This is a genomic window from Agrilactobacillus fermenti (assembly GCF_021030645.1).
Classification (GTDB): Bacteria; Bacillota; Bacilli; order Lactobacillales; family Lactobacillaceae; genus Agrilactobacillus; species Agrilactobacillus fermenti.
Genome location: NZ_JACGCJ010000001.1, coordinates 1 through 115,343, shown reverse-complemented (window position 1 = coordinate 115,343; position 115,343 = coordinate 1). Strand labels below are relative to the sequence as shown.

The following is a 115,343-nucleotide window of genomic DNA, read 5'->3' as shown; positions in this document are numbered from 1 at the left end:
GTCGTAAAAAAGCGGCCGGGAAAGTAGGCCAGATTTGCGTTGGCATCAATGCTTGCCGTGTATAACGTTAACTGCCAATGTAGATGTGTAAAAATATGAGTTACTGGCTTGACTGGTAGCAGTTGCACCTGTTGCAATGTCAATTCGTATTGAGCCTTAAAAAAAGCAGCGATTTGCGTTGACGTGATCACTTTTTGACTTTCTGACAACAGATTAGCTTCATTGATCAATGGATAAGTATATAAGCCACTTAAAACACCTTTAGCTGGGCGTTCTTGTAACAGCACCCGTCCCTGTTCATCATGGATCACCAGCGCCAAATACTGTTCGCGTTTTTTCTTGATTTTTTTAGTCTTAACTGGTCGTTCTAACTGCTTGCCTTGGGCATAAGCCTGACAATACGGCTGTAATGGGCAAAGCAGACAAGCGGGATCTTTGGTTGTACAAATACTTGACCCCAGATCCATCACGGCCTGATTAAAATCACCCGGCCGCTCTTTGGGTACCAGTGGAGCGATCTCGTTGGCAAAATGCTGCCTGGCTGAGCTTTTGCTAATGTCAGTGGTGTCATCGAATAAGCGGCTAAAAACACGATAGGCATTACCATCCACTGCGGGAACGGCTTCTCCAAAAGCAATACTGGCAATAGCACCAGCGGTATATGGCCCGATGCCAATGATCTGTTCCAGCTCGGCTGCTGTCTGGGGGAACGTGCCATGATAATCCGTCATGATCTGCTGGGCTGCACGTTTTAAATTACGCGCCCGAGAGTAATACCCCAGACCTTCCCATAATTTCATCAGGGTATCATCAGGCACTTGTGCCAAATCAGCCAAAGTTGGTAAGGCTTGAATGAAGCGTTCAAAATAAGGCATCACCGTTTGTACCTGCGTCTGTTGCAGCATGATTTCTGACAGCCAGACATAATAAGGTTCCTGATTCTCTCGCCAAGGTAACGGGCGTTTATTTTGATCATACCAATTTAAAAAATCACTTTGTAAAGCTTTAATTTCATTATTATTCATGTTTGTCTATCTATTCATCCTTCATCTGCAGCTTGTTTTTCGTCAAGAAACCGCTGGATCATGTCTAATTTGAACCCTTTACGATACAAGCCTTGCTTAATCTTTTGGATGCCTTGAGGTTTGGTCGCTTGCCGCCGCCACAATTTCTCACCAGCATTGACCAACGCGTCCCATTCGGCATCGTCATCCCGATCTAGGGCAACTGCTTGTAATGCTTGATCGATCACCTCCGTTGTAAACCCTTTTTGCATCAAGTTCTGTTTGATTTTTTGCTTTAGCTGAATAAAAGATTTATTATGCGTGGTGCGTATCAATTTTTGTAGGAGTTCGACAGCATTATCTACTTGCTGCTCAACCGGATAGTCGCTCACTAGTTTATCTTCAATCAGATTACGATCAATACCCTTTTGAAATAATTTTTGACTGATCGATCGCGGGCCTTTTTTTGTGAGCCGTGCCTCAGTTCGCACGTAACTTGCCGCAAAATCAGCATCGTCAAGATAGTTTAAGTCCTTCAATTTAGCTATAATAGCTTTAACGGTTGCGGTTGTATAATCTTGATCGTACAGATAATCGCGCATTTCTTTTTCAGACCGCAATTGATAAGATAAGTAGTTCAGCGCTTTACCATAAGCTTTAGCCTGGTCATCTGCTTTTTTGATCTGCTCAACTTGAGCTTCCGTCAGTTCCAATCCCTTCATTAGGGTGAACTGGATCAAAACCGATTCGGCCACTGGAAAAGCATAGGCTTCGTCTAAATAAATATTGTACCGATCTTTATGGCGCTTTTGTGCCTCGATTTTGGTAATTTTCATTGCTGGCTCACTTTCATTCTAAGTATTTTAAGGAGTTTATATGTCTAAATCTACAAATTCAGATCCCGTTCAAGTTTCAGTTGGTCAAAAATTCCCTTTGACCATCAAACGTCTAGGTATCAACGGCGAAGGGATTGGCTACTTCAAACGTAAGATTGTTTTCGTCCCGGGGGCGCTGCCTAATGAAGTCATCACCGCTAAAGTGACCGAAGTTGATCCTAAATTTATTCGCGCCAAATGCCAACGTATTCGAAAAGCCTCTGCCGATCGAGTCACCCCTAAAGATGCCCTCTACGGTCAAGTTGGCGGTCTAGAATTGGCCCACATGTCCTATCCGGCACAGCTGCGTTTTAAACGTGATGTTGTGGCCCAATCACTAGAGAAATTCAAACCCACGGGCTACCAACATTATAATCTAAAACCAACGATTTCAGCCAAACCCACCCATTATCGTAACAAAGCTCAATTTCCCGTGCAAAAAGTCGATGATCGTGTGATCGCGGGCCTCTATCAAGAAGGCAGCCATCATTTAGTGGATATCGAAACGATCAGTACGCAAATGCTATTGGTAGACAAAACCTTGCATCAATTGAAGCGCGTCCTCCAAGAGACAGATGCACCAATCTACGATGAGCAAAAACATACAGCCGGTATTCGTCATTTAGTCGTTCGGGCTTCAGCCACCACCAAACAGATTCAAGTTACTTTGATTGTTTCCGACCGCAGTCTATTACAATCGCCTAAATTATTTGGTCGGATTCAAACTCGGATTCCGGGCATTACAAGCCTATTCATCAACGTCAATTCTAAGCGAACTTCCCTAATTTGGGGCGATCACACCGAAAAAATTTATGGACCCAATTGGATCCAAGAAAAGATACACGGCAAAGTATTTAATTTATCACCGCAAGCTTTCTTCCAATTAAATCCACGCCAAACACAAAAGCTCTATCAATTGGCTGCAGATGCTTTTCATTTTACCGGTCAAGAAACTCTGGTTGATGCTTATTGCGGCGTAGGAACCTTAGGCATCACCTTCGCTGATCAAGTCAAGGCAGTTTGGGGTATGGATATTGTCCCCGAAGGTATTGCCGATGCTAAAGAAAACGCCCGCTTGAACCAAGTTACCAATTGTCATTATTTAGTGGGGAAAGCAGAAGAATTATTAGTCCACTGGTTTGAAACTGGCAAACAAATTGATGCCCTAGTCGTCGATCCACCACGAGTTGGGCTTTCCCCCAAACTGACGCAAGCCATTATCCAAGCGAAACCAAAACAGTTTGTTTATATTTCGTGCAACCCTTCAACCTTAGCGCGCGACTTAGTCACCTTAAGTAAAGCTTATCAAGTCGATTATATTCAGTCCATTGATATGTTCCCTCAGACGGCGCGTTGTGAGGCTGTGGTCAAATTAACCTTAAAATCTTAGGAGGCACACCCATGCAAATTTATTTTGCCAATAGTTTATTCTCACAAGCAGATCAAACATTTAACCAAACAACGGTAGCCATGATTCGCGCGACTTATCCCGGGACCACCGTTTATTTACCTCAAGAAAATGCGGCGATCAATGACAAACAAGCCTATGCGGATTCCAAAATGATTGCTCAAGCAGATACTGACGAAGTCTTAAAAAGTCAGTTGCTGATCGCCGTCTTGGATGGTGTCACGATTGATGCTGGTGTCGCCAGTGAAATTGGTGTGGCTTACGCCAAACAGATTCCGATTCTAGGGCTTTATACGGATACGCGTCAGCAGGGCGCTGAGAATCAGAAAAAGTTGACGGCTTTACAAACGATCGCTGAAAATCAATTTCATTACCTGAATCTATATACCACTGGTTTAATCAAGTTAAATGGTGCAATTTATAACAATATTGCAGATTTAATTCAAAATATCGGTCAATATTTACAAAAATAGTTATTACAATCCCTTTAAAGTTTGTTTCAGTTCCGTTACAACATGCTAACGATTTGATTTAATTGCCACATCCGCCAAAAAGTTCTTGTATAGTAGTCCTTGTTGAAGGAAGCACAAGTTCACCTTTTGGAGGATGTTTTTTAATGAAGATCAAAAATTTACTATTATCAGTCGTTGCACTTGGTACTTTAACGACAACTTCTGTTGTTTCTGTTGCAACTAGCGTTTCTGCAGATGCAAACACATCTATTAGCGCTGTCTACTACGCATCAGCTACCACACAAGTTTTCTCAGCACCAAATGGCACACAAACTGCCCAAACATTACCAACTGGCAGTGCATGGAAAGTTACCAATAAAACCGTCGTGAACGGTCAAACTTGGCTGCAAGTCGGCGGCACTGAATGGGTCACAGATCAAACTATGCCTGAAAACCCAGTCCCGACTGCAACTGACGGCGTGATGTATGTCACTGGTCAATGGGGCGCAGCTGTTTACAACTCACCTTACAGCAATCATCAAAATACTGGTCGGGTTTTAGAAAAGAACTCAGGCTGGAAAGTTACCCAAAAAGTCGACGTTGATGGCGCGACTTGGTATCAAGTTGGCGGTGATGCTTGGATCTGGGGCGGCGACTTAAGCGACCAACAACCCGTTGTTCAAGCACCAGGTCGGGTAATGAATGCCACTGCTTATGATCCCCGCGTTTTAGGCAACTATACTTTCGGCTATGATACCGTAGCTGCTAATCTCAGTGTCTTCCCACGAGGCACAAAACTACGCATCACTTTTGCTAATGGCACAACTAAAGATTACGTCGTTCGTGATACAGGTGGTTTTGCCTATGCTAATCCGAACCAAATCGATATTGCCATGCCAAACGGACAAGCAATGCAATTTGGCCGCCAGAATGTAACGGTCAGTGTCCTGAACTAATAATAAAAATACCGTATAAACTTAAAAGAACGCATGCATAAAATCTGCATGCGTTCTTTTTTGGCTTATTTGATATAGTGATTTTTAATCAACACCGATTTACCGTTTCAATTGCGGCTCAATCACACTGACCCACAAAACTCTTAGCAGACTGTAAGCAACAATGGCGCCCACTAGCGCACTCATCAAAAAACTGGGCACGAATAGCCACAAGGCGCCAGTTGTCCCAAGGAATAATTTAGCAATTGGATAGGCCACCAAAGCCCCAATCAAGCCTGTACCCACGAGTTCACCCAAAGCTGCCAGCCATAATTTACGCGTATATTTAAAAACCATCCCAACCATAAAAGCGCCAATCATACTACCAGGGAAAGCTAAAATCGTGCCTGTCCCAAAAAGATTTCGAATGAGTGAGGTAATAAAAGCTTGCGCTAAAGCGTACCATGGCCCCACTAAAACGCCACTGACAACATTGATCAAGTGCTGCATTGGTGCAACTTTAGCAACCCCAATTGAGAAACTAAATAAACTTCCACCTAAAACACCTAACGTACTTAATAAAGCAGCGATCACCAATTTCCGAACATTTGTCTGTTTCATATGACAACCTCCTAAAAATACCTGCCCTCACAAACACGAAGACAGGTATTTTTGTCATATGTACCCTACAAAAAATAGGCTCCCTACGCGAGTGTTAACTCAACAGGTTCAACGGGTCTAGTTTCCACTATCTCAGCCAATCGGCACCCCGGTTTTTATGAATTTTTATTATACCGACAATCCAGTTTTAGTGCAATGTTTTGTTGCAACGATCATTTCGTTCAAGTAAAAAACAGCCCACTTTAAGTATAAGTTAAACATTTACCGACTATTTATTTTTAACAATAAAAAATAACACAAAAGTTAATTAATCATAAGTATTTACTGTGATAATATTTATCATTCATGCTATGATGCCTTTGGAAATCATTCTAATAAAAATAAAGAGGCGGTTATGATGATTATTCCTTGGGAAAGAACAGCGATGTACAACACGCTAATGGCTGTTGCCACTGGAGTTGCCCTTATTTTACTTGTTTGGTTCAGTCAAATTTACAAAAAGCGACTCATTCATAATTTAGATGGTTGGATTGCTGCATTTGCATTACTAGATGTCATCCTAGCACTCACCGGTTTACACATGACCCTGACTTGGCCCTTAGCAAAAGTAGGGTTCCCCTTTGACAATATAATTTTTGGCGAGCCTTCTACTGCCTTTGGTTTTATATTATTGGCCTTTACTTATCTATTAATTCGATTGCGACACAATCTAGAAAAGCAAACATCACAAAAAAATGAACAAGCAGTTTTAACTGATTTTAACGATTCACTTAAACCTCTTTCTATTTTCATCACGGCTATGGGTTTAGCTTTAGTCGCAATCGCAATCGCTGGAATGGTTTATCAGCTTTTTGCGGCGCCACCACAAGAGCCTATTTCAGGAATGTTCGCTACCCATCCTCATTCTAATCACAAGCAATATCAACGCAATAATCAAACCATACCAAATAATTTTTCCTAATGGATGGAATGGATTAACGGTAATGCCAAACCCTTTCTTTCTAAGTACCAAGATTGGTGCGTGCTGATATTGAGCTTTCTCATAAGCACTTTGCATCCATTTAAGATTGAAATACAAAAATAGGGCCATCAATGTGAGTGAAACTAGACTAATTAACTTGAGTAGGCGCGCATTGCCATTAACGAGTGGAATTGCTGCAATTGGGAGCAAAGCTAGTAGCAATGTGATCGGTGTTAACAAACGATATCTTTTTTCTTTTTGTTTGTCAGTAGCTGTTGATGTTGTCATCTTTTTCATAAGGCTCATCCTTTCTTTAAAACCACTAAGAAATTGGTATAAAGTTTTCGGATCAATCATCCTAGATATTACTACAGCTTTATGAAAATTCAAGACACAAAAAATAACCCTAACTACCGACTGATTTTGCCGTAGCCAAGATTATTTTTAACTCATACAGACAAATGACGAATCTGACTTTGATGTTGTACAACAAATTCAGCTAGCCGCACCGCATCCATATCAGTGAGCACCCCTAAGAGTTTCCGTTGCACCAATTGATTAGTAGGCACAATATAGGTCTTGTGAACATCGACATACGAAGGTTTCTTGAGCCCGGCTGCTTGCCATTCTCTAATTGGATAATAAACAGCCCTGACTGCCGACGACTTATTATGATACTGATTCGTAATCTTATAAATCCTCGTGCTACCTACATGTGGCACCATGACTAAGGCATGCCGATATTTAGCACCGTGCTGACCATCAAAAGAAACATCCGCCAAGTAAATCTGATATGTCTGCGGTGTTGGCATTAATCACTCAGCCCTCTTTCATCCATTTATCAAAATCTGGAGATTGTTTCGAATCATAGTGTCCCTTTTCATCAAGTGGCACATTCTCATTCAGCACGTTGGCTAAGATTTTTTCCCAGTCAGAGACTGTCGGAACTTTAGCAAAAACAACATGACCCTCATCATCAGGATAAACGGCAAATTTGGTGCCAGGTTCGATGCCTAACTTTCGCCGTAATTCAGCTGGAATGACGACTTGTCCCTTTGAAGACATGGTGGTCGATAACTCATCCATCTTCGTGACCTCCTTATAGAAAAGCGACTTACGTTTTACGTCTTACTTTCATTATATTATCATTCAGTGCTGGTCAACTAACAAGATAAATGCCCGTTTTTTACGCACAAAAAGAGACCATCTTGTCGGCGTCCGGCACGATGATCTCTCAACTCTTAACGGAAGAATAATTGATATCCATTTTGTTTTTGGAAACTTGAATAACTTTCCACCTCAAAACTTCTATTCAATTGTAAATCTCAGAACGATGATTTGGTGACATATCTGCTATTTTTTGTAACTGTCTGCTTAAACATGCTTTACAAAGCTAATGTTCACCAGCTAGATTTTTTCAGTACACCAAACATTCGCTTAGTTCGGAAATATGTCTCGTTATCAGACATACACCTCCACATAGTAAACTTTTGGGACAAACATACTTTATGGTATCAATATAAACTATGTTTGTTGCTAGGCGCTGTACTTGAATTCAGTCACACAACAGATACGTAATCCATGTGGCCAATTATTCAAGCCAACTCGGGTTTGATTCTTAAATGAAGAAACCCTCAATTCATCTCAATACTTTTTGAACCACTTATTAAATCTTGATACTCACTTAATACTTGATTAATCGGTACTTTGATGCTTGATTGTAATTCATTTGAATCTGAAACTCTAAAACTTAAAGCTGATGCTTTGTAACTTGATGAAACTAATCAATATCGATATTGATCTAAAACTAAACTCTTAGGTGAATCTCTTCAGCTATAGCTTAGTGTTGCTGAAACAATTCAATTCATAAGCGGATCAGGCTCAGCCTTGAATTGCTTTTCAGGATATCAATTGCTTTTATCCTTCCGTGACTATAATATAACACGTACTGTAAACGGTTGCAACCCTTTTAAATCAAGTTATTTATTATTTTTTATAATCAAAATTTACACATTTATTACACACATTCACTTATTGCCGTTTCTAAGCCGTTTCTGTACTATAACAAAGAATTTCTTCACCTTTGATAACCATAATTAAAAAGTAGGTGCACATAAAACCGTCGTCTTATCTCACCTACTCGATAGTCACCTATTTAGTTATTTAGCCTTATAAACACGTTTCTTATCAACAATACCTGCAAAGTAATACTTCGCAAAGGGATCGTCATCTGTTAGAGCTTGATTTTCAGATTCAGGGTCTAGCTGGGCAGTAAACTGAGCTTCATAATCATCTAAAGCCAGCTTTTGGCGCTTAGCTAACAAATCTAAATAATACATCGGATCTAGTTGGGCCTTGAATTCTGGCTGCAAAACACCAGAAAAGAATTCACCCACAGCTCCAGAACCATAAGAATACAATCCGATCCGCATCCCCGGCTGTAAAATTGCATCATTATCTAATAACGATAATAATGCTAAGTATAATGAGCCGGTGTAAATGTTCCCAATTTGACGGCCATATAACGTTTCTTGCTGGTAATGCTGCTGCAATTCATTTTGTTTAGCTTCATCTACTTGTGGTAAGATTTCACGCATCGCCTTCAACCCCATCTTGGTATAAGGCAAGTGGAAAGTTAGCGCCGCATAATCATTCAAGCCGTACTTTGTTTTAGTTTGATAGTCGGCAAAAGTTTCTTTAAAAAAGCGAATGTACTGTTCGTTAGAATACTTGCCATCTACTTCAGCAATCATCTGATTTAATGGCCGCCAGAAATCTGGCACTTCTTCACTGAAATAGCTCGTAGCTAAATCCAGCGCTAAAATCTTAGGTTCAGCTGAAACTAATAAAGCAACCGCCCCAGCGCCTTGCGTCACTTCTCCAGAAGTATCCAAACCATAACGGGCAATATCAGCCCCAATAACTAAGGCTTTAGCTGTCGGATTTTGCAAAATATGTAATTTTGCATACTGCAAGCCGGCCGTAGCACCATAACAAGCTTCTTTAATCTCTAGTACGCGAGCCCGGTTCGGCAAGTCTAAAAGTTTTTGCACGTATAATGCGCCAGCCTTAGAATTATCCACACCTGACTCGGTTCCGAGAATCACTAAATCAATGGCTGTCTTATCCTCAGCCGTTAAAATTTTAGCCGCTGCGTTAGCTGCCATGGAGATCGCATCTTGTGACAATGGTGCCACGGCCATTTTATCTTGACCAATGCCAATCGTAAATTTAGCTGGGTCTACGCGCCGATGTTTTGCTAATTCTACGAGATCAACATATTGCTTGGGCGTGTACATACCGATCTTATCAATACCTATTTTCATTTTTATAAATTACCCTTTCGTTTCTCAGCCAATAACCGCTGCGCGATTTCTAAATTGGCGTGCTTTTCTACCTTTAATTTGTGTTGCAGCCAGGGAATCTCTGTGCCTTTAGCTCCGGCTTGCATGGCCAGTGCCTTAAATTGCAGATTCATATGCCCCTTTTGGATACCATCAGTGACCAAGGCGCGCAAAGCTGCTAAATTAGAAGCTAAACCGACGGCAGCAATTTGCTGCTGCATGATCACCGGGTCTTTAGCTCGGGCAAATTCTTGATTGGTCCGGGCCATGGGAACAATGCCGATGGATCCGCCGACAGCCCCAATTGGTAGTGGCACTTGTAGCTGACCCACTAAAAATTGGCCCTCCAGTACCCAGCTGCTTAAGGGTTGATAATTGCCAGACTGGGCGGCAAATGCGTGAGCAGCACTGGCAATTGCCCGAGTATCATTACCATAAGCGGTCACGACAGCGTTGATGCCATTCATAATTCCTTTATTATGTGTCACTGCCCTTTCAAAATCGGCATGGGCGAATGCACTAGCTTGAACGATTCTCTTGGCTACTTCTAAACCAGCTAAGGTGGGTGTGGTCAGTGTATCGACGGCTAAACGTACTGTGGCCGTAGTGACATCTTGCGGCGCATGATTTGACAGAATTGCCATTAATGGCGGTTGTCCTATCATTGGAGTTAATAACTGACCGACTTTTTCACTGATTTCATTAACCATATTGGCACCCATTGCCGCTTTGGTATCTACCAATAACGTTAATTTTAGAAAGCGCTCAGCAACAATCGTAACCGTCTGTTTTTTCAAGCCGCCCCCACGATTCACGATTGAAGGATACGCCGCATCAGCCGCATCTTTGATCTCAACTGCATGGTCTTTGATCATTTGGGCTTTTTGTTCCAAATCATTGATGTCTGCAAACACAACTTGACCCAACAGCCCATCTCGGTGGGCTTCGACGTGGAAACCACCATTATTCGTACTTAATTTAGCGGCATAATTAGCCGCAGCAATCACTGAAGGTTCTTCGGTAACCAAGGGAATCTGATACACCTGATTATTGATCAGCATATTACGGACTAATCCCTCAGGAATCGCGTACTGTGTGAGTTGGTTCTCCACCATATTATTCGCGATCTCAGCCGGGATCTGCTGATTGGCTAACAAAATCTTATATTGCATCTCATCCAAAACTTCTGCGTTTAATAATTGTTTTAATCGTGCCTCTCGACTTAATTCGTAGAATTTAGTCATCAGACCCACTACCCTTCGTTTCGTGAAACTTTCATCGCAACACCCAAGCCACCACCAACACAAAGAGCTGCTAAACCAGTTATTTGATTTGTACGTTTTAATTGGTATAGTAAAGTAGTTAAAATACGAGCCCCCGATGCGCCAATTGGATGGCCTAACGCAATCGCGCCACCAGCCACATTAATCCGGTCCGATGGTAGTTTTAGATCTCGCGCAACGGCAACCGATTGCGAAGCAAAAGCTTCATTGATTTCATATAAATCAATATCTTCCGGTTGATCTGCTTGTTTTTGCAATAATTTCTCAATAGCCATGACTGGCGAATAACCCATAATTGCTGGATCGATCCCCACTTCCACAAAATCGTCAATTGTGGCCAGATAAGGTATGCCCAATGCTTTGGCTTTGCGTTCAGACATTAAAATCAAAGCCGATGCCCCATCATTGATACCGGAAGCATTGCCTGCAGTGACTGTGCCATTCGCTTTAAAACTAGGTTTTAAGTGGGCTAAGATCTCTGGTGTTGTATCAGGACGGATACCTTCGTCCTTTGTGATCGTCTGGGCACGGCCTTTACGGTCATAAACCGTGACTGGTGTTATTTCCCCATCAAACCAACCCGCAGCTGTCGCCGTAGCCGCTTTGTGCTGAGATTCAGCAGCAAATGCGTCTTGGGTTTCCCGATCAATATGGAACGTTTCTGCCACATTTTCAGCAGTTAGGCCCATATGCTTATGAGAAAAGCTGTCCGTTAAACCATCGTGAACCATACTATCAACCAAAGGCGCATTACCAATTGTTTGACCAAAACGAATATTTGCTAGGAATGGGGCTTGAGACATACTCTCAGTGCCGCCGACCAAAACAACCTCGGCGTCGCCCATGGCAATGGCAGCTTGCCCCAAACGAACCGCTTTTAGACCAGAGCCACAGACCTCATTGATCGTCATGGCGGTGCTGGTGACCGACATACCCGTATTTAAGGCAATTTGTCGGGCAACATTCTGTCCTGAACCGGCTTGCAAGACGTTGCCAAAAATGGCTTGATCAATCAAGTCAGCATCAATGCCACTTGATGCAACTGCCGCTTTAGCCGCAGCTGTTCCTAAATCTACCGCAGATAACTGTGCAAATTGACCGCCAAGCTTACCAATTGGTGTCCGTTTAGCACCAGCAATTACGACTTTATCCATGTTCAACCTCGCTTTTTATGTTAAATGAAGCATTAAAATATCACAAATCGACTAACATTACAATTATATCTATAGTTACCAAATTATGGAATAGATTAGTAAAAATCAATTAATAAAGGGTGGTTTCATGCGTGTTTTGGATTTTTTAGCCCTCATCCGTTCACTCAATCGTAAGACCACATTTTACTACGAAGCTGATGATAAGGCCATTATACCAATAAATGATTTTAAAATCGAAAATGAGCTGTTATATTTAACGACGACTATTAAGCAACGGCCCCGACAACAGTGGGAGTTGTGGGTATTACTACAAAAAAAGGAGTTGTTATCTTATCTGCTATATATCCAAACAGATAAGCAACAACTCCGGCCAGTATTTGGCTTTCGTCTTGAAAATGGTAAAGCATTAATCAAGTAAAAAAGTTATTTCAACGTCTTGGCTAAGTCTTTCAAATAAGCGCGCAACTGATCTTTAACTTCAGGATGTTCCAAGCCATATTCAATTGAAGTTTGCAGATAGCCGAATTTATTACCGACATCATATCGTTTGCCTTTAAATTCATGGGCAAACACCCGTTGTGTCTTATTAAGGGTATTGATCGCGTCCGTTAATTGGATCTCATTACCGGCACCAGGTTTTTGTGTATCTAAAATAGTGAAAATTTCAGGGGTCAACAAATAACGGCCAATGATGGCTAAATCACTTGGCGCCTTATCAACATCTGGCTTTTCAACAAAACTTTCAACATTATATAAGTCGTCTTTCATCTTACCGCTCGGCTTGATCACACCATACTTGTTGACTTCATTATGTGGTACTTTCATAACTGCAAGTGTTGAGGCGTGCGTTTCATTATAATCATTGATCAACTGCTTTGTTAATGGCACTTTGTCACGCATCAAGTCATCGCCTAGCATAACAACAAAAGGTTCATCTGCCACAAATGATTTAGCTAAGTGGACCGCGTCCCCTAAGCCCTTTGGATAAGATTGGCGAATAAAGAATAAATTGACCCCTAAATTAGTCGTTTCGCGGACCAACTTCAATAGTTTGGTCTTATTTTTTGACTCTAGGTTTTGTTCCAATTCAGGTGCGGAATCAAAGTGATCTTCAATTGGCCGCTTAGCTTTACCAGTAATGATCAGAATATCTTCGATGCCAGAAGCTTTAGCCTCTTCAACAATAAATTGAATCGTCGGTTTATCGACGATCGGCAGCATTTCTTTAGCCATAGCTTTAGTAGCGGGTAAAAAACGAGTGCCTAATCCTGCGGCGGGAATAACTGCTTTACGTACTTTCATGCACAAAAACCTTCTTCTAAGTTATTTACTATGAACTAATCATAGCATTAAAAAATAAATGTTTGTATACGTTTTATTAAGAATGACAGAATATTTAGCGAATTATTAATGAATCATCATTTAGCCTTGTGCCCCACCAGTTTACGGCGTTGATTCTCTAAGCTGCGTACTTTGATTGGCCCAAAACGGCGTTCTTGAAAAATAGCATTCAAAATTGCCCCAAACATAAATACCATCGCAATGATATTCATCCACAATAACAAAATGACAAAAACGCCCAATGTCCCATAAGAATCCCACTGGCCAAAATGGGTCACATAAAACGAAAAAGCTTGAGAAATTGCGAGCCAGCTCACGGTGGTCACAATCGTTCCTGGGAAAACACTGACAAACTTAATTTTGGCACTAGGCAGAAAGTAATACATCAGCCACATCACCACAAACAAACCAATCCCAACAACCGGCCAACGCCAACGCGTGAATATATCTAAAATTGTACTCGGTAGCTTAAAAATTGGCAAAACCCATTCTAAAAACCGCTGACCAAAGATGAATACAATGGATAATGCAAAAATAACAAGGACTATCCCAAATGTAAACAAAAAAGCGACTAAGCGCCGGATAATCGCGTTGACCACTGCCGTATCCCCATATTGCGGATCCACTTGATAAGCTTTGTTCACGGATTGCCGGACAATATTAAAACCACGACTAGCGCCCCACAAGGCGGCTAAACCACTGATTGAGGCAATCCCCCCTGAGCCATTGGTCAAAAGGCGCTTGATGATCGGTGACAGTGTCTTGGCTAGCTGACCAGGAATGGCGTAATTCACATAAGTCATAATATTTTCCACATTTAAATGCAATAAGGGTAATAAATTACCTAAGAAAATAATAAATGGAAAAACTGAAAATAAGACGAAGTAAGTGATGACTTTAGCATTATTACCAATCTCTGTGGCACTGCTCCGTTGCGTTAATTCACTGATCAATGTTTTACTTTGTTGTAAAAACTGAGTTGCTTTTGTCTTAAATGACATGACAAAACCCCATTACTAATCGTGGCTGGGACAAAACTAACGTTTTGTTTTCAGCCACTTGTTAATTACGAATATTTATTGCTTAAACGTGTTCCAAAAGGCAATGTCCTCACTTAACTACGAATCACTCAAATGGAAAAGCCCACCATTTATCGTGACTCTTGTTAGTGCTCGGCCACTGAACGCCTTTTGTCTCACTCTCACTTTTTGTTTCGCGAACAATTAATTTTAAACGTGTTCCAAAAGGCAGCGCCTTTTGTCTTACTCTCAATATTACCGCACCCATAGGGAGCCTGTAAATTGAAGTTTGTGCGTGCATGGGGCTTTTTTTGATACTGTGGACTATGTGTCAATCGATTGTGTTTTGCAACGTCCAAGTCACATCAGCGTGATATTTTCCCGGTTTCAATGTGGCGCCCTCTGGTTGAACGATCTCAGGACCTTGGACTTGTTGCTTTTTAGTTGCTGGGTCTGACCACCAAACATTGTCAAAGTTCGTCAAACGATCATTTCCCAAAGAGGTCGACTGATCTTCAAGATTAACATAACGAGCAATTTCTTGTGGCTCATGGGAAAGCTTAATGACACTATTATCGTTCCGTAAATATTGCATCATAGATACAGGTAATGCTGTGGCATTCGCTGCTGCCGATTTAAAGTCAGATGCCTGCATTTGTAATTTCCAAACAGGATTCCCCGTATTATCCTCAACGATCAAGGGGTTATCCTCTGAAGCTATCTTATAAGTTGGTTGCTGTTTTCGGTTTATAGCATGGCGCCCAAAGTATAAGTCAGGTGTTTTGTTGAAACCAAATGTTCCTGGATTCTTGCGGTATGGAATCCAAACGCTTGGTAAGTCAGCCTTGAAGGTGCCATCTACCGAACTCGGCCAGTCACTACTTGTGCGTGGTAAAAGATCATACTGAGCATTGGCGGTGATAATTGGGTTCGGAAAATAGGTCTTATTCGTCAAATCATAAGCCTTACCCTTGATGCCTACCAGTGTCTTAGGTGGTAACAGATCGGTTTTATTGCTATCTGCCAAGTCATAGTAATGTAAAGTTGTGTGTACATTTGCTAACACATGAATGATTTGAATATTGGATATTTTATTAGGTGTCCCATTGTCAAAAGCATATAACGTGATCGTATGTCCGTCCGTACTCTCAGAAGCTAATGTTCTTAAATCCTGTTGATTATCGATCACTGGCACACTTTTTGACGATTGTGGGCCAGGAAACGGAACCCAATTCCGCGCGGTATTGTCATTCTCTCCCAAGGTAACGGTCGTTAATTGTCGCGTTGGATTCGCAGCGGCGGTACTAGGCTTGATATCTTTATCGATCGCATAATAAATTGAAACTTGTGAACTATCAATATCTGAAACGGAACCGCTCATTTTGATCGGTGGTAACGTCGTTTCGGTCAAAGCATGGTTGTACTCCAAATTATCCATCGTCGTCCGCAACTGGGGCGCACTGGCGTCAGTGGCCGAAGCGGTGAAACCAAAGGACTGACTTTCACCACCAAAAGGAATTGCCCCGATTTGGTTCGGCGACCAGAGCATTGCAATCTCTGAATCGCCACCGTTGTAAGATACAGTGTCAGGGGCGTGACCTGTTGTATTTTGTTGCGGATCAGTTGGTGAATTAAAGGGTTCCGTATTATAACTAGCCCCGGCCCAACCGGCAGGTCCAGTGGTGCCCGAAAAATCAAAACTCATGCGATAAGGTTCCCCCGCATTTTGAAAATATAAACCTTTGGGTTTGTCTTTGTTAGGACCATCATGTACTAAATCAGAATAATAGATTGGTACACCATCTTTTCCATTTAGATCCGTGTCATATTTACGATACATCCATAAACTTTGCGTGGTAATACCCTTGCCAGAACTATCCGTACTATAGTTGATAAATTTCTGTTTAATTGTGACCGCATCATTACTTTGTGAGACTTCCAAGACCAAAAACATGCGTAAACGTAAATACAGCCCACTGCTGGGGTCAGTATCAAATTGAACTAAAATTCGATTGGGGTCATTAGGATCTCTTTGCACCAGCTCATGATTACCAGGGCTCACTGGAAATCCTTGATTAGGTGTAGTGGTACCCATATATAAATTCATTGAACTGTCAAAAGCACGGTTAATAATGCTAGTTCCAGAAAACATTGTTTGAATCGCCCTGTTCGTGGTTTTATCTAATAAATTAAAATTTGGAATTGCTGCATAAATTGCCTTGGCCGAAACCGATGGATTCGTATCGTCAACACTGTCACTGCCGTTATTTAACATAAATTGTAAATTATATTGGCTACTGATATTAAGGCTCACAAGGGGACTCATCACATAATTCCGCCAGATGCCAATGACTGCCGTGTCTGTTTTAACAGGAGAACTGGTCGTTTTAATGCTGAGTTTCAGTTGCGTTCCGGCACCGTTAGTCTTCATTAAGGCCTGATCTGTTAAAGTAAGACTAAGTTGGTGCTGACTGCTATTATAGCTGAGGTTCACATCTGCGGCCGCTAATTTGTCAGTGGTATCTGGTGTTTCGACGGTAAAACTAGCAGCTGTCAGGCGATCCAAATCAGCGGTACTCAACTTGGTCAAATTCAAAGCATCACCGGTCGTACTCGTCCCTGATACCAAATTTACGGTCAATGTCTTAGTGGTTAAATCCGTCAATTGATACTCACGATAACTAGGATTGCTGGCTTCGGGCGGGTTGGCATTTTTGAAACTTGCATAATCACTATCAGTCGCCGCCAATTCCGTTGTATGGTCCACCTGACCAGCAGTCAAGGACGTATTACTGGCAGTAGTTGTCATCGTTGAAACAGAAGCCAAACTTTGCCGTAAAAAAGTCATAAAAGTCATTGCGCCAGCTGATATATTTCGCTGGGGTTGCATTTGTTGCGTCAAGACACTACTTGGTAAGACCTTAGGCAAGGTTGGCAAACTTGACGTTGTCGTAATGGCCTTAGTATTGTTAACTTTTTGCACCGGTGAATTTGAAACGCCAGATTTGGCTGTGGCAGCCAAGTTATTACTAGCCGCTTTGACATTCTGAACTAGCAAAAACAGAAACCCACACATTAAAATAATACCTAAGACAAACCTAATTTGCCTTCTACTATACACCATACCAATCCCCCCAAAAAAGAATCACCTATTATTAGTATAGCTTTCGTAAAAGTTAGTCCAATTCAACTTTAGATATATTTTTATATTATTTTTGTCACTTAGTTATTTTTAATAACCAAAATTTCGAATGCAAAAAGGTGCGCGTGCCGCCTTTTGGAATACGTTCAAAATTTAATTGTTTGCAAACAAATAGGTGGTTGAAAACAAAACTCACGTTTTATTTTCAATCACCTATTAATTACGGTTATTTATTGTTTATCCACGTTCATATAGTGCCCTTTTATCTCATGCTACAAATACTTAGCATCAAACTCCGGGTCTTGTGAGGTCAAGATTTTTGGGCCGTCTTTCGTGATTGCCAACGTATGTTCATACTGGCAAGACGGTGTGCCATCAGCAGAAACATAGTATTCCCAAGTGTCCCCAGGAACTACTTTGGGTGCAATCTCCCAAGTACCCAAGTTGACCATTGGTTCGATTGTGATTGTCATACCTTCTTTAAGCCGCAAACCTTTGCCTGGTTCACCGTAATGGGGTACATTAGGTGCTTCATGCATGGTTGGCTGAATACCATGTCCAATCAATTCACGCACATCACCCATATCGTTTTCGACTTCTACATATTGTTGAATCGCATGGCCAATATCACCAATACGGTTCCCTACAACTGCGGCGTCAATGCCAAGGTACAAAGCCTTATGCGTGACGGCCATAAGCCGTTTGATATCATCACTAACATCCCCAACAGCATAAGCCCAGCAAGAATCACTTTGGTAACCATTTAATTCAACCGTCATATCTACTTTGACAATATCGCCGTTTTTCAAGATCAAGTCTTTGCGTGGAATGGCATGGGCTACTTCGTCATTTACACAAACACAAGTGGCGTATTTGTACCCTTCAAAACCCTTTTCGGATGGGGTACCGCCATGATCAGTGATATATTTATCAGAAAAAGCTTCGATCTCCCAGCTAGAAATGCCAGGCTTGATAATATCACGCAAATGCTTATGCACATCTGCTAAAAGTGCGCCGGATTGACGCATGCCCTCGATCTCGCGAGGTGATTTAAGTGTGATCAAAATCTAAAACCTCCGTATTCTCAATTAATACCCCATTTATTATATACGTTTTTTATAAAAGCACCAGTAGCCACCATTTAGCAAACGCGCCGGTGCTAACCGAGAATCTCTCAAATGCAAAATCAACCATTTTTCGTGATTCTTGTTAGTGCTCGAGCGCTGAACGCTTTTTGTCGTCTATTTCTTAAACGTGTTCCAAAAGGCAATGCCCTCACTTAACCACGAATCACTCAAATGGAAGGCCCACCATTTCTCGTGATTCTCGTTAGTGCTCGGTCATTAAACGCCTTTTGTCGCACTCTCTTCATAAAAACTATCTTATTGGGAAACAAATTTGCTATAATGGCATTTGTAAACTATTCATTTGGAGGCATTTCATGGCTAGTGCAAAGATCGTCTATGCCAGTATGACAGGTAACAATGAAGAAATTGCTGGTATCGTAGAAGAAGCATTTGAAAATCTTGGTGTCGATGTGGATACCGTCGAGATCTCCCAAGCTGACGCGGAAGAATTCGAGGATGTTGATATTTGTGTCATCGCCACTTACACCTATGGGGACGGTGAACTACCTGACGAAGCCGTTGATTTTTACGAAGATCTCTTAGAGGAAGATTTATCCGGTAAGATCTATGGCTGCTGCGGTTCTGGAGATACTTTTTATGATGATTTCGGCAAATCAATCGATGATTTCGCCGCCGCATTCGAAAAAACTGGTGCCACCAAAGGAGCTGATGTCGTCAAAGTCGATCTGGCTCCAGAAGAAGATGACATTGAAAACTTAGAAAATTTTGCTAAGCAACTCGTTGAGGCTCAAGAGAATCAGTAATCTCATGGCTAAATTACGTCAATTTTATCTCAAGCATCAAGCATTCTTTTTATATATGATATTTGGCTTTTTGGGCTCGGTAGTCAACATTGTTTCTTATTGGCTGCTAGCTCATTTTTTTAGGCTGCCTTATATTCTAGCAAATTCAATTGCTTGGGTCTTAGGTCTATTATTTAGTTTCTTCACGAACAAATCCTTAGTGTTCAAGAGCCGCTATTCTAATAGCCAAGCTTTTTTCAAAGAATTTCTCAGTTTTTTACTTTCGCGTATTTTTTCATTTTTCGTAGATAACTTAACCATGTTTATTGGTATCAGTTTGTTACATTTACCAAGTATTTGGGCAAAAATAATAGACCAACTGATTGTTGGTCTATTGAACTATGGTACCAGCGTCTTAGTCTTTCAAAAGGATAAACGTAAAATGCGCGCTGCTCTCGATCGCTCCCGCCGCCGATTTCAACAGAAGAAACGTTGATTATTGAAATGGTTTTGGTCGTTGGGTTGTCTGTTTGAAATAATAGCTCATTGCGTCAAGAATACGTTCAGCCGCATGACCATCACCGTATGGATTCTTGGCATTAGCCATCCGGTCATAGGCTGCTGAATCGTCTAAAAGTTCAAGCATACCAGCTTGGACTTTTTTTGGATCGGTGCCGACTAATTTCAAAGTCCCGGCGGTCACACCTTCTGGCCGTTCAGTCGTATCCCGTAAAACCAAAACGGGTTTTCCTAGTGATGGCGCTTCTTCTTGGACACCCCCGGAATCAGTCATGATAAAGTAACTCCGAGCTGCCAGGTTATGGAAATCCACCACATCTAAAGGATCGATCAAATGAATCCGGGGATGATTGCCCAAAATATCGTTTGCCGCCTCTTGAACAACGGGGTTCAAATGGACAGGATAGATAATTTCAATATCATCATGGCTTTCAACAACCGAACGCATGACTTTAAAGACCCGTTTCATCGGTTCACCTTGATTTTCACGGCGATGCATTGTAACCAAAATCATTCGTTTATTTGTATCGATCAGATCCAAGATATCGTGATGATAATCCTTAGAAACCGTCTGTTTTAACGCATCAATGGCGGTATTACCGGTAATAAAAATATGGTCTCGGTCGTGATTTTCTTGCAATAAGTTGGCTTCACTTTTAGTGGTTGGCGCAAAGTATAAATCACTCAAAACGTCCGTCAATTGGCGATTCATCTCTTCGGGGTAGGGTGAATACTTCTGCCAAGTTCGCAAGCCAGCTTCCACGTGACCAATTGCCACTTGATGATAAAAAGCAGAAATACTAGCCGCAAAAGTTGTGGTCGTATCACCATGGACTAAGACAATATCTGGCTGTTCTTTTTGAATGACATCATCTAATTTGACCAATACATGACTGGTAATATCACTTAACGTCTGCCGTGCTTTCATGATATTCAGATCATAATCTGGTTCAATATGAAAAATTTCTAAAACTTGATCTAGCATTTGTCGGTGTTGAGCGGTGACAACTGTCACAGTTTCAAAGCGATCCGCATTTTCTTTTAATTTCAAGACTAAAGGTGCCATTTTTATGGCTTCAGGTCGAGTCCCGAAAACGGTCATTACTTTAATTTTTTTCAAAATAATTCTCCTGTATCCTAAATTTTATTCCCTATAATTATAACAAAGACAACCAACAAAAAAAGTAGCTGACCTAAAATGATACAAGTGCGAGCAAAGGCGTTTAAAATAAAATGATGTGCCTCTCAGAAATTAAATTTTTCAATCTAACCTCTGGGGGCACACCACTTGTTTCGTACGTATTATCTACTGCTTTAGGATTGTAGTTTACTCACCTTTTTGTTATCAAACTTCAGGTGAGATAGATTCATTTTAGAAGGTTCGCTATTCAAACGGTCATTTTCAATGAAATCTTGAATCTGTGCTTTAAGCATATTGATCATTTGTTCCTTACGAATATCGATATAACCAGCGGAAATCAAGGAAGCCATCCCCGTCGCAATGATCCAGCAGCCAGTCACAAGGTTGAGCTTGCGATCACGGGGCAAGTTATTAGCGGCTGGGTTATCATCTACTTTACTCAAGGCTAATTGATACGTAAAATCACGCATGGCATTTACGCCAAAGTGATCTTCTACAAAGATCGCTTTATATAAATTATTATTTGTTCTAGCCAAGTTGATATAAGAAAGTGCAACATTGATCAAACCATCATCACAATATTCCTGGTTGTACACTTCATTTACTAAATAATCTTGCATCCGTTTTAACACAGCATGTTTTAATTCATCCATACAAGAAAACTCTAAATAGATTGGTTGGGTTGAGCAAGACATCCACTTAGCAATATTACGGGCAGTGAAATTAGAAAATCCTTGATCAAGTACTAATTCAAATGCAGCATCTAAAATATTTTGACGTGTGATTGTTTTTTTACGAGCCATTATTTTCACCTTTTTCCTTTTCGAATGTGTTTTTACTAAAAAAATAATAATTCAACTGCTACTCTATAATTATATTGTAGGCATTGTTTCTAGATAACACAATATTTTTTTGTTTTTTAATCTGTATTTGTGCACTTAATAACATGGTTTTTAATAGTAGTTATTAGGATTCATAATAGTATCTTGACACCCTCACAACCACTGTCATGCGCTTTCAAGCCCATAAATACTGTCTTATCGCTTTAGTAATGGGATAGTTATCATTTAAATTCACAAATTTTGTCTACCTAAATAGTTATTTAATCAGCTGCATCAAAGTACAAATTATTTTCGTTGTTTCGTAAAATCGTTATAATAATGTATTATTCATCTTATTTTAAGCAAAGTGAGGCTTACCCCATGAATCAAAATTTTGAAACACAATTAAAAAAGTATGCAGCTTTGATTGTTGCAACAGGCATCAATGTAAAACCAGGTGATACCGTTGTGATTCAAATCGCTGTCGACCAAGCGCCCTTAGCTCGCTTGCTGACTTCAGAAAGCTATCGCCTAGGTGCCGCTGAAGTCATTGTTGATTGGCAAGATACGACGATTACGCGCCATTTGATTAGTCAAAGTGATTTAACCCGATTATCCGCAGGTCCTGATTATCTTAAGGCAAAAATTGATTATTGGATCGCTCATAAGGCAAAGCGCATTTCGGTCATGTCAGCAGATCCGCAAGCTTTCGCTAAAGTTGATTCGAACCGATTAAACACGTATCAAAAAGCACTTGGGCAAATAAACCAACGGTTGCGGTCGATCACACAAAATAACGATGTGAGCTGGACGGTTGTCGCTGCTGCTAGTCCCGAATGGGCGCAACTTGTCTTTCCAGACTTAGCCACAACTGAAGCAGTCAGGGCACTATGGACAGAAATCTTTAAGACGGCCCGCGTGGATCAACCCGACCCTGTTGCTGCTTGGCAGGCGCATGATACAAAACTTCATCGTAAAGCCGCTTGGTTGAATCAGATGCAATTTGACGCTTTACACTATCAAGCACCAGGCACAGATTTAACAATTGGTCTGCCTAAAAACCATATTTGGGAAGGTGCCAGTAGTGCCAATGCCCAGGGCGAAGCTTTTATGGCCAACATGCCGACGGAAGAAGTTTTTACCGCCCCAGATCATCGGCGCATCGACGGAACCGTGCACGCAACCAAGCCACTAAGTTATGCTGGTCAAATGCTGACGGACCTTAGCTTTACTTTTCGAAATGGTCAAGTAACCGCAGCAACTGCCAAAACAGGGCAAGAAATCCTTGACCAATTATTGCAAACTGACGCTGGCGCAAAAAGTCTAGGTGAAGTGGCTCTTGTGCCTGATCCATCCCCGATCTCCCAATCGGGTATCACTTTTTACAACACGCTTTTCGACGAAAATGCCTCAAATCATCTGGCTTTGGGTGCCGCTTATCCATTTTCAATTCAAAATGGTACTAAAATGAACCCCTTAGAATTACAGGCTGCAGGGCTAAATCAAAGTCTGATCCACGTTGATTTTATGGTGGGTTCAGCGCACATGAACATTGACGGTATCACTAAAACAGGTAAAACAATGCCAATTTTTAAAAATGGTGACTGGGCTTAAATTTTTTTATTAGAGCTTGACAAACGAATCTTCGGTGTTTATGATGTGTGTAACATTAAATAAAAATGAGAAATAAGCGTTGAAAAGGAGAGTAAATTAATCTTTGCTTTACAGGGAGACTTGACTAAGTGGAAACAAGTCAGCGGGATTGATTGAAAGTAGCCTTGGAGCGACAGATGCGACGATTCGAAGTATCTGATGGGTGTGCCCACTATCGCACTAATGTATCGCAATTAATGCCGTACATGACGCGGTGATCATCGTGAGGTGATCATGAATTTGGGTGGTAACACGTTAAATACGTCCCTTGAAAGAGCAAAATCTTTCAAGGGACTTTTTTAATACCCTTTTCTCATTTTATCGTCATTATCCCATCTATTTTTCTCAAAGGAGCGACTATTATGACAGAATCAAAACTTAGTTTTAAGCATTATCTTATTATTGCCTCCATGCTTTTCGGGATGTTTTTTGGTGCCGGCAATCTCATATTTCCCATCCATCTAGGCCAATTAGCTGGTAATCACTGGCTTACTGCCGGTCTAGGTTTCTTGATCACCGGTACGTTACTACCCTTATTAGCTATCATTGCCATCAGTGTTACCAAGAGTAATGGCATCTATGACTTGGCCCGCCCGATCGGACATAAATATGCCCTTCTCCTAATGATTTTGATCTGTGCCACCTTAGGCCCCCTGTTCGCCACCCCTAGAACAGCCACTGTCCCCTTCCAAATTGCATTCGCAAGCCATATCACCAAAGCACAGCAACCTCTGGCATTGTTCATCTATTCATTGATTTTCTTCGCAATCATTTTTTTCATCTCCCGCAAACCAGCCGGCATTATCGACACCATTGGCAAACTACTCAATCCGATGTTCTTAGCCCTACTCGCCATCATCTTTTTCATCGCTTTCACCCAACCCATGGGCCAAGCAAACCTGCAAACTGCTAGCACAGCGAACTATTTACACGGCAGCTTCCTGCAAGGCTTCTTACAAGGTTACAACACGATGGATGCCATCGCCGGTCTGCTCTTCGGGATTGCCATCGTCACAGCCATCCGGCATTTAGGTGCCAAAAACAGCCAAGACATCTCCTGGACAACGATTAAATCTGGTATTTTAGGCATTGGCCTTGAAGCCTTGATCTATCTCATTTTAATTTGGATTGGTGCGACCAGTTTGGTACATTTCAAAGTTTCAGCTGATGGCGGCATTGCATTCAACCAGATCACCAATCATTTCATGGGACTCACCGGTGAAATCATTCTCGGTATCATGTCCACTTTAACTTGTATGACCACTGCTGCTGGATTATCTACCTCATTTGCTGAAGCCCTCCATGAACGTTTCCATAAGCTTAGCTATCAACAATGGAATTTCTTAACTTGTCTATTATCCTTTATCATCGCGAATTTCGGCTTGGACACGATCATTGCCTGGTCCACACCCATGTTAATGTTCTTATATCCTTTGGCAATTACTTTGATCATCTTAGCCATTGCCTCACCATTATTCGGTCGTGACCGCCGTGTTTACCAATGGACCACTGCCTTTACTTTGATTCCTGCCATCCTAGATGCCTTAGCCAGCTTCCCGTCTATTATTTCTAAGAGTGGTTGGGCTCAAGCCTTGTTATCGTTGGATCATCAATTCTTACCCTTCGCCCAATATGGCCTAGATTGGTTCATCCCCGCTTTAATCGGCCTTGCCATTGGCCTATTGATCCACTTTGCCACCGCCAAAGCGCCCCTATCCGCTACCGACATGAACAACTAATCAGCTAACGCCATGTATGCTACAATATTCAAAAAAGGAGTCGCAAACATGGCAGATTATATTCATGATATTCGCGCAAAAGTAGGCCATATGCCCATCATTCTAAACGCCGTCGCTGGCATTATTTTGAACGACCAAGGCCAAATTCTTTTACAAAAAAGAACAGATACCCATAATTGGAGTGTACCTGGTGGTTATATGGAATACGGTGAAAGTTTCATCGACACATTACACCGGGAAGTCTTGGAAGATAGCGGCCTAGAAGTCAAACCAATCAAGTTGATCCATGTGTTTGACCAAGGCTTTACCAAGTACCCCAATGGTGACATCACGCAAGCCATCAGTGTCAATTACTTGGTCAAACCAATTGGCGGCACTTTGATCGCTGAACCCACCAACGAAACTCTAGCTATGGCTTACTTTGATCTGGACGATCTGCCGCCTTTGTTAAACCAACAAAATGCCGACATTATGGCCTATGTTCGGACACATTTAACGGAACTGCAGGCTTTGCTTAAAACCGCGGAAATTTAAAAATAGGACCTTCAAACGAAATGACTAGTTTGAGGGCCCTATTTTATTATTCGTATACTTTCAGCTAAATATAAATGTCCCCGGTCAGAATTGAACTGACGACCTACCGCTTAGGAGGCGGTTGCTCTATCCTGCTGAGCTACGGAGACAAAAAAATGGCAAATACTTATCATATTTTGCCATTCATTACCTTAATTGTAAAGATGAATCGTTCAGTTCAATAAGATTGTTCAATCTGAGTCCATACTTTACGCAGACTCTGTTTTTTCAACGTATCCGCAACAACCTGCTTGATACGATGTTTCGTGCGCTCAAAGACACTTGTACTAGCTGTCGTCTCTGAATACGTTAATTCAAAATGCTTGGGATCTATCGTCTTTAACTGGTAGCTGATTGCCGTCCTGAGCCCACCAACTTGCGACATAAAGCTATACTTCTGATTTGGAACAACTTTAATAATGGTGATTTTATTGTCCTGATTATCAGCAGTTTTCCGGATATAAGAGAGGCCTTGTAGTTCGCTGACTTGATAATCGCGACCCTTGTACCGCTTCAAATCATAAATGACTGGATCAACCAATGTTTTGAAGAAAAAATTTGCAGGTATATTCATGATTTGTTTAATTTTCATTTTTTATCACCTTAAATCGTTCACTGCTCTGACTGGGTGTCATCCACTTGATCTAATTTTGCATATAATTCAATGATCTCGGCTGCTAAATCACGATAGGTAATGGCATTCATCATATGATCTTGCGAATGGATCATCAACAAAGTGATATTTAGCGGCTCACCACTAGCTTCAGTAGTCAATAAAGCTGTTTCTTCAAGGTGGGCGTCATGAATGAATTGGTCAGCCTCCGCTAATTTAGCCTTAGCCTGCTCAAAGTCATGTTGTTTGGCAGCTTTAATAGCCGCCATGGCACTGCTCTTAGCATTGCCGCCATTGACGATCAAATTCATCACTGTATCTAAATTTTGTCGGCCTTGTGATTCGTTCGTCACGCCTGATCCCTCATTTTCATCTTAATTAATACTAATTTAATTTCATGTTTACGTTAATTATACACCGTTTAAGCCCATTTTGGACGACCTTTGTCCTTAGATTTTTTAGCCCGGTGTTTGTTGCGCTTATTTGCAGGTTTATTAGGCCTTGGTTGTTTGGCAAACGCCTGTTTTTTATGCCCTGTGGCGTGTGATTTACTATGATCTGGCTGCTCAACTGTCGTTGTTGCCGGCGCATCGGCTGTACTTTGCGGCTGATTTTGCAGCTGCCCTTGAACCAAATAAACTCGTGTCAAAGGCATATCTGCGGCAATTAATTGTTGAAGCTGCCGTTGATCGTGGGCATTGCCTAAATTCAAGACCGTCCCCTTCTTACCCATCCGACCAGTTCGGCCACTACGATGAATATAGGTTGCCTTATCCTCGGGAATATCAAAGTTGATCACGTGCGTTAAGTTATCAATATCTAACCCACGAGCAGCCATGTCCGTTGTCAGCAATAGTTTAACTTGATGCTTGCGAAAATCCTGTAAAGCATTTTTCCGAGTCATTGAATCTTTACGGCCATCTAAGACTAGTGTAGGTACATGCCAGTCGTTCAAGATATGACTCACTTTGATCAGCTGATTCTTTTGACGGAAAAAGACGATACCATAAAAGTGCTTATGTCGACTTAATTCTTTCAAAACAACCGCTTTTCCTTTTTCACTTGTCTGTAAGAATAAATGCTTGACTTGTGATTCAGCTTCAGCTTGCTGCCGAACATCGATCTTTGTCAGCGTCACGCGATTTTGCGCCGCAAATGCTGTGACATCATCAGAGGTCGTAGCCCCAAAAAAGGCAAATTGCAAAGTCTTGGGTAAATGGTCCACCACCATTTGCAGTTTTTCCCGGCCGTTATCAACCATTAAAGCATCGGCCTCATCAAAAATCACGGTCTGAAGATGTTTGGCTTTAACTTTACCTTTGTTCAATAACTCCATCAGCCGACCAACTGTGGCAATGAGCACTTCTGGTTTCTGTTTTAAATGCTCTAATTGCCGTTTGACGTTCGCATTTCCCGTTAGAACCGTCTGCTTCAAGCCAAGTGCTTGAACAAAGGGCGCCAAAGCACCGCGAATCTGATGGGCCAACTCCTGGGAAGAAACCAAGATGATTACTTGACCGCCATCGCCTGGCGTCAAACGTTCTAAAATTGGCAAACTAAATGCCAAAGTTTTCCCCGTTCCAGTTGGAGCCAACCCTAAAATATTTTGTTTTTGCAGTAACGGCTCATAAGTAGCCGCTTGAATCGGCGTTGGTTGCTTAAAACCAGCTCGTGCCCATACTTGAGCAATTGTTTCATTCATATTTAATAAAATGCCTTTCTCGTAAGTCAATTCATATCTGCTGGAAAAACGATCCCGGCAGAGGTCCGTAAATCATAAAGCGTTTGGTTCACAGCAACACTCAGCTGATTGAGTTCGGTAAATTGAGCGCGGTCTTGTTGTTGCATAATTGTCGCGAAAGCCTCAGCTTCATGAATCATTGGATTCGGACTCGGTTTTGTACTCAACGTTTGTCCGGCTGCTTTAGGATCTGTCTGCAAAGTCACTTGATTAAATTCGCCAGCATTATCAATGGTCAAAGTCGTCTTACCGCTATAAATCTCTGAAGGTAACGCCGACTGCACATTTTTACCAGTGATCAAAGTCACTTGAAAATCGCCATAATTAAGGAGCGCCGTTCCCCGAGCATCCACCCCACTATTGAGCATTACAGGGGCATATTGTACCGTTTTTGGCACCCCAAACCAACTTAAGGCATCATAAACCAAATAAACACCTAGATCTTGTAGTGCCCCGCCTGAAAACTGTGCAGAAAAGATATTTGGCTGCTTGCCAGCCAAGAAATCATCAAACCGCGAAGAATACTTCATATAAGTCAAAACAGCCCCGTCTTGATGATCAAAGGCCGTGATAGCAGCTTGCACAGCACGAAAATTAGGTTCATGAATATGGCGCGCTGCTTCAAAGTAATAAATATCAGGATGTGCAGCCAATAAACTTTGAATTTGTTTCATTTCATCAGGATTGCTAAAAGCTGGTTTCTCAACGATGACATGTTTCCCGGCAAGAATCGCTTGTTTTGTTTGTTCAAAATGCAAGGCATTCGGTGAAGCGATGTAAACCACATCAAAATCCCCTTGTTGGAAAAAGGCGGTCAGATCATCAAAATATTCAAATGATCCCGTATATTTCTCAGTAAATGCCTGAGCTTTGTCTAAGTGGCGTGAATAAATCGTTGTCAACTCGTAGGCTTTTGTAGCCAAAGCCGCGTCGATAAATTGTCCCGTGATCCAATTGGTACCAATAATTGCTAATTTTAACATAATTAACCTCCAACTTATCATTATTGTTCAAAAAACAAGGCTAAATTGATTGAGTTTGTGAATGGGCAAGTGCTATTATTTAGGGTGTAGGAGGATTGATGACATGGCCGGTATATTTAAAGAAGGTGCGCAATGGTTTAATGATTGGCATCAAAAGCGCAAGATTCGGCGCCAAAAACATCAGATTGGCAATGTTGAACCTGATTTTTCGACGATTTTTCGTGGAAAATGGGCTTTTGTAGACTCCCAGACCCAGCGCAAACATATCATGTTCATCAATTCCGATTTGCAAATCATCATTGATGGTAAATTACTAGAAGGTCACATCATCGGTTTGAATTCAGATTTGCTAACTTTCTTAGATCATTACGGCTTTCAGTTAAAAATCTTTGCGGAACATCAACATCCCATCAAGATTTATGATGAATCAAGCGGTGAAACTTATGAAATTGCAGATATGAATCAGCATCAAGACAACTAAACTCATGTCATTATTGTATCAGTTTCCAAGGCACAACTGAAATGATTTAATCCAGTACAGCTTATCATGCTGAGCTGGTGGAACACATTTGTATATTTATCCAAAAGGGCGAGGCAGTAAATAAAGATGTCTCGCCCTTTCTGGATATTTACCTGTATAATATAGCTTTAAATATATTTGAGGTGATCTAATGAAAGACAACACAGGCATGAAGCGCGAAATTGGCTTTTTCTCTGCCATGTCCACGGTAATGGGTATTGTGATCGGTGGCGGCGTCTTCTTCAAAATCGCAGCTGTTGCTGATAAAACTGGCTCCGCAAGTTTGACCTTATTCTCTTATTTATTCGCTGGTTTATTGACGATTGCCGGTGGCTTGACCGTTGCCGAACTTGCGGCAGCGATTCCTGAAACTGGTGGGGCTGTCAAATATATTGAATATGCTTATGGCAAATTGCCCGCCTTCCTATTGGGGTGGGCTCAGATGTTGATTTACTTCCCAGCAAATATTGCAGCGTTATCGATTATATTTGGCACCCAATTCGTCAATTTATTTGGTTTGACTACTCAATGGATCGTTCCTATCGCCATCTTTTGTGCCGGTTCCTTGTGGGCCTTAAATATGCTTGGTTCCAAAGTGGGCGGTGCCATGCAGTCAGCAACTTTAGTCATCAAACTGATTCCTTTGGCAATTATTGTTGTTGCTGGTCTATTTATTCAAAATCCAGTACAGGTTCAATTACTTCCCATTCAAGCCGGCGCACATCAAAGTTTCTGGCCCGCCTTTGCTGGTGGTTTATTGGCGACTTTGTTTGCCTATGATGGCTGGTTGAGCGTGGGTAATGTGGCGGGTGAGTTAAAACAACCTGAAAAGGATCTGCCTAAAGCTATTATTCTCGGTTTGATTTTTGTTACCGTAGTTTATTTACTAGTCAATAGTGCTTTCTTACGGGCCTTGCCGATTCACCAATTAGCTAATAATCTAAATGCCGCTTCCGAGGCAGCAATCCATATCTTCGGCAATCTAGGCGGGCGTCTAGTGACCATTGGTATCTTGGTTTCTGTCTACGGCACAGTTAACGGCTATACCATGACTGGGATGCGTATTCCTTATGCTTTGGGTCATGATGATCTGGTTCCTTTTGCGCATTGGTTTAACAAATTGACCCCCAAAACACGCGTCCCCATCAATGCCGGTTTATTCCAATTAGGTGTCGTTATTTTAATGATGTTGCTTGGCAGCTTTGACACCTTGACAGATATGCTGGTCTTTGTCATTTGGATCTTTAGTGTACTGATCTTCATCGCTGTGTTCATTCTCCGTAAAAAACGGCCAGATATGAAGCGACCTTATCGGGTTTTTCTTTATCCTGTAGTTCCGATTATTGCAATTCTAGGTGGTTTATTCATTGTGATCTCAACGATCATTACCCAACCAATTCTAGCTTTAGTTGGTATTGGCATCACAGTTGTTGGTATTCCAGTTTATTATTGGCATCAGCACACCCGCCTACAAAAGACTGATTAAGGAGGCCACAAATGTTAGACGAGCGTTTGATTGGTGAGAAGTTTATTAACAAATCAACTGAAATGAGTGGTACTGTCATGTTTTATGGTGTACGCTACCACTATAAGCTTCAGGAAAATGTGCCCATCGGCACCACACTTGTTGTTGTGGCAGTTACGCCAAGATATCTGTTAGTTCAACGCTATGAACCTAAGCTTGATTATTAAGGAGGTTATTTTATGTCCATTTTGATATGGATTGTTGCTATTGTTTTAGCAATCATTGTCCTAGCTATCGTCTTTTCGTCCTTTGCCATTATTCATACCGGTGAAGTTGGTATTGTGGAACGCTTGGGGGTTTACGTTAAGACTCTGGACCCAGGTTTTCACATGGTCGTTCCAGTCATTTATCGCATCACTCAAATTGTAAATCTAAAACAAATCCCCATGCGTATTGACGAACAAGAGGTCATCACTAAAGATAACGTTGTTGTCCGTGTTTCTGAAACATTAAAATATCACATCACCGATACCAATGCTTTTGTTTACAAAAACAAAGATTCCGTCATGAGTATGGTTCAAGATACCCGGGCTCAATTACGGGGCATCATCGGGAATATGGATCTAAATGAAGTCTTGAACGGTACAGAGCAAGTCAACCACTCATTGTTTGATCAACTCTCAGAAGTCACAGCCGGCTATGGTCTAAACGTGGATCGGGTCAATATTGACTCCGTTGAAGTCGACCAAGATATTCAAGAATCCATGAATAAATTACTCCGGGCTTCTCGAGAAAAAGAAGCCAATATTATGCAAGCCGATGGTTTGAAACAAGCTGCCATTGCCAAAGCCGAAGGGCAAAAACAAGCAGATATTTTGGAAGCCGAGGCCAACAAGCAAACTCAGATCTTACAAGCCCAAGGCCGTGCCGAAAGTCAACGCTTAATTGCTCAAGCCTCACGTGATCAAATCAATTACTTGAACGAAGCTTTAAAGGACAATGCCCCAACTTTCTTGCAGTATAAGAATATTGAAGCTATGGAGAAACTGGCCGAAAGTAAGGCCAACACGGTGATCATGCCAAACTCAGCAATCGATAGTCTCGGCAGTATGCCTACCATTGGTAAACTCTTTAACCAGACCAATCAAGACACGACTGAAAGCGAAAAATAAGCGTATGTGCGCTTAAAAATAATGGGGCCGGAACAAAACTAATGTTTTGTCTACGGCCCCGATTATTTCACGAACGATTGTATTTTAAACGTGTTCCAAAAGGCAACACCCTCACTCAACGACGAATGACTCAAATGGTAAGTCCACTATTTTTCGTAATTCTTGTTGATGCTCAGGCGCTAGGCACCTTTTGTTTCACTCTCATTTTATTGGAGATATTTAATTGTTTAAAAATAAAATTTCACGTTTAGAAGCAATTTCTGATGGTATTTTCGCCATTGTCCTAACCATCATGGTTTTAGATATCAAAACACCAAATAATCTGGATTTTACCCATCTACACAACCTACCCACGGATATTATTTTGTACTTTATTAGTTTTTCTATTGTGGGTCAATACTGGGTCTACCATCAAGAGGTCACTGGTGTCATCACGAAACCCACCATCGGCTATCTCATCTTGAACCTGACTTATCTTTGTTTTGTCTGTTTGACTCCCTTTGCAACGGGTTTATTGAACAACGATCTAACTTCTAGATTTAATGCGTTGATTTTTTCAACAGTTATTTTTGCCGTAGATCTGACCCAATATTTGATTTTCCGCTATGTCATCAATTATGCCCAAGCCCAGCGGTTGCCTTTGACCAATCACGACTTTGAAGAAAAGCGAGCCACGTTGATCATGACAATTTTAGCTGTCATTTACATTCTAGTCGCGCTCATTTATCCTATACTGCTCTTAGTCGTCATTTTTCTTGGTTTTCTTGTTCGTAGTTTGATCAGTCACTGGATGCGTGCTCATCAGCAGCCTTCAAATCAGGACTAGTCATTTTGTCTATGTTAAACAGTGGCTAGGCTGTTGATTGCTATTAGATACTAGGTAAAATTCCATTTGAAATTAAATTACCCGATAAACTTTTAGATTTTGATACTCTGACGAAAGAATAGTTTGATTCGGAAATTAAAAAATCACCATCCAAAAATTCTACCGCAAAGTAGGTTTTAGGAAAGGTGATTTTTTAATAGTCAAAACACAACTGATTCCTGATAAGCAAGTCTTTAATAAAATAATTCTTCAACTTTATGCCCTTTTTGTCGACGCCAAGCTCGACAAACTTGTTCTTGTTTAAGCTGCCAAAAACAGCCTTGAACATAGGCACCATTTTGGGTCCAGTCGCCAAATCGTGGTGTAATGTCAAAAATTTGTTGCCAAGATACTAGCTTCTCAATCTGTTGTTCTGTGGCTGACAAATTCTCAAATCGCTGTTCAGCCTGATCAAATTCACGCTCACTGTTAGCAGTTGGAAGATAACTATTACCAAGCACAAAATGCCATTGGTCAAAATCGCTCAACAGTACATCTGTCTCAGGAATCATCAACTCAAGTAACACTTGATCATCATAATCTTGCCGCTGCCTAAAATCCGGACGCTGATGGGCATAATTACGCCGATACCATGCCCAAATTGGAAATTCTACCCCTGCAGGTGGCAGACCAACTTTCTGTTTTAATTGAGTACACATCCACTGATAAGCATTTTTGAAATTTACATTATCATCTGCTAACAATGGTGCATATGCTGGATCACAAGAAAAAATTCCACGCTGTTGTAGTTGCTGATAAACGACAAAAGGTTGATTGGTCCATAAAATCATTTAACGTACCTTCCGATGCTATGAAAGACTAGTCAGCTTTATGTTCCAACGATAAATTATTTGCATAGCAATACCATATTTCTCGGCTAACGACTCGATCGAGTGACCAGATGAGTTAAGGCCAAGAATCATCTTCTTGAAATCTTCATCAAATTTTTTCTCTTTTTAGTCATTTTGGACACGTCCTATACTTAGTAGTCAAATTCTACCAAATCGTGTCTATGAAATCATCCTAGCATCAAAACTTCTATATCGTAATTTGGTGATAATTCATCGATTTCACTTTGAGTGGCAAAACTGGTAATCAATATTTACTATTATCTATTGTTTTATTACCTATATCTTCCCATAACAATATTCTTAACCTCCTGAAGGTAATCATCAGTGTATTCGGGAACCAGGTGTTGGCCATCGATGGCATCAAGCATGATTTTCTCTTTATCCTTCAATTTCTTATAAGCTGTATTATCAATGAAACCCATATGAGCAACATCGCCCTTTGTCATCAAGTAATAATATCGGGTGTACTGATCCGCTGGCAATCCCAAACGATTAATCCGATCACGTGACTGCAACATAAAGGTCAAATTGAAGTTGTATTCAAAGTAAACCGCATCATGAACTGTTTGATGAAGAGAGATCGACTCACCTAAAGTATTAGGATTAGAAACTAATACTTGAACGTCACCGGTTCTAAAATCATCAATCATTCCTTCACGGTCTTGTTTTGGCGTAGCACCATAGACTAATGTCGTCTTGATACCTATACTATTGAGAGTGTCAGCAATCTTTTGCATAGTACCAACAAACATTCCCCAAACCAGAACTTTCTTGCCTCGACTTACTAGCTTATCAATTAAGTCAATTCCCATCTTAAATTTAGGTGATTCTGCCTTAGCCAGATTATATTTTTTATAAGCATCTCCATTGCTAGTATTCTGTTTTTCAATGGTTGCAGCTTGCTTATCCCAGACACCAGAATCTGCATCAACAAGTCCTAACTCTTTATAGTTAATATTTTCTGCCAGCAGTTCCGGATTAGTTGAAGCTTGTAACAACCTGATAAAAGTAGCTAAAGTACCATTTTCATTTTCATAAATAGCTTGCGACAATAACTGCTGATCTTTCGATGGCTCAACTTCTTTAATAATATCTGGATCAGGTTTTGGCACATGAAGATTCTCTTTATTAGTTCGCCAGAAAAACGGTGAAAGTTTTTTATTAACATCCTCAGAATCGATATCGTTCAAAGTTTTTAAGTCCCAAGCAAAGAATGATGAATACTCATCCGGGTACATTAGATGTAAGAAATTGTAGATATCCCGAAATCCATTAGGAATTGGCGTGCCAGTTAAGACGTACCGATAATGTGGCGACTGACTAAGACTGAGCGCCGCCTTAGCTCGTTGACCACCAACACCTTTAACTCGGTGAACTTCGTCAAAGACAAGCATAGTTTTGGAATTCAATAAGTCATTGATGATATTAAGTTTACTTTGAAGGGCCTCATAGTTGATCGTAATTACGTCTGCCTGAACCCAGTCATGTTTAATTGCACCAACATTATTGTTATATTTTTTATCCCGCATATTAAGGTAGTACAGTTCACGTTTGGAGCCAAAGACTTCTTTAAATTCTGTCCGCCATGTCGCAAAGGCATTCAATGGTGAAATAACTAAAAGTTTATCGACTTCATTAACTCTAGGACTAGATAAGTAAGCGAATGTACCATACATCATGGCAGTTTTTCCAGCCCCCGGCACAGAAAAATTAGCTGCTCGTTTCATGACCGTCATGAAGAAACTGGCTTTTTCCTGTTCCAACTTAAGTGGCCTCGTTATTTCTTGGCTAACCACTGATTTAAAGTTTTCAAATTCATGCTGCCAACGAGGATCGTCATCTTTAATAGTCACTCCAGCTTGACCTTGTTCTTTGATATAGTATTGACGCTGCTGCACATACTGATCGAATTTATTGCTTGTTTGTACTTCAGGGAGCCCTTTTCGCTGCAAACGTCGATTAAGCTTTTTTACTAACCCCAGCAACTGAACATAGGTCAAGTTTTCTTTAAAAGTGCGTTGCTCAGGATCTTCAAAGTATGGACCAAATATCGATAAGCCACGCTGTGCTGCCTTGGTTTCCAAGGTATGGTGGTCATCGTCTAGTAGTTGAAATAGGCCTTCATCATTCTTAATAATGATTGGACTATCCGATTTCATCTCCATACTTACTGAACAACTCCTTACTTAATTGATTTAAGTCCCGCATGTATTTCTGCAACTCTTTTAACTGGTCTTCACTCACCTTGTTGTACCGTAGACTCCCAATTAAACCACCGTCTTCATTTAAATCATGATAATATTTTACATTCTGCTTAATGTCGCGAATAAACTTATCTACAGATTCACTATTACGTGCATTACGCATGTAAGTATCAAATGTATCACCCAAAGCTTCAACAGTCTTATTCTCATCAGTCAGACTTTGCATCAAGTCCGAAGTATTTTGAATTTCGTAATCTTGAAGTGAATCAGACAGATCATCAACCACATCAGCTACATCATCATTAAAGTCCTCATTATCGACACTATTAACAATATTTTTCCCATACTCACGAATATGGGTACGTGCAGTATTACCGCTTACGCCAACATGAATCTGATAAAGAATGACGCCAAAGTAAGAATTCATGGTTTCGTTCCTACGAACTTGTGATTCAGGATCATTGCTAAAGTTTTTAGACAATGATTTACCCATTTCGTAAAAAAGTGACCAAACTTGACTTTATTTGATAATATTATAGTTATTTTCAGATGTACCGACAAATTGAAGAAACTTGCGCATATAAATGGCTCCGTTGTAGTATTTTTAAACTTCAGTAAGCCGCATATGAGAATCCGCCGCGTAGTCTGCCTGAGTCATAATTGGGTCATTACCACTGGTAGTTTGGTAAATATCAACAGCCAAATCAACTGGGTCATAATCTTGGCGTTTTTCAACCCCTATTTGAATAGCTAATTCCAGTTTCTTGATCTTAGCCCGTTCAGTTGTATTGTCATATGAAAATGGCAAAACAACGGCTTCAAAATAAACAGTTCTTCCAGTTGATTGATGAATATTACGTAAGGAAGTGAAGCGCCGATTACCATCGACAATCCGTCCATCATCAAGAACATATCCATAGACCTGTTGGCCAGACTCTTGAATCGACTTCTCCGTCCGCTTTAATGCAGACGTATTATCTTGTTCGATCAGTTTAGCAACAAAATTATTGTATTGTGGGTTTTCTTGATCGTTTGCCGGATGTAATTCGTCTTCATACCGTGAAATACCAGTCGCAATCCGATCATTTTTATCATTATAATAGAGATATTCTAATGGAATTTTATACACATCTAGGGTTTCTGAACTAACTCCGTCCACCTTAATCGGCAGTTTCGGCTTGGCCCCTGTCTTTTCTAATTTTCCTTTCTTAGCTAATTCGATTAGCGACAACATACTAATTCAACTCTCCATTTTCCAATTTATTAATCAAATCGTGTACTTCTTGTTCACTAGTAGCCATCCGGTAATAAACTCCAGATTCTTTCAACTGATCAAAGTACTTCTGTTGAATAATATGGATCTCTTCATCACCTAGACGCATATTTTCCGCCTTGGTTTCAATAACTAGATAAGTTGGATTATTTCCATGTTCAATCTTAAAAATGAAGTCTGGTGTAGTCGTTCCGTTATCAAAGCGTGGAATCCTGATAGCTTTCTTTGGTAGCTTCCCAAAGACGCTAATCTTAGGACCATACGATCGCTTCAAAATCTTCAATTCTGGATCGGCACTGTCATAACGAAGCGGCGGTCTATCATACAAATACTTTTCATCAGAAGTTGAATTTGCTTGGTATACACCAAGCACACTAGCTGGAATTGAATCCACAAATTCTTGCTTCTTAGCATTGTAGATCGAGGTCGATGTTGAAAAATCTAATGGTTCATAGCTATATGAAGTTTTGATTCGCTCATTGAATTGATTGTTAAAAGTTCGAATCAGGTTACCAAGTGTCTTTTCATTGATGTAATTAGTATTGTTTTTTAGACGCTTGATTGCATCAATCATCAAATTATTTAGCAGATTAACTGACAAGTCAGTTTGGTGAGCTAATATTTTGAGAAACTTACCATAGTTCATGGTTAAGTATCCCGTACTGTAATCAAACTGTGTTTCTCTCACAGATGCTGAACTTTTATCAGTAACAACTTCCTGATGAACCATTTGTGGGCGTTGCAAGACAAAAATCTTATTGTCGCTGTCATTGAAAACATTACGAGCAACAGTTTTAGCAACCTGATTTACCGTTAGATCAAACTTAATCATTTGCCGTTTAGCTAACTGCTGCCAAAGATTTTTCAATTGCTGCCAATTTTGTTTTCGCAATCTAACTGTAGTAGTGTCTTTAGAATTCTTGTCACGAACTTTATCATTAGCAACCTTAGTTTGCAGCTCAATTTCTGGGTAAAGTTGGCATAAAGCCTCATATCCAGACATCTTTTGGCCATTGAGTTCTACGACATTTTTGAACTTGTTTGAACGAGTAATCACATTATGCTTATCTAAATCATCAAGTAACTGATCTTTATTAAATTGTGGATCAATTTTTTGTTTAGCTTTGACAATTAACTTAATCATATCATCAGTTAATTCTTCTTGATTCAATTTAATTGGTGAATCATCATTGATTTCACCTACTAGTTTCTGCGCAAAATCACGCTCGTCATAACCAATTAAGAATGATAATCTACTTTGCCATTCATTCTGGTTTAAACGGTGGCCGGTTTCATCAACTGGCAACCGTAAGCCACGTCCTACTTCTTGAACCTTACTGATTTCAGACCCAGATGTACGCAGCTTGGCAATCGTAAAGATATTCGGATTATCCCAGCCTTCCCGCAAAGTCCACTTAGAAAATAGGAAGCGGCGAGTTAGCCAATTGTCATCTTTATCCTTAAAACTGAGCAGTTTTTCCTTATTACTTAAAATATCTTCAACTTCTGCTTGAATATCAGCATCTGAGCTACCACGGTCTTCACTGAAGTAGCCTGCATAAACATCTTGGTGCTCAGTTTGGATACTTCTTAAAGTTGCCTGTAAGAACGAACAATACTCTTTTTCTCGGTCATCCATGGTAAGTTCATAGCGAGCAATTAATTTTTTCAGTTTCTCAGTTAAAATTTCTTCAAAATGAAGGGCCAGCCAACCCTTACCATTATTTTCACCACGAAAGCTAGAAATGCTATCAATAAAGAATAGTGATAGCGTTTTAATCTTCGGTGCATAATCACCCGAATTCAGACGTAAAAAGTTCTCTTCTTCCGCTTTAAAGTGACAATCTAATGCCTGTGAAATAATCTGATCCTGATAGTTCTGTGCGAAAGTACCAGGAATCAACTTCATATCTTTTGATAAAGCTAGTCCATTAGATAGTTCTCGATTTGTGCCCCCAGCATAGGTTATGTTCCCTTCAAAACCTGAATCAACATCCACCAAGTTTTCACCAACATTAAGAGAATATTCCTTGTTACCCTTAGAAAGTATCAGTTCTTTTGTCTTGGCCTGTTTAACTTTATACAAGTTATTGGCTTGTTCTTCAGGCATATCTGGATAGTCAATATCAATACCCTTAACTAACCCTTGATTGAAACTATCAACTGCATTCAAATTAAACTGAGGTTCACCACGATAATAGTCAATCTTAGTGACCTTATTTTTTCCCCGTCCACTAGTTGTTTCCGGGAAGGTAGCCCCAAAACGAACAATTAATTGAGGCTTCATTGCTTCAATATCCTCATAAAATTTTTTGCCGCGAGGGAAACGTTGTGGTTCATCAATAATCACTACTGGCCGAGTAGCCGCAATAGCTTTGATTGGAGAAGTTTCGCCACCTAGCAAGGTCTGATCATAATCATCGCGGTGCATGGACTTAGAGTGCAGCATTCCCTGGTTAACCAGCAAAACTTCGATTTGGTTGGCATTCTGCCGAGTTGCTTCTACAAATTCAGAAAGTTGGGCTGGAAAGTTCCGCCGTCCTGAGCGCGCACTAAAATCCCCCGCATTAATAACGTTTAATTGCACACGGGTATTTTCATAAAATTCACTGAAATGCTGCTTAGCATAATCACTCGTAATGAAACTGCGAGTTCCTTCCTTAATACTCGGACTAGGCACGGCAATTACAAATTTGAAGAGACCATACTTTTGATGAAGATCGTACATCATTCGAGTGTAGACATAGGTCTTTCCAGTACCAGTTTCCATCTTGATATCGATATTTGCTTTATTGTTATAACGATACCTAATTAATGGATTAGCATAAATATAATTAGCATTTGGATCATTGCTTACGATATCTATACCAGGAAATGCTTTATCAATAGCTGTAAGGGCATCAGTTTGGTGCTGTAAAGTTTCAAGTTTAATCTTCATAATATTAGTACCTCTTGATTAAAGTGACTTTACTATCTAATTGCCCTAAGCCACTCTCTAATTCACGCAGTCCAGCAACATTAAAGGAATAGCCGAAGATCACTATACTCTGGACTCCTAACTGATGAGTACCAAGTTGATTCAATAACTCTTTTGTCTGCTTAGCTTCCCATCCCTCGTTAATCAAATAAAGACGATCATCTTCAACTTTATGGGCCGCATAATTGTCAAACTTAATTATTTCAACATTGGCATCAAAAGAATAACCATCTTTAGCTAGCCAGGTAGTTAAGATTGTCTCTTCTCCAGTGGTATCTCCAACAATACCTAAGCTCTTACTTGAGAAACCATCAACCATATTGGTAAAAAGGCTGATGTTGTTAGGAGCAAATTCATCAATTTCTTCAAGTGTTTGCTTAACTGGCTTAACTACCCGGTAATGCTTAAAACTACCATCAAAGTCTTTAGGTAAGGTTAATTCATTATCTTCCCGAATCTTCTTAGCCGCACGACGAATACGTTCACGTGCAATTTGATCAATAGACATAAATCCATCTGCAAACGCAGTACGTCCACCTTTAGTAGGAACCTTTTTCCCAGATTTATTAATATGATATGTTTTTTCGGGCAATTGAACCAAAATGAAATGACGATGCCCCTGGTCTTCAATATTTTGTTGCAACACAGCCTCTGCCGTAGTCGCTGACCCTGCAAAAAAGTCTAGAATTACTGAGTCAGAATCTGAATACAGTTGGATGACCCTCTGGACTAGTTTTACTGGCTTAGGATATGCAAAATATTTCTTTCCGCCCATTAATTGTTGTAATTGCTGAGTAGCTTCTTGACTATGTCCAACATCCGTGTAGTGCCAAACAGTCATAGGAGTAACGCCTGTTTTTCTAAGTTCTGATTTAAATCGTTTCATACTAGGTACAGCATCACCATTTTTTCCAAACCAGATACGGTTGTCAGCGAGTCTCTCGCGAAATGCTTTTTGCGAGAGACTCCAGCTTCTACCCGCTGGAGGCTCGACTACTCTCCCTGAGGGAGTCGTAACAGGGTAAATATTAGACTCATTAGCAGGTCCAACTGACATATCAGATGATTTCCAAGGACCCCGCGGATCATTGTCAGGATTCTGATATCTATTGTCTGCTGCTTCATTACGAGTAATACCACTTGTTTCAATTATATTAGCCTCTCTACCGTAGACCAACATATAGTCATGACTAGGCGAAAAATTTTTCTTCAAGTTAATTGGTGCATATGCTCTTTCCCAAACCACTTGAGCTAAGAAATTTGCTTCACCAAATATTTCATCACAAATTTCTTTCAAATTGCCGTCTTCATTATCATCAATTGAGATGAAAATAACACCAGTTTGTTTTAATAAATGCTTGGCTAATTGAAGTCTCGGATACATAAAGGTTAACCATGCAGAATGACTGGACTTTCCCTGAATACTTTTAAGTCTTGCCAATTGATCATCGTCGAGGCCAAACATGTCTTCAAGTTGATCATCGCTGTACTCAAAAGAATCCGGATAAGCGAAATCATCCTGACCAGTGTTATATGGTGGGTCGATGTAAATTATATCAATCTTATTCTGATAAGACGTTTGTAAATGGCGTAATACTTCAAGATTATCCCCGGTAAAAAATAAATTTTTACTATTCTTACCCTCACCTTGATTTTGTTTTTTATCAGGCACAATAACAGTACTTGCCATTTCCCCAGCCTGGCGACGAGCGTAATCCTTACCAATGAAATTTAGCTGATAACCCTCACTCAACTCATTAACATTTTTGTCCTTAAGTTGATCCTTGAACTTGTCAATATCAAAAAAGCCGTCTTTGGTAAAGAATTCAGGCAGCTTTTCTTTCAACTCATTTAAGAAAGCCGTGTTAGGTTGCACAGTTTCATTGTATTTTTCGTTATCTGTTTGCATTAATTATTCTCCTATATCAGTTATCAGTACGTACTTTCCCACAAATATAAGTAAGGTCACAATTTCGTTCAGAGCATATCTTCATCAAAAGATTGGTGGTAACGTTAGCATCTATTACCAAGCTTGGTAATAGATACAGCTCTATATTACATTGCTTTTGCAAATTTTTTCTACACCGCCCTATAAATTTAATAGCTTCCATAATTTTTGTAGCTCCTGGTAATTGCTTCTAAGTCTGTTAGATCAGCTTATTCAGCGGCCCTAATGATATTCAGCCTACTAATAATTATACATATTTTGTAATTTCTTAACTGAGACAGAATATTCCTAACCTTCCTAAGTCGTTCAGCCCATATCTCATCAAGATTCAAAGTTTCTTAATTATTCTATGTAATTCTAACATTAAATGGGAAAGTCAATAAAATCGCTTAAACAATTTTAATTATAGCAGATAATTATGGTTCTATACTTTTTGGTATCGATGGATGTTAATCTACTAATATCTCATTTTTATACTAACTTTGAGATATAAAAAAAGAACATCATGTCTTATATTACGATCAAGTCTACGAAAGCCAATTGAAAGAAGGATGAATGATGTTCCCCATTATTGATTTTACAGAAAATGGTTGAGGGGTCAAGGATAAAAATATAAGGTTTGATAAAAAATTACCTTTCGAAATAAAAAAGTCAAGAATGAATTAGTCGTCGTTTATACAATCCAAAAAGCTCTCATATTTTCCACTCAATCTACCAGCTTAAGAAGCAAAAAAAGTGTACTAATTCCAATCATTCTGAAAGGAAAAAGTACACTTTTAATCATCCGTAAATGCCGCCATGACGCGGTTTATGAGCTATTTTTCTGTACGTTCGAGGACCGTAACGCTCTCGACATGGGTAGTCATGGGGAACATATCCACTGGCTGGGTTTGTTTTGCTGTATAGCCAGCAGCGGCAAATGCCTGCAAATCGCGAGCTAATGTGGCCGGATTACAGCTGATATAAAGTACTTTCTTAGGCCGGACTTTGATTGCGGCTTCAATAAATTCTGGTGCTAAGCCTTTACGTGGTGGATCAACCACGATCAAGTCGGCTTTCATACCTTCTTCAGCCCATTGCGGCAATACTTCTTCAGCCTTGCCCACCACAAATTCAGCATTCGTAATGCCATTTAATTCAGCGTTAGCGTTGGCATTGGTTACGGCAGCTGGCGTGATTTCTACCCCTTTTACCGAACGAACGTGTTTGGCCATGGAGAGACCGATCGTGCCAATACCAGAGTAAGCATCGATCACAACTTCATCACCGCTTAAATTAGCAGCTTCAATAGCTTTTTGATACAGTACTTGCGTCTGGGTAGGATTGACTTGGTAAAACGATAAGGCAGAGATATCAAATTTCAAGCCTAATAATTCGTCACGAAGATTGGGCTTCCCCCACAAAATACGTTCCTTATGCCCTAAAATCGTATTGCCCTTGGTCCCATTGATATTTTGAATAATGCTGACGACATCAGGGATCTCTGCCAAAATAGCGTTGGCTAACTCCCGACGTTCCGGTAATTCTTTAGTTCGCGTAATCAAGACAATCATCATTTCGCCAGTATAATACCCTCGACGAATCATGATATTCCGTAAAACACCTTGATGATTCACTTCATCATAAGCGGAAATACCAAATTGGCGGATCAAGTCTTGTAATTTAGCAATGGCTGCATCGATTTTTTCGTCTTGAATGAAAAAGTCTGTCATGGGCACCAAGCGATGGCTCCGCTTTTGAAAGAAACCAACCGTTGGCTGACCATCCACTGTACGCACGGGTACCTGTGCTTTATTACGATAATGCGTCGGATCAGTCATGCCCAACGTGGGTAAAACATCAATGGCTAATTTAGCTTTTTGATACAAGTTTTCAATTTGCTGCTGTTTGAATTTTAATTGTGCTGGATAAGCCAAATGCTGCAAAGGCGCAATGCCAGTTTGCGTATAACGCCGATTTTTGATATCCACACGATCAGGACTGCTTTGAACCATTGCTACTGTTTTAGCGAAGGCATACTTCTTAGCAACTTTAGTAATTACCGCTGTAACCACTTCACCGGGTAAAGCATTGTCAATGAAGATGGGAAAATCATCAACTTTGGCAACGCCCAACCCATCATAAGACAAGTCTACCGCTGTGAGATCTAGTGTTTGATTCTTTTGTACTGGTGTATTTAAATTTGTTTTCATATTAACCCCTTAATTAATGATCGCCGTTAAGCATAGCGGAAATTGGCTTGAAATACAAGTTTCATGCAAAATGGACCTGAAAAGCAGAACTAGCATCTGCTCACAGGTCCATTTTTTTAACTATATTTTATGTGTGCTTAGTTTCAGATGCATCATCCGACTTAGGCGCATGGCTTAAATCTAATTCTGGCCGAACCAATTCATGATTCGCATCCAAATTTTGAACATGCTTAACGATCTCAGCCTCAGCGTTCTGTTCCGATGGTGTTTCATAAGTAATAGCTTTATTGGGAATGTCATCCACATTGGCAAACATTTCAATATGCTGCTTCAAATTGACAAACTTCATCGGCGCATCGCCGCCATATTCCCCATCTAAATTGATCATCATCCGCTGATTATCCTTAGGCTTGGCAACTAATTTCCTCGTTTTCACATAAATAATGTTGTTGTCATCTACATGTCGACCACCATTTAAAACAAGAGCCATCAAGCGTAAAATCTCACCAATATTAGATGTTTTGACAATAATTAAAGAAAAATAACCATCATCTAAAGAAGCATCAGGTACGATTTGTTCCATACCACCGACCGAATTTGTCAAAGCTAAGAAAAACATGGAGGCCGGACCATCATAAACACCATTATCATACTCCAGATGCATCTGCGTTGGCCGCATGCGCGGCAACATTTCGGCACCTTTCAAGACATACGCTAGATAGCCTAGAATGGATTTGAATTGAGACGGCACTTCATAGGTTAACTCGGTCATAAAGCCGCCACCGGCAATATTAATAAAATAGTTGTCGTTGGCTTTGCCCACGTCCATCTTGACGGACTGTTTCTTCAAGATGATTTTAGCCGCTTCAACTGGATCTTCACGAGGAATCTTCAAAGCACGCGCATAGTCATTAGTTGTTCCAGCAGGGATGATCGCCATCTTGGGGCGTCTTTTTAATCCGGCGATCCCGTTAACGACCTCATTGATTGTCCCATCGCCACCGGCTGCAACGATCAAGTCAAACCCCTCTTTAGCCACGCGTTTAGCCTCTTTAGCAGCCGAAAGCGGTGCTTTAGTCGTTTGAAACGCACTGGCTTCATAACCAGCTGTTTCTAAAATATGCAAGATTTGACCCACACTTCGCAGCAACGTTTCATGACCTGCAGTGGGATTGTATATCAATCTAGCCCGGACTCTCATGTTTCTCCCTCTTTAACTACTTAGCGTTTTTTTAATTCTGCCATCAAAATTTGATTGACGACTTTTGGATTGGCTTTACCGCGGGTTTGTTTCATAATTTGACCAACTAAGAAACCAACAGCCCGATCTTTCCCATTTTTAAAGTCATCAATTGATTGTTGGTTATTGTCCAAAACCTCATCAATGATCGGTGTCAGTTTAGCAGGATCGGATAATTGCACCATACCTTTTTCTTCGACCCATTGCTTGGGTTCCGTGCCATTAGTAATGATTTCTTGGAACACTTTTTTAGCGATCTTAGAACTGATCGTCCCATCTTTAATCAAATTGATCATTGTTGCCAAATGTTCTGGTGTCAGCTTCGTCTCTTGCAGATCCAGCTTATTTTCATTCAAGTAGGCATTTACTTCACCCATCAGCCAGTTGGAAACTTGCTTGGGATCAGCACCTTGTGCAACGGCAGCGTCAAAGAAATCAGACATTTCTTTCGTGGTTGTTAACACGTTAGCATCATATTCTGGCAAGCCGTATGTTTGTACATAACGCTGCCGCCGTTTATCAGGCATTTCTGGAATGCTTGCTTGAATTTCTTTGATCCAGTCGTCACTAATATGAAATGGTGGAATGTCTGGTTCTGGGAAATAACGATAATCATCAGAACCTTCTTTTACACGCATCAAATAAGTTTGTCCGGTCGCATCATCATAGCGTCTCGTCTCCTGGCGAATTGTACCGCCAGACATCAAGACACGACTTTGCCGTTTTTCTTCATAGGCTAGGCCTAGACGGACAAAATTGAAAGAGTTTAAGTTCTTTAACTCTGTTTTTGTCCCATATTTTTCTTGTCCAATTGGCCGAATCGAAATGTTTGTGTCGACCCGCATGGAACCCTCTTCCATTTTGACATCGGAAGCTCCAGTAAATTGAACGATCTGCCGCAATTTTTCTAAGTAAGCATAGGCTTCATCAGGAGAGGCAATATCTGGCTTAGATACAATTTCGATCAAAGGTGTGCCTTGACGGTTCAGGTCAACGTATGAGTAGCCATCTTCGGAATGGGTATTCTTACCGGCATCTTCTTCGACATGCAATTCAGCAATACCGATTTTTTTCTTCTTGCCATCGACTTCAATTTCAACCCAACCATTGGTGCCCAAGGGCTTTTCAAATTGTGTGATCTGATAGGCTTTAGGATTATCCGGGTAGAAATAGTTTTTCCGATCAAAATGCGTATCGCGCGTAATGTCTGCATTCAAAGCTAAAGCAACCATGATGCCATAACGATAGGCTTGTTTATTGACTTTAGGCAGCACACCCGGAAAACCAAAGTCGATAACATTGGTGTTCGTATTGGGCTCATCCCCAAATTCAACTGGTGAAGGACTAAACATCTTAGTCTTGGTCTTTAATTCAACGTGGACTTCTAACCCGATTGTTGTTTCAAAGTTCATTAGTTTTGACCTCCCTTGAATTCTGGAATAGCTTGATGGAATTCTGTGGCTTGTTCAAAGGCATCAGCAGCCTTGAAAATTGTCATTTCATCCATCTTCTTAGCCATCAATTGAACGCCAATTGGCAACCCCGTTTCAGAGAAACCTGCTGGGATCGATGCTGCCGGGATACCTGCTAAGTTGGCCGGAATTGTCAAAATATCATTGAGATACATGGTGACTGGATCAGTAACTTTTTCACCTAACCCAAAGGCTGGCGTTGGTGTTGTTGGGCCTAGAATCAAGTCATATTTTTCAAATAGTTGATCAAAATCATTCTTGATCAAAGTACGCACTTGGGCAGCCTTCTTAAAGTAAGCATCATAATAACCAGCTGATAAGGAGAAGGAACCCAACATGATCCGCCGTTTCACTTCGTCACCAAAACCTTCAGAACGTGAGCGAACATAAACATCTTCCAAAGTTTTGACATCTTTTGCCCGGAAACCATAACGAATGCCATCATAGCGCTGTAAGTTGGAAGAAGCTTCACTGGAAGCGATAATGTAATAAGCTGGGACAGCATATTTCGTATACGGCAGGGAAACTTCTTCAACCGTAGCACCTAAACTTTCAAAAGTTTTGATGGCGGCTTGAATTGCTTTAACCACGTCAGCGTCAATGCCCTTATCCATATATTCTTTTGGTACCGCAATCTTAAGGCCCTTGATATCCTGACCTAGTGCTTTGGTAAAGTCGGGCACGGCTTCAGTTGCACTTGTCCCGTCATGATCATCATGGCCAGAAATGGCATTCAAAATGATGGCACTATCTTTGATAGAACGGGACAAAACCCCGATCTGATCCAAACTAGAGCCAAAGGCCATTAAGCCCCAACGTGAAACACGACCATAAGTTGGTTTGATCCCAAAAATACCGTTAAAAGCAGCTGGCTGACGAATAGAACCACCTGTATCTGTCCCAAGCGCGGCAATCACTTCACCGGCTGCCACAGCGGCTGCTGAACCACCTGAAGAACCACCAGGCACCTTGGTTAGATTCCAAGGATTATGCGTTTCACCAAAATAAGAAGTTTCTGTCGAACTTCCCATGGCAAATTCATCTAAGTTGGTTTTACCAACGGTGATGGTCTTTTGACCATCTAATTTATCCATGACCGTCGCATTATAAACAGGTTCAAAGTTGTCTAAGATATGGCTGGCAGCCGTCGTCTTTAAACCTTTAGTAACGATATTATCTTTAATGCCTAAAGGAATCCCAGCCAATAATTCGTCTGGGTCAATGCCAGCTGCATCTAATGCATCTGCTTTTTCCAGTGCGTCAGTTTTATTTAAAGTAATAAAAGCATTGATTTTCTCATCCGTTTGTTCAATGTAATCAAACGTAGCTTCTACTAATTGGCGAACGGTTATTTCTTTATTAACTAACTTATCGTGGAGACTCGTAATATCTTCATTGAAGTAATTCAACTATTCGTCCTCCTCTTTTTCAATAATTGCAGGCACCCGAATTAGCCCTTCCGTTGTTTCAGGGACATTCTTCAATAATTCAGCGCGCGTCTGACTCTTCACGGGTACATCTTCACGGAAAACATTGACAGCACTTGTGATATGGGTAGTTGGTGCAACATCTTTTGTATCTACTTCACTTAATTGATCGACAAAATCAACAATTTTATCTAATTGACTAGTGAAATTTTCTAATTCGGAATCATCGAATTCTAATTTTGCTAAATTAGCAACATGGGCAACTTGTTCCCTTGAAATCATGCGATCTCCTCTTTCATGAAAATTCATTCTGTTTTATTGTAACATAACTGTTTCTGGTTGGAATTAGTAACTTGAAAAGACATGGGTATAGAAACTCTTAGCATTACTGCTGCGCGCAACAAATGCCTGAATGCCTTGCGTCGATTGTATCGTAATTTGTAACGGAATATTCCGGGGTAAATAGCGACCGGCCGCTTGAGCGATGTATTGCGTAAAGCTGGTGATTTCAGTCTCGCCATAAAATTGAGTATTAATTGTAATATTCATACCCGCTAGCTGATCGTTTTCATAATGGGCCTGGGCAACAACGCCAGCCAAGTTAGGGAAGAAACTCTGAACTTGTGTTTTAAAGTTAGAAAATGAATCATTATCTCCAGAATTAACCGCCTTTTCACCACTAGCCGTTGGTAATACCTGGTTCTTTTCATTGACTCGTTTCCAACTGTCGATTTTCTTAGCACCGTTATCAACCGTGGTGGCCGATACATAAGTCCCACCCACTAAGCTATCCTTAGAAGCTTGTTTATAAATACCAATCGTGATCGGAACATTTTCCAATCCTTTGCGCTGCCGCAGCCGCTGGACGATTGTTTGCGCCATCTGTTTGCCCTGAGCCAACAAAGTATTATCAGAAATATTGGTTTGAAATTCAGCACCATATTCTTCTTTTTGATAATAATCCACACTATTCATACCCAGAGCAATACTAATGCCGCCAAGTTTAACGCTTTTATCATCTGTTTGCGTCACATAGTCTTGTTCTAATATTTGTTGCAAATATAATGGTGCTCGCTTATCGGCATCAGTAGAACCATTATCAGCTGGGTTTAGGCCCTCGGGATTTTTTTGCGATTTACGGGCTAACCAGTCCTTAATTGTATCGGATTTTAAATATTGGCCCTCTTGCAGTAAATACTTATCAGTGGGGAATTGTGACTTTGATAGATCTGTTAATCCGTCTTCCATACTTTTAACGTTCAAAACGTTGTCTGTTTGCGATGTCGTTAGGCCCCTAGCCGCACTTGTTTTGTAATGACCGTTTTCGATCACCCCAGTATAATTGGATTCGCCGGTCGCACCTGTTGTTTGCACACCTTTATTGTTTGTGCTTGTTTGCGTGCCTGTCGAGCCAGTACTCTTTAAATTGCCACAGCCCGCCAGTACTAATGCCAAAGTAGCCAATATAAACCAAAGATTTTTTCGTTTCAAAATTTGTCCTCCTACCTACTTTTGAGGCAAATACTCATCCAGCTCTTGCTCATTGATGATTTCAACGCCAAGCTGCTGTGCTTTTGTCAATTTACTACCTGCTGCTTCACCAGCGACCAAAATATCCGTTCTTTTAGAAACTGAGCTGGTAACTTTAGCGCCCAAATGTTCTAATTTTTCGGTTAATTCGGGCCGAGTAAAGTCGTTAAGTTTACCGGTCAATACCACTGTTTTATCCTTAAAGAAGTTGGCCTCGGGCACGGCTTCAGTTTCACCTAAATATTTTAAATTGACGTCTACAGCAGCAAATTCATGGAGTAAGGTTTGAACTTCAGCATTGTTAAAGTAAGTTGCAACGCTATCTGCCATAATCTGACCGACATTATTTATCTGTGTCATATCTTCGCTAGTCGCTTTCGCTAACTGCCAGATATCACCATAATGTGCCGCTAAAATTTTAGCAGCTTTAGCACCCACATGGCGAATGCCTAAACCGAACAACAGCCGTTCCACTGAATTTTGTCGGCTGCGATCAATAGCACCTAGTAAATTTGCAATCGATTTCTCTTTGAATTTATCTAATTGGCTTAAGTCCTCAGCCGTCAAGCGGTATAAATCAGCTGCATCATGGACCAATTCTTTTTCAAATAATTGAGCAATCACGCGTGGTCCCAAACCATCAATATTCATAGCGTTGCGACTGGCAAAATGGGTCAGGCCCTCTTTGATCTGAGCCGGACACATGGGATTGATACAGCGTAAAGCTACTTCGTCTTCTAAATGAACCAATTGGGAACCACAAGAAGGGCACTTTGTCGGTATCTCATAAGGCACCGTATCTGCTGGTCGCTTATTTAAAATCACAGCAGATACTTCTGGAATAATATCGCCAGCTTTATGTAAGCTAACGGTATCCCCAATTCGAATATCTTTGGCCTTCAACATATCTACATTATGCAAGGTGGCTCGAGCCACAGTCGTTCCCGCAAGCGGTACCGGATCCATGACCGCAGTTGGCGTAACCACCCCAGTGCGGCCCACCGTCCATTCAATATCATGGACAACGGTTTGTGCTTCTTCAGGTGGAAATTTATAGGCAATCTCCCAACGAGGGACTTTAACCGTATTACCAAGCGTTTGTTGGGTAGTCAAATCATCGACTTTCAAAACCACCCCATCGATACCATATGGTAACGCATTGCGTTTCGGTGTATTGGTTTCAATAAACGTGATTACTTCCGCAATATTATGACAGAGCTGACTATCTGGATTGACATGAAAACCCAAAGCTTTTAATTTAGCTAAGGCTTCCGTTTGAGTCTGAAGTGTTAGTGTATCCATGCGCGTGATGAAGTAAATAAAGGTATCTAGCTGGCGCGCTTTAGTAACACGCGTGTCTAATTGCCGCAGGCTACCTGCCGCAGCATTACGTGGATTGGCAAAAATCGGCTTTCCCTCTGCTTCGCGCTGCTTATTTAGCTTCTCAAAGGCAGTTTTGGGCATATAACACTCACCACGCACTTCGATTGAAAGCGGTTCAGGCAGAAGCTTAGGAATTGAATCAATCGTCAACAAATTCTTAGTGATATCTTCGCCGACATTGCCATCTCCCCGCGTTGAACCTTGGACAAAACGCCCATTCTCATAGACTAAACTGATTGCCAAACCATCGATTTTCAATTCTGTACTATAACTTAATTGATGTCCCACATTACGGGTTAAGCGCGCATCAAATGCTTTAAGTTCATCAAAGGAGAACACATCTCCCATGGACAGCATCGGTATGGTATGGGTCACTTTGTCAAAACCGGGTAAAACTTCACCACCGACTTTTTGAGTGGGTGAATCCGGGGTAACAATATCCGGAAAAGCCGTTTCTAAGTCTTGCAGATCCCGATAAAGTGCATCGTAAACACTATCTTCTACCAAAGGTGCATCCTTGGTGTAGTAAGCGTCACTATATTGTTGCAGCGTTTGCCGTAATTGTTTTGCTTCTGTATTGGCTTCTGTCTTGGTATAGGCTTCAATTGATTTTTTTAAGGTCATCTTTAATCACCATTATTAATTTGTCTTAAGACTATTCTTGTTTGGTAATTGGTGCAAAAGCAGCTAATAATCGTTTGACACCTTGTTCTTTAAACGCAATATCTAATTCTGCATTTTCACCAGTTCCATTGACTTTCACAACTGTACCAGTGCCCCATTTCTTATGCGTTACTTTGTCACCAGCAGTCCAAGTTACCCGCGCTGCCGAACTTGTTTTAGCCACTGGCCCACTTTGTTGTGCCACGTGAGTTGTCGCTTGCGCGCGACGCATTTGATTATCAAAGCGCCGTTGACTCGGGGTACTGGTCTGACGGAACGGTATCGCGGCCGCATTTTGATTACCATAATCCAATAACTCATCATCGATTTCACCTACAAACCGTGAAGCTGGATTACTTTGCGTACGGCCGTAGAGTACCCGGGAATAGGCATTCGTCAAATAAAGTTTCTTTTGCGCGCGCGTGATGCCCACATAAGCCAATCGCCGCTCTTCTTCCAGTTCGTCAGGATCTGCTGCTGCTCGAGATAATGGAAAAATACCTTCTTCCATACCAATCAAAAAGACGACAGGAAATTCCAGACCTTTAGCCGCATGCAGCGTCATCAAGGTCACTTCACTAGCTTCTTCTTCTAAATCATCTTGATCACTAACAAGTGCCAGATCCGCTAAGAAATCTACGAATTTATCGCTATCTTCATCCTCGGGCTCATAATTGTCATCAAACCGCTGAGTTACTGAAAGCAATTCTTCAATATTTTCAATGCGACTGTCGGCCTCTAAATTGTGTTGCGCTTTCAAAGCCTTCAAATAACCGGAACGATCCAATAGATCCTCTGTCAATTGAGAAATTGTCTCAGCTTCGATCCGTTCTCGCAAGTCGAAAATCATATTCCCAAAGTCAGCTAAGTTTCCCCGAGCACGACCATTGATATTTGATAAGTCGATATTCAAGCAGGCTTCAAGCAGCGAAAAATCATGTTCATCCGCAAAATCTTGCAGCTTTTCAACCGTACCAGGACCAATCCCGCGCTTTGGCGAATTAATGACGCGCTGAAAACTCATGTCATCTTTTGGATTTGCGACCAAGCGCAAATAAGCCAAAACATCTTTGATTTCCTTACGATCATAGAACTTGTGCCCACCAACCATTTTGTAAGGAATATTGGCTTTCACAAAACCTTCTTCCATCACCCGTGACTGGGCGTTGGTCCGATAAAGAATAGCAAAGTCACCATACTTGTAATTATTTTCTTTGATTTGTTGTTGAATTTGGTCAATAACATATAATGATTCATCTTGTTCACTTTGACCGCGATAGTAAGTGATCTTAGGGCCCTCACTATTTTCTGTCCAAAGTTTTTTAGGCTTGCGGACCACATTATTATTAATGACTTCGTTGGCCGCTTTTAAAATATGCTTCGTCGAACGATAATTTTGTTCCAGTAAAACGATCTGCGCTGTAGGATAGTCCTTTTCAAAGTTCAAAATGTTATTCATGTTGGCCCCGCGCCAACCATAAATACTTTGATCGGCATCACCAACGACACAAAGATTTTGATAACCCCCAGCTAACAACCGCACCAACTGATATTGAGCTTCATTAGTATCCTGATATTCATCGACATGAATATATTGAAACTTATTTTGGTAGTAACTTAACGTTGGCTGATCTTTTTGAAATAATTCAATCGTCAGCATGATCAAATCATCAAAATCCATAGCTTGATCTGCCTGTAAAGACTGCTGATAGCGTTTATAAACTTTGGCTACGATCTCTTCAAATAAAGAACCGGTCTGTTGTTCATAATCTTCAGGTTTGACCATATCATTCTTGGCGTTGCTGATTGTATTCAAAATACTGCGTGGCTCAAATTTCTTAGGATCAATATTTAAATTCTTTAAAATCCGTTTGATCAGAGTTAATTGTTCAGCGGGATCCGCAATCGTAAAACTACGAGCATAGCCGATTTTCTCGCTTTCACGCCGTAAAATTCGCACACACAGCGCATGGAAAGTGGAGACCCAAACATTACGCGCATCCTCTTCATCTAATAATTGTCCGACACGTTCTTTCATTTCTTTCGCAGCTTTGTTGGTAAAAGTGATCGCTAAGATATGCCAAGGCGTAACATTTTTTTCTTCAATCAAATAAGCAACGCGATGTGTCAAAACACGAGTTTTACCACTCCCAGCGCCGGCCATGATTAATAATGGGCCCTCCGTTGTCTGCACCGCTTCTTTTTGCTTATCATTCAGTTTGTTTAGTAAATCTATCGTCATTTTTGGATCCTTTCACTGACTCGTTCGGGTACATAAAAATTATATTTTAGTCTAAAAAGCACACTACATTATAACAAAATTATGTTACTTATTATAGCTACTCCAGCCGTAAACAAAAAAACTGAGTAACAGAAATTTCTGTCATCCCAGTTTCTTCAATTTCCAAATTATTTGATGTTACAGCATTTACTTTAGCAGAGTGTGACAAAAGGCGCTCAACGGCCAAGCACTAACAAGAATTACGATAAATGGTGGATTTTCCATTTGAGGAATGCGCTGTTAGGTAAGGTCGTTGCCTTTTGGAACACGTTTAGACTCACAAGATAGTGTGACAAAAGGCGATCAATGATGCTTTAATCTAAACCGACACGCTTAAAAATACGATCCACATTTTTAAGATGCCAATGATAATCGAAAGCATCATCTAAGTCGGCTTTAGATAAACGTTCAGTTACTTTTGGATCAGCTTCCAATAAAGTTCGGAAGTCTTTTTGTTCATCCCATGCTTGGGCTGTCTTTGGCTGCACAATGTCGTAAGCTTGTTCACGACTTAAACCCTTATCAACCAATTTGAGCAATACCCGCTGTGAATAAATCAAACCATGGGTCTTGTTCATATTATTTATCATGTTTTCTGGAAAGACGGTCAATTTATCTAGGATTGTCATAAAGCGATGTAAGATATAATCTAGCAGCTCCGTTGTGTCTGGCAAAATAATTCTTTCCGCAGAACTGTGGGAGATATCACGCTCATGCCATAGCGGCACATCTTCCAGTGCTGTTACCGCATGTCCACGAATCACACGGGCTAATCCAGTTACGTTTTCAGAACCAATCGGATTCCGTTTATGCGGCATCGCTGAAGAGCCCTTTTGACCAGCAGCAAAATATTCTTCAGCTTCGCGTACTTCTGTCCGTTGTAGATGCCGAATCTCTAAGGCAAAACGCTCGATAGAAGTTGCAATCAAAGCCATCGTCTGCACATATTCTGCATGCAGATCTCTAGGCAATACTTGGGTTGAAATATCTTGAGCGCGAGTTCCTAGATGTTCCGTCACATAAGCTTCAACTTCGGGTGGAATATTGGCAAAAGTTCCCACCGCACCACTGATCTTGCCGGCTTCAACGCCTTTGGCCGCATGTTCAAACCGTTCCTGATTGCGCTTCATTTCCGCGTACCAGTTAGCCAGCACCAAACCAAAAGTCGTTGGTTCGGCATGCACACCATGGGTCCGCCCCATCATTACGGTATGTTTATAGGTTTCCGCCTTCTTAGCAATCACTTCTAGAAAAGCAGCAATATCCTGGCGCAAAATATCATTGGCCTGTTTTAGTAAATAACCATAAGCTGTGTCCACAACGTCCGTAGACGTTAAACCATAGTGGATCCACTTTTTCTCTGGGCCTAAGCTCTCAGAAACTGTCCGCGTAAAGGCAACCACATCATGATGCGTAATCTTTTCCAAACGCGCAATCTCGGCAACATCAAATTTTGCATTGGCTCTAATTTTGGCTACATCTTCAGCTGGGATCTCACCTAGTTTTGCCCAGGCTTCATCAGCTAATATTTCAACTTCTAGCCAAGCTTGGTAGCGATTTTCATCTGTCCAAATTGCACCCATTTCTGGTCTTACGTAACGAGGAATCATTTTTTTCTCCTTTGTGTTGTAAAGTTAAATATGCCACAAATCCGTTGCTTTAATTTTATTGATCAAATCTGTTTGAATCTCATTAGTAACTATCACCTGGCCAATTGGTGTTGCCAAAGCAGGCGTCTCAGCCAACGGATAATAATTAAACTGCCAATCCGGCTTGATTTTAACTTGTGTATAGCTCTCTTCTTCAATTGCTTTTAAAATAACTAACATAGCGCCATTGGTTCTCACATGCACTTCAGGAACTGGCCATCCTAATAAAGCCCGCAATTGCAGCTCATACTGGGAAATTCCAAGAACGGCTTGATAGACGTCCGCGCCAAGATGTACCCCTGGAAAAATACGTTGAGTATATAAGTTGTCTGTTTCAGTTTTTAGGAAAGAAATCCCAAAAACACCACAGTAATCGATCTTATCAGCAATCACATGAGCGATTCGTTGAATTTCTTCAGCCACAGCCGCATTGATTCGCGGCCGAACTAGTGCAGCTATCAATTGATGTCCATCAAAAAAGGTCTCAATAATTGGTAACAACTGAACTTTTTGCTTTTGATCCTTCACAACCATGATCAAAAATTCTTGATCCACAGGCACCCAGGATTCTAGAATTGCCGAACCACCGCTAAGATAGGTTTCACTTTGAGCAATATCCTGTTGACGGTAAAGTACTTCTTGACGGTTATGACTCAAGCCCTTTTGGATCGGTTTAATAATTGCCGGATATCCAATGGACGCCAATCCGTTAGCAACATCTGCAGAACCAACAACAGTCATATAAGGCGCAACATTTAAATTCAGATCATCTAAAAAAACTTTTTCTAAGTACCGGTCTTGCGTGATCGATAAAATATCCGTTCCTTGAGGCACATTATTATTGGCCTGAATCGTTTCAAGAATCTGTGGATCAATATTTTCATCTTGATAAATAACGGCCTGTAAGCCGTTGACAAAATCCAAAACAGTCTGTAAATCGTTAGGATTGCCAATCGTAGGATAATCAACAATGTCTAAAACGGGTTCTTGAACAGATGTTAACAAGGCCACGCGAAACCCCATTTGCTTAGCCGTCAGTGCTAAATGATAACTTTTGATGCCACCGCCAATAATACCAACGGTTTGCATTGGATAAATAAAAGCCATTGTTTTGCCTGCCTTCTTTTAAGTTTCCTTAAAATCTACCCTACCACAGTTTGCCAGGACTGACATTATAAAAGCAAAACAATTCGTCAAGCTTCATCATTTTCATTCAGGCCGGTCTCTTCATCTTCATCTACCGTTCCAGTACCATTGAATAATAAATTCAAAAAGACTGCCGATAAACTAGCCATCACGATGCCGTTACCAAATAATAATTGCGCTGTTTTAGGTAAGAATTGGAAAATTGCTGGCTGTACGGTCACACCTAAGCCTAAACCGATCGATACAGCGACAACTAGCAGATTCTTATCACTTTGGAAATTCACATTCTGCAACATCCGAATACCTTGAACAGCTACCATGCCGAACATAACTAACATGGCACCGCCCAAAACTGGACTAGGGATGATCGTAGCCAAAGCACCAACCTTTGGTAATAAACCAAGTAGTACTAAAAATCCAGCCGCGAAGTAAATCGGCCGCCGCGTCTTGATGCCAGAAAGTTGAACCAAACCAACGTTTTGCGAGAAAGTTGTGTATGGGAAAGTGTTAAATAGGCCGCCAAAGATAATTGCCAAACCCTCAGCCCGATAGCCGCGTTTCAAATCATCACTAGTTAACTTACGCTTGGTAATATCCCCTAAGGCAAAGTAAACCCCGGTGGATTCCACCATGGACACCATCGAAATCAGAATCATCGTCACAATAGAAGACCATTCAAATTTTGGCGTGCCAAAATAAAAGAATTGCGGAAAATGAAACCAGCTCGCTTCCATCACTGGCTTTAATGAAACTAAGCCAAATGCTGAAGCAGCTAATGTGCCGGCCACAAGTCCAACTAACACAGCAATCGACTTCAGAAAACCTCGGCCCCAAAAACTAACTGCCAAAATAATGAAAACAGTCAAAAAGCCGATCCCAATATTCGTTAAATCACCAAAAGTCTTAGCAGTCGTATCGCCACCACCTAAATTCTGAAAAGCAACTGGGATCAAGGTCAATCCGATCACCGTAATCAAAGTCCCAGTAACTAATGGTGGAAATAATTTTTTGATTTTTGAAAACCAGCCAGCAATTAGAACTACGAAAATACCAGCTGCAATAATTGAGCCATATACAGTACCAACAGAGTACCGTTGCCCAATCATTTTTAAGGGTTCAACTGCTTGAACCGCGCAACCAAGGACTACAGGCAAGCCAATACCCATAAACCGATTACCCTTCAACTGGAAGAAAGTTGCCAGACCACACATAAAAATATCAATCGAAACTAAATAAGTCATTTGTAACGTAGAAAAATGCAATGCCCCGCCAATCAATAGCGGCACTAAAACTGATCCCGAATACATCGCTAATAAATGCTGAATACCTAAAATTGCAGCTTTCCAGTTTGAAATCTTGGGTGCGTTTGTCTGCGCCTTACTTTGCTGCATCTTCAGCCTCCTCATCATTTACAAAGACTACCTTGCCATCTTCAAAAGCCTTGATGCGTGCCAAAGACTCCACATGAATGCCCTCTTTATCAATTAACTGACGACCCTTTTGGAAAGTCTTCTCGATGACGATTCCAATTCCTGCCAAGCTAGCGTTTGCCTGGTCAATGATGTCGATCAAGCCTTTTACTGCCTGACCATTAGCCAAAAAGTCATCCACAACTAGAACACGATCATCCTCATTCAAAAACCGCTTAGAAATGGCAATATGATTGCTGGTCTTTTTCGTATAGGAATAAACAACGGACGTATATAATTCATCTTTTAACGTCACACTTTTGTGCTTACGAGCAAAAACCACTGGTACACCAAAAGCTAAGCCCGTAAAAATAGCAGGTGCAATACCTGAAGATTCCACCGTCAAAACCTTGGTAATTTTCTCATTCTTGAACAAGCGATGAAATTCTTTGCCAATTTCTTCCATTAACATAGGATCTACCTGATGATTTAGAAAGTTATCTACTTTCAATACATCATGCCCTAAAACTTGGCCATCTCGCAAAATGCGATCTTCTAAAATCTTCAAAATAAACTTCCTTTCCGAAAAACAACTTTGCAACTAATATTCGTGTTTACGCGAAAAAGACACCTTCTTGAAATAATATCCTTCGTTAGTTGGATAAAAAGCGAATTTAGTTAAGATAAAGAATACCACAAAAAAATTGCACCCTCAATAAAAGAGATGCAATTTCATTAAACTCTAACCTTCGTGTTTTTTCTGTTCAGCATCGCGGTACTTTGCCATCTTTTCCGCAAATAACGTGCCGTTTGTTGGCGGCGTATAGGTAATTGCATTGGCACCGGATTCAATTGTTTCTAAAATCTGATTATCATCTTTACCGCCAGTAGCAATGATCGGAATTTTTTGAAATTTTTTTCTAATTTTTGCAACAATTGCCGCTGTTTTTTTGGCACCAGAAACATTTAAAATCGATACACCAGCGTCAATCAACGCTTGAATGTTCGTATCTTCATGAACTACTGTCGCAATAATCGGAATATCTACCACTTCATCAATGGCGCGGATCGTTGCTATTGGTGTAGGGGCGTTGACGACCACGCCTAATGACCCCTGAGCTTCAGCAAACATCGCCATCATTTCTGCACGAGAACCTTGCGTTGTACCGCCGCCAATGCCTGAAAGTACTGGAATGTCGGCAGCCATCGTAATGGCCTGCATGATGGTCGGGTGCGGCGTAAACGGATAGACAGCAATCACCGCATCAGCATTGGTATTTTTAATGATCGCAATATCGGTTGTAAAAATAACAGAATGAATCTCTTTTTCAAAAATCTTGATTCCACTAGCTCGTTTGATCACAGTTGGCATTTTAACAATGCCTTCGCGCAACTCGGTCATAATTTCGGGAACGTATTGCTGGGGCATGGGTACCCTCTCCTCTCGATTATTGATCGTATTTCGTTAAATGATATTTTTCAATGATTTGAATGATTTTAGTGGCATAGTCGGGATCAGTGGCGTAACCATCTTGTTGTAATGCTTTGGCCGCGTCAACATAATTCGTCGCATTGAGCACATGCGTGTACTGCTGCGCATTCCAAGAGGTACCCTCGGCCAATAGTTTTGCATGGTCTAATAAGGAAGCATCATAACTATCATAAACCCGAAAATGGCCCTTTACAGTGTGCCAACTACCATCCACGTATTCTTGGGTATCTAGAAGTTGACTATTATTGGGATCATCGCTTTTAACGCCAAAAAGGTTCTTGTACTGACTGGCAAGTTGACTGTTACCCCAATCACTTTCAAGAATCGCCTGCGCCACCGTGATGCTTGGCAGTATATGATATTGGGTCTGCAGCTGCTTAGCATAAGGTGCGATTTGATCGATAAAAGCTTGCTTTTCTTGAGCCACCTTATTCTTCGCTGCCTGGGAGGATTCAATTGCCCTCTGTGCCAACATTTGCTCATGATAACTGATGCCCTTGACCACGCCATAAATAGCAATCGCTAAAATCAATAAAGTGATCAACGCCGCAAGTAAGCCACTATTCTCTTTTGATTTTTTACGTCGATAAGTTCTTCTTCTTTTTACCAAAATTTACCCACTTTGGACTCATGCCTCAATTTTTAAGTTATTTACCCAGGTCAGCAGATCCAGTTGCTTGGTCTCGATCTCTGAACGGACGGTTTCAGGTACGATAAAGTCTAACACATCTTCAAAGCCCCATAAATCGTAATTTAGACTGATACGTAAATGTACGACTGCCCGACCTTGCACTTGTTCTTTAGTAAAAGCACTCTCACAATTTTCTGCCGCTAGCCACTGTTTCGCAATTTGCTTTTTAGCATTCGCATAGACATAAGCGCTCCGCCCATTTAATTCCGGAATCGTTTGTGACTGAAAAATAGCCTTTTGGCATAACATCCATTCATAATCCGTAAATAATTGGCGTAAATGGTGGCCTTGAATTTTTGATAGTTCTACTTTGCCAGCCAGCCACTGATCAAAGAAATTAGGCGCCTCTAACAACACCTGCGTACTAAAAACTGACGTATCTCCATATTTTTGTAAAACGACATCTTGTACAATTGCAGAAAAATCAACATCATTTGCCAAAATTCACACCTCCGATAATTCTTACCTAACTCTATTGTACCGAACTGACTCTGAAATTGGAAAGTATTAGCCATAGTGCGGCAAACGGCGACCAGGACAATTAAATTTTAAACGTGTGCCAAAAGGCAACATCCTCAGCTACAAACTTTTGTGTATTAAAAAAGACCGCAACAAACGAAACGTTTGCGCGGTCTTATAAATTATAAACTATTCTTTAACAACGTTAACAGCTTGAGGGCCGCGGTCGCTTTCTTCGATATCGAAAGTTACACTTTGACCTTCTTCAAGAGTTTTGTAGCCATCACCTTGGATAGCAGAGAAATGTACGAATACATCACTACCATCTTCACGAGTAATAAAGCCATAACCTTTTTCAGCGTTGAACCATTTAACAGTTCCATGTTCCATAAGAGCATTTCCTCCTTGAAAATATTGTTGTGCATTCTTGTTTGGTACATATGGAAGAAAGTCTTTGAAACATTCGAACCATAGCCATTCAAAAAGTACATTTTTATACTAACATAACCCCCATTCATTGACAAGTGGGAACGCTCGCATAAATAAATTAATTTGTTAGACCAATCTATTAATTTTGACTGGCAACAATCGTGTAGAATGTATTCTTTAACCGTAAAAATTGGTGGAAGTTCGATAACAAATAATATAATTGTGCTCGAACTTCAAACTCCGCACGATTTTTGGGTAAGTCACTGGATTCAAATTTTTCCTGCAAAGCTTCGACGTCCGAAACAAGATCTTCCGCAGCATTGCTGGCAGAAATATTTTCAGCAGTTGCTTGCAGCAAGATTGCGATTTCTCGGCCTTGGATTAAGGGATTATCGATGCGCTCGATACTGGTTTGCATCTGTCGCAACAATTCATATTGATTATTGCGCATCTCAAAATAAGCTTTATAATAATCATTTTCCGATAACAGCTGATTTTCATTATGACGCGCTGTCCAGGCCATCCCATCATTTAAGGCAATCTTCAGATCACTCATATTTTCCCATGATTCCTGAATCAACGCCTCTCGTTCATCACCAGCAGCAGGTGTCTGTAATTGTTGACTCATTAACTGCAAAATCTGCTGCATACTTTGTTCCACTGAATCTTGATACGTTGAAATACGATCTTCCAAATTTGGCATGAATAAATTAGCAATGATTGCTACCCCAGCACCAACGACCATCAATAGTGTTTGATTCATCAGCCAGTACAGTGAAGTACTACGCTCTATCAAAAAAACAGTAACTAAGACGGCACTCAACACGATGCCATCTTGTAGACTAAACAGATCCGCTACGGGAATGAATAATAACAAGAAAATTCCAAATGCGATCGCGTTGTAGCCTAATAAGCGAAAACTGACCACTGCAATCAAAAACGCAATGGCTGTGGAAATAATCCGGAAAAACACTAAGCGAAAAGAGGCCTTCGTTGTATTTTGAACACTCAGTACCGTGATGATGCCAGCTGTTGGCCAGTATTGCAAATGTAAATAATAGGCTAGTAAAATAGCAATAGCAGCGCCAACTGCCGTTTTTATCGTCCGTAAACCGATTCGCAAATCGTCTCCCCCTAAATCAAGCTATCTTTTTCGACAATATTTTGGCATGATGCCAACGATTAAGTTATATTAATAGTATCAATTATAAACGGAGAAATAAAATGAAAGCACATATCTCACCAAAACCTATCATCGTTAGTCTATTTTTTGTTCTACTAAGTTTAATTTTAACTAGCTGTGCACCCCAGCAAGGTGCAAAAGAGCAGCTATCTGAAAATACAGCGGCAACCCTTAAAAATATCCGAACGCAAAAAAATAATTTACAGATAATTAAAGATAGCCTAGAAAAAAGTCAAGAATTGGCACCAAAAGAGCAGAAGAAATTTCCTGATCAAAATTTGCTGGAAACTAAAGCTGCCAAAACTTACCAGGCTTATACGGAGCGACAGGATGCCTTTGCTAAATTTAAGGCGATTCAAACTGATTTGAAAACCAACCAAACAACGTTGATCAAAATCGGCAATCAAGATTATCCTGACTTACCCAAGCAACTAATTTCTAGTCTTTCACAAAGTCTGCATATTTCCGCCTTAGATCAAAAAACATTTGTCACCTTCATGACTGAAATGAGTTCAGCAGAAAGTGATTATTATGATATGCTTAGCGACAGTGATACCGATAAAGATAACTTGAATGCACAGGAAAATCGTGTGAATCAATATTATGCCGCAATTTATCAGCAGATTGAAATCATGAATGTTAATTTCAATACTGCTTTGAAACAAACAACAAATCTACAAAAATCACTCAATAATTAAACCATTCATAACCAAAAATGACCCACATTGTTAGCCGCATCGCTACCAGTGTGGGTCATTTCATCTTTAAAGTAAAAGTTTATACTGAATGCCTACTATCTCTTATTTCTCACGTCGAAAGCGTAACAACGGTGTCCCAATAGCCGGGACAAGTAACAGCCCTACAATAACCTCAATTAGAGCATTGATACCGACTAATGTAATCAAAAACATTAACAAATTTGTATTTTGACCACCCGCATGTACCGCACTAAAAATAGCGCCAGAACGATTTTGGAAAAATAGCGTTGTAAATAATACCACTAAGGTCGTATTGGTTAAAGCACTAAACAAGCCGGTCATGCCTAGACTAAGTGAGTGTTTGATTTTGGTGTGTTTGTAAAAATAACTAAACAATAAGCCAGCCACAACGCCAACCATAACTCGAGGGACGATAGCAATTACTGGGTTCGTAAACATCAGAATCGATAATGGTCCATCTGGTGAAGTATACGCCCGAAATAATGACAGCGATCCCCAAACAAGCCCTAAAATGGCCCCATCACGTGTTCCTAAAATAATCGCACCCAATGCGACTGTAATGTGCATCGTTGTAATAGCCACCCCACCAGGAATGACCAGCGGAATGTAAACCTGAACAACTAATAATGCGGATAATAACGCTAGAATACTGACTTCAAAAGCCACACTACGCGTTCGTCCCATAATTTCACCTCAATATATTGACAATATACCTAACAAGTTCTTTTGCATTTCGATATTATACCAAATGTCTTGTCACTTACTCAAGTGCCTTTTTACCGGTATAGAGCTCATAGTATGCACCTTTCTTGGCCATGAGACTTTCATGATTGCCACGTTCAATGATTTGCCCCTGCTCGATCACAAGAATCAAATCGGCATTAAAAATTGTAGAAAGTCGATGGGCAATCGCAAAAGTGGTCCGATCTCGCATCAAATTATCCATTCCAGCCTGTACGAGACGTTCTGTCTTCGTGTCAATGCTAGAAGTAGCCTCATCTAAAATCATCACAGGCGGGTCGGCGACTGCAGCACGTGCTATGGAAAGCAGCTGCCGCTCCCCTTGCGATAAGCTGCTGCCCCCATTGGTGATTTGCGTCTCAAATCCTTGAGGCAAATGATCAATGAATGTCGTGGCGTTAGCTAGATCTGCAGCCGCGTGCACTTGAGCATCGGTAGCCGTTAAGTTACCAAAACGAATATTATTCGCAACTGTATCGGTAAATAAATTAGTTTCTTGCAAAACCATCCCTAGTGACTGTCGTAAAGATGCCTTGCGAATATCTTGAATGTTGATGCCATCATAAGTGATTGTACCGCTGTCGATCTCATAAAAACGGGTCAGCATATTTGTAATAGTTGTCTTCCCCGCTCCAGTAGAGCCAACTAATGCGACTTTCTGGCCTGGTGCCACCACTAGATTGATATCATGAAGCACTTGTTTTTGCCCATCATAGCTGAAATTCACATGGTCAAATACCACACGTCCACGCAATTCTATTAACGGCTGTTTAGGATCTGGATACTTCCAAGCCCAAATTTGACCTTCAGGAGCTGCTGCCAAAATCCCATCGGCACCCTTAATTGCCCGCACTAGCACCACTTGGCCTTGATCCGTTTCTTCAGGTTCATCTTGTAGTTGAAAAATACGTTCTGCACCGGCCAAAGCAATAATGATTGCATTTAATTGCTGGGAAATTTGTGAAATTGGCTGGCTGAAATTCCGACTTAATTGTAAAAATGCCGCAATCGCACCTAAAGTTAAGCCAGATATTTGATTCACCGCCAAAATACCCCCCACTAGAGCAACGAGTACATAAAGCAAATTGCCGATGTTCCCCATAATTGGAAATAACATCGTAGCGAAGCCATTTGCCCGGGCAGCATCTTCCCTTAAACCCTCATTATACGCATCAAAACGCTGCTGAGTTTGTGGCTCATGACTAAAAACTTTAATAACCTTTAACCCATTTAAACTTTCCTCAATAAAGCCATTCAAAGCCCCTAAAGACTTTTGCTGGGCCTGAAAGTATTTGCTAGAACGATTACTTAAGAAGCGCACAACCCCGATACTCAAGCCAAAAATCACCAGTGAAACCAACGTTAACAACGGGCTCAGGGACAGCATCCCTACGACGACAAAAACAATATTAAACAGCGACGAGATAAACTGCGGTAAACTTTGACTGATCAATTGCATTAGGGTATCAACATCGTTGGTATAACGGCTCATGATATCGCCAAAACTATTCCGATCAAAATAATTAACCGGTAGTGTCTGCATATGACTAAATAAATCATCCCGAATTTGACGCTGAATGCGCTGACCTAATACCGGCATGATTTGTGTAAAAATCAAAGTCGCGATCACACCTAAATAATAGATGCCGCCCATTACTAAAATGGCGCCAAAAAGTGCCGAAAAATTATGACTGCGTAATTTTAGTAATGGCAAAATATAATCATCTACCAAACGCTGCAGGAATAATGAGCCAGCTACGCCGCTGATTGCTGCAACGATTATACTAATAAAAGCAACGATCAGCGGTATCGGATGACCCGTAAAAATCAGCTTCAATAGTCGCTTCAACGTCGCCCAAGTATCCTTAGGGCCCTTGCTCTTTTTGCCAAATGAACGTGGTCGATTATTCATGCACGTCACCTCCGTCTGTGGCTATTGGACTGGCATCGCTTGGGGCGTCAAACGCCTGTGCCTCATGATGAAGCTGTGATTGATTCAACGCTTGATAGATCACATTCGTCTGCATCAGTTCTTGATGTGTCCCAATGGCATCGATTTTACCATGCGCCATCACGATAATTTGGTCCGCCTCCGAAATGGAAGTAATTCTTTGCGATATCAAGATCTTAGTCATTTGAGGCATTTCATGGCGAAATGCCTCCCGAATCTCACGCTCGGTTGCCGTATCTACTGCACTCGTCGAATCATCCATGATCAAAATTTTAGGGTTCTTCAACAAGGCGCGTGCAATCGTCAACCGTTGCTTTTGACCGCCTGAAACATTACTCCCATCTTGCTCAATATGTGTGTCATAGCCGGCCGGTAAAGTTTGAATGAATTCATCAGCTTGTGCGATTTTCGCCGAGGCAATGATTTCATCATCCGTGGCTTGTTCATTGCCCCAACGTAAATTTTCTTTAATCGTCCCTGAAAAAAGAACGTTATTTTGCAAAACCATAGCAACATTATCACGCAAGGCTGCCAAAGCATATTGTTGAACTGGAACACCACCAACACGCACTTCACCAGACGTTGCATCATATAAACGTGGCAATAACTGTACTAGTGTACTTTTACCAGAGCCAGTCTCACCAATGACCCCGATTAAGGCGCCTGAGGGAATTTGTAAATTAATATTTTGTAAAACAGGTCTCTTATGAACCGCAGAATAAGTAAAACTAACGTTATCAAAAGCGACACGACCATCCGTCACCGTCAAAACCGGATCTTTAGGGTCCACGATCGAGGGCACTTCCGATAAGACCTCAGCAATCCGCTGTCCGGAAGCTTGGGACTGAGAGAGCTGCGTGATGATATTGCTCAACATCATCAAACTAAACAAAACCGAGTTCGTATAGGCAAACATACTAACCAATTGACCCGTTTGCATCTGACCGCCAACAATCATTTGAGCGCCCAACCAAGAAATCACCAAGATGGTGGTATTGATCATAAAGGTCATTAGCGGTGCATTTAATGATAAAATTCGCTGAGCCTTGGAAAAAACGGTATAAATATCCTTAGATGCCGCCTCAAATTTCTGTTTTTCCTCGGCTTCGCGGACAAAAGTCTTAACCACACGAATGCCCCGTAAGTTCTCACTCACAACCTGGTTCAACCGATCGTAGCGCTTAAATACCAGTTTGAATAGCGGATAAGCAAAATGAACGATCACATATAAAGAAATGGCTAGTATCGGCACAACGACCACATAGATCATCGCCATTTGAGCATTGATCGAAAAAGCCATCATAATCGAGAAGATCAACAATAGCGGTGCCCGGACAGCAATGCGAATCGTCATCTGATAAGCATTTTGAACATTGGTGATATCCGTTGTCATTCGTGTTACCAAACTTGAGCTTGAAAAATGATCAATATTTTGAAAAGAAAACTTCTGAATATTGCTAAAAATATCATGCCGCAGATTCTTGGCAAAACCAGCAGCGGCATGACTAGAAAACCAGCTTGAACTTGCGCCAGCTGAAAGTGAAGCTAACGCCATCACAATTAAGAGCAGACCCATCCGCCAAATGTAATTGACATTGCCCGGTGTGATGCCCTTATCAATGATTGAGGCCATTAAAAATGGGATAAAGGTCTCAATCGCCACCTCCGTTGTCACCAAAAGCGGTGTGAGGATCGACTCTTTACGGTACTCACGCACAGCCCTTAATAATAACCGTAACATTAGACTCCCCTCCAGTACGTTTTATTCAAATCATACGTTTATTACCAAAAATTTGCTAGAAAAAAGCTTTAGAGCAGAGCGTGACAAAGGGCGCTCAGCGGCTGAACACTAACAAGAATGACGATAAATGGTGCATTTACCATTTGAGACATTCGAGGTTAGGTGAAGGCGTTGCCCTTTCGAGCGCGTTTAAAAAAGAGCGTGAGCAGTACTGGGTAATCGTTGCGTTCTAACCTAAAATTATGCCGGAGGTGCCTGCACCTACAAATAATTTGTAGTTAGACAAAACGATTAGTGCTGCGAGCGCGTTTAGAGCGCGACAAAGGGCGCTCAACGACTGAACACGAACACAAATGACGATAAATGGGGCCTTTGCAATTTAAGACATTCGAGGTTAGGTGAAGGCGTTTAAAATAAAAGACCCATTCAAGTTGAAGTGCCCCATAATTGTTAGACAAATACTCTAATGATTGTGGGGCACTTTTTATGACTAAATTTTCAAGTGAACTTAAATTTCAAGTTGTCCAAGAATACCTCTCTGGACGATCGTCTTATTCCGAACTTGTCACAAAATATGAGATCGGCTCTGTAAAATCTGTCAGAAGTTGGGTGGCTCAAGCCAGAGAAAACGGCTTGGAATCCTTACAGCTAAAGCACACTAAAGTTACCTACTCTTTAGAACAGAAATTAGCCGTGGTAGACTATTACCAAACAAGTGATATGGGTGTTGTAGGGGTTGCTGCTCACTTTGGAATTAATCCTTCCCAAGTATGTTCCTGGGCAAGAATATTTAAAACCAAAGGAATAGCCGGTCTACGACCCAAATCACGCGGGAGGCGGCCAGCTATGAAGCATAAGAAAGCTAAACAGACTAAGAAATTACCACTCAGTGAAAAGGAAACTTACCAACAAGAGATCCTTAAGTTACGAGACGAACTTTATCACACCAAGATGGAGCGTGATTTCTTAAAAAAATTAGAGGCCGTATCGAAGAACAATCTTCCGGAAAGAAAGCAGAAGTAATTGATTCGTTACGGCATAAGTATCCACTCAAACAATTGCTAGCTCTGGCAAAATTATCGCGGGCAACATTTTATGACCGGTTGAAGAGAAGACATAGACCAGATAAATATCAAACACTTAAGGCATTCATCAAGAAAACTTTTCATGACTCCTACGAGACCTATGGCTATCGTCGTATCCATATAATGGCTCAAAGAGCTGGATTTAAATGTTCACCCAATACAGTCCGAAGATTGATGGGACAATTAGATCTCAGCGTGACATTATATTCACGGCACGTAAGTGGCTATCATTCATACAAGGGGAAAATAGGGACCATCAATGACAATCTGCTACGCCAACAGTTTGATGCCACGGAACCATTTACTGTTTTACACACCGATGTGACTCAAGTGAAATTAGTCGACCATACGTGGGGTTATATTTCAGCCATAATCGATGAAGCCAGTCGGGAAGTTCTAACGGTTGTTGTTAGTCAATCTGCGAACAAGGAACAGTTACACCTGACTCTGGATGATCTAAGTAAGATATTGCCTCTAGGTGCTATGCCAATCATGCATTCAGATCAAGGCTGGCAATATCAGACACGGGAATATCAATCCCACACTAAAGCTATGGGTATTATTCCCAGCATGTCCCGTAAGGGTAAATGCCATGATAATGCGCCTATGGAAAGCTTCTTCAACCTACTCAAACGGGAACGGCTCAATCGACAGCCGATCCAAGATCTCGAAGAACTAAAGACAATCACCAATGATTATGTGCACTGGTTCAACCATGGGCGGATATCCCTCAACAAAAATGGCCTGACTCCGATTGAATATCGAAATCAAGCCATTGCTTAAGATTCTATTAACTGTCTAACTTTTTTGTTGCACTTCAAGTCCGCTAAGACTAAATGGGTCTTTCTAATAATCACAATTAAGCCGTGCGTCCTTGATGCAGGACTACCGGTAACTGATATTGAGCTTTCAATGGGGCCTTCATATCTTGAATTCGTTCTTGAAGTAATGCGACTAGCGTGTTGGCGATCTCTTCTAGCGGCTGTACGACCGTCGTCAAAGCCGGATAATAATCACGTACAAACTTGGTCCCATCGTAGCCGACAATCTTTAATTGATCTGGTACTTTTATACCATGCGCTTGGGCCACTTGATGCAATTGAATCGCCGTTAAGTCATCGGTACAAAAAACCCCATCACAAACGGATGTTGTTAATAAATTAGCCAAGCGTTCCCGGCGCAGCTGCGCTGTCGTTTCAAAAGGAATGACATATTGTTGCACATCGATTGCTTGTTGTTTAAAAAACGCTTGAAATCCAGTCGTACGACCATTTGTCGGCGACTTTTTTGTTTCAACGCCACTGATAATGATAGGCCGACGAACGCCGCCCAAATATAGCTTTTCCGCAGCTAGGCGCCCACCCATCGCATTGTCAGAACTCACGATGGGGATTTTAGCAGCCAAGTAGCGATCAAAAGAAATAATCGGTAAATCATATGCCTGGTATTCTTCGATACCCTCATTATGTGCGCCAGCAATAATGCCATCCACTTGATTGGCAGCTAATAACTTCAAATAAGCCCGTTCTTTATCAGGATTATTGGCACTATTACATAAAATTGTTTTATAGCCTTTTTCAAATAAAATACCTTCTAACCGGGACACCAGCTCCGCAAAAAAAGGGTGACTGATATCATAAAAAATCAGTCCAATCAACTTGGTGGCTTTGCCCTGCAAAGATCGCGCCAAAGAATTCGGCTGGTAATGCAATTGATCCATAGCCATTTGTACCGCTTGACGAGTTTTGGCACTGATTGCCCCATGATTGTTGATTACTCGAGAAACCGTCGTTGGTGAAACACCAGCAATTCGGGCGACATCTTCTAATTTCGGTTTCATAGTGCTTGGTTACTCCTTTGTAATTGCCAAGCCTGAAATGCATCTGCCTGGGATATACCTTTAATCATAAGCGTTTCCGGTGCTTTTGTCCCAAAAAATCGTCCAGAAAGCACCTGCCGGCCATCAGCTAAAAAGATTTCAAAAACAGATTCATCGATAAAGAGGTGTAAAGTCAGCTGCCTTGAAGTTGGCAAGTCAAACATCCGCTTAGCGCCACCAGTCGTATTGGCTGGCCGAATCAACGTTCCTTGGCCTTTTTCAAAATCTAGTGTTACTTGAAGCGCTGGTTCTGTTTTTCTAGTATCATCCGGTACTGTAATGGTCAGTAACTGCGTCTGGTCGACCGTGCCAACCAATTCAAGCGCTCCCTTAAATGCAAACTGGGTGCCATTTGCCGATGATGTCGGCAGCACAGGCTGCTGTCGCAGCTGCCGTAAATTGGGATGCGGTTTCAAGCACACCTGATCTTGGGCATCTAATGTTAAAATCCGTGGATAGCTCAACACATGGGCCCAGCCATACTCATCAGTCGGGTATTGAATTTCTGGTAATCCGAGCCACGTAATTGCCAATATTTGCCCTGCTGGATCGGTGGCTAACCGCGTCGCATAAAAATCAAACCCAGCATCAAGTTGTTGTAAATTCAAATTTGACCCTAACGCCCCGGTCTCTGGATCAAATTTATCCGCAACTAAAGCGATATTAGGATACAGATTATCATAAGCAAAAATTGATTTATCTAACCCTTGGGGACAAAATACCAAAACCACCTTACCATTGATAAAAGCAATATTGGGACACTCCACCATATAACCACAATAGCGTTTTGGTAGCTTTAACGGCGCAACAAACTGCCAATCATGCTTAGCTGCTTGCCGATACAACAAAATGGCCCCGGTTTTGTCCTGCCGCTGACCGCCGATCAAAGCATAACGCTGCGCTTCATATTCGAAGACAAAAGGATCCCGAAACTCCTGGGTAAACCCAGCCGGTGGGGCGGCAATCACTGGCGTGGCATCTTTAACCAATTGCTTGTCAGCATTAATGTAAGCGTGCATTTGGTAAGCATGCCGCTGCCAATTGGCGTCACGAACATTTCCCGTATATAAAAAGTGCAATTGCTGATCTTCAAGGTAGCCAGAACCGGTGTAAACACCATGACTGTCATATGACGTATCTGGTAAAATATCCGGCTGACTTGGCTGCCAGTGAACCAAATCTGTTGAAGTTAAGTGATGCCACGATTTCAAACCATGTACAGGGCCAAACGGATACTGCTGATAAAAGAAGTGCCACACCCCATTCAAATAGTTCAAGCTGCAGGGATCATTCAATAAGCCTGTCTGGGGTTGAATATGTGTTTGCGTCCGCCAAGGACTTTTAGCGACGGTTTGTTGTAATGATGCTTGATACGTTGCTGGCCAATCTTGATAGGCACGATACCGTAATGCATCGGTCCACTGAATCTGCTTCACTTCTGACCACCTCATCGTTAATTTTATAAACTTAAATATTGCAGAATTAGCAACAATTGTCAAGCGCTTACTTTGCGATTATTCCTTAGAATATAGATGTTTACTTGAAACAGATTATTTAAAATTGTCAAACGCTTGACAATTTTTGGAAAGCGTTTTATATTGTGAATAATAAAAGCGCTTAACAAATTACCAAGGGGTGACTGAGATGGATCATAAAGCTGTCGCAAAAAGAGTATTAAAAGATGTTGGTCAAGCGAACATTCAAGCCGCTGCCCACTGTGCCACGAGATTACGGTTGGTACTAAAAGATTCTAAAACCATCGACCAAAAAGCACTGGATGCCGACCCAGATGTAAAGGGCACTTTTGAAACTGGCGGCCAATATCAAATCATTATTGGTCCTGGCGACGTGGATAAAGTTTACGCCCAGCTCATTGATATTACCGGCTTAAAAGAAGCTACTACAGATGACATTAAGAAAATTGCGGCGACTTCCGGTAAGAAAAACTATTTTACAAGTTTTCTTAAGATGCTGTCGGATATCTTCATTCCCATCATTCCAGCGTTAGTTGCTGGCGGACTCTTGATGGCGCTAAACAACGTCTTAACTTCCGAACACCTATTTATGGCTAAATCTGTTGTTCAACAATGGCCTGGCCTTAAAGGTTTAGCCGAAATGATCAACGCGATGGCTTCCGCACCATTCACCTTCTTACCCATCCTCTTAGGTTTCTCGGCTACCAAACGCTTCGGCGGCAATCAATACTTAGGGGCAGCCATGGGTATGATCATGGTCTTGCCTTCCTTAGTCAACGGTTACAATGTCGCTGCCGTCACGGCTGCTGGTAAAATGGCCTATTGGAATATTTTTGGCCTGCACGTGGCGCAAGCCGGGTATCAAGGTCAAGTTCTGCCGATTTTAGGGGTGGCTTTCATTCTGGCAACGATTGAGAAATTCTTCCACAGACATCTTAAAGGCGCGGTTGATTTTACGTTTACGCCAATGCTGGCCATCGTGATCACTGGCTTTCTAACCTTTACGATCATCGGCCCAGTCTTACGGAGTTTAAGTGATCTTTTAACCAACGGGTTAGTTAACTTGTATAATATGACGGGTTGGTTCGGCATGGGAATCTTTGGCCTCTTCTATTCTGCTATTGTTGTGACTGGCTTACATCAAACTTTCCCGGCGATCGAGACTTCTTTACTAGCCAATATCAGTAAGACTGGTGGCTCTTTCATCTTCCCTGTTGCTTCAATGGCGAATATCGCTCAAGGGGGGGCTGCTGCAGCAATCTTTTTTGCCACTAAAGATGCGAAACAAAAGGCACTGGCTTCCAGTTCCAGTGTCTCTGCTTTACTAGGCATCACCGAACCAGCCATCTTTGGGGTCAATCTGAAATTGAGGTTTCCATTCTTCTGTGCGGCGATTGCTTCAGGTATCGCTAGTGCGCTCTTAGGCTTATCCCATGTTCTAGCTGTTTCCATGGGGTCAGCTGGGGTTATTGGCTTTATCTCCATTAGTCCAAGGGCGATTCCAGCATTCTTGTTGAGTGGACTCGTCAGTCTGGTCGTTTCTTTTGCCACTACTTATGTCTATGCCAAAAAAGCTTTGAAGGCCCCAGCTGCTGAAACAACAACTACATCAGACGCAGCCGCTACCGACGCCTCCGTCAGTGTGCTTCACGATGAAATCATCAAAGCGCCTGTCGCTGGTACGACGACACCAATCACTTCAGTTAACGACCAAGTTTTTTCTACTGAGATCATGGGTAAAGGCATTGCAATCAAACCAACGGCTGATGCCGTCGTGGCACCCATATCTGGAACCGTCACCGTCGCCTATCCAACTCATCACGCTTATGGGATTCAATCAGATGATGGCGCCGAGGTTCTGGTTCATTTGGGGATTGATACGGTGGAATTACAAGGTAAGCATTTTGCCAGCAGCGTTAACCAAGGGGACCACGTTGCGGCAGGTGATCCTTTAGGCAGCTTCGACTATCAAGCAATTGCCGAAGCTGGCTATGACACCACCGTTATGATCGTGGTCACCAATACCAACCGTTACGCAGAAGTCGCACCAATGACCCAAGGTGATGTCTCAACTGGCGCTGACTTATTAGCCATCACCGCCCCAACGGTGAACAATCCAGTCGCCATGAATAATTGAATTTAGCTATATTAAAAGCGATACAAAGTCAGGAATTTTACCTGATTCTGTATCGCTTTTTACGTTAGTCAATTAAATCCTATCCTAAAATATCCGCAGCAGCCAAAAGCAAAAAAATAAGTAACTGGAACAAAACTAGTGCTTTGTTTTCAGTTACTTATTCATGACAACACTTTTGGTTTAAATGTGTTTCAAAAGGCAATATTTTAATGCGGGCGAGAAGACTCGAACTTCCACGGGGATAATTCCCCACAAGATCCTTAATCTTGCGCGTCTGCCATTCCGCCACGCCCGCTTATGTTTCTGCGCTATCTGAAATAGCACAAAAACAATTATATGCTAAGAAATGCCGTACTGTCAATAAAAATTCGTCTATTTTATGACCCGAGCGCCAAGTCGATCAATATGCATGACCCGTACCTCACCAGTCGAAAAGTGTGTTTGTAATCGAGCCACCACTTGTTCAGTTTCTTGTTTCTGCGTCACAGTCATGACCGTTGGCCCGGCCCCACTTAAATAGGTCCCGACATGTGCTGTGTGCTGTAATACTTGCCGAATCTCTTCCAGCTCTGGGACGAGTTTTAGGCGATAAGGCTCGTGGAATTCATCTCGAATCATCATGCGGCCCATTAATTCGATATTTTTACTAGCGATCGCGGCAATATAGACATTGCCCACCGAACCTGTATGGATAGCTTTAGGATAATCTAACTTAGACGGCAAGGCTTCCCGGCTTTCTTTAGTCCGCAATTCTTTATCTGGAATATAAGCCACAAAGTCCAATTTAGGAAAGTCCATTTTGACAGCATCACACCAGTCTTCATCATAAGTTGCGACGCTGAAATCACCTAAAATTGCCGGAGCAACATTGTCCGGATGCCCTTCTAAGCGCGTGGCCAACTGTAATAGCATGGTTTGATCTAATCCCATTGCCCCCAGCTCATTGGCCAACATTAACCCAGCAACAATAGCGGAACTGCTGCTGCCCAATCCCCGGGCTAACGGAATATTAGAGGTGACTTTTAAGTGTTGCGGCGCTAGATCTGGTTTAATAGCCAAAGCCGTTCGTACGACCAAATTATACTGATTGCTAGGTACTTTAGGCCCAAATGGGTGATCCACACGCCATTCATTAGCGGGTTCTAGCGTTTCCACAACCAAAAATGAATTTAAGGCAATACCTAAAGAATCAAACCCGGGTCCTAAATTGGCTGACGTTGCTGGCACAATAATTTTCATGCCTGGGCCTCCAAAACTTTGTAACATGAAATCAAGTCGATATCGGAATTACGATTGATTTGATCACGGATGGTTTGTAATTGTGCCAAACTAATTTTATGTGTCACCACAACAACACGAGCGTGCTCACCATCCGTTTCGGTCTGAATTACTTGATTGACTGAAGTATCAGCTTTTGTCAAAATATCTGTTAATCTTAATAGTTGACCAGGAATATCTGGCATTCTTAACGCCAGATAATAAGCGGATTCAATCATGTCTGGCGTGGCTAAAGCTGCTTTTTGGCGGTATCCATTGAACGTATTGCCGGTTGTCCCCAGTACAATATTTTTTGTCACCGCGATAATATCGCTCAACACACTATTGGCTGTGGGCATCTCACCAGCACCAGGTCCATAAAACATTGTCGTGCCCACCGCTGCACCCTTGACCAATACAGCATTATTTTCATTTTGAATGGTGGCTAGTGGGTGATCCTTAGGTACCAACATCGGTTCTACGGAAACCGCTAATTTACCCGCAATTTCTTGCGATTCACCAACTAATTTCATGGTATATCCCATTGATTTTGCTTGATTAATGTCAGCTAAATCAATTTCATCAATACCTTCCACCGTTACATCAGACATCTTGACGTTGGTGCCATAAGCAAACTGGGTCAAAATGATCATCTTATAGGCAGCATCAATGCCTTTCACATCGTTCGTAGGATCGCTTTCGGCGAAACCAAGCGCCTGAGCTGACTTCAATGCATCAGCATAAGACACGCCTTTGGCCACCATCTGGGTCAAAATATAATTGGTCGTCCCGTTGACAATGCCTTTGACATCTTCCACCTGGTCGGCTGCGAAACTATTGACGATTGTTCTTAGAATCGGAATGCCACCAGCAACACTGGCTTCATAAAACAGATCCACTTTATTTTCCTGAGCGATCTGTACTAATTCACTGCCATACTGAGCAATCAAATCCTTATTGGCTGTCACCACATGTTTGCCATGTTTTAAGGCATCAATGATGTAAGCTTTGGCTTGGTCAATCGTCCCCATAACTTCGACGACAATTTGAATCTCACGATCATGCAGCACCGCATTAACATCGTCGGTGATCTGCATCCCTGGCACCGCTTGTGTACTATGGGCATCCAGGTGGCGTACAGCTGTCTTAATAATTTTTAAGCGGCGGCCCGTGATCTGTGAGATTTTCTCTTGATGATCATTCATAATGCGCACGACACCACTACCCACTGTCCCGAGTCCGAGCATGCCAATTTTAATTTCTTCCATGTGGATCCTCCTTAGGAAATTTGAGTTCACTGACTATATTTTACCAATCATTCTATATTAAACGCGTTCCAAAGGGGAACGACTTCACCTAACATCGAATCACTCAAATGGCAAAACCACCATTTATCGTGCTTCTTGTTAGTGCTCAATCGCTGACCACCCTTTGTCACGCTCTCACCTTAAGAAACTTTACTTTTTGATTGCCGATAAGTTGCGATATGTGTTAATTTACCGCCACAGCGACCACAAGCGTAACGGTCTAAATTAAGCTTACGTTGGCGAAAATATTTTCGCTGACATTGACGGCACTGATAAACTTCAACCTTTTGTTGGTGATTGGTTTTAGGTAATGGCGGCGCGTAACGACTGCCGCCCGTCTGTGCCAATAACCTCCGAAAAGCCTGACTTTGATGCTGATAAGGCTGACCGGTCAAGTGTAAATGATAGTGGCATAATTCGTGAATGATCACGCCAATCAACTCGGCCTGGCCATAATAAGTCAAAATTTTAGGGTTGATATCAATATGATGATCGGCTAAATGATACCGGCCGCCAGTCGTCCGGAGCCGACTATTAAAAATAGCTTGGTGCTTGAAAGGCCGCTGAAACTTTTCCCGGGAAATAGTTTGTACCAGCTTCGTTAAAGCTTGATTGTCCATCATGGCTAAGCGCCGGCTGTTGCTTGTTCTTTGTCATTAGGGTCGATCATCGTCAACTGAACCCGTTCTCGATTCAAATCAACACTCAAGACCCAGACGTTCACAATATCACCGACCGACACGACTTGATTTGGATCTTTGATAAACCGATCGGCCAATTGGGAAATATGGACGAGCCCATCGTGCTTCACGCCAATGTCAACAAACGCCCCAAAATCCACCACATTGCGTACAGTCCCCTGTAAAGCCATGTTTGGTTTTAAGTCTTCAATCGTCAATACATCTTGCCGCAATAATGGTGCTGGGATGTCGTCCCGGAGATCACGGCCAGGTTTGGCTAAACTTGCAAAAATATCCGTTAGGGTTTCAGTACCCACTTGCATCTCAGCTGCCAAGGTTGATGTATTCACACGTTTCAAGGCTTGTTTTAATGCATCGGTACCAATAGCCGTTTCATCAAACCCGAGTTTTTCTAGAATGGCTTGTGCCACTGGATAACTCTCAGGATGGATGTCGGTATTATCTAAAGGCTCTTGACCCGCAATAATGCGTAGGAACCCCACGGACTGTTCGTAGGCTTTGGGGCCCAAACGCGGCACCTGATTAAGTGCTTTACGTGATTGAAATTTACCATTTTCATTACGGAATTTGACAATATTATTGGCTGTCGTTTTGGTCAACCCAGAAATATGGACAAGCAATTCGGGACTAGCCGTATTTAAATTGACCCCCACATTATTGACAACATCTTCCACAACCACATCTAATTGGGCCGATAGTGCTTTTTGTGAAACATCATGTTGGTATTGCCCCACGCCAACCGCTTTAGGATCGATCTTTAACAATTCAGCCAATGGGTCTTGTAAGCGTCTCGCAATGCTAACCGCGCTACGTTCTTCCACGTGAAAGTCGGGAAACTCAGCCCGGGCATTGTCACTCGCGGAGTACACCGATGCCCCAGCTTCATTGACGATCACATAATAAACTTGCCGTTCAATCGATTTTAAGACATCGACCACAAATTCAACCGATTCCCGACTAGCCGTCCCATTCCCAATCGCAATCATTTCAACTTGATATTGCTCAATAAATGCCTTGAACTGACCAAAGGCAGCTTTGCGCTTAGCTTCAGGCGCTGGCTTGTGCGGATAGATGACCATTTTATCTAAAAACTTGCCAGTACCGTCCACAATTGCTAATTTACAGCCGGTCCGATAGGCTGGATCAAAGCCTAAAACGATGCGGCCCTTCATCGGTGGCTGTAACAATAGGTGTTTCAAGTTTTCACCAAAAACATCAATTGCTTTTGCATCCGCTTGTGTCTTCAAATCAGCACGAATCTCCCGTGCAATGGCTGGTGCAATAAAGCGGTTATAGCCATCCCAGATTGCGGCTTTGACTTTAGCTGCGGCCGGACTAGCTGAATTGGTGATATATAATTGATCCAAATGCCACTGAATCCGATTCTCGTCTACTGTGAGGGCGACTTTCAAAATGTCTTCTTTCTCACCACGATTAATTGCCAGAATTCGATGGGAAACCAAGTTTTTAATTGGCTCAGAGAAATCATAATAGAGTTCGTAAACGCCTTTTTCATCTAATGATTTATCTTTAACGGTACTGGTTAAATCACCATTTTGAGCTGTAAAATTCCGAACCCAAGCTCGAACCTTTGCCGCTTCAGAAACAAATTCAGCAATAATTTCATGGGCTCCAGCATAAGCCGTTTCTAAGTCAGGCACCTCTTTTTCAGGATCAACGAACTGCTGCGCCGTCCGATCCATTTCAGCCGTATCCTTGACTTGCTGCAGCAGTAAATAATTGGCTAACGGCTCTAAGCCATGTTCCTTGGCAATCGTAGCCTTTGTCCGCCGCTTTTTCTTATAAGGTAAATAGAGATCTTCGATCGTTTGCAGCTTATCCGCACGCGTCAACTGCTGTTTTAGCTCAGGCGTCAATTTACCTTGCGCCTCAATCGTTGCTAAGACTTCATGGCGCCGCTTTTCAAGATTCTCAAGATAACTATAAGTATGTTCGATTTCCCGAATTTGAACCTCGTCTAACGAACCGGTCCGTTCCTTACGATAGCGGGCAATAAAGGGCACCGTATTGCCATCCTCTAGTAATGTTAAAACTGCTTGAATTTGTTTCTGCCCATATTGAGGTAATTTTTGTGTCGTTAACGTTTGTATTTGTGTATCCATAAAAGCTCCTAGTTATTAGTTAATAAGATTTTAACATATTTTTAATAAACTTCGATATCCAATATTACTTTTGGGTCGATTCCGAATTGGGTTTTGCCAGACCGCGCTGAACGCTATGGCGTAAATGCCATTTACTTTCTAATGTTGGCAGCATCAAGGCTAAGGCTAGCACAATGGCTGACACTAATTTTAAATCGTTGGTATTAAAGCCAAGGCCCAAGACGATCAAGAGTACAAACCGATAGATGATACTCCCTAAAACCGTCGCCACTAGTCGTTGATTCAGGGTCAATTCTCCAAAGGCCACTTCACCGATAATAATGGCAGCAAGGCCAATCACGATCACACCGACACCCATATTGACATCGGCATACCCATTATTTTGGGCGATCAGACCACCTGCCAAACCAATCAAGCCATTAGCAACCATCAAACCTAAAATCTTCATATTATCTGTATGAATCCCTAAAGAACGTGCCATAACCTCGTTGTCACCAGTGGCAATAAAGGCTTGCCCCAGGTCCGTTTGTAAAAACCAGACCACCAGCAAAATGGCAATGCTCACAAGTACCAGACCCAAAATCACACTACCAAAGTACGGTGGCAACGCCTGCAATATCGGTAAATTAAATAAATTAGGCTTATTTAACAAAGACAGATTACTACGACCCAGTACGCGTAAATTAACCGAGTAAAGGGCGGTCATTACCAGGATACCTGCCAACAAGATCGGAATTTTACCCTTTGTGTATAAAATACCTGTGGTCAAACCAGCCAACATCCCGGCTAATAACGACCCAATTAAGCCAATAACTGGTGAAAAACCATGACTGATTAGCGCGACGGCAACCGCAGCGCCAAAGGGAAAAGTTCCTTCCACGGTCATATCTGGAAAATCTAAGATACGAAATGTTAAAAATAAGCCTAAGCCTAAAATACCCCAGAGTAACCCCTGGCCAATTGCTGATACAATCATATTCATTGAATTAATTCTCCACTTGTTTTTGCCTGCTGGATCAAGTCAGCGGGAATTTGAATGCCTAACTTGTGAGCTGCTTTCAAATTGATAACTAAATCACCCTTTTTGATGAACTTGACCGGCGTTGTTGCTGGATCTTGATGATGCCGAAAAATATTAACGACCATTTTACCCGTTTGGCGCCCCAAACGATATTGATTAATGCTAATGGTCGCCACGCCTCCATCTTTGACCATAGTATCCACCGCTGGGAAAATCGGAACATTCTTCGCATTCCCCACTTGAACTAATGTCTGCATGGCACTGGCGATGGTGTTATCCGTCGGCACATAGACGGCATCTACCTGATTCATCATCGTTTCAGCTACTTGATTCACATCATTGGTCGATGTGATCGTATAGGTTTTTAACTTGAGCGTTGTTTCTTTGGCAACGAGTCGTTTCAAAATTCGAACCTGTGTTTGCGCAGAATCATCACTAGAGGTTGAAATCACGCCTAATGTCTTTAGATTCGGCTGCAGCTTTTGAATCAACTGCAGCTGCGCTTTAATTGGGGCTTGATCGGAAACACCGGTAACATTGCCGCCGGGATGTGCATTATTTGCAACTAAATTAGCCCCCTTAGGATCCGTTACAGCTCCTAACACAATAGGAATTTTCGTACTTGCATCGGCCAACGCTTGAGCTGCCGGTGTGGCGATACCCACCATCACACTTACGTGATGATTGGTAAAACGCTCACTCATAGTCTTAAGGTTACTTTGATCGTTTTCAGCATTTTGATAGTCAATTTTGATATTGCCCTTTTGAGGACTATACCCTTGTGCTTTTAGTTCAGCCACAAGACCACGGTGAATCGCATCCAAAGCCGGATGGGTGGTCAATTGTAAAATGCCTACGGTTGGGGTTTTTGCGCGCTGCTGTTGCTGTTTGGTCGCCATCACAAACGCAACAATCAAAAAAATAACCAGCGCGACAATAAACGTTAGCATCCGTTTCAAGCTGATTCCTCCGATTTAATCGAACTCTGTTAAATTACCAATTGAAAAAAGAGGCACTCGGCAAAACTGAATTTTGTCGGGCCTCTTTTGAACTACAATAGTCTAGTTTTAAATATTTCCCGTCTAATCAATTAAATCAACTGGGTCAGTTTTTGGATATACTTACCAATTTTTTCAGTTGCTGCATCTTGTGCTTGCTCGGCAGTATCAAAAGCTTTGGTATCGATCGTGCGATCATCAAGCATACTATCCACCATTTGTTGACAACCAGCGACAAAATCTTCATAAGCATGCAGTAATAGATGATGGGTGCCAACCAACCGTGCGGGCGCTTGCCCATGCTGCAATTTTTCAAGGTCAGCATGGTAATTGTTGGTCCCTTGCTGGAAATGTTCTTGGATCCGCCAATAGTCATCTGCTGGGATATCTTTAACTGTATCTTGTTGGATCGCTGCCTTTAACTTTTCAAAATCTGGATTCAAATCGCTTTGATTTTTCTCTAAATTTTCAACTAAGTCATTAATCAATTGTGCATAGCGTACTGCTTTTTGTTGTGTTTTATTCATGAATGAACCTCCAAGACCTAGTATAGCAAATTTTAGGCGCCGACAAAACCACGATTCAGTGCGCTACACGTCGTTTATTGGCCCGATTCAAGGCAATAACTAGGCCTAAAGCAATCGCAGCGAACACGGCGGAGCCAAAGCTGATGCGATTCAAACCAAGTGGCCCGACCAAAATCGAGGCTGTGGCTGAGCCTAAAGAAATGCCAAAATTGAAGAAAATCGAGCTCAAAGATGAAGCTAGCACTAAGGATTGTGGATAATCCGCATCCGCAATATTCAAAAAGTGCAGCTGCAATGGTGCATTCAAAATTGTAATGATCAACGTTAAAACTAAAATCATACCCAGCCCAACCATCTGATTGCTTAACCCCAATGGCAACAACACTAGCAAAATAATATCGGCAATATAAAATTTGGGTAGGCGGTGCAAACTATCCGCTTTTTCGGCCAGTTTTCCAGACAAACGGTTGTTGATAATGCTCATAATACCGATGATGAATAATAGCCAATTTAAGCTGCCCAGACTAAAGCCCATGGCAGTCGTCAATAGCGGCCGAATATAGGTGTAATAGCCATACATGGCCGCAGCACTGAACAAGACCAAGGCCACCCCAAGATAAATACGGGCATCTAATAGAAGCGCTAATTGGTTTTTAATACTGCTAGTCGTTTGTGTCACATGGCGCGGCAGTAGAAATAGCAATAACCCAAAAACTATCAAGGTCAAAACCGAAATACTAAAGAAAGCATAGCGCCAGCCGATACTCGTGCTGATAGCAACCCCGATCGGCACGCCAAAGACTGAAGCGATGCTAAAACCGGCAAAGACCCAAGAGACTAGACTAGCACGCTTTTCGCGAGGCGCAATTTGGCTTGAAAACGTCATTACCAAAGAAATGATCGAACCGGCCGTCATCGCAGTTAAAATCCGAGATACCACCATAAAGACAAAATTAGTTGCCAGCCCACTTAACGTATTACCTACAAAGAAAATACCAATCAAGGTCAATAATGTTTTATAACGCGGGAAGCGGCTGGTCAATACGGTAATAAACGGCGTACTTACAGCATAAACCGTCGCAAAAATAGTTACCAAATAACCCACGGTTGCTAAAGAAACCGAAAAATCCTTAGCCAAATCAGACAGAATCCCAACCACAATAAACTCATTGCAGCCCAACATAAACGCCACCAAAACAAAAACAATGGATTGTAGTGTAAACTTTTTCAAAGTCCCGTCATCCCTACCTTTCTATTTCAAAATATTAAATAAATGAAAATCACATCTAACCATAGTAGCACAAAATCAGAGCGTGAGTGAAGCTGGTCAGCTTTGGAGCACTAACCTAAATTAAGCCGATGAAGCGCCAGCCTCAGCAAGTAATTCAGGTTAGGTGACAAAGTTAGCTTCACGAACGCGTTTAGAGCGTGACAAAAGGTGTTCAGCGACTGAGCACTAACAAAAATCACGATAAATGGAGACCTTTCCATTTGAGTGATTTGTAGTTAGGTGAAGTTGCTACCTTTTGGAGCGCGTTTCAATCAGAGCGTGAGTGTCATTGGTTCGTTTTTGAGCACCAACCTAGACTAACGCCGAGGGAGCACTAGCCCTCAAGGCAGTCGTAGTTGGGTGAAAAAACTAATGACACGAACGCGTTTAAAGCGCGACAAAAGGTCCCCAATCTCTAAAACGCCAAAAGAAAAACCCAAAAACAAGTGTTTTGTTTTTGAGTTTCTCACAATAATGTATCTTTTTGATTAATCGTATTTTAAGAAATCGATACTTTTGTCACGTATTTTTTAAGCTTTACCCATTTTACGTTGTACGAACTTAACGATTTCAACAATAACTAACATTGCGATCCCAGCGATCAACACGGCACTCCATTGGGATAAGGCTAGGTGGGTAACATGGAAGAGGCTGTTGAAGCCTGGTACAGCAATGGTCACACCCAGTAAGACAAAGGAAGCTAAGATAGCCCAGTTGAAAGCTTTGTTCGCAAATGGATGAATTGTAAATAAGGATTGATGAATCGACTTCACATTGAAGGCATGGAATAGCTGAATCAAGCCTAATGTGGCATAAGCCATGGTCAAGGCATCGGCATGAACCGCTTCAGCACCACTGTGTAATGGGAAGTTGATCCCCCATAAATAGACGCCCAATGTGAGGACACCTTCAAGTATCCCTTGGTAAAGGACTGAAGAGGCTACGCCACCGGAGAAGAAATTAGAATTTCGACCCCGCGGCTTGCGATCCATAATGCCTGGTTCCGTCGGTTCAACTCCTAGGGCAATGGCTGGGAACGTATCCGTAACCAAGTTGATCCATAATAATTGGACTGGTTTGAGAATGTCCCAACCCATTAATGTCATTAAGAATAATGTTAAAACTTCGCCCAAGTTGGCTGACAATAAATATTGAATCGATTTTTGGATGTTAGCAAAGACTTTACGGCCTTCTTCAACGGCCACAACGATTGTGGCAAAATTATCATCTGCCAAAACCATATCACTGGCACCCTTTGATACTTCCGTCCCAGTAATACCCATACCGACACCAATATCAGCTGACTTCAATGCTGGGGCATCATTCACGCCATCACCAGTCATCGCGACAACCTTTTGTTTAGATTGCCAAGCTTTAACGATACGTACTTTGTGTTCTGGCGATACCCGGGCATAAACCGAATACTTTTCAACATTTTGATCAAATGTTTGACCATCCATTTCGTCCAATTGTGCCCCAGTGATCACGGCAGCATCATCGCCTGGTTCAATAATCCCTAACCGACCGGCAATTGCTTCGGCAGTTACTTGATGGTCCCCAGTGATCATGATTGGCCGAATGCCCGCTGACTTAGCCTTTTCAACGGCGGCTTTAGCTTCTGGCCGTTCTGGATCGATCATACCTACCAGACCGGCAAAAATTAAGTCATTTTCCAAGTTTTCGCTCGTGATTTCCGTAGGTTTGTGCTCAAGTATTTTGTAAGCCATTGCCAGTACTCGCAGAGCATCTTTAGCCAAATTATTGTTGACGTCCAAAATGTCATTTGCTTGATCTGATGTCATCGTTTGCACTTGCCCGTCAACTTCAACTTTAGTGACCCGCTTGAGCAACTGATCAGGTGCCCCTTTGACAGCCACAAAGAAGCGGCCATCTTTTAACTGATGAACCGTGCTCATCAGCTTCCGATCAGAGTCAAATGGCAGTTCGGCCACACGCGGTTCAGCCGCTACTGCATCACGGACATCAAAATCATGATCAAACCCATATTGGACTAACGCTGTTTCAGTAGGATCACCGACTAGCTTCCCATCTTCTTGAATCTGAGTATCATTAGCCATCGTCATGATCCGTAACGTCAGATCCTCTGGTGCAATTTCAGCTTTAGCAGCCTGCAGTTGCCCATGGGTATATATCTTTTCAACGGTCATTTGATTCATCGTCAAAGTCCCGGTTTTATCAGAAGCAATGATATCCGTGCTGCCTAAAGTTTCCACAGCGGGTAGTTTCCGAACCAAGGCATTCCGCTTAGCCATCTTTTGGGTCCCCAGCGCTAAAATAATCGTAACAATGGCTGGTAAACCTTCAGGAATCGCTGCGACAGCTAGTGAAATCGAAACGAGCAGCATATCGATCCAGCTAGCATCGCCTCTTAAGAAGCCAACGACAAACATGATAGCCGCAATCACTAAGATCAAAATCGTTAAGGTTTTACCCAAAGAATTCAAGTTATCTTGTAATGGCGTCGTAGTTTCTTCAGCACTATTTAACATGCCAGCAATTTGACCAACTTGGGTCTGCATGCCTGTGCCTACAACCACACCAGTAGCTCGGCCATAAGTCACATTACTATTCATGAAAGCCATGTTCGTGCGGTCACCCAACGCCACATCAGTTTCATCGATCGTACCAGCATCTTTTTCAACAGGTACGGATTCACCCGTTAAAGCAGACTCTTCAATTTTTAGGGAAGCTGTTTCTAATAAGCGCATATCCGCAGGGACCACATCACCAGCTTCTAGTCTAACAATATCCCCCACAACTAAATCTTCACTGCTAATCGTTTGCACACTGCCATTTCGGCGCACATGTGCTTCAGGCGTTGCCATTTCTTTCAACGCATCGATGGCTTCTTCGGCTTTCGACTCTTGGATCACACCCATGATGGCATTGATCAAGACCACGGCTAAAATAATCGCAGCATCTGCCCATTCTCGAGCAACGATCCCCGAAATCAGTGCAGCCACCAATAAAACAATAATCATGAAGTCTTTGAATTGATCCAAAAACCGCTGTAGCTTGGTCTTACGTTTACCCTCAGCCAACGCATTTTTGCCATTTTGTTCCAGTCGTTTTTGTGCTTCATCGTTACTAAGCCCTTCAGTCTGAGACTGAACATGCTTCAGTACCGTCGCCGCATCTTGGTTATAATAAGTTTCACCCTTATCTGCTTTTTGCATACTTCAAGCTCCTTTACTTTTGGTATTAAAAAAAGACCTATGTGTGACAAAAACGCCATACATAAGTCTCACTATTTAAGATAACACCAGATCTATTCGACCTTGCTGACGATGTTACCACGGTAACCGCTAGTTACTCCCTTATGAATAATATAATTATATATTAATTATTGTGGTTATTGCAACTCTCAAAATTTAGATTTTCAGAAAAAATCTATTTCCAAAAGTCGTCAAATACTGTAATTGGCAGATGCCGCTTATGCTGCGTCCGCAAGTAAATTTGTTCTAACTTTTCAGCCGCCTTTTCATCAATCGTTCGCCCTTCCAAGTAGTCATCAATCTGGTCATAGGTCACACCTAAAGCCACTTCATCCGGCAAAGCTGGGCGGTCTTCTTCTAAGTCAGCTGTTGGGGTCTTCAGGTATAAGTGCCTCGGTGCACCCAACACTTCCAAGAGCTGCTTACCTTGGCGCTTATTCAAACGATAAAGTGGGGTAACATCAGCTGCGCCATCCCCAAATTTAGTATAAAAACCGGTGATATTTTCAGCTGCATGATCGGTCCCAACCACGACACCTTGGCGTTGGCCAGCAATGCCATATTGAGCGACCATCCGAACTCGGGCCTTGATATTGCCCTTATTAAAGTCGCCCACCGTCAATTCGGGATTTTCATCTAATGCCGTAACCATCGCATCCACACTCGCCTTAATATTCACCCGCATCACTTCATCTGCCTGCATAAAGGCAATGGCATCCATGGCATCTTGCTCATCGGCTTGCGCGCCATAGGGTAAGCGTACCGCAATAAAACGATAGTCTGCTACCCCTGTTTCTGCGCGCAGTTCCTTGATTGCCATCTGTGTCAAAGTTCCAGCCAAAGTGGAATCTTGACCGCCAGAAATACCTAGAACGTAAGTCTTTAACCCTGTTTTTTTCAAATAAGCTTTAAGAAAATCAATAGACCGGCGAATTTCTTTTTGGGGATCAATCGTTGGTTGTGTGTGTTCAACAGCAATAATTTCTTTTTGTAATGGTCGCATAGACTACTCCTTTTTGATGACGAACAATTTCAACTTCACTAAGGATCTAAACGCGTTCCAAGGGGCAAAGACTTTGCCTAACTGCAAATCACTCAAATGGAAAGTTCACCATTTATCGTGATTTTTGTTAGTGCTCAGTCTCTAAACGCCCTTTGTCACACTCTTGTATTTTAAACGCGTTTGAATCATCAGTTTTTTCACTTAACTACGACTTACTTATGGGACAAACCACCCACAATGTAAGCCTAGGTTGATGCTCAAAAACTACCGATGATTCTCGCGCTCTATTTATCGTTAATTGTATCATTGACATGTTGCCGAACTTTTTGAATATAGTTCATCTTACGATCCCACAATTTTTGCGATAAATCTACAGGATACTCTTGCGGATTTAAGTCCCGCTTATATTCATCCCATAAGGAATCTAGGCTCCGACGGCAATAGGCCTTGATTTCATCCAACGTTGGTAATTGGTAAACCAACTTACCTTGATCAAAAATTGTTTGCAATAACGGCCGTGCTGTAAAGTCGGTCAACGTCTTATTGATATAGGTATAGGTTGGGTGGAACATATATAAGCTTTCTTGTTTGGTCGGATCTTCATCCCAGACCGCAATATAGTCGCCTTCAGACTTATGGTCTTTCTTATCATTGGTGATGCGCCATACCTGTTTCATCCCAGGGGTTGATACCTTTTCGGCATTGCTAGATAGCTTGATAGTATCCACCATTTGACCATGCTCATCTTCAATAGCAACGAGCTTATAGACAGCCCCTAAAGCTGGCTGGTCAAAGGCCGTGATCAGTTTTGTGCCGACACCCCAAACATCAATTTTAGCATCTTGCATCTTCAAGTTTTGGATCGTCTTTTCATCTAAATCATTAGAAGCATAGATTTTGGCATCAGGAAAACCAGCGTCATCTAACTGCTGCCGAACGCGTTTAGAGATATAGGCCATGTCTCCTGAATCGATGCGCACACCTTGGAAGTTAATCTTGTCGCCAAATTCCTTGGCAACTTTAATTGCATTAGGCACGCCGCTACGCAAAGTATCATAAGTATCCACCAAGAAAACACAATCACGATGTGTCTCAGCATAAGCCTTAAAGCCTTCATAATCACTCCGATAAGTTTGAATCAGCGAGTGAGCGTGGGTCCCAGAGATTGGAATACCAAATAATTTGCCAGCTCGAACATTACTCGTGGCGTCAAAACCGCCAATGAAAGCTGCCCGTGTCCCCCAAATGGCTGCATCCATCTCTTGAGCCCGACGAGAACCGAATTCTAACAAAGGATCATTGCCAGTAGCTGATTTGATTCTGGCCGCTTTAGTCGCAATCAGCGTTTGATAGTTAATAATATTTAAGATAGCTGTTTCGACCAATTGACACTGAGCAAGTGGCCCAACGATCTGTAAAATTGGTTCGTTGCTAAATACCAGATCTCCCTCCACCGCTGAGCGAATCGTACAGGTAAATTTCAAGTCTTTTAAGTACTGTAGAAAACCTTCCGGATAGTCTTCCATTTCCCGCAAATATTCAATATCTGAATCCGAAAACTTCAAATCCTGCAAATAACGTACGACCCGTTCCAAACCGGCAAAAAGTGCAAACCCATTTTCAAAAGGATTTTTGCGAAAAAAAACCTCGAAAACAGACTGACGTTCAGAAATACCTTTTTCCCAGTAAGTCAACATCATATTGATCTCATAAAGATCCGTGTGCAAAGCCAAACTGTCATCGGGAAAATTTGACATAATTAAAGTAACCCCTTTTTATTTTGAGAGCGTGAACATAAGCGGTCATGCATTCGCGGATAAGGCAATTTCTGGCGTAGTTTGTCAAAACTATAACAGAAATGACTTATCCAAGAACGCTTGCTTATGTGAGCGCGTTTAAATCAGAGCGTAACAAAGGGCGTTCAGAGACTGGACACTAACAAAAATCATGATAAATGGTGAACTTACCATTTGAGTGATTTGCAGTTAGGTGAAGTCTCTACCCTTTGGCACGCGTTTAAATCAGAATATAGATATAACTTAACCCCTAACACAAACGCCGCCGCAAACATGTCTTTACATATCTTAACAAAATTAGTTTCATTATACCGCAATACCATCGGTTTTTTCCAAACAAAACTATTATTTGTTCTGTGCTGCTTCATACAGAGCAATCATCTTTTGTGCTAAATGCGTTACGGAAAAATGACTGCTGGCAAAGGTCTTGAAAACCTGGCCCCGTTGCGTCAAGGTCCCCTGTTCATATTCTTGGTAGGCCTGATTTAAGTCTTTAACGAGTTGGGCTTCATCTTCGCTCTTGAAAATCCAGCCCGTATCTTCATTAGGAATCACTTCTTCATCAGAACCAACATTCGTGGCAATACTTGGCAATTCGTAATTAGCCGCTTCTAATAAGACCGTGGGAAAACCTTCAGACGTTGATGGTAGTACGAATAAATCACTTGCTTCATAATAAGGGGTGGGATCTTCCGTGAAACCTGCAATGTTCACTTTTTTAGCGATACCAAGCTCTTGAGCAAGCTGTTTTAAATCTGCTTCTAAAGGCCCATTGCCCAACACTGTTAGTCGATAATCGAAATTAACTTTGGCCAAAGCTCGCAACAATAAGGCTTGGTTTTTCACAACAACCACACGGGCCACATTTAAAATATTGAACGCTTCGTGCTCTTTTTTTGCCACCGGACCATCAAAAAAGTTGATAGCATTAAAAATCGGCGTCATTTTTGTCTCAGGAATACCGTAACCAATCAGTTCATCATGGAAGTAATTCGTAATCAAATATAGATGTTTGGCTTTTTTAAGGGCAGAGACATTTAATTTATAGAAGATCGTGCCTTTGATACCCTTGTTTAAGAAATCGACTTTAGGTTCACTATGCACGGTAACGACCCAAGTCGCTGAGATCTGCTTATAAATAAAGCGGGTCAGCACATTTGCCCGGGGCCCGTGGGTATGGACAATGTCAAAGTCATGGTCTTGTACAAATTGACGATACTTGCCAATGACGCTCATATCCATTTGCGAACTTTGGGGAATCACCGTCGTTTTCACATCATGTTCCCGAGCCATCTTGGCAACCGCACCATCCTCAAAAACCAATAATTCTGCACTAATATCTTCTATTTTATTCAACGCACCGATCAATTGAACGATGTGCGTTCGACCGCCGCCGGTCTCATTACCAGCGTTGACGAGTAAGATTTTCAAAATATTGCCTCCGTCGCATTTTTTTAATTTAATTTTTGCTATAATAAAGCCATTATGAATTAGGAGTGAGTACATGTCCTTTTCGACTGTAACGGTCATGGATGTTCCCTTTATTAAGGCCACAAATCAAGAATTTTTAACCCAATTACAAACCGATATTGATCAAAAAAAACGACGCTTTATCGTAACTGCAAATCCCGAAATTGTTTTATATGCCAAAGATCATCCCGAATACAAGGCGATCATAAAAGCCGCTGATTATATTACACCAGATGGCATTGGGATAATCAAGGCGGCCCAAACAATTCATCAGCCATTACCAGAACGTGTTACTGGCTATGATACCATGGTTGCCCTATTAGAAAAGGCCAACACCCAGCACCTGCGGGTCTATCTACTGGGTGCCAAACCAGAAGTCATGGCCGCAGTCGTGACAAAAGTTCAGCAACAATATCCTGGCATCGATCTAGTTGGCTATCACGATGGTTATTTTAAAGAGGATACCCAGATTTTAGCTGATATCCACGATAAACAACCCCAATTGATTTTTGTTGGCCTTGGCTATCCCAAACAAGAAAACTGGATCAAGCAGAACTTGACGCAAGCCCAAGCTATTTGGATGGGCGTTGGCGGCAGCTTCGATGTCCTATCCGGCATGACTAAGCGGGCGCCAAAAGTCTTTCAAGACGCTCATTTAGAGTGGTTCTATCGTTTATTAAAAGAACCCACCCGCTTTAAACGCATGCTAGCCATCCCTAAATTTATGTGGCTCATGCGCAAAGAAAAAAGAGCGTGAGTGAAGCTGGGCAGTTTTGGCGCACTAACCCAAATTGTGCAGATGAAGCGCCAGCTTCAGCCAACTATTGGGGTTAGGTAACAAAACTAGCTTCACGAGCGCGTTTAGAACAGAGCGTGAGAGTCATCGGGTAGTTTTTGAGCACCAACCTAGGCTTACGCTGTGGGTGAATTGTCCCACGAGTAAGGCGTAGTTGTGTGAAAAAACTGATGATTCGAGCGCGTTTAGAGCGTGACAAAGGGCGGTCAGCGACGGAGCACCAACAAGAATGACGATAAATGGTGAATTTCCCATTTGAGTCAGTCGCTGTTGGGTGACGTCGTTGCCCTTTGCCGAATTGTTTCTAAAATAAAGCGAATACATTTGTTGATTACATAAGAGCCCGAAACAACTTACTGCCGATGTAAGTTGCTCCGAACTCTTATTTATTTGTATGACTGTGAAATTTGTAAGTGTATTTGTGTGATTTGATTTTTGAAATTTGTTGTTATGACAATACGCTTGGAATAGTTTGGAGGCTGTTCAAAAACGTATTTGATGTCTAAAACTTGTTGCTTATGTGTTTTGAAACGTGTGCCAAAAGGCAGAGACATCACCTAACTGCAAATCACTCAAATGGCAAGTTCACCATTTATCGTGATTTTCGTTAGTGCTCAGTCTCTAAATGCCTTTTGTTACGCTCTGGTTCTAAACGCGTTCGTGAAGCTAGCTTTGTTACTTAACCCTAATTGTTGGCTGAAGCTGATGGCTTCATCTGCACAATTGTGGTTAATGCGCCAAAGCTGCCCAGCTTCACTCACGCTCTGATTCTAAACGCGTGCCAAAGGGCAACGACGTCACCCAACATCAAATGTCTTAAATGGACAATACACCATTTATCGTCATTCTTGTTGGTGCTCGGTCGCTGACCTCCCTTTGTCACGCTCTGATTCTAATCAATATTAATGAAATGTAAGTTAAACATTTTAGCTAAGTCTTCTAATTGTTCTGCTGTTAAAGCAAATGAGAAGACAGTATGGTGGCCGCCACCATTTTCGATCCAGTCATGAGCACCTTTCTTCAAGCCAACTTTTGGTGTCCATAATTGTTTGGCAACTGGTAGATGTGGTGTGTCTGCTTCTGGCTTGTTACCGTCAACAGCGTACATGACCATCCGATATTCATCACCAAAGTCAGAGATCGTAACATCAATAGCATCGCCTTCTGAACCATCAAAGACCAAACGTGCAGGATCATCTTTGCCACCAATATCTAATGGGTGTACTTCAACCCGTGGTTTTGTGCTAGCAATAGATGGGTCAACTTCAAGCATGTGCGAGCCCAAAATAGCTTCATGGCCTTTACGTAAGTCAAGTGTGTAATCTTCCATGAAGGCTGTGCCCTTATTATGGGCCATGATCTTCAATAAGCGTGTCAAAGCAGCCGTCTTCCAGTCACCTTCAGCACCAAAGCCATAGCCGTCAGCCATTAATAATTGTGCAGCTAAACCAGGTAATTGTTTCATACCCCAAAGATCTTCAAAGTTTGTGGTGAAGGCAGAGTAGTTACCTTTCTCCAAGAAGGACTTGATACCAAAGTATTGGCGTAATTGTTCTTTAACATGATCTTCATAAACTTTAGGATCATTATCGCCAGTTACAAAGTCATATTTGTCTTGTAATTCTTGATATAATTTATCGACATCAGCCTCGTTAACTTTACCGATTTCTTCAACTAAATCACCGATACCATAGTAGTCTACTGTCCAGCCAAATTGAATTTGAGCTTCAACTTTGTCACCTTCAGTAACGGCCACATTACGCATGTTGTCGCCAAAACGAGCAACCTTGATCTTGAAGCTTTCGTCATAAGCAACGGCTGTATCTTCCCAGCGAGCGATCTCGTCTTGGACGTCTTCATCGCCCCAGAAGCCATAAATAATCTTGTTATTCTTCTGCAAACGAGCATTGATAAAACCGTATTCCCGATCACCATGGGCACTTTGGTTTAAGTTCATATAATCAAAGTCAATGGTGTCATAAGGAATGTTGTTTAAGAATTGCGTTGCTAAATGCAGTAACGGTTTTTGCAATAATTTAGTCCCACGAATCCAGTTCTTAGCAGGAGAGAAAGTATGCATCCAAGTAATGACACCAGCAACTTCGTCATTATAGTTCACATCTTTCATCAATTGAGTGATATTATCAGCTGTTGTAGCAATTTCTTTGAATTCAATTGGATAAGGCAACTTGCCAGACGCATTTAGTTTATCAACGATTTCACGGGCATCTTTTTCAACAGATTTTAACTGTTCTTCACCATATAAATGTTGACTACCTGTGACGAACCAGAACTTATAATTCGGAATTTCTAACATGTAAATCTCTCCTTAATAGTTAATTAATTGAACCCTATTTTTCGTGTGTTGCGTGATCTTTAGATTTAGCATTATTTTGGCCGTAATAGGCATTTTTACCATGCTTACGGTAGTAATGTTTATCAAGTAGGAATTGTGGCACATGAATATTGTCATGTGTCAAAGTCAAAGCATGATAGTTCATTTCAGCGACAACTTCGAGAACTTTCGCATTATAAACAGCTTTAGCTGGCGTTGGTCCCCAGGCAAATGGCCCATGCTGACGTACCAAAACGGCTGGGACAGCATCTGGATCTAAGCCGCGTTCTTTGAAGGTCCGTACGATAACTTTACCCGTATTTTCTTCATAAGCGCTTTCGATTTCTTCTTTTGTCAATGCATCAGAAACTGGAACATCGTCATAGAACGTATCCGCATGGGTCGTTCCTAATGCTTGAATATCCATCCCAGCTTCGGCAAAGGCAACGCCCCAAGGTGAATGGGTATGTACGATCCCGCCTAAAGTAGGAAATTCGTTATACAATACCGTGTGTGTTGGCGTATCACTAGAAGGATTCATTTTGCCTTCCACAACTTCGCCTTTTAAGTTCACAACCACCATGTCGTCGGATGTTAGATCTTCGTAATCTACCCCAGATGGCTTGATGACAAATAGCCCTTTTTCACGATCGATTCCGGAGACATTCCCCCAAGTAAAGGTTACTAACCCTAACTTAGGCAATTGCATATTGGCTTCATAGACTTCTTTTTTTAGATCTTCTAACATAATGGACACCTTTCATTATTGATTTAGCACACTAACCGAACGAATTGCCGTGGATTCAATTGGTAATGATTTTTTATAAGCCTCAATAAACGTATTGAAGCCTTCAACGCCCTTAGGATCAGGTGCAATGGTTGAGGATTCTGGATTCGCAAATACTTTCTGATCGAGATAATCCTCAAGTTTTTGGCCTTGACCTTCACGGACGAATGTTGCTAAAACAGCCATGCCCCAAGGTCCACCTTCACCAGCGGTACTCATCACAGTGATCGGCGTATCCAAAGCATCAGCCAGAACTTGTTGCCCAATGATTGGTGTTTTGAACAGACCACCTTGAGCGACCATATTATCAGTGTGAATATTTTCTTCTTTGCTCAAAATATCCATCCCGATTTTCAATGGGGCAAAGGCTGAATAAAGATGTGTCTTGATAAAGTTACCTAAATTGAAATCACTATTTGGTGTCCGAACGAACAATGGCCGTCCTTCTGGCATGTTAGTGATATTTTCACCAGACAAGTAACCAATATTGATCAAGCCACCACAACTAGGATCACTTTCTTTGGTACTATTAAATAGTACTTTGTACAATTCATTTGGACTTAATGGATGGCCAATAGCTTCCGCAAATTCACGGAACAAGCTGACCCAGGCATTAATATCAGAAGAACAATTATTCGTGTGTACCATAGCAACATCTGCTCCATCAGGCGTTGTCACCATATCGATATCGCGATGTACTTTATTTAAGGCTTGATCTAAAACCACCATTGAGAAAGCTGATGTTCCAGCAGAGATATTACCCGTACGTTTCCGCACACTGTTAGTGCCAACCATACCAGTACCAGCGTCCCCTTCAGGTGGCGCCATTACAGCACCAGCTTTTAAGGTTCCCGTTGGATCTAAAAGCTGCGCACCAATCGGATTCAACGTGCCAGCCTGTGTCCCTGCCATCAAAGGTTTAGGTAAAATATCTTCTAACGTCCAGTGATATTGCCGTACCGATTTAATCTCACCAAATTGTTGAAGCCGCTTGGTATCATAAGTTTTAGTCTTAGAATCGATTGGGAACATACCTGAATCATCCCCAATCCCTAAAACTTTTTGTCCAGATAATTGCCAATGAACATAGCCAGCTAAAGTGGTGATGAAATCAATATCCTTAACATGATCTTCTTGATTCAAGATGGCTTGATAAAGATGCGCCACACTCCAACGTTGCGGAATGTTGAAATTGAATAAGTCAGTCAAGTAATTGGCTGCTTCTTCAGTGATGTTATTGCGCCAAGTTCTAAACGGTACTAGTAAGTTACCTTGACTATCAAACGGCATATAGCCATGCATCATGGCGCTAATACCAATCGAGCCAATTTTTTCAAGTTGAATACCATATTCTTTTTCAACTTCTTGGCTCATTTCCGCATAGCTTGCTTGAATACCCTTCCAAACAAGTTCAGTTGAATAGGTCCAAATTTTGTTTTTAAGTTCGTTTTCCCAGTTGAAACTTCCTGAAGCGATAGTTTGATAATCATCAACAATCAAAACGGCCTTGATCCGAGTTGATCCAAGTTCAATCCCCAGGGATGTTTGACCAGCTTTGATCTGACGAATGATATTTTCTTTACTCACACGATGAACCTCCTAAATTAATAAACAGCGAGGTCTAGAATGAAAAATTTGGATAGCGTTTTCATCTAAGAACAAATTTAGTATAAAATATTTATACGTATAAATAAACCCGTATTTTCTATTATCAGTATAATTATTTTTATTTAAAAAAATAAAGCCTAATGATATAGGCTTTTCATAGAAATTTTCATTTATTTATTTTTAGAAGTTGCTTTAGTTGAGTTGCGAATCAGTAAATCTGGTTCATAAACAATTGATGATACTTTTTTATGGTGTAACATGCTGATCAATAAATTTGCTGCATCATGGCCCATTTTTTCTTTTTCATGCGTTAAAGTTGTTAAAGTTGGATCAAAGTATTCGCCTAAATAATAGTTATCAAAACCCGTAATTGAAATATCATCGGGCACGGATAGGTCCTCAGACTTTACACTATCAACCACCTGAAAAGCTAGCTCATCATTATAACAAACAATGGCGGTTGGTCGGCGTGCGACGTTTAAATTCAGATAATCTTCAACCTGTGCTAGAATATTCTTACGGTGATCTGAAGATTGGTACATAATGACACTACTATTAAGTTCAAGGCCGGAAGCCGCTTGGAAGGCCGCTGTAAAGCCAGCCATCCGATCCATCCCCTGTTGATCGTCCACTTGGAAAACACCTAATATGCGTCGATGGCCAATAGAAAAAAGATACTCTGTTAATTTCTTGACCCCTTTAAAATCATCCGTAGTCACAGATACAGCATTCAAATTAGGATATTGGGCATTAATAAATACCATTGGCAGTCGCTTTTGTTCGATCTGTAGATACAAATCTAAATTACTCGCTGGCATGGTACTCCGCGTTGGTTCGACGATCAAGCCCACCACATTACTGTTAAGTATGGACATTAATGCTTTTCGTTCTCTTTTAGGATCATTGTGTGTGTTGGACAAAGCTAACCCAAATCCATTATCTGAAATGATCTGATCAGCACCACTAATAATATTGGGAAAAATATAATCTGCGATGTGCGTTGTAATAATGCCAATCATCTGATTGGTATTATTGTTTTCTTCAGCTGAGCGCCAGTCATTGACAAACATGCCACCACCTTGAATGCGATAAACATAGTGTTCGTTCTCAAGATCGCTCATTGCTCGACGCACGGTGTAACGACTAACATCATACATTGACATTAATTCTGATTCAGTAGGTAACTTATCATTTATTTTATATGTCCCATCAAGAATCTTCTCCTTAACACCATTTCCAACTAATTCGTATTTTTTTGTCACCATTAACTCTCCCAATAAAAATTTTCGATTTGACATTTGTCCGTATAACCATTATATTGAAAACGTTTTATAAATGCAATTTACGCTTCATAAAGAAACTAAAAACGAAAGTGGGCTTTAATATATGTACGCATCAGAAAAACAATTTGACACTTATTTAGAAAAACCCGTCACCGCTTATACCTTAGAAAATGACAATAACGTTTCCGTTACGATTCTAAGTCAGGGTGGCATTGTCCATCAAATCAATGTGCCCGATAAACAGGGGCAAAAGCACAATATTCTGTTGTCATTTCCCCACACCGCTGATTATTATGCTAATGCCGCCTATACCAACATGATGATTGGACCCGTAGCTGGTCGTATTGGTCAAGCAACATTTACGCTTGGTACACACGAGTATCATTTAACCCCAAATGAAGGTAAAAACTTGCTGCATGGCGGCCCTCATGGCTTTCATTCCGTCCAGTGGCAAGGTGAGTTAGCCCAAACTTCAGATACAGCAACTTTAACGCTACATCACACTTTTGCCAATGATGACTGGGACTTTCCTGGAACAATGCAGGTAGCCGTTCATTATATGTTAACCAATGATAATCAACTAAAAGTTGAATTTCAAGCTAAATCCGATACAGACATGTTATTTAATCCAACTTATCACTTGTATTTTAACTTGGCTGGTTCAACTACCATTAACGACCAATACCTTCAAGTGAACTCTGACAGCCATCTTGAAATCACCAGTGAAAAGATCCCTACTGGCAAGTTTACGCCTAATGCTGGTACTGCTTTTGACTTATCCACGCCGACTAAGCTTGGTGAAGCTCTAGCTAAACTGCAAGATACACCAGAAAAAGGGTTTGACGATGCCTTTGTGATCAATGACCACTCTGAAACAACACCGCTGGCCTCATTATCTGATCCTGCTACAGATCGACGTGTTGACTTTTATGCTGATGCAAATGCTCTGATTGTCTTTACTGCCAATGCCTTTACACCCGATATGAACTATGTCAATGGCCCAGGCCAACCGCACATTGGTGTGGCGCTAGAAGTTCAGACGCTCCCAGATGCTATCAATCATGACGGCTTCGGTGACACCTATCTTCAACGCAGTGAAACCAAAAAACAAGAAATTACTTACCAACTACATTTCTGACCAGTACACTTCATTTGAGGGCGAGACGAAACTCATGTTTTGTTTTCGCTCTCTATTTATTATGGCTCAAATGGAAAGTCCCTCATTTTTCGCAATTCTTAATTCGTACTCAGGTGCTGAGTACCTCTTACCTCACGCCCTTTCAATAAAAAGAGAACCAACGACAGAAACACCCAAACATCTGTCACTGATTCTCTTTTTTTAGGGCCGCCTTTTTATCTAATCAAGAACTTAGTCTTTAAACTCACGCCCAGCTGCTTGTAGAGCAGATAAAATGACTTGATCCATATTGAAATACTTATATTGCCCTAGCCGACCACCAAACAAAACATTTGGGGCTTCCGTTTCAGCTAAGTCACGATACTGTTTGAATAAAGTATCATTTTCTTGATTATTTACTGGATAATAAGGTTCCGCACCTTTAACCCAATCTTGAGGGTACTCACGGGTAATAATCGTTTGATGTTTATTACCACGCCCAAATTCAAAATGTTTATGCTCAATGATCCGCGTAAATGGGGTTTCAGCATCGGTATAATTAACCACAGCATTGCCTTGGTAATTATCCATATCTAATGCCTCTTCTTCAAAGCGCAAGCTACGATAGGCCAATGTGCCCAAGCGATAATCAAAGAATTGATCAATCATCCCAGTATAAACGACCCGGTCATAATCTTTTAAATAATGATCTTTATTATCAAAGAAATCTGTATTGATCTGAACTTCAATTTTTGGATCATCCAATAATTTTTCAACGATCTGTGTATAACCGCCAATTGGAATCCCTTGGTAAGGATCATTGAAATAATTATTGTCATAAATATAACGGACCGGTAACCGCCGAATAATAAAAGCTGGTAATTCAGTCGCTTTTTGACCCCATTGTTTCTCTGTATACCCTTTGACCAGCTTGTCGTAAATATCCGTTCCAATCAAAGAAATTGCTTGTTCTTCCAGATTGGTTGGTTTTTTACCCTGCAATACCTGTCGCTGCTCGTCAATCTTAGCTTTGGCTTCTTCAGGTGTGGTTACACCCCACATTTTATTAAAGGTATTCATATTAAAGGGCAAATTGTAAATTTCACCTTTATAATTTGCAACTGGTTCATTCGTATACCGATTAAATTCAGCAAATTGTTGTACATAATCCCAAATCTTCTTTTGACTAGTATGGAAAATATGTGCCCCGTATTTATGAACTTGGATACCATCAATATTTTCAGTGTAAACATTCCCAGCGATATGGTTTCGGCGTTCGATCATTTGTACTTGATGCCCATGTTTAACAGCTTCATTGGCAAAAATAGAGCCAAACAACCCAGTTCCAACGATTAAATATTTCATAGCATACCCTACTTTCTCTTTGATGCAAATTAAATTAATTTGACTTGGGATATTCAATTTCTGGCTTAAATACCATACCGGCAAATAAGCCATGTAAGATCAGTCCCATGCGCTTTAAGCGGCGATTAGGACTCACAAATGGTACTTTAACTAAAGTATATAAGGCAGTCACAATATGCCGTAGTAAGAAACGGCCACCTTGCTTTTTAGAGATGTAATAAAGGTTTCGGTAATTATAAAAGAAGCGGTCGATTCGATTGCCATTTGCCTCGTGTAGAATATCCACTGGCAGATTGGCTTTCATTTTATGAATGGCAATACTATCACCCACAAAATAGCCATTTTCTTTTAGATCAGTGGTCGTAATGCGCAAGGTATATTCAAAATCATCACCCCAAATGAAGAACTTAGAAATCGGGTAGCCGATTTTTTGAATGACCTTTCGTGGAATCAACACAGAAACAAAGGAACAGCTCTGCACATTGATCAAACCCTTTTCCGCGATTAAATTCCAGCCTGTTTTTTGAACGTTAGGAATGTTCATCAAACTTGGCATGTTATCCGTCCACTTGACATTGCTACACAAGAAGCCATAGTCAGTAACCTTTTGACCAGCATTCAATAACTTAGCCAAAGCATCAGGCTGCGGCATCGTATCATCATCCATGATCCAAGCAAGGTCGTCATGGGTTTCACTCATGAAAGCTTTTAACCCACGATTAAAGCCACCAGCGCCACCTAAATTCTCATCCGTACGAATATTGATCAAGTCAGTCTGTTGTTTAAGATAATCCGGTGTTTCATCCGTTGAATGATTATCGATCACAATGATATGGTTGACTGGCGTGGTTTGTTGGCGAATTGCTGCTAAATTCTCTTTAAGCAGGTCCAACTTATTGAATGTTACCACGACTGCTGCTACTTTTACGTCACTCATTTTGCCACCACTTAATTAAATTTAGTTCGCATCACCATGCCGCAAACTAGAGATAAAGTATCCTTCAATAAATGCTAAAATCGTTGATTCAGATAGAAAATCTAACACATTACCACTATAAAATGAAATTGCGAGTACTAACACGACCCCAAACAATAGCGTCACATGCCAATAAGTCATCAATTCACGGCGCTGTTTTAGAATCAAATAAATACCATAAAGCATCAAAAACACATAAGGCATCACTAATAATAAGACACCTAGATAACCCATACTGTACCACTGGGAAACAAAATCACGTTCTAAATTGAATACATGGTTCATTCGTGTATAAGTAATCCCCAGCCAATCATCCCAATGATTATGGTTGATTTCTTTGACGCGTTTCAACTGTGCTTCTTCTAATTTACGGAAGTTAGCCCGATCTGCAGCTGGCCACTTGGTCATAATGTCATACCAGAACATCGGATCAATTTTATAAGAGTAACCACCCTCAACAAATTTCGCCTGCAAGCCATAATCGACGTAATTATTTTTGATGATCGGTGCTAAATCTTTTTTAGTCCCTTTCATCGCGAGTGCGAATTGTTGCTTCAAAAAGCGATCCCGCTTCTCAGCCGTCTTTTTAGAACCTTCACGACTCGTAACCACCACATTATCTACTTGTTGTCGATTCAAGGTTGGCGAAAATGGCAGTACGACTCCACTAAAGAGCACTAACCCAATAAAGACCCAGATCGTACCCTTTCGCAGTGGCTGTTTATCCCTAAAGTAACGGAACAAGAAATATAACCCAAACGAACCAAAAATTGAGATCAATACCCCAAATGTAGCTGTTTTAGTGCCTAAAATAAACATGGCCCAAATATGAATAAAGGTCAAACTGATCGAACGCCAGTTAAAAGTCGTAAACATGTAGTAAAAAACAATCGGCGCTAGCAAGAGTTCTAATGCCGAAACTGCATTAGCATAGTAGAAAAAGCTTTTAGCCGCTGTATCCCAATACGTAAATCCAGTATTCACGTTAAACCAACTGAAAAAGTTCCCGTTGATCCATTTACTACCATAGGATGCGAGTGCAAAACCAAATAAATCAGTTAAAACAATACTACCAGAAACGAGTAATGTTAACGTAACGATCACACGTAAAAAAAGCTTACGATTAATTTTGATTTGATAAGCTAATAAGATAACAAACAGTGGAATAATCATCCGAACCAAATAAAAGAGTTCTCCCGCTGTGGAATAATTCAGATTATTTGTCGCAAAAGTATAGAAGTGCTTTGCATTCCAGACATGAAGTACAAAATAAACAAGCAATAAAGCCCCGTATCCGAGAATAAACCAATTCATTTTATGATTACGCTCACTAAAAACGAATAGTAAGCCAATGATAAAAATAAACAAGATCCGAATAATTGTTGGAACTGAAAAGGACAGCATTTTGGATAACGGTGGGACATAGAAAAAGTAAATATCCAAGAACGGCTGTAAAACGATAAATAATATAAATAACTTTTTAGTCAGTGTCTTGTATTTCTTACTGGAATTAACCATTTTTTCCTCCTGGGAGATTACAAAAGTACCTAAAAAATTCTATCACAAAACCATATATTAAGCTAACCAAATCCGGAATTTTCGTTGATATTTAAATAATCCCTCACTTGTCGCCATGGTGGGCATAATCCAACAACTCGAGCGCGTGAGATAAAAAATAATCAGTGGCGGAGTATTCACAGAATCAAGGCCGTTGACTTTTGTAATATATTTAATATGAAAACATTCGTAAACCAAAAACGTGGCTGAAAACAAAATGTTAGTCTTGTCTCAGCCACCCTGACTGCCTGTTTCTAAAAATACTTCAAAGGCAGTAATCAATTATTACTCAGATGCACACTTAATTTTAAATTATTTTAACGCTCAAGATAAAATTCAAACCGATCACCAACATATTCGGTACGGACGTACTCAAATGGTCGACCAGAATCTAAAAATGAAACCTGACGTAATTTTAAAATAGCATCATTACGTTTGACTTTTAGATAGTCGGCGATTCTTTCAGAAGCCAATGTTGCTGAAACCGTTTGTTGGGCACCACCTAATCGGTAACCACCTTTAGTTTCTAAAGCATGGTAAAGTGATGCAGTTACTTCTTCTTTTGAAAAGCCTTCAATCAAATCCGCTGGCACAGCCGCTGTTTCAAAACTGATTGGCACCCCGTCAGCATACCGAATTCGTTCCATACGTAAAACCTGATTGCCATCAGGTAATTCTAAGCGCTCGATCTCACTTAGCGTTGGACTTGCCATATGATAGGAAATAGTTTTACTTGACGGCACTTTACCTTGCGCTTGCATGAGATCCGTAAAACTAGTGATCCCCGACATTTTCTCTTGGACTTTTTGACTCGCCACGTAAGTCCCAGATCCAACGTGGCGTTCTAAAATACCTTCATCAACTAATGTTTTAATGGCTTGACGCAAGGTCATCCGACTGACACCAAAAGTCTCTGCTAAGTCACGCTCAGCTGGAATGCGTTGTCCAACTTGCCACTTACCAGACTCAATATCTTTACGTATTCGATTGTGTATTTCAATATAAATTGGTGAGCGCACTTAAGTCATCCCCTATTTTTCTGCGTGGAAGGCTTGACCAAAACTATAAGTCGTTTTGAGATTTAATGCCCCATCAAATAAATTCATATCTGCATCTTTACCTGGCAGAATGTAGCCCTTATGCTCTAGACCAAATTCATTGGCTTGGTTCACGCTAGACATTTGGACAGCATCAGCAATAGAGCAGCCCGTGAAACGCATAATGTTTACGAATGCGTCTGGAAATTGTAAAACAGAGCCAGCTAATGTTCCATCAGCCAAGCGGGCTTGTTTATCTTTAACAAATACTTTTTGACCACCCAACTCGCTTTCACCTTCAGGCATTCCTTTAGAACGCATTGAATCGGTAACGAGTTCGATTCGATCCACGCCTTTTTGTTCATAAGCTAATTTAATCATATCTGGCACAATATGGAAACCATCACAAATTAATTCCGCATACATATTATTTTCCAACATTGCATGCCCAGTCACACCAGGTTCACGATGTTTAAATTCTCGCTGTGCATTATATAAGTGTGTGACGTGTGTTGCTTTACTGTGTAGCAACTGTTCCCGAGTGGCATTACTGTGCCCAACAGATGGGACGATACCATGAGACAAGCAATAGTCTTCAAAGGCTTGGGCACCCTCATCTTCAGGCGCATAAGTGATCAATTTGACCCGGTTACCAGATAATTCATTCCAATGAGCTAATAGCTCTACATTAGGATCCTTAATAAATTGTTCTGGTTGGGCGCCCTTGAACGTTGCTGAGATAAATGGCCCTTCCAAATGAACCCCTTGAATGACGGGATTCTTTTCAGCTGCAACTTTAACGCCCGCCATGGCATGGTCAATATTATCGTTAGATTGTGTCATGGTTGTGGCAAATAAAGTCGTAACCCCTTCGTTAGTCATCATTTTATGCGCCATTGTGGCAATTTGTTCTGGATCGCCATCCATGGCATCAAAACCATAACCACCGTGTGCATGTACGTCAATGAAACCAGGTACTAAAATGCGATCACGCAAAATTTCAACTTCATCCCCTGCTTGAGCATGATAATCAGCAACAGGACCAACATCTAAAATTTTATTTGTAAATCGAACATAACCGTCCTGAATTTTTTCCTCGCCAGTATAAATTACCACGTGTTTCAAAACTTTAGCACACATGCTGCCACTCCTTTTACACAAATAAGATTTATTACCTACAGTATAATCGGTATAGACCAACAAATCAATATAAAAAGAGCGCGACAAAGGGTGGGCAATTTCGGAGCACTAACAAGAATGCTTCTAAATGGTGTCCTTTCCATTTGAAGCATTCGATGTTAGGTGACGAAGTTACCCTTTGGAGCGCGTTTACAAAGGTTGATAATTTCAAAACACATTTCAGCATAGCAAAAAAGCTATTGATGAAGTCTAACGTGCACTTCACCAATAGCTTCTTCTATTTTTGCTTAGCATACACCGTTACGGTCTGCTGGTTTGGTGTTGGCTGTTGTTGGATCATTGCATCAGGCGCGTCTGCTTTTGGCATGTTTTTATTAGCTGAAGCTAACATCAACCGAATTCGATTCAATTGATTGACTACGGAAACACCAGGATCATAGTCAATCGGTGCAATATTTGCCTTCGGATATTGCCGCCGCAATTCTTTGATCACGCCTTTGCCCACGACATGGTTTGGTAGACAGCCAAAGGGTTGCATACAAATGATATTATCCACACCATCATCTAACAATTCGATCATTTCACCGGTTAAGAACCAACCTTCACCCGTTTGGTTGCCTAAATTCAAGATCTTACTAGCTGAAGCAGCCAAAGTCTCAATCTTGGTAATCCCAGTAAACCGTCTCGACTGTTCTAAAGCCTGCTGCATTGGCTTTTGCAGCTGATAAACCAATTTAATACCGGCATTTGCCAATACCTCAGATTTCAAGGATAAACCAAATTGTTCATGTTTGATTTTTTGATTATACAGTGAATAGTTCATGAAGCCGGCAATATCGGGCACAACCGCTTCAGCACCTTCATTTTCTAACAGTGAGACAATATTGTTATTGGCAATTGGTGAATATTTGACCAAGATCTCTCCTACAATGCCAACTTTTGGCTTTTGAATGTTACGTAGTGGTACGGAGTCAAAATCAGCTACAATTTGTTTCACGTTACGTTTAAATTCCCGTAGACTACCGTTCTTGACATTATCCTGCACCAATGATAACCATTGCGTATGCAGCTGATTAACTTGACCAGCTTCTTGTTCATATGGCCGGGTTCGATAAACCACGCGTTCAAACAAATCGCCATACAAGAAAGCAATTGCTAAGCGTTTCAGCAACATTGGACTCAATTTAAAGCCATCACCGGTTTTTTCTGTGCCCTGGTTACCCATAGATAAAGAGATGACTGGTACTTGCTGGAAACCTGCATCTCGTAATGCTTTGCGAATCAGCGGAATATAATTCGTTGCCCGGCAGCCGCCGCCAGTTTGCGTCATTAGAACAGAAATGTTGTCCAAATCATATTGGCCGCTCTTTAAGGCTTCAATCATTTGACCGATGGAAATAATCGCTGGATAGCAGGCATCGTTGTTCACGAATTTCAAACCTTCATCCACCGCTTTAGGGTCATGGGCTGGCAAAGTAACGACCCGGTAACCCGACTCATTCAAAGCTGTATCCACCAAACCATCTTGATGAATCGGTGACAACATTGGCACTAAAATCGTATGTTTTTGCCGCATTTCTTTCGTGAATGGAATTGGTTCCGGCATGTCATATAACTTTTTAGGCAAAATATGGCGTTTTTGCCGTTCATTAATGGCAGCTTTTAGCGACCGCAAACGAATCCGAATAGCGCCCATATTAGACCCTTCGTCAATTTTCAGTAATGTATAGAGTTTGTTGTGCTGCGCTAGGATTTCGCCAACTTGATCGGTGGTAATTGCGTCTAGCCCACAACCAAAGGAATTCAACTGGACTAATTCTAGGTTTGGTTCCTTAGCGACAACTTCAGCTGCTGCATATAAGCGCGCATGATAGACCCACTGATTGACAACCCGTAACCCCTTAACATCCCCCAAATGGGAAATGCTATCTTCTGTCAAAACATGAAAGCCCTCCTGAGTAATGATTTGAGAAATACCATGATTGATTTCGGGATCCAAATGGTACGGCCGGCCTGCCAGCACGATGGCTCGTTCATTCTTTTCATGGAGTCGCATCAAGACTTCTTCGCCACGATTATGGATCTGCTGTTTAAAATGATCTAATTCCGCCATACCTTTTTCAAAGGCAGCTCGAACCTCAGCTTCAGTCACGCCATAGTCTTGAAAAGTCAGGAATAAATTCTTAACTGCTGATTTTTCATCAGCCAAATTCAAGTAAGGATTGCGATAGTCGATTTGACCATCACGAATTTCATCCACATTATTACGGATCACATCTGAGTAACTCTGTACAATCGGGCAATTAAAATGATTACGTGCTTGACTATTTTCTTCCCGTTCGTAAACGACACCGGGATAGAAAATCGTCTTGATACCTTTATGGATTAATGCCATCACATGCCCATGCGTCATTTTGGCTGGATAGCAAACGGTATCGCTAGGGATCGTTTCAATGCCCTGTTCAAATAATGCCTTATTGGAACGCGGCGACAATTCTGCTCGAATACCAAGTTCTTTAAAGAAAGTCGCCCACAAAGGATAATTTTCATACATATTCAAGACCCGTGGGATGCCGATGACACCTCGCGTTGCTAATTTCTTGCGTAACGGCCGATAGCTAAACAAGAGCTTATACTTTTCTTTAACAAGATTGATCTTGGTATTCTTTTGTCTTAACTTGATCTGCATACCCTTAGCTTGACCACGTTCACAACGATTGCCCGTGACAAAGCGCCGACCATCATTAAAGACGGTTACCGTCAATTGACAGTTGTTTTCACACAGGCCGCAGTGCATATATTCCTTTTCAGCCGTAAACTGACCCATTTCAGCCGTATTCAAAAGGGTCGTCACGTCCCCGGTTTGGTACGCTTCTTGGGCAATGATTGCCGCCCCATAAGCCCCCATCAATCCAGCGATATTCGGGCGAATGACCTCATGACCACTGATCTGTTCAAAAGCCCGTAAGACCGCTTCATTATAGAAAGTACCACCTTGGCAAACAATATGTTGTCCAAGATCTTCAGGCCGTCGTACTTTAATGACCTTGTAAAGTGCATTCTTAATGACAGAATAGGACAATCCTGCAGAAATATCACCAATCGTGGCGCCTTCTTTTTGAACCTGCTTCACCTTTGAATTCATAAATACGGTACAGCGAGATCCCAAATCAGCAGGTTGTTTTGCTAATAAAGCCACTTTAGCAAAATCTTTAACATCATACTTCAATGATTCTGCAAAAGTTTCGATGAAAGAACCACAGCCAGAAGAACAAGCTTCGTTGAGTTGAATCGTCGAAAGGGCATTGTCTTTCACATGCATAGCCTTCATATCTTGCCCACCGATATCCAAAATAAAATCAACGTCCGGCTGGAAGAAATGTGCCGCCTTATAATGCGCCACTGTTTCAACTTCACCAAGATCGGCCCGCAGCGCATTTTTGATCAGCTGCTCGCCGTAGCCAGTGACACAAGTTTTACCAATCGTCACACTTTCAGGCAGCTTAGCGTACAAGTCAGCTAGGATCTGCATTGTTTTCTTCAAGGGATCGCCATCATTTTTACCATACCAAGTGTAAAGCAATTTATGGTCTTCACTCATCAGAGCAACTTTGGTAGTCGTTGAACCAGCGTCGATGCCCAAATAAGCCACCCCTTGGTAGCTGTCTAAATCACGAGTATCGACTTTTGCCTGATCGTGACGTTGGCGAAACTCAGCTAATTCAGCTTCAGATGTAAAAAGTGGCGGCAAAGTATCGCTAAGCTTAAGCGCATTCGTTTGGTCATTGGCTAAATGATCTAATAACCGGTCAAAAGTTGTTGTCGGTTGGTCTTGAGCATAGAGGGCCGCACCTTTTGCGACAAATAGTTGTGGCTTTTCGGGAAAAATAACGTCTTCAGGGGCAATATTTAGTGTATCGACAAAACGAGCCCGTAGCTCACTCATGAAGTAAAGTGGTCCGCCTAAGAAAGCAACTTTCCCCCGAATTTTACGGCCGGATGCTAAGCCAGCAATCGTTTGATTAACGACCGCTTGAAAAATACTTGCGGCAATATCATTCTTAGACACCCCATCGTTGATCAATGGCTGGACATCTGTTTTGGCAAACACGCCACAGCGGGAAGCAATCGGATAAATATGCTTAAAGTCTTTGGCCAGTTCATTGACGCCATCCGCATCAGTCTTCAATAACGAGGCCATTTGGTCAATAAATGCCCCAGTCCCACCGGCACAACTACCGTTCATCCGCTGCTCCATAGCACCATCAAAAAAGGTGATCTTGGCATCTTCACCACCCAGTTCGATAGCCACATCCGTGTCCGGAATCATGACCTCAACTGTTCGCGTACACGCAATGACCTCTTGTACAAATTTAACATCTAATACTTCAGCGAGACCCATACCCCCAGAACCAGTAATCGTAAAGCGAATTGGTGTTTGTTCACCTAAGCGACTACTCGCCTCTGCAATGATTTTCTTGGTCGCAGTTTTAACATCCGAATAATGCCTCTGGTAAGTTTCATATAATGACTGGTTGTTTTCATCTAAAACGACTAATTTAACGGTGGTCGAACCAACATCGATCCCACCATAAAGGGGCTTTTGCGTCATTTGAATACCTCCACTTCCACAACAGCCGTTGAATAACCAACACAACGTTTGTTATACTTTATTTGTTAAGTTTATAACAAATATAAGTGAATTCAATAAACAATATCGCAATACTGTTTTCATAAACATCACTTTAGCTATATCTGTTGCGTAAGCAAGAAAAAAGAGGGTTTGTTGATGAGTCATAAACAAGATCTTCGTGTCATTCGTACACGTAAGTTAATCGTTGAAGCATTTCAAAAGCTCGTTCGTACAGAAGGCTTCGAACAAATCACCGTTCAGGAAATCGCCGATGAAGCGATGATCAATCGAGCTACCTTTTACGCGCATTTCAAGGACAAGCAAGACCTCTATCATTATATTTTTGCCAATGCCCTGACTTCAATCAAGGAAGTCCTTAGTGCAGATATTTGGACAAAAGATCGCAAGGTCGCCTTGACCTCAGTGGATAAAATGCTAGCCCAATTTTTCACCCTTGTACAAGAAAACCACGACTTCTTCAAATCATTAGTTAACACGACAAACGTCAGTATTCTAAAAAATACTTTGCAAGAACTGCTAAAGCATCAATATGCAGAAATCTTTGATAAGCTGCGGATCAAACAGGGACAAACATTGATTCCAACAAGTTTCATCATCGCTTACATGACGGCGATTTTCATCAGTAACGTCCAGTGGTGGCTTAACACCGATAGCAATTTTTCACCCGAACATATGGCACATCTAACCATTCAATTGATTGCCAACGGTCATCTAACTGTATTAGGTATTGAAGTGGTCGACAATAATAGCTAATTTATCAAATGCTTGTTATTTATTGCACATTATTTAATAAGGTACAATTAAATGATACTCTAATTAGCCTAAATTGCTGAGTTTGAGATTAAGTGAAATCATTTTGAACCCTTTTTAAAATTAAGTTATTCATAACTAAATAACGGGCGAAAACAAAATGTTGAATTTGTTTTCGCCCGTTATTTTATTTTTAAGAACCTTGTTCATCCTTAGCAATCGTCGCATCAACGCCCTTGATCACGCTCGTAATCAAGCCATGTTCTTCCATAGCTAATAGCCCAGCAATTGTTGTGCCACCAGGTGATGAAACTTGATCGATCAAATCAAATGGCGATTGATCAGCATCAAGGACCATTTGAGCACTACCCAATGTGGCTTGCGCTGCAATCTCAGTTGCTTGAGCCTTAGACAACCCATATTTAACACCAGCACGTGCCAAACTGTCGATAAATAAGTAGATAAACGCTGGTGAACTACCGGCTAAGGCTACAAAAACACTAAACTTATCTTCTGGCAGTATCATCACTGCCCCTAATTTTTCAAAAACACCTCGGATAGTTGCCCGTGCCTCAGGTAAACTCGCTGTATTCCCTTGCATAGCCGTCATACCTTGATTGATTGCAACATTAACGTTTGGCATCAGCCGCACAATCGGCACCATATCCACCCCGAGTGCTGTTTGCAGTTGGGCAACCGTAATACCTGTTAAGACCGATGCTATTATCTTTTTTGTCGTAATGGCAGGTTTAATTTCAGTGAGAATTGATTGGTACAGACTTGGTTCAACCGCTAAAATAATTAGATCAGCTGTCTGCGCAAGGCTTAGGTTATCTTTGGCCGCAATTACCCCATTTGCTTGCGCAAAAGCTTCATAGTGAGCTTGATGGGCACTATGAACAACAATATCCCGCTCTGAATAACCCGCACGCAATAAGCCTTGAATCATAGCACTAGCCATATGTCCAACACCAATAAAACCAATTTTCATCATTATTAATCCTCACTTTCTAAATTTGCTTTAAGTCAGTGGATATAAAAATAGCCGAAACAAAGCGATTACTTTGTCCCGACTACTATCCGCGTCCAATAATATATATCTAATCATAATTTATCTATTACTATCAATGGGAAGAAGTTAGTATCAGTCAAAACCTTAATTAAACCACCCGTCGAACACGGTAGATTGGGTTAGCTGGATTCGAACCAGCGCATGACGGAGTCAAAGTCCGTTGCCTTACCGCTTGGCTATAACCCAATGATATGGAGGAGAGTGGATTCGAACCACCGAACCCGAAGGAGCGGATTTACAGTCCGCCGCGTTTAGCCACTTCGCTACTCCTCCATAGGATTACTATGTAACCCGACTTAAATATAATACTAAAATCTAACCAAAATTGCAATATCAAATTTTAATAATTTGAAGCGTTTGTTGCCATTCAGTCATAAAATCTTTACCGACCCATTCGTGCATTCGTTTCAGTCCATAGCCCACTGGTGCACTATAATAAGTCGTATTATGAATTAGCCTTGGCTTATGTCGCACATGTAGATGGCCGAACATCACATGTTCAATTTGAAAAGCTTCAATAAGGGCGCCAAGATGTTGACTACCTAGTAAAGGATTGACCATGTTCCAATAAGGTCGATCTAAACTATAAAATATATACTCAGCTCGTGGTACAAAATGTGTTATAAAAATAATTTTTTTCTGAGCAGCGCGTGCGGCTAAGAATTGCGTATAAACCTGATTCAGAATCGTTTGCATCATTGCTAAATCATCGCCAAGACCGGTAATGCCGCCATCGATCCAATAGGCATTCCGCCATTGAATGTAAGCCTTGAGCGGTTTTGGGTCAAAATCACGGCCAAAGGTATAATCATACCAACCGTTATTGCCGATGATTCGATAATTTGTATCTGGAATATCAATAACTTTTTGATGCAAGTAGACCGGATCGATTGGCGTCTGTAAAGTTGGATAATCAGTCCCATTGACCATATCATGATTTCCCGCGATAAAGTAAACCTTCAATTTCCCATTAGCTTGCTGATTCATTGAACGTACGAAAGCCAAAGATTTTTGAAAATCATTGAACAGATCACCAGCTATCAGATAATAATCAAATTGATTTTCTAATAAATAAGCTAATTGCTGTGATAAAGTTTCCGCAGCATCTAAATGATTGACATCAATGTGATTATCACTGCTCATTGCAATCTTCACCATCGCGCACACCCTCAACTTTACAATTTGAGCCTATTTCACGCCTTGCATCAGGTCTCGAATCTTAGGTACAATCGTAAATAATAGAATCCCAAATACGATCGTAATACCACCGACAACACCAAAATATACACCTTGCGTTTGCGGTGTGTAAAGTTTAACGATTTGCGCATTGATTGCTTGTGCCATGGCATCCCCCAAGAACCACATGCTCATCATTTGCGACTGAAATGCTTTCGGTGCTAATTTCGTTGTGGCAGACAAGCCAATCGGTGATATCAACATTTCAGCAATTTCCACAATGGCCCAACTCAAAACAAGCCATAATGGACTCACTAAATATTTTGTATCATGGGTTAGCGTGGGAATCATCATCACAATAAAGGATAAACCCGCAAATAAAAGACCATAGGCAAATTTAGACGGCGTTGATGGTTGTTTCCGTCCCAATTTTGTCCACAAAACGGCGAAGATTGGCGTATAAATAATAATGAAAAATGGATTTAAAGATTGAAACCATGAAGGCAAGATATGTTGTAAAAATCCAGGTAACCACTGAATTGAAGTATAATCCAACTGCGTTTGGTTAGCCGCAAACAATGCTAAGACAACGGAGCCTTGTTCTTCAATGGACCAAAATAAAACACTAGCAATAAACAGCGGAATGTATGCCCAAATACGGGAACGTTCAACTTTAGTTGTCTTTTTGCTCGAAAGCATCATGATAAAGTATGCAATTGGCAAAATAACACCTAAAATACTGAAGACTAAAACGATATTATTGATATTTAACTGACCAATAATTGCTAAACTACCAAACACCAAAATGGCTAGTACAAACCATAATGCAAGATTACGAAGAATCTTAGGTTTTTCAGCAGCTGTGATTGGATCCGTTGGATGTAAAGAAGCTTCGCTTAGATACTCTTTACCGCTAAAGTAGTATTGCAACAAGCCAAAGAACATGCCAATAGCCGCGATAGAGAAGCCTAGGTGGAAGTTGACACTCTGTCCAACTGTTCCAACGATCCATGGTGCCAATAAGGATCCAAGGTTGATACCCATTACGAAAATACTAAAACCGGCATCACGTCGAACGTCATTTTCAGTGTAAAGTGTGCCGACCATTTCTGACACATTTGGCTTCAATAATCCGGTCCCAATTGTGATCAACCCAATTGATAAAAATAAGGTTGGTGCCCCAAATGGTAAAGCCAAGGCTATATGCCCTAACATAATTAAGACCCCGCCCCAGAAAACAGTACGACGACTACCCAAAATACGGTCAGCCACAAAACCGCCGATAACTGAAGTCAAGTAAACTAGAGAACCATAAATAGCCATTATTGAAGAGGCCGTCGTTTGGCTAAAACCTAAGCCGCCTTTTTCAACAGCAGAGTACATATAGTACAGTAAAATTGCGCGCATACCATAATAACTAAATCTTTCCCAAAATTCAGTCATGAACAACGTCGACAACCCCCAAGGCTGCCCAAGGAATGTTTTCTCCTTTTTTTCCAAAATAATACCTTCAATCTAATATTAATATAATTTTGACGAATGAACGCTGAGTAAACAGCAAAGGCGAGCCCCAAAGCCGAATAATCGGAATTGGTCTCGCCTTATACTTAATACTGCTATTTTTCATTCGAATGCCGGCTGCAGGACTTGAACCTGTGACCCTCGGTTTACGATACCGATGCTCTACCAGCTGAGCTAAGCCGGCGAATGACCCGTACGGGATTTGAACCCATGTTACCGCCGTGAAAGGGCGGTGTCTTAACCACTTGACCAACGGGTCTAATATTAATATTAAAATTAATACTAAAAAAACGGCCTCCCAGCCGTCAACAACTCCGGTTGTCAGACTCGAACTGACGACATCTTGATTAACAGTCAAGCGCTCTACCAACTGAGCTAAACCGGAATAAAGCGCGGCGACTTCCTAACCTCGCAGGCGGTTGCCCGCCAACTACTTTCGGCGTTAAGAAGCTTAACTTCTGTGTTCGGCATGGGAACAGGTGTTGCCTTCTTGCTATCGCCACCGCACTTCTCCTGAGCACTTCGTGCCCTCAAAACCACATATCATGTCTTCTTTACCCTTGAATCTTCTGCTTGCCGTTCTTTTGGTCAAGTCCTCGACCGATTAGTATCAGTCCGC

General features: G+C 41.4%; 91 protein-coding genes, 7 tRNA genes, 1 rRNA gene, 1 pseudogene, 1 riboswitch and 1 other annotated feature (1 of these 102 running past the window's edge). Of the genes and pseudogenes, 22 read left to right on the top strand and 78 right to left on the bottom strand.

Annotated elements, in window-relative coordinates:
* Both mutY and recX read right to left on the bottom strand, forming a co-directional pair.
* A protein-coding gene (gene mutY, locus FHQ08_RS00500) for an A/G-specific adenine glycosylase (protein WP_230912416.1) crosses the window boundary here: on the bottom strand, nt 1-1,025 show its 5' portion. Its footprint begins 82 nt before the window's first position; the window shows 1,025 of its 1,107 coding nt (coding positions 1-1,025); the start codon lies at nt 1,023-1,025; its stop codon lies beyond the left edge, outside the window.
* A gap of 14 nt (nt 1,026-1,039) precedes the next feature.
* Nucleotides 1,040-1,840 (bottom strand): recombination regulator RecX, encoded by an 801-nt coding sequence (gene recX / locus FHQ08_RS00495; protein WP_230912415.1) that lies wholly within the window; start codon nt 1,838-1,840, stop codon nt 1,040-1,042.
* A 40-nt stretch (nt 1,841-1,880) separates the two neighbouring features.
* On the opposite strand from recX, the gene rlmD (FHQ08_RS00490) reads away from it, so the two are divergent.
* The 3 genes from rlmD (FHQ08_RS00490) to FHQ08_RS13260 all read left to right on the top strand — a co-directional run bounded on the left by rlmD (FHQ08_RS00490) (nt 1,881) and on the right by FHQ08_RS13260 (nt 4,695).
* The gene (gene rlmD / locus FHQ08_RS00490) at nt 1,881-3,269 is read left to right on the top strand and encodes a 23S rRNA (uracil(1939)-C(5))-methyltransferase RlmD (RefSeq protein WP_230912414.1); all 1,389 of its coding nucleotides are present in this window, start codon (nt 1,881-1,883) and stop codon (nt 3,267-3,269) included.
* A gap of 11 nt (nt 3,270-3,280) precedes the next feature.
* A complete protein-coding gene (locus FHQ08_RS00485) occupies nt 3,281-3,760 on the top strand; it encodes a nucleoside 2-deoxyribosyltransferase (protein ID WP_230912413.1) in 480 nt (159 codons plus the stop codon).
* Nucleotides 3,761-3,903: 143 nt separating this feature from the next.
* A complete protein-coding gene (locus FHQ08_RS13260) occupies nt 3,904-4,695 on the top strand; it encodes a hypothetical protein (protein WP_407929098.1) in 792 nt (263 codons plus the stop codon).
* A gap of 99 nt (nt 4,696-4,794) precedes the next feature.
* Here FHQ08_RS13260 and thiW read toward each other — a convergent pair whose 3' ends face one another.
* Complete coding sequence (thiW, locus tag FHQ08_RS00475) at nt 4,795-5,295, bottom strand: energy coupling factor transporter S component ThiW (protein WP_230912412.1); 501 nt, start codon at nt 5,293-5,295, stop codon at nt 4,795-4,797.
* 63 nt (nt 5,296-5,358) lie between these two features.
* Nucleotides 5,359-5,456, bottom strand: a riboswitch (TPP riboswitch).
* A gap of 233 nt (nt 5,457-5,689) precedes the next feature.
* Here thiW and FHQ08_RS00470 point away from each other — a divergent pair.
* Nucleotides 5,690-6,256: a DUF981 family protein gene (locus tag FHQ08_RS00470; protein ID WP_230912411.1), complete on the top strand. Its 567-nt coding sequence runs from the start codon at nt 5,690-5,692 to the stop codon at nt 6,254-6,256.
* Nucleotides 6,257-6,705: 449 nt separating this feature from the next.
* Here FHQ08_RS00470 and FHQ08_RS00465 read toward each other — a convergent pair whose 3' ends face one another.
* The 5 genes from FHQ08_RS00465 to FHQ08_RS00445 form a co-directional block, all read right to left on the bottom strand.
* Complete coding sequence (locus FHQ08_RS00465; RefSeq protein WP_230912410.1) at nt 6,706-7,068, bottom strand: hypothetical protein; 363 nt, start codon at nt 7,066-7,068, stop codon at nt 6,706-6,708.
* 7 nt (nt 7,069-7,075) lie between these two features.
* Nucleotides 7,076-7,342 carry an AbrB/MazE/SpoVT family DNA-binding domain-containing protein gene (locus FHQ08_RS00460; protein ID WP_230912409.1) on the bottom strand — a complete coding sequence of 89 codons (267 nt, stop codon included), beginning with the start codon at nt 7,340-7,342 and terminating at the stop codon, nt 7,076-7,078.
* Nucleotides 7,343-8,415: 1,073 nt separating this feature from the next.
* Nucleotides 8,416-9,582, bottom strand: coding sequence for a hydroxymethylglutaryl-CoA synthase (locus tag FHQ08_RS00455; RefSeq protein WP_230912408.1), 1,167 nt, complete (start codon nt 9,580-9,582; stop codon nt 8,416-8,418).
* A gap of 2 nt (nt 9,583-9,584) precedes the next feature.
* Nucleotides 9,585-10,844 carry a hydroxymethylglutaryl-CoA reductase, degradative gene (locus FHQ08_RS00450; RefSeq protein ID WP_230912407.1) on the bottom strand — a complete coding sequence of 420 codons (1,260 nt, stop codon included), beginning with the start codon at nt 10,842-10,844 and terminating at the stop codon, nt 9,585-9,587.
* Nucleotides 10,845-10,852: 8 nt separating this feature from the next.
* A complete protein-coding gene (locus FHQ08_RS00445) occupies nt 10,853-12,037 on the bottom strand; it encodes an acetyl-CoA C-acetyltransferase (protein ID WP_230912406.1) in 1,185 nt (394 codons plus the stop codon).
* Nucleotides 12,038-12,164: 127 nt separating this feature from the next.
* Between FHQ08_RS00445 and FHQ08_RS00440 the strand changes: the two genes are divergently transcribed.
* Nucleotides 12,165-12,455 carry a hypothetical protein gene (locus FHQ08_RS00440; RefSeq protein ID WP_230912405.1) on the top strand — a complete coding sequence of 97 codons (291 nt, stop codon included), beginning with the start codon at nt 12,165-12,167 and terminating at the stop codon, nt 12,453-12,455.
* Between the two features lie 5 nt (nt 12,456-12,460).
* Here FHQ08_RS00440 and galU read toward each other — a convergent pair whose 3' ends face one another.
* The 4 genes from galU to map form a co-directional block, all read right to left on the bottom strand.
* The gene (galU, locus tag FHQ08_RS00435) at nt 12,461-13,339 is read right to left on the bottom strand and encodes a UTP--glucose-1-phosphate uridylyltransferase GalU (RefSeq protein ID WP_230912404.1); all 879 of its coding nucleotides are present in this window, start codon (nt 13,337-13,339) and stop codon (nt 12,461-12,463) included.
* Between the two features lie 116 nt (nt 13,340-13,455).
* On the bottom strand, nt 13,456-14,379 hold the full coding sequence (locus FHQ08_RS00430) for a YihY/virulence factor BrkB family protein (protein ID WP_230912403.1): 924 nt from the start codon (nt 14,377-14,379) through the stop codon (nt 13,456-13,458).
* A 349-nt stretch (nt 14,380-14,728) separates the two neighbouring features.
* A complete protein-coding gene (locus FHQ08_RS00425) occupies nt 14,729-17,521 on the bottom strand; it encodes a hypothetical protein (RefSeq protein ID WP_230912402.1) in 2,793 nt (930 codons plus the stop codon).
* A gap of 290 nt (nt 17,522-17,811) precedes the next feature.
* The gene (gene map, locus FHQ08_RS00420) at nt 17,812-18,603 is read right to left on the bottom strand and encodes a type I methionyl aminopeptidase (RefSeq protein ID WP_230912401.1); all 792 of its coding nucleotides are present in this window, start codon (nt 18,601-18,603) and stop codon (nt 17,812-17,814) included.
* A gap of 377 nt (nt 18,604-18,980) precedes the next feature.
* On the opposite strand from map, the gene FHQ08_RS00415 reads away from it, so the two are divergent.
* Entirely contained in the window at nt 18,981-19,430 is a 450-nt protein-coding gene (locus FHQ08_RS00415; RefSeq protein WP_230912400.1) for a flavodoxin, read from the top strand.
* Nucleotides 19,431-19,434: 4 nt separating this feature from the next.
* Nucleotides 19,435-19,905 carry a GtrA family protein gene (locus tag FHQ08_RS00410; RefSeq protein ID WP_230912399.1) on the top strand — a complete coding sequence of 157 codons (471 nt, stop codon included), beginning with the start codon at nt 19,435-19,437 and terminating at the stop codon, nt 19,903-19,905.
* On the opposite strand, the gene wecB is transcribed toward FHQ08_RS00410, so the two are convergent.
* Together wecB and FHQ08_RS00400 are read right to left on the bottom strand one after the other, a co-directional pair.
* Nucleotides 19,906-21,048, bottom strand: a complete 1,143-nt coding sequence (gene wecB / locus FHQ08_RS00405) for a non-hydrolyzing UDP-N-acetylglucosamine 2-epimerase (protein WP_330166057.1) — start codon at nt 21,046-21,048, stop codon at nt 19,906-19,908.
* Between the two features lie 194 nt (nt 21,049-21,242).
* Nucleotides 21,243-21,872 (bottom strand): TetR/AcrR family transcriptional regulator, encoded by a 630-nt coding sequence (locus FHQ08_RS00400; protein ID WP_230912398.1) that lies wholly within the window; start codon nt 21,870-21,872, stop codon nt 21,243-21,245.
* Between the two features lie 399 nt (nt 21,873-22,271).
* On the opposite strand from FHQ08_RS00400, the gene FHQ08_RS00395 reads away from it, so the two are divergent.
* The 3 genes from FHQ08_RS00395 (at nt 22,272) to FHQ08_RS00385 (ending at nt 25,816) form a co-directional block, all read left to right on the top strand.
* Complete coding sequence (locus FHQ08_RS00395; RefSeq protein WP_230912397.1) at nt 22,272-23,504, top strand: aminopeptidase; 1,233 nt, start codon at nt 22,272-22,274, stop codon at nt 23,502-23,504.
* Nucleotides 23,505-23,574: 70 nt separating this feature from the next.
* Nucleotides 23,575-23,815, top strand: a binding site (T-box leader).
* An 87-nt stretch (nt 23,816-23,902) separates the two neighbouring features.
* Nucleotides 23,903-25,282 (top strand): branched-chain amino acid transport system II carrier protein, encoded by a 1,380-nt coding sequence (brnQ, locus tag FHQ08_RS00390; protein ID WP_407929099.1) that lies wholly within the window; start codon nt 23,903-23,905, stop codon nt 25,280-25,282.
* Nucleotides 25,283-25,330: 48 nt separating this feature from the next.
* Nucleotides 25,331-25,816 carry an NUDIX hydrolase gene (locus tag FHQ08_RS00385; protein WP_230912395.1) on the top strand — a complete coding sequence of 162 codons (486 nt, stop codon included), beginning with the start codon at nt 25,331-25,333 and terminating at the stop codon, nt 25,814-25,816.
* A gap of 75 nt (nt 25,817-25,891) precedes the next feature.
* Here the strand turns inward: FHQ08_RS00385 and FHQ08_RS00380 are convergent.
* The 5 genes from FHQ08_RS00380 to FHQ08_RS00360 form a co-directional block, all read right to left on the bottom strand.
* A tRNA-Arg gene (locus tag FHQ08_RS00380) sits at nt 25,892-25,965 on the bottom strand.
* 68 nt (nt 25,966-26,033) lie between these two features.
* Entirely contained in the window at nt 26,034-26,447 is a 414-nt protein-coding gene (locus tag FHQ08_RS00375) for a DUF3284 domain-containing protein (RefSeq protein WP_230912394.1), read from the bottom strand.
* Between the two features lie 20 nt (nt 26,448-26,467).
* On the bottom strand, nt 26,468-26,779 hold the full coding sequence (locus tag FHQ08_RS00370; protein WP_230912438.1) for a PTS lactose/cellobiose transporter subunit IIA: 312 nt from the start codon (nt 26,777-26,779) through the stop codon (nt 26,468-26,470).
* A 110-nt stretch (nt 26,780-26,889) separates the two neighbouring features.
* Nucleotides 26,890-28,170: a DEAD/DEAH box helicase gene (locus FHQ08_RS00365; protein ID WP_230912393.1), complete on the bottom strand. Its 1,281-nt coding sequence runs from the start codon at nt 28,168-28,170 to the stop codon at nt 26,890-26,892.
* A gap of 26 nt (nt 28,171-28,196) precedes the next feature.
* Nucleotides 28,197-29,192: a Gfo/Idh/MocA family protein gene (locus FHQ08_RS00360; RefSeq protein WP_230912392.1), complete on the bottom strand. Its 996-nt coding sequence runs from the start codon at nt 29,190-29,192 to the stop codon at nt 28,197-28,199.
* A gap of 103 nt (nt 29,193-29,295) precedes the next feature.
* Between FHQ08_RS00360 and FHQ08_RS00355 the strand changes: the two genes are divergently transcribed.
* The 5 genes from FHQ08_RS00355 to FHQ08_RS00335 all read left to right on the top strand — a co-directional run bounded on the left by FHQ08_RS00355 (nt 29,296) and on the right by FHQ08_RS00335 (nt 33,175).
* Nucleotides 29,296-29,673: a DUF4828 domain-containing protein gene (locus FHQ08_RS00355; protein WP_230912391.1), complete on the top strand. Its 378-nt coding sequence runs from the start codon at nt 29,296-29,298 to the stop codon at nt 29,671-29,673.
* A 190-nt stretch (nt 29,674-29,863) separates the two neighbouring features.
* The gene (locus FHQ08_RS00350; protein ID WP_230912390.1) at nt 29,864-31,198 is read left to right on the top strand and encodes an APC family permease; all 1,335 of its coding nucleotides are present in this window, start codon (nt 29,864-29,866) and stop codon (nt 31,196-31,198) included.
* An 11-nt stretch (nt 31,199-31,209) separates the two neighbouring features.
* Nucleotides 31,210-31,404: a hypothetical protein gene (locus FHQ08_RS00345; RefSeq protein ID WP_230912389.1), complete on the top strand. Its 195-nt coding sequence runs from the start codon at nt 31,210-31,212 to the stop codon at nt 31,402-31,404.
* 12 nt (nt 31,405-31,416) lie between these two features.
* On the top strand, nt 31,417-32,349 hold the full coding sequence (locus FHQ08_RS00340; protein ID WP_230912388.1) for an SPFH domain-containing protein: 933 nt from the start codon (nt 31,417-31,419) through the stop codon (nt 32,347-32,349).
* A gap of 223 nt (nt 32,350-32,572) precedes the next feature.
* Nucleotides 32,573-33,175, top strand: a complete 603-nt coding sequence (locus tag FHQ08_RS00335) for a TMEM175 family protein (protein WP_230912387.1) — start codon at nt 32,573-32,575, stop codon at nt 33,173-33,175.
* 233 nt (nt 33,176-33,408) lie between these two features.
* On the opposite strand, the gene FHQ08_RS00330 is transcribed toward FHQ08_RS00335, so the two are convergent.
* From FHQ08_RS00330 to FHQ08_RS00225, 22 genes and pseudogenes are all read right to left on the bottom strand, one after another.
* The gene (locus FHQ08_RS00330) at nt 33,409-34,005 is read right to left on the bottom strand and encodes a DUF3841 domain-containing protein (RefSeq protein ID WP_230912386.1); all 597 of its coding nucleotides are present in this window, start codon (nt 34,003-34,005) and stop codon (nt 33,409-33,411) included.
* Nucleotides 34,006-34,337: 332 nt separating this feature from the next.
* Complete coding sequence (locus FHQ08_RS00325) at nt 34,338-36,230, bottom strand: SNF2-related protein (RefSeq protein WP_230912385.1); 1,893 nt, start codon at nt 36,228-36,230, stop codon at nt 34,338-34,340.
* A pseudogene (locus FHQ08_RS00320) lies at nt 36,211-37,503 on the bottom strand (hypothetical protein). Before FHQ08_RS00320 ends, FHQ08_RS00325 begins: the two are co-directional and overlap by 20 nt.
* A gap of 1 nt (nt 37,504) precedes the next feature.
* A complete protein-coding gene (locus FHQ08_RS00315) occupies nt 37,505-40,480 on the bottom strand; it encodes a type III restriction-modification system endonuclease (RefSeq protein ID WP_230912384.1) in 2,976 nt (991 codons plus the stop codon).
* Nucleotides 40,481-40,484: 4 nt separating this feature from the next.
* Entirely contained in the window at nt 40,485-42,428 is a 1,944-nt protein-coding gene (locus FHQ08_RS00310) for a site-specific DNA-methyltransferase (RefSeq protein WP_230912383.1), read from the bottom strand.
* Between the two features lie 854 nt (nt 42,429-43,282).
* Nucleotides 43,283-44,659 carry a 23S rRNA (uracil(1939)-C(5))-methyltransferase RlmD gene (gene rlmD / locus FHQ08_RS00305; protein ID WP_230912382.1) on the bottom strand — a complete coding sequence of 459 codons (1,377 nt, stop codon included), beginning with the start codon at nt 44,657-44,659 and terminating at the stop codon, nt 43,283-43,285.
* Nucleotides 44,660-44,786: 127 nt separating this feature from the next.
* The gene (locus FHQ08_RS00300) at nt 44,787-45,860 is read right to left on the bottom strand and encodes a diacylglycerol kinase (protein ID WP_230912381.1); all 1,074 of its coding nucleotides are present in this window, start codon (nt 45,858-45,860) and stop codon (nt 44,787-44,789) included.
* Nucleotides 45,861-45,880: 20 nt separating this feature from the next.
* Nucleotides 45,881-47,311: an Asp-tRNA(Asn)/Glu-tRNA(Gln) amidotransferase subunit GatB gene (gene gatB / locus FHQ08_RS00295; RefSeq protein WP_230912380.1), complete on the bottom strand. Its 1,431-nt coding sequence runs from the start codon at nt 47,309-47,311 to the stop codon at nt 45,881-45,883.
* Nucleotides 47,311-48,780, bottom strand: a complete 1,470-nt coding sequence (gene gatA, locus FHQ08_RS00290) for an Asp-tRNA(Asn)/Glu-tRNA(Gln) amidotransferase subunit GatA (RefSeq protein ID WP_230912379.1) — start codon at nt 48,778-48,780, stop codon at nt 47,311-47,313. The genes gatB and gatA overlap by 1 nt, the downstream gene beginning before the upstream one ends.
* Nucleotides 48,781-49,080, bottom strand: coding sequence for an Asp-tRNA(Asn)/Glu-tRNA(Gln) amidotransferase subunit GatC (gatC, locus tag FHQ08_RS00285; RefSeq protein ID WP_230912378.1), 300 nt, complete (start codon nt 49,078-49,080; stop codon nt 48,781-48,783).
* 63 nt (nt 49,081-49,143) lie between these two features.
* On the bottom strand, nt 49,144-50,289 hold the full coding sequence (locus FHQ08_RS00280) for a CamS family sex pheromone protein (protein ID WP_230912377.1): 1,146 nt from the start codon (nt 50,287-50,289) through the stop codon (nt 49,144-49,146).
* Between the two features lie 15 nt (nt 50,290-50,304).
* Nucleotides 50,305-52,335 carry an NAD-dependent DNA ligase LigA gene (gene ligA / locus FHQ08_RS00275; RefSeq protein WP_230912376.1) on the bottom strand — a complete coding sequence of 677 codons (2,031 nt, stop codon included), beginning with the start codon at nt 52,333-52,335 and terminating at the stop codon, nt 50,305-50,307.
* 31 nt (nt 52,336-52,366) lie between these two features.
* Nucleotides 52,367-54,616: a DNA helicase PcrA gene (gene pcrA, locus FHQ08_RS00270; RefSeq protein ID WP_230912375.1), complete on the bottom strand. Its 2,250-nt coding sequence runs from the start codon at nt 54,614-54,616 to the stop codon at nt 52,367-52,369.
* Between the two features lie 353 nt (nt 54,617-54,969).
* Nucleotides 54,970-56,265, bottom strand: coding sequence for an adenylosuccinate lyase (gene purB / locus FHQ08_RS00265; protein WP_230912374.1), 1,296 nt, complete (start codon nt 56,263-56,265; stop codon nt 54,970-54,972).
* A gap of 24 nt (nt 56,266-56,289) precedes the next feature.
* Nucleotides 56,290-57,411 (bottom strand): ATP-grasp domain-containing protein, encoded by a 1,122-nt coding sequence (locus tag FHQ08_RS00260; protein WP_230912373.1) that lies wholly within the window; start codon nt 57,409-57,411, stop codon nt 56,290-56,292.
* 86 nt (nt 57,412-57,497) lie between these two features.
* Nucleotides 57,498-58,841, bottom strand: coding sequence for a nucleobase:cation symporter-2 family protein (locus tag FHQ08_RS00255; protein ID WP_230912372.1), 1,344 nt, complete (start codon nt 58,839-58,841; stop codon nt 57,498-57,500).
* The gene (locus FHQ08_RS00250; RefSeq protein ID WP_230912371.1) at nt 58,828-59,427 is read right to left on the bottom strand and encodes a xanthine phosphoribosyltransferase; all 600 of its coding nucleotides are present in this window, start codon (nt 59,425-59,427) and stop codon (nt 58,828-58,830) included. Before FHQ08_RS00250 ends, FHQ08_RS00255 begins: the two co-directional genes overlap by 14 nt.
* 174 nt (nt 59,428-59,601) lie before the next feature.
* A complete protein-coding gene (locus FHQ08_RS00245) occupies nt 59,602-60,288 on the bottom strand; it encodes a hydrolase (RefSeq protein WP_230912370.1) in 687 nt (228 codons plus the stop codon).
* 19 nt (nt 60,289-60,307) lie between these two features.
* Nucleotides 60,308-60,961, bottom strand: a complete 654-nt coding sequence (locus FHQ08_RS00240) for a glycoside hydrolase family 73 protein (protein ID WP_230912369.1) — start codon at nt 60,959-60,961, stop codon at nt 60,308-60,310.
* 18 nt (nt 60,962-60,979) lie between these two features.
* Nucleotides 60,980-61,483: a hypothetical protein gene (locus tag FHQ08_RS00235; protein ID WP_230912368.1), complete on the bottom strand. Its 504-nt coding sequence runs from the start codon at nt 61,481-61,483 to the stop codon at nt 60,980-60,982.
* A 207-nt stretch (nt 61,484-61,690) separates the two neighbouring features.
* Entirely contained in the window at nt 61,691-61,891 is a 201-nt protein-coding gene (locus FHQ08_RS00230; RefSeq protein WP_230912367.1) for a cold-shock protein, read from the bottom strand.
* A gap of 178 nt (nt 61,892-62,069) precedes the next feature.
* Nucleotides 62,070-63,053: an aromatic acid exporter family protein gene (locus FHQ08_RS00225; RefSeq protein ID WP_230912366.1), complete on the bottom strand. Its 984-nt coding sequence runs from the start codon at nt 63,051-63,053 to the stop codon at nt 62,070-62,072.
* A gap of 101 nt (nt 63,054-63,154) precedes the next feature.
* On the opposite strand from FHQ08_RS00225, the gene FHQ08_RS00220 reads away from it, so the two are divergent.
* Nucleotides 63,155-63,811, top strand: coding sequence for a hypothetical protein (locus FHQ08_RS00220; RefSeq protein WP_230912365.1), 657 nt, complete (start codon nt 63,155-63,157; stop codon nt 63,809-63,811).
* A 102-nt stretch (nt 63,812-63,913) separates the two neighbouring features.
* On the opposite strand, the gene FHQ08_RS00215 is transcribed toward FHQ08_RS00220, so the two are convergent.
* From FHQ08_RS00215 to FHQ08_RS00205, 3 genes are all read right to left on the bottom strand, one after another.
* Nucleotides 63,914-64,516 (bottom strand): ECF transporter S component, encoded by a 603-nt coding sequence (locus tag FHQ08_RS00215; protein ID WP_230912364.1) that lies wholly within the window; start codon nt 64,514-64,516, stop codon nt 63,914-63,916.
* A gap of 76 nt (nt 64,517-64,592) precedes the next feature.
* Nucleotides 64,593-66,485, bottom strand: a complete 1,893-nt coding sequence (locus tag FHQ08_RS00210) for an ABC transporter ATP-binding protein (RefSeq protein ID WP_230912363.1) — start codon at nt 66,483-66,485, stop codon at nt 64,593-64,595.
* Nucleotides 66,478-68,265, bottom strand: a complete 1,788-nt coding sequence (locus tag FHQ08_RS00205; protein ID WP_230912362.1) for an ABC transporter ATP-binding protein — start codon at nt 68,263-68,265, stop codon at nt 66,478-66,480. The genes FHQ08_RS00210 and FHQ08_RS00205 overlap by 8 nt, the downstream gene beginning before the upstream one ends.
* A 486-nt stretch (nt 68,266-68,751) precedes the next feature.
* Between FHQ08_RS00205 and FHQ08_RS00200 the strand changes: the two genes are divergently transcribed.
* Together FHQ08_RS00200 and FHQ08_RS00195 are read left to right on the top strand one after the other, a co-directional pair.
* Nucleotides 68,752-69,288: a helix-turn-helix domain-containing protein gene (locus tag FHQ08_RS00200; RefSeq protein WP_230912361.1), complete on the top strand. Its 537-nt coding sequence runs from the start codon at nt 68,752-68,754 to the stop codon at nt 69,286-69,288.
* Nucleotides 69,240-70,133, top strand: coding sequence for an IS3 family transposase (locus FHQ08_RS00195; protein ID WP_330166059.1), 894 nt, complete (start codon nt 69,240-69,242; stop codon nt 70,131-70,133). Before FHQ08_RS00200 ends, FHQ08_RS00195 begins: the two co-directional genes overlap by 49 nt.
* A gap of 76 nt (nt 70,134-70,209) precedes the next feature.
* Here the strand turns inward: FHQ08_RS00195 and FHQ08_RS00190 are convergent, their stop codons facing one another.
* Together FHQ08_RS00190 and FHQ08_RS00185 are read right to left on the bottom strand one after the other, a co-directional pair.
* Entirely contained in the window at nt 70,210-71,190 is a 981-nt protein-coding gene (locus tag FHQ08_RS00190) for a LacI family DNA-binding transcriptional regulator (protein ID WP_230912360.1), read from the bottom strand.
* Nucleotides 71,187-72,665 carry a sucrose-6-phosphate hydrolase gene (locus FHQ08_RS00185; RefSeq protein ID WP_230912359.1) on the bottom strand — a complete coding sequence of 493 codons (1,479 nt, stop codon included), beginning with the start codon at nt 72,663-72,665 and terminating at the stop codon, nt 71,187-71,189. The genes FHQ08_RS00190 and FHQ08_RS00185 overlap by 4 nt, the downstream gene beginning before the upstream one ends.
* A gap of 208 nt (nt 72,666-72,873) precedes the next feature.
* On the opposite strand from FHQ08_RS00185, the gene FHQ08_RS00180 reads away from it, so the two are divergent.
* Complete coding sequence (locus tag FHQ08_RS00180) at nt 72,874-74,841, top strand: sucrose-specific PTS transporter subunit IIBC (RefSeq protein ID WP_230912358.1); 1,968 nt, start codon at nt 72,874-72,876, stop codon at nt 74,839-74,841.
* A gap of 210 nt (nt 74,842-75,051) precedes the next feature.
* Here FHQ08_RS00180 and FHQ08_RS00175 read toward each other — a convergent pair.
* The 13 genes from FHQ08_RS00175 to FHQ08_RS00115 form a co-directional block, all read right to left on the bottom strand.
* A tRNA-Leu gene (locus tag FHQ08_RS00175) sits at nt 75,052-75,136 on the bottom strand.
* Nucleotides 75,137-75,213: 77 nt separating this feature from the next.
* On the bottom strand, nt 75,214-76,080 hold the full coding sequence (gene thrB, locus FHQ08_RS00170) for a homoserine kinase (protein ID WP_230912357.1): 867 nt from the start codon (nt 76,078-76,080) through the stop codon (nt 75,214-75,216).
* Nucleotides 76,077-77,366 carry a homoserine dehydrogenase gene (locus FHQ08_RS00165; RefSeq protein ID WP_230912356.1) on the bottom strand — a complete coding sequence of 430 codons (1,290 nt, stop codon included), beginning with the start codon at nt 77,364-77,366 and terminating at the stop codon, nt 76,077-76,079. Before FHQ08_RS00165 ends, thrB begins: the two co-directional genes overlap by 4 nt.
* 179 nt (nt 77,367-77,545) lie before the next feature.
* Nucleotides 77,546-78,025, bottom strand: a complete 480-nt coding sequence (locus FHQ08_RS00160) for a SprT family protein (RefSeq protein ID WP_230912436.1) — start codon at nt 78,023-78,025, stop codon at nt 77,546-77,548.
* A gap of 5 nt (nt 78,026-78,030) precedes the next feature.
* On the bottom strand, nt 78,031-80,229 hold the full coding sequence (locus FHQ08_RS00155; protein WP_230912355.1) for a Tex family protein: 2,199 nt from the start codon (nt 80,227-80,229) through the stop codon (nt 78,031-78,033).
* A 64-nt stretch (nt 80,230-80,293) separates the two neighbouring features.
* Nucleotides 80,294-81,211: an ABC transporter permease gene (locus FHQ08_RS00150; RefSeq protein ID WP_230912354.1), complete on the bottom strand. Its 918-nt coding sequence runs from the start codon at nt 81,209-81,211 to the stop codon at nt 80,294-80,296.
* Nucleotides 81,208-82,209, bottom strand: a complete 1,002-nt coding sequence (trpX, locus tag FHQ08_RS00145) for a tryptophan ABC transporter substrate-binding protein (RefSeq protein WP_230912353.1) — start codon at nt 82,207-82,209, stop codon at nt 81,208-81,210. Before trpX ends, FHQ08_RS00150 begins: the two co-directional genes overlap by 4 nt.
* A 131-nt stretch (nt 82,210-82,340) precedes the next feature.
* Nucleotides 82,341-82,775, bottom strand: a complete 435-nt coding sequence (locus tag FHQ08_RS00140) for a hypothetical protein (RefSeq protein ID WP_230912352.1) — start codon at nt 82,773-82,775, stop codon at nt 82,341-82,343.
* Nucleotides 82,776-82,830: 55 nt separating this feature from the next.
* A complete protein-coding gene (locus FHQ08_RS00135; RefSeq protein ID WP_230912351.1) occupies nt 82,831-84,006 on the bottom strand; it encodes an MFS transporter in 1,176 nt (391 codons plus the stop codon).
* A 569-nt stretch (nt 84,007-84,575) separates the two neighbouring features.
* The gene (locus tag FHQ08_RS00130; protein WP_230912350.1) at nt 84,576-87,242 is read right to left on the bottom strand and encodes a calcium-translocating P-type ATPase, PMCA-type; all 2,667 of its coding nucleotides are present in this window, start codon (nt 87,240-87,242) and stop codon (nt 84,576-84,578) included.
* 214 nt (nt 87,243-87,456) lie between these two features.
* On the bottom strand, nt 87,457-88,284 hold the full coding sequence (nadE, locus tag FHQ08_RS00125; RefSeq protein WP_230912349.1) for an ammonia-dependent NAD(+) synthetase: 828 nt from the start codon (nt 88,282-88,284) through the stop codon (nt 87,457-87,459).
* Between the two features lie 284 nt (nt 88,285-88,568).
* Nucleotides 88,569-90,041 (bottom strand): nicotinate phosphoribosyltransferase, encoded by a 1,473-nt coding sequence (locus FHQ08_RS00120; RefSeq protein ID WP_269073822.1) that lies wholly within the window; start codon nt 90,039-90,041, stop codon nt 88,569-88,571.
* Nucleotides 90,042-90,425: 384 nt separating this feature from the next.
* Nucleotides 90,426-91,511: a glycosyltransferase gene (locus FHQ08_RS00115; RefSeq protein ID WP_230912348.1), complete on the bottom strand. Its 1,086-nt coding sequence runs from the start codon at nt 91,509-91,511 to the stop codon at nt 90,426-90,428.
* Between the two features lie 73 nt (nt 91,512-91,584).
* On the opposite strand from FHQ08_RS00115, the gene FHQ08_RS00110 reads away from it, so the two are divergent.
* On the top strand, nt 91,585-92,307 hold the full coding sequence (locus FHQ08_RS00110) for a WecB/TagA/CpsF family glycosyltransferase (RefSeq protein ID WP_230912347.1): 723 nt from the start codon (nt 91,585-91,587) through the stop codon (nt 92,305-92,307).
* A gap of 931 nt (nt 92,308-93,238) precedes the next feature.
* Here the strand turns inward: FHQ08_RS00110 and araA are convergent.
* The 4 genes from araA to FHQ08_RS00090 all read right to left on the bottom strand — a co-directional run bounded on the left by araA (nt 93,239) and on the right by FHQ08_RS00090 (nt 98,341).
* Nucleotides 93,239-94,663: an L-arabinose isomerase gene (araA, locus tag FHQ08_RS00105; RefSeq protein ID WP_230912346.1), complete on the bottom strand. Its 1,425-nt coding sequence runs from the start codon at nt 94,661-94,663 to the stop codon at nt 93,239-93,241.
* A gap of 34 nt (nt 94,664-94,697) precedes the next feature.
* Complete coding sequence (locus tag FHQ08_RS00100) at nt 94,698-95,429, bottom strand: L-ribulose-5-phosphate 4-epimerase (protein ID WP_230912345.1); 732 nt, start codon at nt 95,427-95,429, stop codon at nt 94,698-94,700.
* A gap of 15 nt (nt 95,430-95,444) precedes the next feature.
* Nucleotides 95,445-97,055 carry a xylulokinase gene (locus FHQ08_RS00095; protein WP_230912344.1) on the bottom strand — a complete coding sequence of 537 codons (1,611 nt, stop codon included), beginning with the start codon at nt 97,053-97,055 and terminating at the stop codon, nt 95,445-95,447.
* A 191-nt stretch (nt 97,056-97,246) separates the two neighbouring features.
* Nucleotides 97,247-98,341 carry a GntR family transcriptional regulator gene (locus FHQ08_RS00090; protein ID WP_269073821.1) on the bottom strand — a complete coding sequence of 365 codons (1,095 nt, stop codon included), beginning with the start codon at nt 98,339-98,341 and terminating at the stop codon, nt 97,247-97,249.
* Nucleotides 98,342-98,462: 121 nt separating this feature from the next.
* Here FHQ08_RS00090 and FHQ08_RS00085 point away from each other — a divergent pair, with 121 nt between their 5' ends.
* Nucleotides 98,463-99,497, top strand: a complete 1,035-nt coding sequence (locus FHQ08_RS00085) for an aldose epimerase family protein (protein ID WP_230912342.1) — start codon at nt 98,463-98,465, stop codon at nt 99,495-99,497.
* A gap of 231 nt (nt 99,498-99,728) precedes the next feature.
* Here FHQ08_RS00085 and glf read toward each other — a convergent pair whose 3' ends face one another.
* The 6 genes from glf to FHQ08_RS00055 all read right to left on the bottom strand — a co-directional run bounded on the left by glf (nt 99,729) and on the right by FHQ08_RS00055 (nt 110,163).
* Nucleotides 99,729-100,841 carry a UDP-galactopyranose mutase gene (gene glf / locus FHQ08_RS00080; protein ID WP_230912341.1) on the bottom strand — a complete coding sequence of 371 codons (1,113 nt, stop codon included), beginning with the start codon at nt 100,839-100,841 and terminating at the stop codon, nt 99,729-99,731.
* 34 nt (nt 100,842-100,875) lie between these two features.
* Complete coding sequence (locus FHQ08_RS00075; protein WP_230912340.1) at nt 100,876-101,778, bottom strand: glycosyltransferase family 2 protein; 903 nt, start codon at nt 101,776-101,778, stop codon at nt 100,876-100,878.
* Nucleotides 101,779-101,799: 21 nt separating this feature from the next.
* On the bottom strand, nt 101,800-103,335 hold the full coding sequence (locus tag FHQ08_RS00070; RefSeq protein ID WP_230912339.1) for an O-antigen ligase family protein: 1,536 nt from the start codon (nt 103,333-103,335) through the stop codon (nt 101,800-101,802).
* Between the two features lie 356 nt (nt 103,336-103,691).
* Complete coding sequence (locus FHQ08_RS00065) at nt 103,692-104,393, bottom strand: GntR family transcriptional regulator (protein WP_230912338.1); 702 nt, start codon at nt 104,391-104,393, stop codon at nt 103,692-103,694.
* A gap of 12 nt (nt 104,394-104,405) precedes the next feature.
* Nucleotides 104,406-105,551: an N-acetylglucosamine-6-phosphate deacetylase gene (gene nagA / locus FHQ08_RS00060; RefSeq protein ID WP_230912337.1), complete on the bottom strand. Its 1,146-nt coding sequence runs from the start codon at nt 105,549-105,551 to the stop codon at nt 104,406-104,408.
* A 277-nt stretch (nt 105,552-105,828) separates the two neighbouring features.
* Complete coding sequence (locus tag FHQ08_RS00055; protein ID WP_230912336.1) at nt 105,829-110,163, bottom strand: 2-hydroxyacyl-CoA dehydratase; 4,335 nt, start codon at nt 110,161-110,163, stop codon at nt 105,829-105,831.
* A gap of 177 nt (nt 110,164-110,340) precedes the next feature.
* Here FHQ08_RS00055 and FHQ08_RS00050 point away from each other — a divergent pair, with 177 nt between their 5' ends.
* Complete coding sequence (locus FHQ08_RS00050; protein ID WP_230912335.1) at nt 110,341-110,958, top strand: TetR/AcrR family transcriptional regulator; 618 nt, start codon at nt 110,341-110,343, stop codon at nt 110,956-110,958.
* A 190-nt stretch (nt 110,959-111,148) separates the two neighbouring features.
* Here FHQ08_RS00050 and proC read toward each other — a convergent pair whose 3' ends face one another.
* From proC to rrf, 9 genes are all read right to left on the bottom strand, one after another.
* A complete protein-coding gene (gene proC / locus FHQ08_RS00045) occupies nt 111,149-111,946 on the bottom strand; it encodes a pyrroline-5-carboxylate reductase (protein WP_230912434.1) in 798 nt (265 codons plus the stop codon).
* A 195-nt stretch (nt 111,947-112,141) separates the two neighbouring features.
* A tRNA-Gln gene (locus FHQ08_RS00040) sits at nt 112,142-112,213 on the bottom strand.
* A 6-nt stretch (nt 112,214-112,219) separates the two neighbouring features.
* Nucleotides 112,220-112,300 (bottom strand) — tRNA-Tyr (locus FHQ08_RS00035).
* A gap of 60 nt (nt 112,301-112,360) precedes the next feature.
* Nucleotides 112,361-113,185, bottom strand: coding sequence for a metallophosphoesterase (locus FHQ08_RS00030; protein WP_230912334.1), 825 nt, complete (start codon nt 113,183-113,185; stop codon nt 112,361-112,363).
* A 30-nt stretch (nt 113,186-113,215) separates the two neighbouring features.
* Complete coding sequence (locus FHQ08_RS00025) at nt 113,216-114,646, bottom strand: peptide MFS transporter (RefSeq protein ID WP_230912333.1); 1,431 nt, start codon at nt 114,644-114,646, stop codon at nt 113,216-113,218.
* Nucleotides 114,647-114,835: 189 nt separating this feature from the next.
* Nucleotides 114,836-114,908 (bottom strand) — tRNA-Thr (locus FHQ08_RS00020).
* Between the two features lie 3 nt (nt 114,909-114,911).
* Nucleotides 114,912-114,983: transfer RNA gene (locus tag FHQ08_RS00015), tRNA-Glu, on the bottom strand.
* 53 nt (nt 114,984-115,036) lie between these two features.
* A tRNA-Asn gene (locus FHQ08_RS00010) sits at nt 115,037-115,109 on the bottom strand.
* 5 nt (nt 115,110-115,114) lie between these two features.
* A 5S ribosomal RNA gene (gene rrf / locus FHQ08_RS00005) occupies nt 115,115-115,231 on the bottom strand.
* Nucleotides 115,232-115,343 lie beyond the last annotated feature (112 nt).

What these genes read in the sequence shown, in the direction of transcription:
- recX (WP_230912415.1), bottom strand. Translation starts at nt 1,840, where the DNA reads ATGAAAATTACCAAAATCGAGGCACAAAAGCGCCATAAAGATCGGTAC.
- rlmD (WP_230912414.1), top strand. Translation starts at nt 1,881, where the DNA reads ATGTCTAAATCTACAAATTCAGATCCCGTTCAAGTTTCAGTTGGTCAA.
- FHQ08_RS00485 (WP_230912413.1), top strand. Translation starts at nt 3,281, where the DNA reads ATGCAAATTTATTTTGCCAATAGTTTATTCTCACAAGCAGATCAAACA.
- FHQ08_RS13260 (WP_407929098.1), top strand. Translation starts at nt 3,904, where the DNA reads ATGAAGATCAAAAATTTACTATTATCAGTCGTTGCACTTGGTACTTTA.
- thiW (WP_230912412.1), bottom strand. Translation starts at nt 5,295, where the DNA reads ATGAAACAGACAAATGTTCGGAAATTGGTGATCGCTGCTTTATTAAGT.
- FHQ08_RS00470 (WP_230912411.1), top strand. Translation starts at nt 5,690, where the DNA reads ATGATGATTATTCCTTGGGAAAGAACAGCGATGTACAACACGCTAATG.
- FHQ08_RS00465 (WP_230912410.1), bottom strand. Translation starts at nt 7,068, where the DNA reads ATGCCAACACCGCAGACATATCAGATTTACTTGGCGGATGTTTCTTTT.
- FHQ08_RS00460 (WP_230912409.1), bottom strand. Translation starts at nt 7,342, where the DNA reads ATGGATGAGTTATCGACCACCATGTCTTCAAAGGGACAAGTCGTCATT.
- FHQ08_RS00455 (WP_230912408.1), bottom strand. Translation starts at nt 9,582, where the DNA reads ATGAAAATAGGTATTGATAAGATCGGTATGTACACGCCCAAGCAATAT.
- FHQ08_RS00450 (WP_230912407.1), bottom strand. Translation starts at nt 10,844, where the DNA reads ATGACTAAATTCTACGAATTAAGTCGAGAGGCACGATTAAAACAATTA.
- FHQ08_RS00445 (WP_230912406.1), bottom strand. Translation starts at nt 12,037, where the DNA reads ATGGATAAAGTCGTAATTGCTGGTGCTAAACGGACACCAATTGGTAAG.
- FHQ08_RS00440 (WP_230912405.1), top strand. Translation starts at nt 12,165, where the DNA reads ATGCGTGTTTTGGATTTTTTAGCCCTCATCCGTTCACTCAATCGTAAG.
- galU (WP_230912404.1), bottom strand. Translation starts at nt 13,339, where the DNA reads ATGAAAGTACGTAAAGCAGTTATTCCCGCCGCAGGATTAGGCACTCGT.
- FHQ08_RS00430 (WP_230912403.1), bottom strand. Translation starts at nt 14,379, where the DNA reads ATGTCATTTAAGACAAAAGCAACTCAGTTTTTACAACAAAGTAAAACA.
- FHQ08_RS00425 (WP_230912402.1), bottom strand. Translation starts at nt 17,521, where the DNA reads ATGGTGTATAGTAGAAGGCAAATTAGGTTTGTCTTAGGTATTATTTTA.
- FHQ08_RS00415 (WP_230912400.1), top strand. Translation starts at nt 18,981, where the DNA reads ATGGCTAGTGCAAAGATCGTCTATGCCAGTATGACAGGTAACAATGAA.
- FHQ08_RS00410 (WP_230912399.1), top strand. Translation starts at nt 19,435, where the DNA reads ATGGCTAAATTACGTCAATTTTATCTCAAGCATCAAGCATTCTTTTTA.
- FHQ08_RS00400 (WP_230912398.1), bottom strand. Translation starts at nt 21,872, where the DNA reads ATGGCTCGTAAAAAAACAATCACACGTCAAAATATTTTAGATGCTGCA.
- FHQ08_RS00395 (WP_230912397.1), top strand. Translation starts at nt 22,272, where the DNA reads ATGAATCAAAATTTTGAAACACAATTAAAAAAGTATGCAGCTTTGATT.
- FHQ08_RS00385 (WP_230912395.1), top strand. Translation starts at nt 25,331, where the DNA reads ATGGCAGATTATATTCATGATATTCGCGCAAAAGTAGGCCATATGCCC.
- FHQ08_RS00375 (WP_230912394.1), bottom strand. Translation starts at nt 26,447, where the DNA reads ATGAAAATTAAACAAATCATGAATATACCTGCAAATTTTTTCTTCAAA.
- FHQ08_RS00370 (WP_230912438.1), bottom strand. Translation starts at nt 26,779, where the DNA reads ATGAATTTGATCGTCAATGGCGGCAATGCTAAGAGCAGTGCCATGGCG.
- FHQ08_RS00365 (WP_230912393.1), bottom strand. Translation starts at nt 28,170, where the DNA reads ATGAATGAAACAATTGCTCAAGTATGGGCACGAGCTGGTTTTAAGCAA.
- FHQ08_RS00360 (WP_230912392.1), bottom strand. Translation starts at nt 29,192, where the DNA reads ATGTTAAAATTAGCAATTATTGGTACCAATTGGATCACGGGACAATTT.
- FHQ08_RS00355 (WP_230912391.1), top strand. Translation starts at nt 29,296, where the DNA reads ATGGCCGGTATATTTAAAGAAGGTGCGCAATGGTTTAATGATTGGCAT.
- FHQ08_RS00350 (WP_230912390.1), top strand. Translation starts at nt 29,864, where the DNA reads ATGAAAGACAACACAGGCATGAAGCGCGAAATTGGCTTTTTCTCTGCC.
- FHQ08_RS00345 (WP_230912389.1), top strand. Translation starts at nt 31,210, where the DNA reads ATGTTAGACGAGCGTTTGATTGGTGAGAAGTTTATTAACAAATCAACT.
- FHQ08_RS00340 (WP_230912388.1), top strand. Translation starts at nt 31,417, where the DNA reads ATGTCCATTTTGATATGGATTGTTGCTATTGTTTTAGCAATCATTGTC.
- FHQ08_RS00330 (WP_230912386.1), bottom strand. Translation starts at nt 34,005, where the DNA reads ATGATTTTATGGACCAATCAACCTTTTGTCGTTTATCAGCAACTACAA.
- FHQ08_RS00325 (WP_230912385.1), bottom strand. Translation starts at nt 36,230, where the DNA reads ATGGAGATGAAATCGGATAGTCCAATCATTATTAAGAATGATGAAGGC.
- FHQ08_RS00315 (WP_230912384.1), bottom strand. Translation starts at nt 40,480, where the DNA reads ATGAAGATTAAACTTGAAACTTTACAGCACCAAACTGATGCCCTTACA.
- FHQ08_RS00310 (WP_230912383.1), bottom strand. Translation starts at nt 42,428, where the DNA reads ATGCAAACAGATAACGAAAAATACAATGAAACTGTGCAACCTAACACG.
- rlmD (WP_230912382.1), bottom strand. Translation starts at nt 44,659, where the DNA reads ATGAAAACAAATTTAAATACACCAGTACAAAAGAATCAAACACTAGAT.
- FHQ08_RS00300 (WP_230912381.1), bottom strand. Translation starts at nt 45,860, where the DNA reads ATGAGAGTCCGGGCTAGATTGATATACAATCCCACTGCAGGTCATGAA.
- gatB (WP_230912380.1), bottom strand. Translation starts at nt 47,311, where the DNA reads ATGAACTTTGAAACAACAATCGGGTTAGAAGTCCACGTTGAATTAAAG.
- gatC (WP_230912378.1), bottom strand. Translation starts at nt 49,080, where the DNA reads ATGATTTCAAGGGAACAAGTTGCCCATGTTGCTAATTTAGCAAAATTA.
- ligA (WP_230912376.1), bottom strand. Translation starts at nt 52,335, where the DNA reads ATGACCTTAAAAAAATCAATTGAAGCCTATACCAAGACAGAAGCCAAT.
- pcrA (WP_230912375.1), bottom strand. Translation starts at nt 54,616, where the DNA reads ATGACGATAGATTTACTAAACAAACTGAATGATAAGCAAAAAGAAGCG.
- purB (WP_230912374.1), bottom strand. Translation starts at nt 56,265, where the DNA reads ATGATTCCTCGTTACGTAAGACCAGAAATGGGTGCAATTTGGACAGAT.
- FHQ08_RS00260 (WP_230912373.1), bottom strand. Translation starts at nt 57,411, where the DNA reads ATGGCTTTTATTTATCCAATGCAAACCGTTGGTATTATTGGCGGTGGC.
- FHQ08_RS00255 (WP_230912372.1), bottom strand. Translation starts at nt 58,841, where the DNA reads ATGCAGCAAAGTAAGGCGCAGACAAACGCACCCAAGATTTCAAACTGG.
- FHQ08_RS00245 (WP_230912370.1), bottom strand. Translation starts at nt 60,288, where the DNA reads ATGCCCCAGCAATACGTTCCCGAAATTATGACCGAGTTGCGCGAAGGC.
- FHQ08_RS00230 (WP_230912367.1), bottom strand. Translation starts at nt 61,891, where the DNA reads ATGGAACATGGAACTGTTAAATGGTTCAACGCTGAAAAAGGTTATGGC.
- FHQ08_RS00220 (WP_230912365.1), top strand. Translation starts at nt 63,155, where the DNA reads ATGAAAGCACATATCTCACCAAAACCTATCATCGTTAGTCTATTTTTT.
- FHQ08_RS00215 (WP_230912364.1), bottom strand. Translation starts at nt 64,516, where the DNA reads ATGGGACGAACGCGTAGTGTGGCTTTTGAAGTCAGTATTCTAGCGTTA.
- FHQ08_RS00210 (WP_230912363.1), bottom strand. Translation starts at nt 66,485, where the DNA reads ATGAATAATCGACCACGTTCATTTGGCAAAAAGAGCAAGGGCCCTAAG.
- FHQ08_RS00205 (WP_230912362.1), bottom strand. Translation starts at nt 68,265, where the DNA reads ATGTTACGGTTATTATTAAGGGCTGTGCGTGAGTACCGTAAAGAGTCG.
- FHQ08_RS00200 (WP_230912361.1), top strand. Translation starts at nt 68,752, where the DNA reads ATGACTAAATTTTCAAGTGAACTTAAATTTCAAGTTGTCCAAGAATAC.
- FHQ08_RS00190 (WP_230912360.1), bottom strand. Translation starts at nt 71,190, where the DNA reads ATGAAACCGAAATTAGAAGATGTCGCCCGAATTGCTGGTGTTTCACCA.
- FHQ08_RS00180 (WP_230912358.1), top strand. Translation starts at nt 72,874, where the DNA reads ATGGATCATAAAGCTGTCGCAAAAAGAGTATTAAAAGATGTTGGTCAA.
- thrB (WP_230912357.1), bottom strand. Translation starts at nt 76,080, where the DNA reads ATGAAAATTATTGTGCCAGCAACGTCAGCCAATTTAGGACCCGGGTTT.
- FHQ08_RS00165 (WP_230912356.1), bottom strand. Translation starts at nt 77,366, where the DNA reads ATGGAAGAAATTAAAATTGGCATGCTCGGACTCGGGACAGTGGGTAGT.
- FHQ08_RS00160 (WP_230912436.1), bottom strand. Translation starts at nt 78,025, where the DNA reads ATGGACAATCAAGCTTTAACGAAGCTGGTACAAACTATTTCCCGGGAA.
- FHQ08_RS00155 (WP_230912355.1), bottom strand. Translation starts at nt 80,229, where the DNA reads ATGGATACACAAATACAAACGTTAACGACACAAAAATTACCTCAATAT.
- FHQ08_RS00150 (WP_230912354.1), bottom strand. Translation starts at nt 81,211, where the DNA reads ATGAATATGATTGTATCAGCAATTGGCCAGGGGTTACTCTGGGGTATT.
- FHQ08_RS00140 (WP_230912352.1), bottom strand. Translation starts at nt 82,775, where the DNA reads ATGAATAAAACACAACAAAAAGCAGTACGCTATGCACAATTGATTAAT.
- FHQ08_RS00130 (WP_230912350.1), bottom strand. Translation starts at nt 87,242, where the DNA reads ATGCAAAAAGCAGATAAGGGTGAAACTTATTATAACCAAGATGCGGCG.
- nadE (WP_230912349.1), bottom strand. Translation starts at nt 88,284, where the DNA reads ATGCGACCATTACAAAAAGAAATTATTGCTGTTGAACACACACAACCA.
- FHQ08_RS00120 (WP_269073822.1), bottom strand. Translation starts at nt 90,041, where the DNA reads ATGTCAAATTTTCCCGATGACAGTTTGGCTTTGCACACGGATCTTTAT.
- FHQ08_RS00110 (WP_230912347.1), top strand. Translation starts at nt 91,585, where the DNA reads ATGTCCTTTTCGACTGTAACGGTCATGGATGTTCCCTTTATTAAGGCC.
- araA (WP_230912346.1), bottom strand. Translation starts at nt 94,663, where the DNA reads ATGTTAGAAATTCCGAATTATAAGTTCTGGTTCGTCACAGGTAGTCAA.
- FHQ08_RS00100 (WP_230912345.1), bottom strand. Translation starts at nt 95,429, where the DNA reads ATGTTAGAAGATCTAAAAAAAGAAGTCTATGAAGCCAATATGCAATTG.
- FHQ08_RS00090 (WP_269073821.1), bottom strand. Translation starts at nt 98,341, where the DNA reads ATGGTGACAAAAAAATACGAATTAGTTGGAAATGGTGTTAAGGAGAAG.
- FHQ08_RS00085 (WP_230912342.1), top strand. Translation starts at nt 98,463, where the DNA reads ATGTACGCATCAGAAAAACAATTTGACACTTATTTAGAAAAACCCGTC.
- glf (WP_230912341.1), bottom strand. Translation starts at nt 100,841, where the DNA reads ATGAAATATTTAATCGTTGGAACTGGGTTGTTTGGCTCTATTTTTGCC.
- FHQ08_RS00075 (WP_230912340.1), bottom strand. Translation starts at nt 101,778, where the DNA reads ATGAGTGACGTAAAAGTAGCAGCAGTCGTGGTAACATTCAATAAGTTG.
- FHQ08_RS00070 (WP_230912339.1), bottom strand. Translation starts at nt 103,335, where the DNA reads ATGGTTAATTCCAGTAAGAAATACAAGACACTGACTAAAAAGTTATTT.
- nagA (WP_230912337.1), bottom strand. Translation starts at nt 105,551, where the DNA reads ATGTGTGCTAAAGTTTTGAAACACGTGGTAATTTATACTGGCGAGGAA.
- FHQ08_RS00055 (WP_230912336.1), bottom strand. Translation starts at nt 110,163, where the DNA reads ATGACGCAAAAGCCCCTTTATGGTGGGATCGATGTTGGTTCGACCACC.
- FHQ08_RS00050 (WP_230912335.1), top strand. Translation starts at nt 110,341, where the DNA reads ATGAGTCATAAACAAGATCTTCGTGTCATTCGTACACGTAAGTTAATC.
- proC (WP_230912434.1), bottom strand. Translation starts at nt 111,946, where the DNA reads ATGAAAATTGGTTTTATTGGTGTTGGACATATGGCTAGTGCTATGATT.
- FHQ08_RS00030 (WP_230912334.1), bottom strand. Translation starts at nt 113,185, where the DNA reads ATGGTGAAGATTGCAATGAGCAGTGATAATCACATTGATGTCAATCAT.
- FHQ08_RS00025 (WP_230912333.1), bottom strand. Translation starts at nt 114,646, where the DNA reads ATGACTGAATTTTGGGAAAGATTTAGTTATTATGGTATGCGCGCAATT.